Annotated in this window: 98 protein-coding genes, 1 tRNA gene and 4 pseudogenes (2 of these 103 running past the window's edge); 45 read left to right on the top strand and 58 right to left on the bottom strand. The window is 60.4% G+C overall.

All coding sequences use genetic code 11. From position 1 onward, the window contains the following. A protein-coding gene (locus tag AD664_RS01400) for a PilT/PilU family type 4a pilus ATPase (RefSeq protein WP_053143916.1) crosses the window boundary here: on the top strand, positions 1–720 show its 3' portion. Its footprint begins 396 nt before the window's first position; only the last 720 of its 1,116 coding nucleotides appear in the window; its start codon lies off the left edge, out of view; the stop codon is at positions 718–720. 126 nt (positions 721–846) lie between these two features. Here the strand turns inward: AD664_RS01400 and AD664_RS01395 are convergent, their stop codons facing one another. From AD664_RS01395 to AD664_RS01380, 4 genes are all read right to left on the bottom strand, one after another. Further along, positions 847–2,802, bottom strand: coding sequence for an acetoacetate--CoA ligase (locus AD664_RS01395; protein ID WP_053143914.1), 1,956 nt, complete (start codon positions 2,800–2,802; stop codon positions 847–849). A 209-nt stretch (positions 2,803–3,011) separates the two neighbouring features. After that, positions 3,012–3,788: a 3-hydroxybutyrate dehydrogenase gene (locus tag AD664_RS01390; RefSeq protein ID WP_042732361.1), complete on the bottom strand. Its 777-nt coding sequence runs from the start codon at positions 3,786–3,788 to the stop codon at positions 3,012–3,014. Positions 3,789–3,795: 7 nt separating this feature from the next. Then, positions 3,796–5,187, bottom strand: a complete 1,392-nt coding sequence (locus AD664_RS01385) for a GntP family permease (protein ID WP_053143912.1) — start codon at positions 5,185–5,187, stop codon at positions 3,796–3,798. Positions 5,188–5,482: 295 nt separating this feature from the next. After that, positions 5,483–6,898 (bottom strand): sigma-54-dependent Fis family transcriptional regulator, encoded by a 1,416-nt coding sequence (locus AD664_RS01380; RefSeq protein WP_053143910.1) that lies wholly within the window; start codon positions 6,896–6,898, stop codon positions 5,483–5,485. A 150-nt stretch (positions 6,899–7,048) separates the two neighbouring features. On the opposite strand from AD664_RS01380, the gene AD664_RS01375 reads away from it, so the two are divergent. Both AD664_RS01375 and AD664_RS01370 read left to right on the top strand, forming a co-directional pair. After that, a complete protein-coding gene (locus AD664_RS01375) occupies positions 7,049–7,264 on the top strand; it encodes a TIGR02450 family Trp-rich protein (protein WP_053143908.1) in 216 nt (71 codons plus the stop codon). Positions 7,265–7,434: 170 nt separating this feature from the next. Continuing rightward, positions 7,435–8,769, top strand: coding sequence for a PAS domain-containing methyl-accepting chemotaxis protein (locus AD664_RS01370; RefSeq protein WP_053143906.1), 1,335 nt, complete (start codon positions 7,435–7,437; stop codon positions 8,767–8,769). Positions 8,770–8,778: 9 nt separating this feature from the next. On the opposite strand, the gene AD664_RS01365 is transcribed toward AD664_RS01370, so the two are convergent. From AD664_RS01365 to AD664_RS01340, 6 genes are all read right to left on the bottom strand, one after another. Next, positions 8,779–10,353 (bottom strand): ABC transporter ATP-binding protein, encoded by a 1,575-nt coding sequence (locus AD664_RS01365; RefSeq protein ID WP_053143904.1) that lies wholly within the window; start codon positions 10,351–10,353, stop codon positions 8,779–8,781. Positions 10,354–10,360: 7 nt separating this feature from the next. Continuing rightward, the gene (locus tag AD664_RS01360) at positions 10,361–11,383 is read right to left on the bottom strand and encodes an ABC transporter permease (RefSeq protein WP_053143902.1); all 1,023 of its coding nucleotides are present in this window, start codon (positions 11,381–11,383) and stop codon (positions 10,361–10,363) included. After that, positions 11,383–12,441 carry a microcin C ABC transporter permease YejB gene (locus tag AD664_RS01355; RefSeq protein ID WP_053143900.1) on the bottom strand — a complete coding sequence of 353 codons (1,059 nt, stop codon included), beginning with the start codon at positions 12,439–12,441 and terminating at the stop codon, positions 11,383–11,385. The genes AD664_RS01360 and AD664_RS01355 overlap by 1 nt, the downstream gene beginning before the upstream one ends. After that, positions 12,441–14,309 carry an extracellular solute-binding protein gene (locus AD664_RS01350; RefSeq protein ID WP_053143898.1) on the bottom strand — a complete coding sequence of 623 codons (1,869 nt, stop codon included), beginning with the start codon at positions 14,307–14,309 and terminating at the stop codon, positions 12,441–12,443. The genes AD664_RS01355 and AD664_RS01350 overlap by 1 nt, the downstream gene beginning before the upstream one ends. 178 nt (positions 14,310–14,487) lie before the next feature. After that, complete coding sequence (locus tag AD664_RS01345) at positions 14,488–14,769, bottom strand: peptidylprolyl isomerase (RefSeq protein ID WP_042731335.1); 282 nt, start codon at positions 14,767–14,769, stop codon at positions 14,488–14,490. 95 nt (positions 14,770–14,864) lie between these two features. Beyond that, complete coding sequence (locus tag AD664_RS01340) at positions 14,865–15,743, bottom strand: triacylglycerol lipase (protein ID WP_053143937.1); 879 nt, start codon at positions 15,741–15,743, stop codon at positions 14,865–14,867. Positions 15,744–16,070: 327 nt separating this feature from the next. On the opposite strand from AD664_RS01340, the gene AD664_RS01335 reads away from it, so the two are divergent. Next, positions 16,071–17,129, top strand: a complete 1,059-nt coding sequence (locus AD664_RS01335) for a hypothetical protein (protein WP_256206982.1) — start codon at positions 16,071–16,073, stop codon at positions 17,127–17,129. 107 nt (positions 17,130–17,236) lie between these two features. On the opposite strand, the gene AD664_RS01330 is transcribed toward AD664_RS01335, so the two are convergent. After that, positions 17,237–18,307: a 3-deoxy-7-phosphoheptulonate synthase gene (locus tag AD664_RS01330; protein WP_053143896.1), complete on the bottom strand. Its 1,071-nt coding sequence runs from the start codon at positions 18,305–18,307 to the stop codon at positions 17,237–17,239. Between the two features lie 626 nt (positions 18,308–18,933). Between AD664_RS01330 and AD664_RS01325 the strand changes: the two genes are divergently transcribed. The 5 genes from AD664_RS01325 (at position 18,934) to AD664_RS01305 (ending at position 22,692) form a co-directional block, all read left to right on the top strand. Beyond that, on the top strand, positions 18,934–19,368 hold the full coding sequence (locus tag AD664_RS01325) for an N-acetyltransferase (RefSeq protein WP_053143893.1): 435 nt from the start codon (positions 18,934–18,936) through the stop codon (positions 19,366–19,368). A gap of 125 nt (positions 19,369–19,493) precedes the next feature. Continuing rightward, positions 19,494–20,135 carry a UvrY/SirA/GacA family response regulator transcription factor gene (gene uvrY / locus AD664_RS01320; protein WP_003200277.1) on the top strand — a complete coding sequence of 214 codons (642 nt, stop codon included), beginning with the start codon at positions 19,494–19,496 and terminating at the stop codon, positions 20,133–20,135. Between the two features lie 2 nt (positions 20,136–20,137). Further along, positions 20,138–21,961, top strand: a complete 1,824-nt coding sequence (uvrC, locus tag AD664_RS01315) for an excinuclease ABC subunit UvrC (RefSeq protein ID WP_053143891.1) — start codon at positions 20,138–20,140, stop codon at positions 21,959–21,961. Between the two features lie 32 nt (positions 21,962–21,993). Next, positions 21,994–22,554, top strand: coding sequence for a CDP-diacylglycerol--glycerol-3-phosphate 3-phosphatidyltransferase (gene pgsA, locus AD664_RS01310; RefSeq protein WP_042727903.1), 561 nt, complete (start codon positions 21,994–21,996; stop codon positions 22,552–22,554). A gap of 62 nt (positions 22,555–22,616) precedes the next feature. Then, a tRNA-Gly gene (locus AD664_RS01305) sits at positions 22,617–22,692 on the top strand. A gap of 84 nt (positions 22,693–22,776) precedes the next feature. Here the strand turns inward: AD664_RS01305 and AD664_RS01300 are convergent. From AD664_RS01300 to AD664_RS01285, 4 genes are all read right to left on the bottom strand, one after another. After that, positions 22,777–23,916, bottom strand: a complete 1,140-nt coding sequence (locus AD664_RS01300) for a class II histone deacetylase (RefSeq protein WP_053143890.1) — start codon at positions 23,914–23,916, stop codon at positions 22,777–22,779. A 34-nt stretch (positions 23,917–23,950) separates the two neighbouring features. Continuing rightward, positions 23,951–25,114, bottom strand: coding sequence for an MFS transporter (locus AD664_RS01295; protein ID WP_053143888.1), 1,164 nt, complete (start codon positions 25,112–25,114; stop codon positions 23,951–23,953). A gap of 22 nt (positions 25,115–25,136) precedes the next feature. Beyond that, positions 25,137–26,018 carry a transporter gene (locus AD664_RS01290; RefSeq protein ID WP_157061526.1) on the bottom strand — a complete coding sequence of 294 codons (882 nt, stop codon included), beginning with the start codon at positions 26,016–26,018 and terminating at the stop codon, positions 25,137–25,139. Positions 26,019–26,150: 132 nt separating this feature from the next. Beyond that, on the bottom strand, positions 26,151–27,128 hold the full coding sequence (locus AD664_RS01285; RefSeq protein ID WP_053143886.1) for a helix-turn-helix transcriptional regulator: 978 nt from the start codon (positions 27,126–27,128) through the stop codon (positions 26,151–26,153). A 372-nt stretch (positions 27,129–27,500) separates the two neighbouring features. Here AD664_RS01285 and AD664_RS01280 point away from each other — a divergent pair, with 372 nt between their 5' ends. The 5 genes from AD664_RS01280 (at position 27,501) to AD664_RS01260 (ending at position 32,494) form a co-directional block, all read left to right on the top strand. Then, complete coding sequence (locus tag AD664_RS01280; protein ID WP_053143884.1) at positions 27,501–28,472, top strand: ornithine cyclodeaminase family protein; 972 nt, start codon at positions 27,501–27,503, stop codon at positions 28,470–28,472. Between the two features lie 20 nt (positions 28,473–28,492). Then, complete coding sequence (locus AD664_RS01275) at positions 28,493–29,458, top strand: threo-3-hydroxy-L-aspartate ammonia-lyase (protein WP_053143882.1); 966 nt, start codon at positions 28,493–28,495, stop codon at positions 29,456–29,458. Positions 29,459–29,589: 131 nt separating this feature from the next. Then, positions 29,590–30,861: a dicarboxylate/amino acid:cation symporter gene (locus AD664_RS01270; protein ID WP_053143880.1), complete on the top strand. Its 1,272-nt coding sequence runs from the start codon at positions 29,590–29,592 to the stop codon at positions 30,859–30,861. A gap of 38 nt (positions 30,862–30,899) precedes the next feature. Next, positions 30,900–32,042: an asparaginase gene (locus AD664_RS01265; protein ID WP_218187104.1), complete on the top strand. Its 1,143-nt coding sequence runs from the start codon at positions 30,900–30,902 to the stop codon at positions 32,040–32,042. Between the two features lie 62 nt (positions 32,043–32,104). Further along, positions 32,105–32,494 (top strand): RidA family protein, encoded by a 390-nt coding sequence (locus AD664_RS01260; RefSeq protein ID WP_053143878.1) that lies wholly within the window; start codon positions 32,105–32,107, stop codon positions 32,492–32,494. A gap of 206 nt (positions 32,495–32,700) precedes the next feature. Here the strand turns inward: AD664_RS01260 and AD664_RS01255 are convergent, their stop codons facing one another. From AD664_RS01255 to AD664_RS01230, 6 genes are all read right to left on the bottom strand, one after another. Then, a complete protein-coding gene (locus AD664_RS01255; RefSeq protein ID WP_053143876.1) occupies positions 32,701–33,330 on the bottom strand; it encodes a transcriptional regulator in 630 nt (209 codons plus the stop codon). Between the two features lie 310 nt (positions 33,331–33,640). Beyond that, complete coding sequence (locus AD664_RS01250; RefSeq protein WP_053143874.1) at positions 33,641–34,972, bottom strand: MFS transporter; 1,332 nt, start codon at positions 34,970–34,972, stop codon at positions 33,641–33,643. A 102-nt stretch (positions 34,973–35,074) separates the two neighbouring features. Continuing rightward, entirely contained in the window at positions 35,075–36,013 is a 939-nt protein-coding gene (locus AD664_RS01245; RefSeq protein ID WP_053143872.1) for a hydroxymethylglutaryl-CoA lyase, read from the bottom strand. Then, entirely contained in the window at positions 36,010–37,200 is a 1,191-nt protein-coding gene (locus AD664_RS01240) for a CaiB/BaiF CoA-transferase family protein (RefSeq protein WP_053143870.1), read from the bottom strand. Before AD664_RS01240 ends, AD664_RS01245 begins: the two co-directional genes overlap by 4 nt. A 110-nt stretch (positions 37,201–37,310) precedes the next feature. Next, positions 37,311–38,216, bottom strand: coding sequence for a LysR family transcriptional regulator (locus AD664_RS01235; RefSeq protein ID WP_053143867.1), 906 nt, complete (start codon positions 38,214–38,216; stop codon positions 37,311–37,313). 94 nt (positions 38,217–38,310) lie between these two features. Beyond that, positions 38,311–38,703: an ester cyclase gene (locus tag AD664_RS01230; protein ID WP_053143929.1), complete on the bottom strand. Its 393-nt coding sequence runs from the start codon at positions 38,701–38,703 to the stop codon at positions 38,311–38,313. A gap of 536 nt (positions 38,704–39,239) precedes the next feature. On the opposite strand from AD664_RS01230, the gene AD664_RS01225 reads away from it, so the two are divergent. The 12 genes and pseudogenes from AD664_RS01225 (at position 39,240) to AD664_RS01175 (ending at position 50,698) form a co-directional block, all read left to right on the top strand. Further along, positions 39,240–40,490, top strand: coding sequence for an HD-GYP domain-containing protein (locus AD664_RS01225; protein WP_053143864.1), 1,251 nt, complete (start codon positions 39,240–39,242; stop codon positions 40,488–40,490). 830 nt (positions 40,491–41,320) lie between these two features. Continuing rightward, positions 41,321–41,923, top strand: a pseudogene (locus AD664_RS28090) (methyl-accepting chemotaxis protein); the annotation flags it as partial. Positions 41,924–41,934: 11 nt separating this feature from the next. Continuing rightward, complete coding sequence (locus AD664_RS01215; RefSeq protein ID WP_013692986.1) at positions 41,935–42,303, top strand: response regulator; 369 nt, start codon at positions 41,935–41,937, stop codon at positions 42,301–42,303. A 32-nt stretch (positions 42,304–42,335) separates the two neighbouring features. Beyond that, positions 42,336–42,653: a lipid asymmetry maintenance protein MlaB gene (locus AD664_RS01210; RefSeq protein WP_053143863.1), complete on the top strand. Its 318-nt coding sequence runs from the start codon at positions 42,336–42,338 to the stop codon at positions 42,651–42,653. Positions 42,654–42,669: 16 nt separating this feature from the next. Beyond that, the gene (locus tag AD664_RS01205) at positions 42,670–44,799 is read left to right on the top strand and encodes a chemotaxis protein CheA (RefSeq protein WP_053143861.1); all 2,130 of its coding nucleotides are present in this window, start codon (positions 42,670–42,672) and stop codon (positions 44,797–44,799) included. A 21-nt stretch (positions 44,800–44,820) separates the two neighbouring features. Further along, positions 44,821–46,314 (top strand): annotated as a pseudogene (locus tag AD664_RS28085) (methyl-accepting chemotaxis protein); the annotation flags it as partial. Beyond that, positions 46,291–47,094 (top strand): annotated as a pseudogene (locus AD664_RS28080) (methyl-accepting chemotaxis protein); the annotation flags it as partial. The pseudogenes AD664_RS28085 and AD664_RS28080, both read left to right, overlap by 24 nt. A gap of 120 nt (positions 47,095–47,214) precedes the next feature. Next, positions 47,215–47,727 (top strand): chemotaxis protein CheW, encoded by a 513-nt coding sequence (locus tag AD664_RS01195; RefSeq protein ID WP_053143857.1) that lies wholly within the window; start codon positions 47,215–47,217, stop codon positions 47,725–47,727. Between the two features lie 62 nt (positions 47,728–47,789). Continuing rightward, the gene (locus AD664_RS01190) at positions 47,790–48,311 is read left to right on the top strand and encodes a chemotaxis protein CheW (protein ID WP_053143856.1); all 522 of its coding nucleotides are present in this window, start codon (positions 47,790–47,792) and stop codon (positions 48,309–48,311) included. Next, positions 48,308–49,111, top strand: a complete 804-nt coding sequence (locus AD664_RS01185; RefSeq protein WP_053143854.1) for a protein-glutamate O-methyltransferase CheR — start codon at positions 48,308–48,310, stop codon at positions 49,109–49,111. Before AD664_RS01190 ends, AD664_RS01185 begins: the two co-directional genes overlap by 4 nt. Before the next feature lies 1 nt (position 49,112). Next, entirely contained in the window at positions 49,113–49,622 is a 510-nt protein-coding gene (locus AD664_RS01180) for a chemotaxis protein CheD (protein ID WP_053143852.1), read from the top strand. Next, positions 49,622–50,698 carry a chemotaxis response regulator protein-glutamate methylesterase gene (locus AD664_RS01175; RefSeq protein WP_053143850.1) on the top strand — a complete coding sequence of 359 codons (1,077 nt, stop codon included), beginning with the start codon at positions 49,622–49,624 and terminating at the stop codon, positions 50,696–50,698. Before AD664_RS01180 ends, AD664_RS01175 begins: the two co-directional genes overlap by 1 nt. 15 nt (positions 50,699–50,713) lie before the next feature. On the opposite strand, the gene AD664_RS01170 is transcribed toward AD664_RS01175, so the two are convergent. Both AD664_RS01170 and AD664_RS01165 read right to left on the bottom strand, forming a co-directional pair. After that, positions 50,714–51,343: a response regulator transcription factor gene (locus AD664_RS01170; protein WP_053143848.1), complete on the bottom strand. Its 630-nt coding sequence runs from the start codon at positions 51,341–51,343 to the stop codon at positions 50,714–50,716. Beyond that, complete coding sequence (locus tag AD664_RS01165; protein ID WP_053143846.1) at positions 51,340–54,375, bottom strand: PAS domain S-box protein; 3,036 nt, start codon at positions 54,373–54,375, stop codon at positions 51,340–51,342. The genes AD664_RS01170 and AD664_RS01165 overlap by 4 nt, the downstream gene beginning before the upstream one ends. 200 nt (positions 54,376–54,575) lie before the next feature. On the opposite strand from AD664_RS01165, the gene AD664_RS01160 reads away from it, so the two are divergent. Further along, on the top strand, positions 54,576–57,107 hold the full coding sequence (locus AD664_RS01160) for an ATP-binding protein (protein ID WP_256206981.1): 2,532 nt from the start codon (positions 54,576–54,578) through the stop codon (positions 57,105–57,107). Positions 57,108–57,212: 105 nt separating this feature from the next. Further along, entirely contained in the window at positions 57,213–58,274 is a 1,062-nt protein-coding gene (locus AD664_RS01155; RefSeq protein WP_053143844.1) for an HD-GYP domain-containing protein, read from the top strand. Between the two features lie 95 nt (positions 58,275–58,369). Here the strand turns inward: AD664_RS01155 and AD664_RS01150 are convergent, their stop codons facing one another. Then, the gene (locus tag AD664_RS01150; protein ID WP_053143842.1) at positions 58,370–59,293 is read right to left on the bottom strand and encodes a universal stress protein; all 924 of its coding nucleotides are present in this window, start codon (positions 59,291–59,293) and stop codon (positions 58,370–58,372) included. A 246-nt stretch (positions 59,294–59,539) separates the two neighbouring features. Between AD664_RS01150 and AD664_RS01145 the strand changes: the two genes are divergently transcribed. The 3 genes from AD664_RS01145 (at position 59,540) to AD664_RS01135 (ending at position 62,027) form a co-directional block, all read left to right on the top strand. Further along, on the top strand, positions 59,540–59,755 hold the full coding sequence (locus tag AD664_RS01145; RefSeq protein WP_083454112.1) for a hypothetical protein: 216 nt from the start codon (positions 59,540–59,542) through the stop codon (positions 59,753–59,755). 10 nt (positions 59,756–59,765) lie between these two features. Further along, complete coding sequence (locus AD664_RS01140; RefSeq protein ID WP_053143838.1) at positions 59,766–61,010, top strand: DUF4010 domain-containing protein; 1,245 nt, start codon at positions 59,766–59,768, stop codon at positions 61,008–61,010. Positions 61,011–61,115: 105 nt separating this feature from the next. Then, positions 61,116–62,027, top strand: a complete 912-nt coding sequence (locus tag AD664_RS01135; protein WP_053143836.1) for a universal stress protein — start codon at positions 61,116–61,118, stop codon at positions 62,025–62,027. A gap of 53 nt (positions 62,028–62,080) precedes the next feature. On the opposite strand, the gene AD664_RS01130 is transcribed toward AD664_RS01135, so the two are convergent. Then, the gene (locus AD664_RS01130; RefSeq protein ID WP_053143834.1) at positions 62,081–62,644 is read right to left on the bottom strand and encodes a GNAT family N-acetyltransferase; all 564 of its coding nucleotides are present in this window, start codon (positions 62,642–62,644) and stop codon (positions 62,081–62,083) included. Positions 62,645–62,885: 241 nt separating this feature from the next. On the opposite strand from AD664_RS01130, the gene AD664_RS01125 reads away from it, so the two are divergent. From AD664_RS01125 to AD664_RS01115, 3 genes are all read left to right on the top strand, one after another. Continuing rightward, positions 62,886–63,779, top strand: coding sequence for a universal stress protein (locus AD664_RS01125; RefSeq protein ID WP_053143832.1), 894 nt, complete (start codon positions 62,886–62,888; stop codon positions 63,777–63,779). A 142-nt stretch (positions 63,780–63,921) separates the two neighbouring features. Beyond that, complete coding sequence (locus AD664_RS01120; protein WP_053143830.1) at positions 63,922–64,812, top strand: universal stress protein; 891 nt, start codon at positions 63,922–63,924, stop codon at positions 64,810–64,812. Positions 64,813–64,912: 100 nt separating this feature from the next. Beyond that, positions 64,913–66,268, top strand: coding sequence for an MBL fold metallo-hydrolase RNA specificity domain-containing protein (locus AD664_RS01115; protein WP_053143828.1), 1,356 nt, complete (start codon positions 64,913–64,915; stop codon positions 66,266–66,268). Between the two features lie 105 nt (positions 66,269–66,373). Here the strand turns inward: AD664_RS01115 and AD664_RS01110 are convergent, their stop codons facing one another. The 11 genes and pseudogenes from AD664_RS01110 to AD664_RS01065 form a co-directional block, all read right to left on the bottom strand. Continuing rightward, positions 66,374–66,910 carry an Hsp20/alpha crystallin family protein gene (locus tag AD664_RS01110; RefSeq protein ID WP_053143826.1) on the bottom strand — a complete coding sequence of 179 codons (537 nt, stop codon included), beginning with the start codon at positions 66,908–66,910 and terminating at the stop codon, positions 66,374–66,376. Between the two features lie 88 nt (positions 66,911–66,998). Continuing rightward, complete coding sequence (gene arcD / locus AD664_RS01105) at positions 66,999–68,492, bottom strand: arginine-ornithine antiporter (protein WP_053143824.1); 1,494 nt, start codon at positions 68,490–68,492, stop codon at positions 66,999–67,001. Positions 68,493–68,622: 130 nt separating this feature from the next. Further along, a complete protein-coding gene (fnr, locus tag AD664_RS01100; RefSeq protein WP_053143822.1) occupies positions 68,623–69,375 on the bottom strand; it encodes a fumarate/nitrate reduction transcriptional regulator Fnr in 753 nt (250 codons plus the stop codon). Positions 69,376–69,541: 166 nt separating this feature from the next. Then, entirely contained in the window at positions 69,542–70,666 is a 1,125-nt protein-coding gene (locus tag AD664_RS01095) for an ABC transporter permease (protein ID WP_053143820.1), read from the bottom strand. Positions 70,667–70,668: 2 nt separating this feature from the next. After that, positions 70,669–73,401, bottom strand: a complete 2,733-nt coding sequence (gene rbbA / locus AD664_RS01090) for a ribosome-associated ATPase/putative transporter RbbA (protein ID WP_053143818.1) — start codon at positions 73,399–73,401, stop codon at positions 70,669–70,671. Further along, entirely contained in the window at positions 73,398–74,453 is a 1,056-nt protein-coding gene (locus AD664_RS01085; protein ID WP_371260933.1) for an HlyD family secretion protein, read from the bottom strand. Before AD664_RS01085 ends, rbbA begins: the two co-directional genes overlap by 4 nt. 169 nt (positions 74,454–74,622) lie before the next feature. Then, a pseudogene (locus AD664_RS27765) lies at positions 74,623–74,760 on the bottom strand (NAD(P)H-quinone oxidoreductase); the annotation flags it as partial. Between the two features lie 31 nt (positions 74,761–74,791). Beyond that, positions 74,792–75,553 carry an SDR family oxidoreductase gene (locus tag AD664_RS01080; protein WP_053143814.1) on the bottom strand — a complete coding sequence of 254 codons (762 nt, stop codon included), beginning with the start codon at positions 75,551–75,553 and terminating at the stop codon, positions 74,792–74,794. A gap of 35 nt (positions 75,554–75,588) precedes the next feature. Next, positions 75,589–76,416, bottom strand: a complete 828-nt coding sequence (locus AD664_RS01075; RefSeq protein ID WP_053143924.1) for a DMT family transporter — start codon at positions 76,414–76,416, stop codon at positions 75,589–75,591. Between the two features lie 76 nt (positions 76,417–76,492). Beyond that, the gene (gene gcvA / locus AD664_RS01070) at positions 76,493–77,398 is read right to left on the bottom strand and encodes a transcriptional regulator GcvA (protein WP_053143922.1); all 906 of its coding nucleotides are present in this window, start codon (positions 77,396–77,398) and stop codon (positions 76,493–76,495) included. 89 nt (positions 77,399–77,487) lie between these two features. Beyond that, entirely contained in the window at positions 77,488–79,020 is a 1,533-nt protein-coding gene (locus AD664_RS01065) for a M10 family metallopeptidase C-terminal domain-containing protein (RefSeq protein ID WP_083454110.1), read from the bottom strand. A 268-nt stretch (positions 79,021–79,288) separates the two neighbouring features. Here AD664_RS01065 and AD664_RS01060 point away from each other — a divergent pair, with 268 nt between their 5' ends. Continuing rightward, positions 79,289–79,729 (top strand): TspO/MBR family protein, encoded by a 441-nt coding sequence (locus AD664_RS01060; protein WP_053143813.1) that lies wholly within the window; start codon positions 79,289–79,291, stop codon positions 79,727–79,729. Between the two features lie 67 nt (positions 79,730–79,796). Here the strand turns inward: AD664_RS01060 and AD664_RS01055 are convergent, their stop codons facing one another. The 6 genes from AD664_RS01055 to AD664_RS01030 all read right to left on the bottom strand — a co-directional run bounded on the left by AD664_RS01055 (position 79,797) and on the right by AD664_RS01030 (position 86,087). Next, entirely contained in the window at positions 79,797–80,720 is a 924-nt protein-coding gene (locus AD664_RS01055; RefSeq protein WP_053143810.1) for a fumarylacetoacetate hydrolase, read from the bottom strand. Then, a complete protein-coding gene (locus tag AD664_RS01050; protein ID WP_053143809.1) occupies positions 80,717–81,991 on the bottom strand; it encodes an MFS transporter in 1,275 nt (424 codons plus the stop codon). The genes AD664_RS01055 and AD664_RS01050 overlap by 4 nt, the downstream gene beginning before the upstream one ends. Positions 81,992–82,118: 127 nt before the next feature. Beyond that, positions 82,119–83,168 (bottom strand): type III polyketide synthase, encoded by a 1,050-nt coding sequence (locus tag AD664_RS01045; protein ID WP_042728412.1) that lies wholly within the window; start codon positions 83,166–83,168, stop codon positions 82,119–82,121. Between the two features lie 158 nt (positions 83,169–83,326). Then, positions 83,327–83,767 (bottom strand): Zn-ribbon domain-containing OB-fold protein, encoded by a 441-nt coding sequence (locus tag AD664_RS01040; RefSeq protein ID WP_042728413.1) that lies wholly within the window; start codon positions 83,765–83,767, stop codon positions 83,327–83,329. A gap of 10 nt (positions 83,768–83,777) precedes the next feature. Then, positions 83,778–84,974, bottom strand: coding sequence for a thiolase family protein (locus AD664_RS01035; RefSeq protein WP_047738965.1), 1,197 nt, complete (start codon positions 84,972–84,974; stop codon positions 83,778–83,780). Between the two features lie 30 nt (positions 84,975–85,004). Continuing rightward, the gene (locus AD664_RS01030; protein ID WP_053143807.1) at positions 85,005–86,087 is read right to left on the bottom strand and encodes a hydroxymethylglutaryl-CoA synthase; all 1,083 of its coding nucleotides are present in this window, start codon (positions 86,085–86,087) and stop codon (positions 85,005–85,007) included. A gap of 416 nt (positions 86,088–86,503) precedes the next feature. Here AD664_RS01030 and AD664_RS01025 point away from each other — a divergent pair, with 416 nt between their 5' ends. Continuing rightward, positions 86,504–87,112, top strand: a complete 609-nt coding sequence (locus tag AD664_RS01025; RefSeq protein WP_042728416.1) for a TetR/AcrR family transcriptional regulator — start codon at positions 86,504–86,506, stop codon at positions 87,110–87,112. Positions 87,113–87,148: 36 nt separating this feature from the next. Here the strand turns inward: AD664_RS01025 and AD664_RS01020 are convergent, their stop codons facing one another. Then, positions 87,149–88,030 carry a DAPG hydrolase family protein gene (locus AD664_RS01020; protein ID WP_053143805.1) on the bottom strand — a complete coding sequence of 294 codons (882 nt, stop codon included), beginning with the start codon at positions 88,028–88,030 and terminating at the stop codon, positions 87,149–87,151. 146 nt (positions 88,031–88,176) lie between these two features. Between AD664_RS01020 and AD664_RS01015 the strand changes: the two genes are divergently transcribed. Continuing rightward, the gene (locus AD664_RS01015; protein WP_053143803.1) at positions 88,177–88,857 is read left to right on the top strand and encodes a TetR/AcrR family transcriptional regulator; all 681 of its coding nucleotides are present in this window, start codon (positions 88,177–88,179) and stop codon (positions 88,855–88,857) included. 89 nt (positions 88,858–88,946) lie between these two features. Here the strand turns inward: AD664_RS01015 and AD664_RS01010 are convergent, their stop codons facing one another. The 12 genes from AD664_RS01010 to AD664_RS00955 all read right to left on the bottom strand — a co-directional run bounded on the left by AD664_RS01010 (position 88,947) and on the right by AD664_RS00955 (position 105,144). Continuing rightward, the gene (locus AD664_RS01010) at positions 88,947–89,924 is read right to left on the bottom strand and encodes an aliphatic sulfonate ABC transporter substrate-binding protein (protein ID WP_053143800.1); all 978 of its coding nucleotides are present in this window, start codon (positions 89,922–89,924) and stop codon (positions 88,947–88,949) included. Positions 89,925–90,034: 110 nt separating this feature from the next. Then, complete coding sequence (locus tag AD664_RS01005; RefSeq protein ID WP_053143799.1) at positions 90,035–92,524, bottom strand: TonB-dependent siderophore receptor; 2,490 nt, start codon at positions 92,522–92,524, stop codon at positions 90,035–90,037. A 35-nt stretch (positions 92,525–92,559) separates the two neighbouring features. Beyond that, positions 92,560–93,057 carry a RidA family protein gene (locus AD664_RS01000; RefSeq protein WP_042728421.1) on the bottom strand — a complete coding sequence of 166 codons (498 nt, stop codon included), beginning with the start codon at positions 93,055–93,057 and terminating at the stop codon, positions 92,560–92,562. Positions 93,058–93,082: 25 nt separating this feature from the next. Then, positions 93,083–94,657, bottom strand: coding sequence for an FAD-dependent oxidoreductase (locus tag AD664_RS00995; RefSeq protein ID WP_053143796.1), 1,575 nt, complete (start codon positions 94,655–94,657; stop codon positions 93,083–93,085). Between the two features lie 81 nt (positions 94,658–94,738). Continuing rightward, the gene (locus AD664_RS00990; RefSeq protein ID WP_053143794.1) at positions 94,739–96,871 is read right to left on the bottom strand and encodes a TonB-dependent receptor; all 2,133 of its coding nucleotides are present in this window, start codon (positions 96,869–96,871) and stop codon (positions 94,739–94,741) included. A gap of 411 nt (positions 96,872–97,282) precedes the next feature. Beyond that, positions 97,283–98,242, bottom strand: coding sequence for a D-isomer specific 2-hydroxyacid dehydrogenase family protein (locus tag AD664_RS00985; RefSeq protein WP_053143792.1), 960 nt, complete (start codon positions 98,240–98,242; stop codon positions 97,283–97,285). Then, the gene (locus AD664_RS00980; protein WP_053143790.1) at positions 98,239–99,426 is read right to left on the bottom strand and encodes an acyl-CoA dehydrogenase family protein; all 1,188 of its coding nucleotides are present in this window, start codon (positions 99,424–99,426) and stop codon (positions 98,239–98,241) included. The genes AD664_RS00985 and AD664_RS00980 overlap by 4 nt, the downstream gene beginning before the upstream one ends. 88 nt (positions 99,427–99,514) lie before the next feature. Next, on the bottom strand, positions 99,515–100,543 hold the full coding sequence (locus AD664_RS00975; RefSeq protein ID WP_152622895.1) for an ABC transporter substrate-binding protein: 1,029 nt from the start codon (positions 100,541–100,543) through the stop codon (positions 99,515–99,517). Continuing rightward, positions 100,540–101,892: an LLM class flavin-dependent oxidoreductase gene (locus AD664_RS00970; RefSeq protein WP_053143788.1), complete on the bottom strand. Its 1,353-nt coding sequence runs from the start codon at positions 101,890–101,892 to the stop codon at positions 100,540–100,542. The genes AD664_RS00975 and AD664_RS00970 overlap by 4 nt, the downstream gene beginning before the upstream one ends. A gap of 13 nt (positions 101,893–101,905) precedes the next feature. Further along, positions 101,906–102,859: an ABC transporter substrate-binding protein gene (locus AD664_RS00965; RefSeq protein ID WP_053143787.1), complete on the bottom strand. Its 954-nt coding sequence runs from the start codon at positions 102,857–102,859 to the stop codon at positions 101,906–101,908. Between the two features lie 96 nt (positions 102,860–102,955). Beyond that, on the bottom strand, positions 102,956–104,539 hold the full coding sequence (locus AD664_RS00960) for a rhodanese homology domain-containing protein (RefSeq protein ID WP_053143785.1): 1,584 nt from the start codon (positions 104,537–104,539) through the stop codon (positions 102,956–102,958). Further along, positions 104,536–105,144 (bottom strand): cysteine dioxygenase, encoded by a 609-nt coding sequence (locus AD664_RS00955; RefSeq protein WP_053143783.1) that lies wholly within the window; start codon positions 105,142–105,144, stop codon positions 104,536–104,538. The genes AD664_RS00960 and AD664_RS00955 overlap by 4 nt, the downstream gene beginning before the upstream one ends. A gap of 239 nt (positions 105,145–105,383) precedes the next feature. On the opposite strand from AD664_RS00955, the gene AD664_RS00950 reads away from it, so the two are divergent. Continuing rightward, positions 105,384–106,289 carry a LysR family transcriptional regulator gene (locus AD664_RS00950; RefSeq protein WP_053143781.1) on the top strand — a complete coding sequence of 302 codons (906 nt, stop codon included), beginning with the start codon at positions 105,384–105,386 and terminating at the stop codon, positions 106,287–106,289. 128 nt (positions 106,290–106,417) lie between these two features. Then, complete coding sequence (locus AD664_RS00945; protein ID WP_053143779.1) at positions 106,418–107,212, top strand: class II aldolase/adducin family protein; 795 nt, start codon at positions 106,418–106,420, stop codon at positions 107,210–107,212. Between the two features lie 59 nt (positions 107,213–107,271). Here the strand turns inward: AD664_RS00945 and AD664_RS00940 are convergent, their stop codons facing one another. After that, positions 107,272–108,360, bottom strand: a complete 1,089-nt coding sequence (locus AD664_RS00940; RefSeq protein ID WP_053143777.1) for an LLM class flavin-dependent oxidoreductase — start codon at positions 108,358–108,360, stop codon at positions 107,272–107,274. Positions 108,361–108,735: 375 nt separating this feature from the next. On the opposite strand from AD664_RS00940, the gene AD664_RS00935 reads away from it, so the two are divergent. From AD664_RS00935 to AD664_RS00910, 6 genes are all read left to right on the top strand, one after another. Further along, complete coding sequence (locus AD664_RS00935) at positions 108,736–109,608, top strand: ABC transporter permease (protein WP_047738952.1); 873 nt, start codon at positions 108,736–108,738, stop codon at positions 109,606–109,608. 1 nt (position 109,609) lies between these two features. Further along, positions 109,610–110,398: an ABC transporter ATP-binding protein gene (locus tag AD664_RS00930; RefSeq protein ID WP_042728670.1), complete on the top strand. Its 789-nt coding sequence runs from the start codon at positions 109,610–109,612 to the stop codon at positions 110,396–110,398. A gap of 37 nt (positions 110,399–110,435) precedes the next feature. Beyond that, on the top strand, positions 110,436–111,461 hold the full coding sequence (locus AD664_RS00925; RefSeq protein WP_053143775.1) for an ABC transporter substrate-binding protein: 1,026 nt from the start codon (positions 110,436–110,438) through the stop codon (positions 111,459–111,461). A gap of 48 nt (positions 111,462–111,509) precedes the next feature. Further along, the gene (locus tag AD664_RS00920; RefSeq protein ID WP_053143773.1) at positions 111,510–112,322 is read left to right on the top strand and encodes an energy transducer TonB; all 813 of its coding nucleotides are present in this window, start codon (positions 111,510–111,512) and stop codon (positions 112,320–112,322) included. An 85-nt stretch (positions 112,323–112,407) separates the two neighbouring features. After that, the gene (locus tag AD664_RS00915; protein WP_053143771.1) at positions 112,408–113,130 is read left to right on the top strand and encodes a MotA/TolQ/ExbB proton channel family protein; all 723 of its coding nucleotides are present in this window, start codon (positions 112,408–112,410) and stop codon (positions 113,128–113,130) included. Between the two features lies 1 nt (position 113,131). Further along, on the top strand, positions 113,132–113,533 hold the full coding sequence (locus AD664_RS00910) for a biopolymer transporter ExbD (protein ID WP_042728674.1): 402 nt from the start codon (positions 113,132–113,134) through the stop codon (positions 113,531–113,533). 95 nt (positions 113,534–113,628) lie between these two features. On the opposite strand, the gene AD664_RS00905 is transcribed toward AD664_RS00910, so the two are convergent. Further along, entirely contained in the window at positions 113,629–114,138 is a 510-nt protein-coding gene (locus tag AD664_RS00905) for a DoxX family protein (protein WP_053143769.1), read from the bottom strand. A gap of 152 nt (positions 114,139–114,290) precedes the next feature. Continuing rightward, positions 114,291–114,901 carry the 3' portion of a helix-turn-helix domain-containing protein gene (locus AD664_RS00900; protein ID WP_053143767.1) on the bottom strand. Its footprint extends 334 nt past the window's final position, so only the last 611 of its 945 coding nucleotides appear in the window; its start codon lies beyond the right edge, outside the window — the gene reads right to left on this strand; its stop codon occupies positions 114,291–114,293.

The following is a 114,901-nucleotide window of genomic DNA, read 5'->3' as shown; positions in this document are numbered from 1 at the left end:
GGGTCCGGCAAGTCGACGTCCCTGGCGGCGTTGATCGATTACCGCAATCGCCACAGCAGTGGCCACATCATCACCATCGAGGACCCGGTGGAGTATATCCATCGGCACAAAAAATCGATCATCAACCAGCGTGAGGTCGGTGTCGACACCCGCAGCTTTCACGCCGCCCTGAAAAATACCCTGCGCCAGGCGCCGGACGTGGTGCTGATCGGTGAAATCCGCGACCGGGAAACCATGGAACACGCCCTGGCCTTCGCCGACACCGGGCACCTGGTGATCTCCACGTTGCATGCCCATAACGCCAACCAGGCCCTGGACCGGGTGATCAATTTCTTTCCCGAAGAGCGCCGGCCGCAACTGCTCAGCGACCTGGCCAACAACCTCCAGGCCTTCATTTCCCAGCGCCTGGTGCGCACCGTGAGCGGCCAGCGCCGCGCGGCGGTGGAGGTGATGCTGGGCTCGCCCACGGTGGCCGACCTGATCCGGCGCAACGAACTGAGCGAGCTCAAGGGCATCATGGAGAAATCGGAAGAGCTGGGCATGCAAACCTTCGATCAGGCCCTGTTCAACCTGGTGGTGGAAGGCGCTATCGACGAGGAGCAGGCGCTGAAGAATGCCGACTCGGCGAACAACCTGCGCTTGCGCCTGAAGCTGCATGCCGAGTCGAGCGCCGCGCCGCCGGCTGATCCGGCGGCGGGGGAGTGGGGGTTGGTGGATTGACACAACCCAAGGCGTGTTCCTGTGGCGAGGGAGCTTGCTCCCGCTGGACTGCGCAGCAGGCCCGGTGCGGTTGCTGCGCACCCGAGCGGGAGCAAGCTCCCTCGCCACAAAAGCGCTTGGCCGTGCCTAACTGGCCAGTTCCGGCCGCTCCCGAAACTGCTCCAACGCCTCGGGATTGGCCAGCGCGTCGGTGTTCTTCACCGCCTCGCCATGCACCACATTGCGCACCGCCAGCTCCACCACCTTGCCGCTGATGGTTCGTGGAATATCGGTGACCGGCAGGATCTTCGCCGGAACGTGGCGCGGCGTGGTGTTGGCGCGGATGACCTGGCGGATTCGCTGGGCCAGGTCTTCGTCGAACGCCACCCCGTCGCGCAACCGCACGAACAGCACCACCCGCACGTCGCCCTGCCATTGCTGGCCGATGGCAACGCTGTCGAGTACCTGCTCGATCTTTTCTACCTGCCGATAGATTTCCGCCGTGCCGATGCGCACGCCGCCGGGGTTGAGCACCGCGTCGGAGCGCCCGTGGATCAGCAGGCCGCCGTGGGGCAGTTCCTCGGCATAATCGCCTTGGGCCCACACGCCGGGAAACTGGTCGAAATAGGACGCGCGCAGCTTTTCCCCCTGGGGGTCGTTCCACAGGCCAATGGGCATCGCCGGGAAATGCCGGGTGCACACCAGTTCGCCTTTCTCGCCGATGACCGCTTTGCCGGCGTCGTTCCAGACCTGCACGGCCATGCCCAGGCTCTTGCCCTGCATTTCGCCCCGGCGCACCGCTGACAGCGGGTTGCCATTGACGAAACACGAGACGATGTCGGTGCCGCCGGACATCGAGGCGAGACAGACGTCTGGCTTGACGTCACGGTACACATAATCGTAGCTGTGGGGCGCCAGCGCCGAGCCGGTGGACAGCAGGGTTTTCAGGCTGCCCAGGTCATGGCTGTGCCGCGGCTTCAGGCCCTGGCTCTCCAGGGCGGCGAGAAATTTCGGGCTGGTGCCGAACACGCTGATGCGCTGCTGGTCGATCAGGTCCAGCAGGCGCTCGGGGCCTGGATGGAACGGCGAGCCGTCGTAGAGCACCACGGCGCTGCCCACCGCAAGGGCCGACACCAGCCAGTTCCACATCATCCAGCCGCAGGTGGTGTAATAGAACAGCCGGTCCTGGGGGCCGAGATCGACGTGCAGGCCGTGTTCCTTGACGTGCTGCAGCAACACACCGCCGGTGCCGTGGACGATGCACTTGGGCACGCCGGTGGTGCCGCTGGAATAGAGAATGTACAGCGGGTGGTCGAAGGGCACGCCGGTGAACTCCGGTTCGCCGCCGCTTTGGTAGAAGTCTGCCCACAAGGCGACGCGGGCCGGGGTCTTGAAGTCGTCCGGGCGTGCTTGCGGCTGGGCGTAGGGCAGCACGATCAGTTGCTGCAGCGATGGCAGCCGCTGGAGGATTTCGTTGACCTTGGCCCGCTGGTCGATGACCTTGCCGGCGTAGCGGTAACCGGCGCAGGTGATCAGCACCTTGGGTTCGATCTGGCCGAACCGATCAATGACGCCCTGGGTGCCGAAGTCCGGTGACGAACAAGACCAGATCGCCCCCAGGCTGGTGGTGGCGAGCATGCCCACCAGGGTCTGCCAGGTGTTGGGCATGCAGGCGGCCACGCGATCGCCCTGGGTGACGCCGGCGGCCCGCAGGCTTCGTTGCAGGCCGGCGACCTGGGCGGCGAGTTCGGCCCAGGTCAGTTGTTCCTGGCCGCCGTCTTCATCGATGGCCACCACCGCGACGGCCTCGTCGCGACGGCGCAACAGGTGTTCGGCAAAGTTCAGGGTGGCCCCGGGGAACCACCGGGCACTGGGCATTTGCGGGCCTTCCAGCAAAACCTCGCGGGGCGCCTGGTGAAAGTGAATCTCGAAGAAATCGACGATGGCCTGCCAGAAGGCTTCGCGCTGGTCGATGCTCCAGGCGTGCAGGGCCGGGTAGTCGTCGAGTTGCAGAGCGTGTCGGGCGTTGACGAACCGGCGAAAGGCGTCCATTCGCGACTGGGCGATGCGTTCGGGGGTGGGTTGCCAGAGGGTGTCGGACATGGGGTGCCTCTTATTCTTTTATAGGGGCTTACAAACATTGCAGCACAAGGTGCTATTTGTGGCGAGGGAGCTTGCTGTGAGAAGTGCCTCTGTGGCGAGGGAGCTTGCTCCCGCTCGGCTGCGAAGCGGCCGCAAATCGGGGGCGCTACGCACTCCGGCGGGAGCAAGCTCCCTCGCCACAAAGGCGGTCTCGTCTTGGAGATGGGGACTTACTGCGCCAACCACCCACCGTCGATATTCCACGCCGCGCCACGCACCTGGCTGCCGGCTTCGCTGCACAGGAACAACACCAGTTCGCCCAACTGCGGCGGGGTGACGAATTCCAGGGACGGCTGCTTCTCGGCCAGCAAGTCATGCTGGGCCTGCTGCGGGTCGACGCCGCTGGCGATGCGGTCGTCGATCTGTTTCTGCACCAGCGGCGTCAGCACCCAGCCGGGGCAGATGGCGTTGCACGTCACGTTGCTGGTGGCGGTTTCCAGGCCGACCACCTTGGTCAGGCCGATCACCCCATGCTTGGCCGCGACATACGCGGCCTTGCCCACCGAGCCGACCTGACCATGCACCGACGCAATGTTGATGATCCGGCCCCAGCCCTTGGCGCGCATGCCCGGCAGGCTCAGGCGAGTGGCGTGGAACACCGAGGACAGGTTGATGGCGATGATCGAGTCCCAGCGTTCCACCGGAAAGTCTTCCACGGCGGCCACGTGCTGGATTCCGGCGTTGTTCACCAGGATGTCGACGCCGCCGAACTCGCGCTCGGCGTAGGCGAGCATGTCGGCGATCTGCGCCGGGTCGCTGACGTCGGCCGGGTGATGGCCGACCCGGCCGGTGAACTGTTGCACCTCGGCGATCACCGCCGAGGCATCGCCAAAGCCGTTGAGGATCAGGTTGGCGCCGGCCTTGGCCAGGCCCAGGGCGATGCCCAGGCCGATGCCGCTGGTAGAACCGGTGACCAGGGCAGTCTTGCCCGAAAGGGTTGTCGTCATGGGAACCTCACACAATGCCAGTGGCGTAGAACACGCCGATCACGACGAAGACCGCGAGGGTCTTGATCAGCGTAATGCAGAAAATGTCTTTGTAGGCTTCACGGTGGGTCAGGCCGGTGACCGCCAGCAGGGTGATCACCGCGCCGTTGTGGGGCAGGGTGTCCATGCCGCCACTGGCCATGGCGGCCACGCGGTGCAGCACTTCCAGGGGAATGTTGGCGGCGTGGGCAGCGCTGATGAAGCTTTCGGACATGGCCGCCAGGGCGATGCTCATGCCGCCCGAGGCGGAACCGGTGATGCCCGCCAGCAGCGTGACGGTCACGGCTTCATTGACCAGCGGGTTGGGGATGCTCTTGAGCCAGTCGGCCAGGACCAGGAATCCTGGCAACGAAGCGATCACCGCGCCGAAGCCGTATTCCGATGCGGTGTTCATCGCCGCCAGCAGGGCACCGCCCACCGCGCTTTTGCTGCCTTCGGCCAACTTGCTGCGAATGGCCCGGAAACCAAACGCCAGGACCATGAGAATGCCCACCAGCAAGGCCGCCTGCACGGCCCAGATCGCGGTGAGCTTGGCGATGTCGCTGGTGACCGGGGCAGCCATGCCCGGCAGCGCCAGGCTGTGGCTCTTGCCGTACCACTGGGGAATCCATTGGGTGAACAGCAGGTTCATGATGCCCACCGCCAGCAACGGCGAAACGGCGATCCACGGGTTGGGCAGTCGGATGTCTTCGGCGGTTTCCGGCTCGTTGCGCAACTGCGTGCCATAGCCTTCGCCCAGGCGTTGGGCCTTGTTGCGCTGGCGCTGGAGGAACAGCATGCCGACGCTGAACACGAAGAGCGTGCCGATCACGCCCAGCCAGGGCGCGGCCCAGGCCGTGGTGTTGAAGAAGGTGCTGGGGATGATGTTCTGGATCTGCGGCGTGCCGGGCAGCGCGTCCATGGTGAAGGAGAACGCACCAAGGGCGATGGTGGCCGGGATCAGCCGCTTGGGAATGTCGCTCTGGCGGAACATCTCGGCGGCGAACGGGTACACCGCGAACACCACCACGAACAGCGACACGCCACCATAGGTCAGCAGCGCGCAGACCAGCACGATCACCAGCATCGCCTGGCGGGTGCCCAGCAAGCGGATGGCCGCCGCGACGATGGAGCGGGAGAACCCCGACAACTCGATCAGCTTGCCGAACACCGCGCCGAGCAGGAACACCGGAAAGTACAGTTTGATGAAGCCGACCATTTTCTCCATGAACACCCCGGTGAACGCAGGGGCCACGGCGGCAGGGTCGGTGAGCAGGACGGCGCCGAGGGCGGCGATGGGGGCGAAGAGAATAACGCTGTAGCCACGGTAGGCGGCGACCATCAGCAGCGCGAGGGCTGCCAGGGCAATGATCACACTCATGGTGTGTCTCCTGGGATTGTTATTGTTGTGGTGAAGCGGTGACGGAGGCTTTAGCGAGTTTTGTGCCAGGTAGGTAAGTTGCTGAAATATAAAGAATTATTTGATTTGCAATGAGAGTTGGAAAGGATTTGTCTCTGTTTTGAGATTTATAGGGGATTTGATGGCCTCTTCGCGGGCAAGCCCGCTCCCACATTAGACTGGGGTGTCTTGTCCAAATGTGGGAGCGGGCTTGCCCGCGAAGAGCGCGAAGCGCTCAACAAAGGCGTTCGATCTAAAAAAAGAGACAGGCGTCTCGTTACTGAGACTCGGCAATCCCCAGCGCCACCATCTTCTTGTACAGCGTCGACCGTCCCAGCCCCAATCGCTGCGCCGCGTCGACCACCTTGCCGCCGCATTGCGCGAGGGTGGTTTCGATCAACTGCCGGTCGAATCGCGCCCGTGCCTGACTGAAGGTTTCCTGGGGCAGCGGTTCCAGGACCGGGCTGGCGCTGCGGGTCACGGGGGTGAAAGTGCCGATGGCCGCGCGGATGTCGGTGGCGGTGAGCAGTAGGTTGTCGCTGAGCAACGCGGCCCGTTCCAGCACGTTGCGCAGTTCGCGGATGTTTCCCGGCCAGGCGTGTTGCCCCAGCAGGTGGAGGGCGTCGGGGTTCAGTTCGTGCTGGCTGCGCAGGTCTTCGAGGATCGCTTCGCTCAGGGCGGGCAAGTCGTCGAGGCGCTCGCGCAAGGGCGGAACCTGGATCGGCAGCACATTGAGGCGGTAATACAGGTCGGCGCGGAACTCGCCGCGCTTGATGGCCGCTTCCAGGTCCATGGACGTGGCGGCGATCACCCGCACATCGCTTTGCAGCACTGCGTTGGAACCCACCGGCTCGTACTCTTTTTCCTGGAGCACCCGCAGCAACTTGCTTTGCAACGGCAGCGGCATGTCGCCGATCTCATCGAGGAACAAGGTGCCGCCCTGGGCAATCTGCAGTTTGCCGGCGCGGCCCTTGCGGTCGGCCCCGGTAAAGGCGCCGGGCGCGGTGCCGAAGAACTCGGCCTCCAACAGCGCCTCGGGGATCGCCGCGCTGTTGATGCTGACAAAGGCTTTGTGCGCCCGGGGCGAGGCACTGTGGATCGCCTGGGCCAGCAGTTCCTTGCCGGTGCCGGTTTCGCCTAGCAGCAGCACTGGCGAATCGGTGCTGGCGCTGCGCCGGGCACGACGCTTGACCTCCAGGCCGGCGCTGCTGGTGCCGATGAAATGGGCGAAGTTGTACTTGGTCTGCCGCGCCCGCAGCAGCGAGCGGGTGGAGGCCAGTTCTTCCTGCATGCTCAAGTAACGCTTGAGCATCGGCGACAGGCGATGCAGTTCCCCGAACAAGGCAAAGCCGATGGCGCCGATGACCGCCCCGGCGCTGTCATGGATCGGCAGGCGCATCACCACCAGCGGCTCCTTGGGCATCTCCTGCATGTCGAGCAATATCGGCTGCCCGGTACGCACCACCTCCCGCAGCAGGCTGCCGGGGATTACGCTCTCGCAGGCTCGGCCGATCGCTTCCTGTGCCGAGTTCAGGCCGAAGCGCCGGGCGTAGCGTTCGTTCATCCAGACGATATTCGCGTCCCGGTCGACGATGACCGTGCCTTCGCTGGATTGCTCGATGATTTCGAACAACGAACGGATCGCCAGGGTGCGTACGCGCTGGTAGTCCTTGAGATTTTCGGTCGGGCGCATCGGGCGTTTCCAGAAAGAGATGGGGGTAGTGTCCTCTGGCGAGTCTGTTGCAGCGGCATTATGCCGTAGAACCCTTTGATTGAGATCCGTGGTTTGCACGGCGGGAAAATTGTACAGTTATTTTTGATTTGTACATTTTTGAGGCCCTCTATGAACCCGTTCAATCCTCGTAAACTCGCGCTTTCAAAATGGACGGCCAGCGCGCCGGTTAATAAGGAAAAACATTTCCTGGTCACCCAACTGATCTGTGACGAGGCCGGCGTGCCGCTGCAAGTCGAATTGCAAGCCGTCTACAGTGGGCGTACCGAACGACTGGACTGGCGCGAGCTGCGCGATGACAAGCGTTGGCGCATGGGCTGGAAATAAAAGGGGCTTGGTGACTGAAGGTGCCCCAAGGGGGGGGCTTTAAGTTGTACATAAATAAAAAGTTGTACAATTATTGTTGCAGTCATGGCTTAATGGCATCTCTCCAACCAAAAGGCACCTGAGCCTTCAGGTCGCTCGACCCACGCATCCAACGTTCCAGAGTGGCGCCCATGTTCATTCGTACCCGCAAGCATCAGCAGGTCTTGCATGAAATCCAGGCCAGGGAGGCTTATCTTCAAGCGCAGCACCTGGCGCTGCATGCCTGTATGGCCGTGCTCGAGCTCGCGCCGACTGGTGAGGTGCTGGGCGCCAGTCCCCTGTTCCTGCAAATGACCGGGTACTCGCTCGACGAGATCCTGGGCAAGCACCACCAGACCTTTTGCGCGCCGGCCTACGCCCGCAGCCCGCAGTACGCAACGCTGTGGCAGCGCTTGGTGCGAGGTGAAGGTGCCAGCGACCGGTTTCTGCAATTGGCCCGTGATGGACGCTGGGCATGGGTGGAGGCGGACTACGTCCCGGTACGAGAGGCGGGAGCACGTGTGCAGCGCATCATCAGCATCGTTCGCGACGTCAACGATGAGGTGCTTCGTTCCCAGGCCGAGTCCAGCTTCACGCAGGCGATCGACCGCTCGATGGCGGTCATCGAGTTTGACCTGAACGGGCAGGTGGTCAATGCCAATGCGAATTTCCTGAAGGTGGTGGGCTACGGCCTGGAAGAGGTACGCGGCCAGCACCACCGTTTGTTCTGCAAACCCAGCGAGGCGCAGAGCGAAGCCTATCGCAGCTTCTGGGCCGCACTGAACCGGGGCGAATACATGGGAGGGCTTTTCGAGCGGGTCGACAAGCGCGGGGCGACCCTCTGGCTGCAGGCCACCTACAACCCGCTCTATGATGCCCAGGGTCATTTGTATGGGGTGGTCAAGTTCGCCACCGATTGCACCGCTGAGATCGAACAACGCCAGCGCGAATCGAGGGCGGCGCAGTTGGCCTTCGAGACGTCGCGGCAGACCGATGAACACACCCGGCTCGGCACCGCCGTCGTGCAAAAAACCGTGACCGTCGTGCAGAGCATCGCCGATGAACTCCAGGCAGTGGCCACGGGCATCGGGGCCCTGAGCGCGCAGTCCGAGGAAATCGGTACCATCGTCGATGCCATCCGGGGCATTGCCGAACAGACCAATCTATTGGCCCTCAACGCCGCCATCGAAGCGGCCCGCGCGGGGGAGCAGGGGCGTGGCTTCGCAGTCGTGGCCGATGAGGTGCGCAACCTGGCGCGGCGTACGAGCCAGGCCACCGTCGCCATCACTGAGGTGGTCGGCAAGAACCGCGAGCTCGCCAGGCAAGCGGTCACCAGCATGCAGTCGAGTACCCTCAAGGCAGAGCAGGGGGTCACATTGGCGAACGAGGCGGGTGCGGTCATCCAGGATATTCACCGGGGCGCGCAGCAGGTCGTGACGGTGATGGGCGATTTCGCCAACACCCTGGACCAGCGACGGGGCGCCTGAACGGCGGGCTTAGCCGGGATGCGCCGCTGCCAAAAGCTCCTTGGTGTAGGCATGGCGGGGCGCGTCGAAGACGTCATGGCTGGCGCCGCATTCGACCACCTTGCCGTCCTTGATCACGATCACGTCGTGGGCCAGGGCGCGCACCACCGCCAGGTCATGGCTGATGAACAGGTAGGTCAACCCGTGCTTTTCCTGGAGCTGGCGGAGCAGGGCGACCACTTGCTTTTGCACGGTCCGGTCCAGGGCCGAGGTCGGTTCGTCCAGCAGCATCAGTGCCGGCTTGAGTACCAGCGCCCGGGCAATGGCGATGCGCTGGCGCTGGCCACCGGAAAACTCATGGGGGTAGCGATGCCGGCTCTGTGGGTCCAGGCCGACTTCCTTGAGAGCCTGGATCACCCGTGCCTCGCACTCCTCGGCGCTGGAGGGGCTATGGACCTCAAGGCCTTCGCTGATGATCTGCTGCACCGACATCCGTGGGCTGAGGCTGCCGAATGGGTCCTGGAACACCACCTGCATCTGCTTGCGCCAGGGGCGCAGGGCCTTCTGTGACAGATGATCGAGGGCTTCACCCTGGAAACGGATGCTGCCCTCGGACTCGATCAACCGCAGGATCGCCTGGCCGAGCGTGGACTTGCCGGAGCCGGACTCACCAACGATGCCCAGGGTCTTGCCGCGCTGGATATTCAGGCTGATGCCGTCCACGGCGCGCAGGTATTGCTTGCGCTGGAACAGCCCGCCGCCAAGGGCGAAACTCACGCGCAGGTCCTGGACCTGGAGCACGTCCTCGCGATCATCCCGGGGCAGGGCCTCGCCTTCCGGTTCGGCGTGCAGCAGCTCGCAGCTGTAGGGGTGTTTCGGTGCGCTGAACAATGTTTCGCACGGCGCTTGCTCGACAATTTCGCCGGCCTTCATCACGCACACCCGTTGGGCGATGCTGCGCACCAGGTTCAAGTCGTGGCTGATCAACAGCAGCGACATGCCGAGCCGCTGCTGGAGGGACTTGAGCAGCAACAGGATCTTGCGCTGCACGGTCACGTCCAGGGCGGTGGTCGGCTCGTCGGCGATCAACAGTTCCGGCTCGCAGGCCAGGGCCATGGCAATCATCACCCGTTGTCGCTGACCGCCCGACAGTTGATGCGGGTAGGCCTTGAGCCGTTCGGTGGGATTCTGGATGCCCACCAGGGCGAGCAGTTCCAGGATGCGCGCGCGCGCCGCCTTACCGCCCAGCCCACGGTGCAGCATCAGGGTTTCACCGATCTGTTTTTCGACACTGTGCAACGGGTTCAGGGACGTCATCGGTTCCTGGAAGATCATTGCGATCCGGTTGCCGCGCAACTCGCGCAAGGTCTTGGCGTCGGCGCCCACCAATTCCTGGCCGCGATAGCGAATGCTGCCGGTGGTGCGGGTGCCGGTGTCGGGTAACAGTTGCAGGATCGAATGGGCCGTCACCGACTTGCCGGAGCCTGATTCGCCCACCAGCGCCAGGCACTCGCCGGGGCGGATGTCCAGGCACAGGCTGCGCACCACGGTGTGGTCGTTGAAGGCCACGCTCAGGTCGCGGATTTCGATCAGGTTGTCGCTCATTCCCGGATCAGGATCGTGGATCGAACGCATCGCGCAGGGCCTCCCCAATGAACACCAGCAGCGAAAGGATCAGCGCCAGGGCGAAGAACGCCGTCAGCCCCAGCCACGGCGCTTGCAGGTTTTGCTTGCCCTGGCCAATCAGCTCGCCCAGCGAAGCGCTGCCGGCCGGCATGCCGAAGCCGAGGAAATCCAGGGCGGTGAGGGTGGAAATCGCGCCGGTGAGGATGAAGGGCAGGTAGCTCAAGGTGGCATTCATCGCGTTGGGCAGGATGTGCCGCACGATCACCTTGCGATCGGACAGGCCCAGGGCCCGGGCGGCTTTCACGTATTCGAGATTGCGCCCGCGCAGGAATTCGGCTCGCACTACGTCCACCAGGGCCAGCCAGGAAAACAGCGCCATGATCCCCAGCAGCCACCAGAAATTCGGCTCGACGAAACCGGACAGGATGATCAACAGGTAAAGCACTGGCAGCCCGGACCAGACTTCCAATAGGCGTTGCCCCAGCAGGTCGACCCAACCGCCGTAGTAGCCCTGCAATGCACCGGCGGCGATGCCGATCAGCGCGCTGATGGCGGTCAATGCCAGGGCGAACAGGATCGACACCCGGGTGCCGAAGATCACCCGGGCCAACACGTCCCGGGACTGATCGTCGGTGCCCAGCCAGTTCACCGAGGAGGGTGGGCTTGGCGCCGGTTGGGCGAGGTCGTAGTTGGGCGTGTCGTCGCTGAACGGGATCGGCGGGAACAGCAGCCAGCCGCCGTCCTTGTGGATCAGGTTCTGCACGTAGCTGCTGCGGTAGTCGGCCTGGAACGGCAGTTGCCCGCCGAACGCCTGCTCGGTGTAGCGCTTGAACACCGGAAAGTACAGCGAACCCTGGTAGCTCACCGCCAGCGGCTTGTCGTTGGCGATCAATTCGCCGCCCAGGGTGAGGGTGAACAGGCCAATGAACAGCCACAGCGACCACCAGCCCCGACGGTTTTTCTTGAAGCGCTCGAAGCGCCGGCGGCCCAAGGGCGAAAGTCTGAACATCAGGCGTTCCTCGCGGCGAAGTCGATGCGCGGGTCCACCAGGGTGTAGCAGAGGTCGCCGATCAGTTTGATCAGCAGGCCGAACAGCGTGAAGATGAACAGCGAGCCGAACACCACCGGATAATCCCGGGACACCGCCGCTTCGTAGCTCATGCGTCCCAGGCCATCGAGGGAAAAGATCACCTCGATCAGCAACGACCCGGCAAAGAACACGCTGATGAACGCCTGGGGAATCCCCGAGACCACCAGCAGCATGGCATTGCGGAACACATGCCCGTACAGCACTCGGCGTTCGCTCATGCCCTTGGCACGGGCGGTGACCACGTACTGACGGGTGATTTCATTGAGGAACGAGTTCTTGGTCAGGATCGTCAGCGTGGCGAAGCCGCCGATCACCAGCGAGCTCACCGGCAGCACCAGGTGCCAGAAGTAGTCGGCGACCTTGCCCAGCGTCGACAGCGATTCGAAGTTATCCGACACCAGCCCGCGCACCGGAAACCAGTTCAGCGAGGTGCCGCCGGCGAACATCACGATCAGGAACATCGCGAACAGGAACGCCGGCATGGCATAGCCGATGATGATCGCCGTGCTGCTCCACACATCGAAGGCAGAGCCGTGGCGGACCGCCTTGCGAATGCCCAGGGGGATCGACACCAGGTAGGTGATCAGCGTTGCCCAGAGCCCGAGGGAAATGGTCACCGGCATTTTCTCCAGGATCAGGTCGGTGACCGTGGCGCCGCGGAAAAAACTCTTGCCGAAATCCAGTCGGGCGTAACTGCTGAGCATCAGCCACAGGCGTTCATGGGCCGGCTTGTCGAAGCCGTACTGTTTCTCGATGTCCTTGATCAGTTGCGGGTCCAGGCCCCGGCTGGCGCGGGAGCTGCCGGTCATGGCGTTGCCCGAGCTGCCGACGCTGGCGCCGCCGATGCCTTGCAGGTGGGCGATGGCTTGCTCCACCGGTCCGCCGGGCGCGGCTTGGACGATGACGAAATTCACCAGCAGGATGATTACCAGGGTCGGAATGATCAGCAGCAGCCGACGTGCGATGTAAGCCCACATCAATGCCGCCCTCCCGGTGCGCCACGCTTGATGCGCTCGGCGGTCATCTGCTCGTTGGTCAGCGGCGTGGTGCTGATCTCCCACCAGCTTTCGATAGCTTCGTCATTGCTGGCCTGCACCTTCGGAATGCCGAAGCGGTTCCACCACACGGTCGAGCTGCCCGGCGGGTAGTAGTTGGGGATCCAGTAGTAGTTCCACTGCAGCACCCGGTCCAGGGCGTGCGCATGGCGCAGCATGTCGCCCTGGGTGGTGGCCTTGACCAGTCCGTCGATCAGGCTGTCCACCGCCGGGTTCTTCAAGACCATGTAATTGTTGGCGCCCGGATCGTTGGCCGCCGCCGAGCCGAAGTAGTTGTAGAGTTCGATGCCCGGCGACGTACTGACCGGGTAGCCGGTGACGATCATGTCGTAGTCGCGGCTCATCAGGCGATTGACGTACTGGGATGGGTCGATGCGGCGGATGCTCATGTCGATGCCGATCTGCGCCAGGTTGCGCTTGTACGGCAGCAGCAGGCGATCCATGCCGTTCTGGGTGTTCAGGAAGGTGAAGCTCAGCGGTTCGCCCTCGGCATTCACCAGGCGATCACCTTCGGGCTTCCAGCCGGCCTGTTCCAGCAGGGCCAGAGCTTGCAGCTGTTTGTCGCGGATCACGCCGCTGCCATCGGTTTTCGGTGCCTCGAACACCTGGTCGAAGACTTCGTCGGGGACTTGCCCGCGCAAGGGTTCGAGGATCGCCCGTTCGGCGGCATCAGGCAGTTGCCGGGCGGCCAGGTCGGTGTTGGAGAAGAAACTTTGCTGACGCACATAGACGTTGCGCATCATCTGGCGGTTGCTCCATTCGAAATCCCAGAGCATCGCCAGGGCCTGGCGAACCCGGCGGTCCTGGAACTGCGGGCGTTGCAGGTTGAAGACAAACCCCTGGGCCGTCTGCGGCGCCTCGGTGGCAAGGTGGGCCTTTTGCAGGCGACCGTCGCGCAGGGCCGGGCTGTCATAGCCGATGGAAAAACCGGTGGCGGAAAATTCGCGGTTGTAGTCGTAGGCGCCGCCGCGCAGCACTTGCCGGGCGACATCGGTGTCGCCGAAATACTCGATGCTGAAATGGTCAAAATTGTACAGGCCACGGCTGGTCGGCAGGTCCTTGCCCCACCAGTCGGCGTTGCGTTCGAACGTGATGCTGCGGCCGGAATCGACCTTGCCCACGCGATATGGGCCACTGCCCAGCGGGGCTTCGTAGCCGCCTCCGCTGGCGAAGTCGCGGCTCTTCCACCAATGTTCGGGCAAGACCGGCAAGGTGGCGATGTCCAGGGGCAGGGTGCGGCTTTCATTGTTCTTGAAGTCGAAGCGCACGGTGCGCTCGTCTTCGATGACCACGTCTTTGACGGTGGCGAACTGGGTGCGATAGCGCAGGCTGCCCTGGCTCATCAGCAACTCGAAACTGTAGCGCACGTCCTGGGCGGTGATCGGCTTGCCATCGGCGAAGCGGGCCTTGGGGTTCAGGTAGAACCGCAGGAACAGGCCGTCGTCCGAACGCTCCATTTTCTCGGCCACCAGGCCATAGACGGTGTAGGGTTCATCCAGCGAGCGCTGGGCCAGCGGCGAATACAGCAAGCCGTCGATCTGGCTGACGCCGATGCCTTTGTCGATGTAGGGCAGGACGTGGTCGAACTGGCCGATCTCGACAGCCGAGCGGCGCAAGGTGCCGCCCTTGGGCGCCTGGGGGTTGGCGTAGGCAAAGTGGCCGAAGCCTTCGGAATATTTGGCCGGTTCGCCATAGACGGTCAGTGCGTGTTGCGGTGCGGCAGCCACACCGGCGGCGCCTGTCAGCAGGGCCACGGCGGTCAACAGCAATGAAGGAAACGCCAGTCGCATTGTCAGCCTTAAAGCCGGGTGATCGATAAGCACGATTTGTACGCGAGCGGCGCGCTGATCGCCAGCCCTGTGGCGAGGGAGTTGTGGCCATTGGGCAATCGTGGCGAGGGAGCATGCTCGTGTTGGAGTGCGCTGTCAGCCTCTCAAGCGCAAGCATGCCCCCTCGCCACAGTCTTCATCAGTCCTGGCGGCTGGTGACTTCCAGCAGGTGGTAGCCGAACTGGGTCTTGACCGGACCCTGGACCACATTGAGCGGGGCACTGAACACCACGGTGTCGAACTCCTTGACCATCTGGCCCGGACCGAACGAGCCCAGGTCGCCGCCCTGGCGGCTGGACGGGCACGAGGAATTGGCCTTGGCGACTTCGGCGAAATCAGCGCCACCTTCGATCTGGGCTTTCAGTTCGTTGCACTTCTCTTCGCTGGAAACCAGGATGTGGCGGGCAGTGGCTTTGGCCATGGGAAAATCTCCTTCGCTGTTTTCAAAGGTGTTGAGCCTACCGGATTCATCGCGCGGTTGTTGTCAAAATTGCGTCAAAACCTTGGTCCTGACGATCAAAGGCCGGCTTTGCGCAAGCGTTCGGCGTGCCGCAGGTAGAGCGCGATCGGGTCGGCGCCGCCGCGTGGCCGGCCCGTCGCCTGGTGGATGACGTCCAGGTGATCCATGGGGTAGTCGGAGCGGATGACTTTGCCCAGGTGCGAGCTGAAGCGCCCGACCATGCCGTCGTTCTGCCCGGCCTCGGTGATGAAATACTCGGAAAAGGCCCGGCAGAAGGCATGCAAGGGTGACGTCGCGTTGCATCCTTCCTGCTGGCCGGCGGGCAGCGTGCCGCTCCATGAGTAGTAGCGCACGCCATTGACCTTTTCCGGGCCGTTGTCGCCCCAATGGCTGGGCAGGCCCTGAGGGTATTTGTCGTTGAAAGCGCCGACGCCCTCGGTGGTCAGCGCGCCCAGGCTGGCAATGGCCGCCGAAGGCAGTTGCGCCTGGCCGCCCAGCAACGAAAGGAAGTCGGCGAACAGCGTGGCGATGTGGCTCGCCACGTGCCCCGGCAGCCGCCCCGGCGTGAGCGCCTTGCGCAGGAAGTCGGCCAGTTCGGAGCCCTGGTTAGGGCCGCTGACCGAGGTCACCGACGCCACCTGTCCCGGTTGCAGCGCAGCGGCATAGCGTGCGGCGAGCGCGCCTTGGCAGTGGCCGATCAGGTTGACCTTGGCCGCGCCGGTACCGTTGAGGATCCGGTCCATCTGGGCCAGCAATTGTTCGCCGCGTGCCTCGTTGGAATGGGTGGCCGACAAGCAGGGGATGAACACCCGGGCGCCGGCAATTCGCAACGCCTGCTTGATGCCGTGGAAAAGTTCGAAGCCGCCGATCCTGTCAAACCCGAACAACCCATGGACCAGCAGGATGGGAAATTGGGTGGTTGCATTCCGTTGCATGTTCGTACCTTTTTCGAAGAGGTTCACGTTGAATTTGCGTCCTCACTCTAATCCAGGCGTTTGTTGGGTGGTGTAGGAAGAACCCGCAGTAAGTTAAGGAAAGCGGATTAAAAAAAGCAGGAAGAGTCGAGCCCGGAGTCAGTGGAGCCGAAGGTGTCCGGATGCTTCCGATAGGCTGCGGTGTTTGCAGCTACAGCCTTGGGCGTAGGAGACGACGCGAGCCGTCGTTTTTGTCTGACTGAGGGTTGGCGCCGATCGGGTTCTAATGGCGGTATCGGGCTGCGTTATCCGGCAACGCTGCCGCTTTCCAAGGACTGGAGCAACTGCATGACCACCACCTACCGATCTCCCCAGCGAGCCCTGTCGGGCTCGTCCGCGAAACTTCCGGCGCCCTGTGTGACCGCGGCCAAGGGCGGGGTGATCAACCCGGCCTGGCGCAAGGTTGTCATCACCCTCAAGGCCTATCCACTGATGGCGTGCGGGGACGAGGTGCTGCTGTGCTGGCATGGCCTCAATGGCGACGCCGAGCCCTATCGGCATGAAGTGCGAGGGTTCGTGACCGAACGGCATGTTGGCCGCGGCCTCGTGTTCGTCGTGCGCGAGCCGCACATTGCCGAACTGGACGGCGGTTCGCTGGAAATCTTCTACCAGGTGACGGGGCGGCAGTTGCCGACCGCCTGGGTCTCGGAGCCGCTGCAACTGGAGATCGGCGACGCCTCGCCGCAGCTATTGGCGGCCGTCGCCAGCGATGCCGTGGGCGGCGCCCTGGACCCCGGCCGCGTGCCGGAAGGCACCCGCGTGAGCATTCGGCCCTATTCCCGAATGGCCGTCGGCGACCGGTTGATCCTGATCGCTAGCCGGGACGACCAGCCACTCTGGCGGGACGTGCTGGAGATCGAGGCCCACGCCGTTGGCCGAGAAGTCTCGTTCTGGCTGGACCCTTCGCAATTCGCGGCCCATGTCGGTCATGACCTGGCGTTGGCCTATGTGGTCAGGCGCGGCCATTCGGTGCGTCGCGCCGAGGTGTTGTCACTGCACATCGGTCCGTTGGTGCGCCCGGCGCTGGCGTTGCCGCGGATCCAGGCGTTGCAGGATGGGTGGTTGGACATCGACGATTACCCGGATGGCGTCACCGTCGCTATCTATGGTGCCGGGCTCGAAGCGGGTGAGCTGGTGTGGCTGCAATGCAATGGGCATAACGCGCATGTCGAAGAGCGGGAAATCACCGAAGCCACGGCAGGCCAACCGGTGACCTTCGTTGTTCCGGCGGCGTTCTGGCAGGACCAGCGGGGGCGATCGGTGCAGGTGTTCTATCAGATCGAACGGCTGGATGACGTCAGCCAGCGTTCGGGGGAGCTGACGGTCCAGGTTGGTGCCCCGGTATAGGCGCCGAGGATTGACCTGGCCGAGGAGTCTTGGGGCTTGTCGAAGACGCTTGTCGTGGCGAGGGAGCTTGCTCCCTCGCCACTGCTGTAGAAAGCGTTCGCGGGATTTCAGACGGCTGATTGCAGTTTGCGATGAGCCTCGCGCAGCAGTCGCTCGGTGGCGTCCCAGCCCAGGCAGCCATCGGTGACCGAGACGCCGTAGCGCATCGCCGGGCCTAGCGGTTGGCAGCCTTCGAACAGATGGCTCTCCAGCATCATGCCGATGAGCGCGCGGTTTCCGTGCAGCCGTTGTTCCAGCACATCGTTGAACACCTGCGGTTGGCGCAACGGGTCCTTGCCGCTGTTGGCATGGCTGCAATCGACCATGATCCGGGCGGGAATCTTCAACCGGGTCAGGTCGCCGTGTATCTGCGCGACGCTGTCGCGGTCGTAGTTGGGGCCGCGATGGCCGCCGCGCAGCACCAGGTGGGTGTCGGGGTTGCCCTGAGTCTGGATGATTGCCGGATGGCCCTGGCTGTCGACGCCGAAATGCCGATGGGCATGGGCTGCGGAGCGCATGGCATCGCAGGCGATCCCAACGCCGCCGTCCGTGCCGTTCTTGAAGCCGACCGGCATGCCCAGGCCGCTGGCCATCTCCCGGTGGATCTGCGACTCGGTGGTGCGTGCGCCGATGGCGACCCAACTGAGCAGGTCATCGAAGTAGCTGGCGGCCATGGGCTGCAACAGTTCGGTGGCGACCGGCAGGCCAAGTTGCAGCATTTCGCGCATCAGCTCCCGGGACAGGGTCAGGCCGGCGGCCATGTCGTCGCTGCCATCCAGGCCGGGATCGTAGGCCAGGCCTTTCCAACCCACGGTCGTGCGGGGCTTTTCCACGTAGGCGCGCATCACCAGCAGCATGCTGTCGCTTACCTCATGGGCCACGCGTGCCAGGTTGGCGGCGTATTCGAGGGCTGACTTCGGGTCGTGGAGGGAGCAGGGGCCGACGATGACCAGCAAGCGACTGTCATGGCCGTCGAGGATGGCGCGGATGGCGCGGCGGTGGGCGTCGACTTGTTGGCTCAGCGCATGGGTGAGCGGCAACTGCTGCTTGAGCTGCAACGAGCTGGGCAGACGCAGGGTCAGGGCTTCATTGGCAGGGTTGAGCGTGGACAGCGGCAAAGCGGAAACGGACGAATTCATGATCAGGCTTCCTGGGCGGGCAGCGGGTTCTTTTCCCGCGCCGGCCCTACTGGGGTGTTCGACAGTTGGCCGTACTGGCCTTGAGTGTTTGCATGCCACCGATAGGTGACCGATCGGAGGCGGCAGGCTGTCCCGAGCGGAGGTTGGTAAATCGCCAGGCGCAAAAGTCGTAACGGTAATAAGTGGCGTAGTTCATGGCTCAATCCTCAAGGTGTCTGGTGATGCGAATGTGTGGAGCTGAAAAAACAAAACCCCCGGTCGGGAGGCCGACCGGGGGTTTGGAAAACTCTGGAAGGCGACCCGTTTGAAGTGGGCGCCGGTGGGGTATCAGGCGCGCCAGTGGCTAAACCAATACCCAAAATAAAAGCTGGCCGGAGCCTGGACGCCATTCGCCCATGCAGCCGCAACCGAGCGCGATGCGCGGGTGGCCTGAAGGGGTGAAGGGGCGTTGAACATGGTCGATCTCCGTTGAATGGTCCCGAGCTTACTAGAGGGCGGTGCGCCGGTTCAATCAGAAAATGCTATGGGCGCGATGCAATTGTCCCTCCTGGCTTGAGTCCGGTGGGGTTTATGACAAACTTCGGATTTGACGGGCTTGCCGGTGACAGGGTTTTGACGAGGTGCTCATGAGTTTCCAATGGCGCGCGGCGACAGCCGGGGACATCGGCTTTGCCCGGCGGCTGACCTGCATCAACATGCTTGGCTATTACCTGAAACATGATCTGCTCTGGCAGGACGACGCCTTCGACCTGGCCTGGATTATCCGCCAGAACTGGATCATCCAGCTCGACGGCCAGGACGTGGGGTTTGTCAGCCTCAGCCGGGATGCGCGGGCCTTGTATATTCGTGAGTTACAGATTGGCGAGGCCTTTCGCGGCCAGGGCGCCGGGGCCTGGGCGATCAAGCAGGCCTGGGACCTGGTGGGCCAGGAGCGACGTCCGGCACTGCGCCTGACGGTGTTCAAGGACAATCCGGCCAGGGCGCTGTACGAGCGCATGGGGCTGCGGGTCGTCGGCGAAGATGAGTGTTTCCTGAGGATGGAGCGAGAAGTCGGCGCTTGACGCTTCGGCTCGTCTGTCTATAAGACTTGTTGTAATTTTTATATGCCCCTTTGCGCTAGGTCTGCCGGATGCTTTTTGCTAAGGTGTGGATCAACCCAAATAAGACCAAATCGTGAGGTGTCTGCTTGATTAGGGTGTTAGTGGTCGATGACCATGATCTCGTCCGTACGGGCATTACACGAATGCTGGCTGATATCGACGGTCTGCAGGTGGTTGGCCAGGCTGAATCCGGGGAAGAGTCCCTGATCAAGGCGCGTGAACTCAAGCCTGACGTGGTGCTGATGGACGTCAAGATGCCCGGCATCGGCGGTCTTGAGGCCACGCGCAAGCTGTTGCGCAGCCACCCGGACATCAAGGTGGTCGCGGTGACCGTCTGCGAGGAAGACCCGTTCCCCACCCGTTTGTTGCAGGCGGGCGCGGCGGGGTACCTCACCAAGGGCGCCGGGTTGAACGAGATGGTCCAGGCCATTCGTCTGGTTTTTGCCGGACAACGCTACATCAGCCCGCAGATCGCCCAGCAGTTGGCGATCAAGTCATTCCAGCCGACCAACGATTCGCCCTTCGATGCGCTGTCCGAGCGGGAAATCCAGATAGCCCTGATGATTGTCGGTTGCCAGAAGGTGCAGATCATCTCCGACAAACTGTGCCTGTCGCCCAAGACCGTCAACACCTACCGTTACCGGATCTTCGAGAAGCTTTCGATCAGCAGTGATGTCGAGTTGACGCTGCTGGCGGTACGCCACGGCATGGTCGATGCCAGCGCCTGACAATGACCGAACTGTTTGATCCAAGTGCTTTCCTGTCCACCTGCAGCGGCCGCCCAGGCGTGTATCGCATGTTCGACAGCGAGGCCCGCCTGCTCTACGTCGGCAAGGCCAAGAACCTCAAGAAACGCCTGGCGAGTTACTTTCGCAAAACCGGCCTGGCGCCGAAGACCGCCGCCCTGGTGGGGCGTATCGCGCAAGTCGAAACCACCATCACCGCCAATGAAACCGAAGCGCTGCTGCTTGAACAGACGCTGATCAAGGAATGGCGGCCGCCGTATAACATCCTGCTGCGCGACGATAAATCCTACCCGTACGTGTTCCTGTCCGACGGGGCGTTTCCGCGCCTGAGCATTCATCGTGGGGCGAAGAAGGCCAAAGGCCGCTACTTCGGGCCTTACCCCAGCGCCGGGGCGATTCGTGAAAGCCTGAGTCTTTTGCAGAAGACGTTTTTCGTTCGCCAGTGTGAAGACAGCTACTACAAGAACCGCACCCGACCGTGCCTGCAGTACCAGATCAAGCGCTGCAAAGCGCCCTGCGTCGGGCTTGTCGAGCCCCAGGTCTATGCCGACGACGTGCGTCACTCGGTGATGTTCCTGGAGGGGCGCAGCAACGCGTTGACCGATGAGCTTTCGGCGGCGATGGAAGAGGCGGCGATCAACCTCGAGTTCGAGCGGGCCGCCGAGCTGCGCGACCAGATCGGACTGCTGCGCCGGGTACAGGACCAGCAAAGCATGGAAGGCGGCAGTGGCGACGTCGACGTGATCGCCGCGTTCACCAACCCGGGTGGCGCGTGCGTTCACTTGATCAGTGTGCGCGGTGGCCGGGTGCTGGGCAGCAAGAATTTTTTCCCCCAGGTGGGTATCGAGGAAGATGTGGCTGAGGTCATGGCGGCCTTTCTGGGGCAGTACTACGTCAGCAGCCCGGAACGCGACTTGCCTGCCGAATTGATCGTCAACGTGGTCCATGAAGACTTCGCGGCCTTGACCGAAGCCATCCAGACCCTGCGCGGTCGGGAACTGACTATCAGCCACCGCGTTCGCGGCACGCGCGCGCGCTGGCAGCAACTGGCCGTGACCAACGCCGAACAGGCCCTGGGCGCGCGCCTGGCTAACCGCCAGCACGTTGCCGCGCGCTTCGATGCCCTGGCCGAGGTCCTCAACCTGGAAGAGCCGCCGCAGCGGCTGGAGTGCTATGACATCAGCCATTCCAGTGGCGAAGCGACCGTGGCGTCCTGCGTGGTGTTCGGCCCGGAAGGCCCGATCAAATCCGATTACCGTCGCTACAACATCGAAGGCGTAACGCCGGGCGATGACTATGCGGCGATGCATCAGGCATTGATGCGGCGCTTCGGCAAGTTGAAGGACGGGGAGGGCAAGCTGCCGGACATCCTGTTGGTGGACGGCGGCAAGGGCCAGTTATCCATGGCCCGCGACGTGCTCAATGAACTGATGGTTCCCGACCTGATCCTGCTGGGTGTTGCCAAGGGCGCGACGCGCAAGGCCGGTTTCGAGACCTTGTACCTGAACGATGCGGCCCATGAATTCACCTTGAAAGGCGATTCACCGGCCCTGCACCTGATCCAGCAGATCCGTGACGAAGCCCACCGTTTCGCCATTACCGGTCACCGCGCCCGCCGTGGCAAGACCCGCCGTACCTCGACGCTGGAAGGCGTGGCGGGGGTCGGCCCGACACGGCGTCGCGACCTGTTGAAACATTTTGGTGGATTGCAGGAGCTGTCTCGTGCAAGCATCGATGAGATAGCCAAAGCACCCGGTATCAGTAAAAAGCTCGCTGAGTCGATTTATGCAAACCTGCACAGCGAGTAGAATGCCCGTCAACCTCGCAGCCAGTTGTGCCGATGAATATCCCAAATCTGATTACCGTTCTCCGTGTCCTGCTGATCCCGATCTTCATATTGCTGTTCTATCTGCCGTATCACTGGAGCTACGCGGCCTCGGCCTCGGTCTTCGCCTTTGCCGCCGCAACGGACTGGCTTGACGGCTACCTGGCGCGACGCCTGGAGCAGAGCACGCCTTTCGGTGCTTTCCTCGATCCTGTGGCCGACAAGCTGATGGTCGCCGTGGCCCTGGTGCTGCTGGTGCAGGAACACGGCAACCTCTGGCTGACCTTGCCGGCGGCGGTGATCATCGGTCGCGAAATCGTCGTCTCGGCACTGCGCGAATGGATGGCCGAACTGGGCGCCCGCGCCCAAGTGGCCGTGTCGAACCTGGGCAAATGGAAAACCGCCGCGCAGATGCTGGCGCTGGTGATCCTGCTGGCCAACCCGTCGGACTTCAGTTTCTGGGTGCTGTTGGGCTACGCGCTGTTGCTGGTTTCGGCGGGGCTCACACTGTGGTCGATGGTCCAATACCTGCGCGCCGCCTGGCCGCATCTGCGGACCGACGTAGACCCCAAATAAACTTTTTTGAATCAAAGGGTTGACGGCGTAATCTGAATCTATAGAATGCGCCACACCAAGACGCGGGAATAGCTCAGTTGGTAGAGCACGACCTTGCCAAGGTCGGGGTCGCGAGTTCGAGTCTCGTTTCCCGCTCCAAGATTCAGAAAAAGCCACTCATTTGAGTGGCTTTTTTTTTGCCTGAATTTTACGTGCTGAGACGTCAGGCTTTAGCGTTTGCGGTCAATCGTTGGGCAGATGCAACTGCGCCTCCATGGCGCAAGCTTCGGCTAACTCATCGATCAAGCGCAACTGAAACGCCGTCACTGCCGCTTTCGGTTGCTGCAATTGCACAAACTCCAGCATCGGGTCGCTGACCTGTGTCCTGACACCCACCAGTTCCTCAAGGGTCGCCAACCCGCAAAACGGTACATAGGCTTCGGAATAGCCGCCTTCGTGCACCAGCACCAGACGTCCCTGGCACAGGCGTTCGGCAGCTTGGCGTACGAGACGGGTCATGTGTCGGAACGAGTCACTGTGCAACAGCATTCGCGCCAGTGGGTCGACAGCGTTGGCGTCGTAGCCGCAAGCGACGATGATCAATTGCGGTTCGAAGCGCTCCAGCGCTGGAATCACAATGCGCTCCATCGCGTGCATGTACGCCTCATGGCCGCTGCCGGGAGGCAGCGGGATATTGATATTCGCGCCCAGCCCCGCACCGCGCCCGCGATCAGCTTCACCGCTGTAGCCAGCAGGGAAGCAGCCGTCCTGATGCAGGGAAATCGTCAGCACGTCGCTGCGTTCTTCGAAGATCGATTGTGTGCCGTTGCCATGGTGCACGTCCCAATCGATCACTACGACGTTGCCCAGGCCACGCCGTGCTTTTGCGGCTTCGATGGCGATGGCGATGTTGGCCAGGAAGCAGAAGCCCATGGCACTGTCGGCGAGGCAGTGGTGGCCGGGTGGGCGCGACAGCGAATAGGCGTTGTCGACTTCGCCGGACAGCACCGCATCCACTGCTGCCATGGCTAGCCCTGCGGAGAGCCTGGCGATTTCATAACTGCCAGGCCCGATGGGCGCGTGCGGCCCAAGCTCGCCGCCCCCGGCATCGCTCATCGCCTTGAAGCGTTGCAGATAGTTGGGCGTGTGCACCCGCAGCAGGTCTTCATCGGTGGCCGCGTTGGCACTGCGCACCTGTAAGTGGCGGGTCAGGCCGGAAACGTCCAATAGGCTCTTCAAGCGACGTTTGGTTTCCGGTGACTCGGCGTGGCCGGCAGCAGCAGGTGGCTGCACCCATCCACCCACCGGCAAGGTCAAGGCGTGCGCCCCGGCGCTGTGCCAGAGGCTGAGTTCGTCGAAGAAAAATGCACTTTTTCGGCTCATCGTTTTTCCATTTTCGTTGGGGTAGAAGGGCCTGTCAGGCATTTGGGCGGCTGCTCAGCATCAACACCAGCGACAGCCCGGTGATGCAAGCTCCTGCGATCAGCAGCGATTGGAAACTGCCGCTGGCTTCGATCATCCGGCCCGCCACGGTCGGGCCGATGGCCAGGCCGCCACCGATCACCAGGTTGGAAGCGTTCATCAGTTTTCCGGAGCGGTCGAGGTCGGCCAGGCAGGCCAGGATCAGTGGCAGAATGAAGGTCCAGGTGAACTTGAAGAGCAGCGCTGCCACGGCGAAACGCAGAATGTCGGGTTGCCCAAGCAGCAACAGCACGGCGCCAGCCATCAGCGCGTACCCCAGCACGAGCAGCGGCAGGCGTGGCAGACGATCGCCGATCAGTGAGGCACAACCGGCCCCGACGATGCCCATCACCGTGGCGAGTGCCAGGATCTCACCGCTGGCCTCGGCAGAGACGCCGGCGCGGCTGCTGATGGAGCCGATAAAGGTCCAGACACCGCTCAGGCTGACGTAGAAACTCAGGATGCCCAAAACGCCCAGTGTGGCTTTCCACCTGGAGTCGAGGGCGATGCGCTCGGCGGTTTTTTCTGGCACCGGGCTGCCCCGGGGAAAGTGCCGCGCCAGGGGCAGAAAGAGGGTCATCAAGGCGGCGAGGATCATGTAGCAGGCTGACAACCCGTAGTGCTCGAACAGCCGGGGCAGGATACTCAAGCCGATCGCTCCGACCACCAGTTGTCCCAACACCCATAACCCGTAGACACGCCCGGGATTGGCCGTCGAGGCCGCACTGGACAGGCAGATGATCATCAACGAGCCACCGGCCAGGGCGCTGCAAAAGCGCAGTGCCAGGAGGATCGGGTAGTCGCGGGCCAGCATTGAGAGCAGGTTGGCGGCGATGAACAGCAGTCCGGCCAGCAACGCGGCGCGGCGCCAGTCGACACGCCTGAGCCACCACAGTGCGGGCAGAGTGGCCAGGCTCATGGCGCCGAGTTCGGTGGAGAACAGGTCACCGATCTGTGATGGGCTCAACTGCCATTGCGTCGCCAGTTGCGCGGCCACGGCCGGTGCGGTCATGAGAATGGTCGGGGTGATGGCTGCGAACAGCACGATGGCGGCCAGCAGTGCCAATGGAGATGAGGCGCGCGAGCGCTCATCGGTCAGCGGTTGCGTCTGGGTGTTCATGGGCAAGCTCCGATGAGGGGATTCAGAACACGTGAACCAGGCGCAGCAGCGCGTCGGTACCGTGATAGCCGTTGTCGGTGGCGACGTTCTGCGAGAGGCCGAACATCAACTGGTTCTGTTTATCCAGCCAGTGGCCGACCTCGAAGCCCACCTGGGTGTAGCGCTTGTGGGTGTCGTCGATGCGCTGGTCATTGATCCGCAATTCGCCACCGTCGGCGTGGATCAGTCGCAGCGCGCCGTAGGTGCTGGGCGTGAAGTCGTAGGACGCAAAGGCTTGCAGGCGATACAGCGGGTCCTGTTTCAGGTCGCTGCCGAAGTAGTCGTCGTTCTTGCCATAGAGTTGGGCTTCGAGGTTGGCTTCCAGCACCCATTTTTCACCGACGCCCTGGGTGTAGTTGTAAACGAAGGTGGTACCCCAGCGATTGGCGCCGGGCGACACATCAGGATTGTTGCCGTGGTATTCGCCGACAGGCAGGGTGATCAGGGTCAGTAGGCCGCTGTAAGTGCGCGAGGCGGGGTCGTTGATGAAAAATACGGTACCGCCGACCTGGGGATCACCGAAACCGCTCTCTGCGCTGTGCTGGCTGGCACCCGGCAGGCGGGCGTTGATGTCGGCAAACGGCACGATGAACTGTGGGGTGCAGAGTGTGCCGCAGATATCGCTGAAGAACACTTGGCGGTACGCCACGGCGTTGACCTTAAGGTCGGCCTTGCCGGTGCTGTCGGCCGGGCCGTGGAAATCGCTGGCGCGGCTTGCCGGTAAGTACAGCACACCCAAGTTGGTGCCCGAGGGGGCGCCGAAAAAGTCCCGGGCGTTGAGGTCGGCCGCGCTGGCTTGCAGGCTCGACAGGCCGCCGAGCAGGGCCAGTGTGGTGGTGCGGGTGAAGGCGTGAATCATGGGCATGGCATCTCTCTTTAAAGTTGTTGTGTGGCGAATGGCTCGCCCGTGGATGGCAGAGGGAGGCAAAAAAGCGCAAAGGTGTCCCGTGGCCGTCAAAACGACAGCCAAAAAGTCAGCGCGGGTCAGTGGTGCAAATCAGTCAGGCGGGGCGTGCAACAGGTGGGCGATTCGGGCTTTGTCCTTGACCCCGAGTTTGCTGTAGATGGCGCGGATGTGATGGCGCACGGTGTTGGGCGACATGCCCAGGTCGCGAGCGACTTCCTTGTAGGTCTTGCCTTCGCCGAAACCCTGGGCCACCGCATTCTCTCGAGGGCTCAGTTGCATCAGCACCGTGCGGCTGCGCGCGGCAAGCAGCAGCAGGTCACCGACGGTTGAGGCCTCGACCTGCAGGTGCTTGCCGTCATAGCCTCCGGCGTCCATCGTTACCGGCAGGCAAGGGCCGGTCCAGTCCGGCCATTCGCTCAGCAGCAAGTCGACCAAGCCACGTTCCGCACAGTGCAGGGTGCCGCGTTGGTCGCACACGGCAAGCGCGAGATTGCGTGGGTGGGTGAGGGCTTCGCGCGTGGCTACCAAGGTACGAATCTGGTTGGCCGAAACCGCCGTCACCAGATGCCGCATGATGTTGTTAAGCAGCAGGCAGTCCTGATCGGTAAAGCGTGCGGTATTGGGCGCACGGTAGAGTGCGAGGTGATCGCTGAGGTGCGTTTGCGGGTCGATGTACACGACGCACAATAACTCACCAATGACGTAGCGCGTGCCAAGCCAGTTGAGCCCAGGGCCGTTGACGGGGTCGCGCATGTCGACGATGACTGCTTGCCCCGGCTCATCGTGGACCCTGGCGATGGTCACGTCGATATGGCGAATCGATTGCCAATCGGCCAGGTAGCTGCGGGGCAGGTTGTAGAGGTAGGAGCTGTGTTCTTCCGGCAGGCCGTCAATCAGCGCAGCGCGGCCCCACCAGGCGCTGTCGAAGGGCAGCAGCTGGCTGATGCAGCTCAGCGCCGCTTCGTGGAAGTGTTCTATGTCTTTGTCCTGCGCCAGGCGTTGAAGCTCCAGTGTCATCGCGCTGAACGCCTCCAGGAGGCTGGCGTGACCATGATCATGACGGCTCATTCGTATGTACCTCTGTGCGACATTCTTATTGTTTTCGTCACGAAGTCATTAAGGGCCGGAACGTCGTTTGGACGTGGGCAGGGCCTGTGCACAAGTATCGACGGGTTGAAAGCCGATCACCATCCTACATATGCACGATAGCGCTCAAGGCATGGGTTTTTGTGGATGGCATTGGCACGATGAGGAGCGGCTGCGCTACATCAACCGAATCTCCGAGGGACCGCCTGCCATGGACGCCTTTTGCGCAGTGGCGTGGCGAAACAGGTCTGCCGATGTCTCCGGCTGTTCATGACAAATGGTAGCACCTGATATTTACAGAATGTCTAATTCTGGATATTGTGTCTGAAATAGCTGTCTGGCCAGGCGCGTAAAATGTCCAAGATCGAAATGCTAAAACTGCTGGATAGGGATAGTGTCAATGCCCTGGTTGTACCTGAGCAGATTCTCTTCGCCGTACGCGAAGCCTTCTACCTGCATAGCATGGGAGAGGGTCAAGTCTTCCCTGTGGTTCGCGAAGCGCTTGGCACGGGTGGCATCTTTGGAATCAAATCCGGCGGGATCGCCAATCAGGGCGTGCTCGGGTTCAAAGCGGCCGGTTTCTGGCCCACCAACCGCACCCTGCAAGGTGAGCCACATCAAGCGACTATCCTGCTGATCGATCCTGCGACTGGCCGGCCTCTGTGTGTCATTGATGGCAACGCCATTACGACACTCCGAACAGGTGCTGCCGGGGCGTTGGGTCTGGAGATGTTTGCTCGTCAAGACAGCTTGCAACTCTGCGTTTTCGCCACTGGCGTACAGGCAAGCATTCAAGTTGATTATGCGCTTCGCGTGATGTCCGGCATCAAGCATGTCACCTACCTGACGGCGGATGGCATGCCAAGTGCGCAATTTGAATCGCGGTTTTCCGAACGTGTCTCGGTGCGCCACAGCGTATCGGCAAACGATGCCGTATCACAGAGTGATGTAGTCATCACAGCAACGCCCGGTCGAAAAGTACTGTTTGACCTGGAAGCCGTTCAACCTGGTACGCATTTCAACTGCGTGGGGGCGGACACCAAGGGCAAAAGGGAAGCGCCGGATGGTCTTCTGTCCAAAGCTAAAATCTTTGTCGACGATATAGCCCAAGCTCGTCAGCTTGGCGAAACGCAATGGGTGCCGTCTTCGCCAGTAATGGAAATCGGTGACCTGTTGACAGGGAAAGTCGAATTCATCCGTGGTGCCAATGACATCACCCTCTTCGACATGACGGGATTGGCGCTGCAAGACCTGACAGTTGCCCAGCTCCTGTTCAAGCAAGCCAATATCGAAGGTATTGGCCACGATATTTCTTGGCCGTGGTAAATCTTTGAGGACATTTTGCTATGCAAATCACTCTGCCAACTTATCAAGACGTAGTCGACGCGGCTACGCGACTTGAGGGAGCAGCCAACGTCACGCCTGTTCTGACCTCTCGTACGATCGATGAGGAAGTCGGTGCGAAGGTATTTTTCAAATGTGAAAACTACCAACGTACCGGCTCTTTCAAATTTCGGGGGGCATACAACTCGCTCGCTAAGTTCAGCGAAGAGCAACGTCGAGGTGGCGTTGTAGCGTTCTCGTCGGGGAACCACGCACAAGGCATCGCTTTGGCGGCCAAATTGTTGAAGATCCCGGCCACCATTGTTATGCCAACCGATGCTCCTGCAGCCAAGGTCGCGGCTACCAAAGGCTATGGCGCCGAGGTTGTATTTTACGACCGTTATACCGAAGACCGCGAGGCTATCGGGCAAGCCTTGGCCGCCAAGCACGGCATGACGCTAATCCCGTCCTACGATCATCCAGATGTTCTGTCCGGCCAGGGTACCGCCGCCAAGGAACTGTTTGAAAGCGTCGGTCAACTGGATGTCTTGTTCGTAGGCCTCGGTGGCGGTGGCATGCTGTCGGGAACCACCTTGGCGACCCGTGCACTGGCACCTGAATGCACTCTTATCGGCGTTGAGCCTGAAGCCGGTAACGATGGACAACAATCTTTCAATTCAGGCGAGATTGTTCACATCGACACTCCGGACACCATCGCTGATGGTGCTCAAACCCAGCATCTGGGTAATTACACTTTTCCAATTATTTTGAACGGTGTGAATCGAATTGTAACGGTCACTGACGAAGAACTGATTTCTGCAATGAAGTTCTTTGTTCAGCGTATGAAGATTGTGGTCGAGCCCACTGGCTGCCTGGGCCTTGCTGCAGTAAGAAAGCTCAAGGAGGAGCTCCAAGGTAAACGGGTCGGCATCATTATTACAGGCGGTAATATTGATATCGACAAGCTTGGTAAATTTCTCCAGATCTAACGAAGTCTAACTTGGTTACTGAAAAGCAGGCGCTCTACGGCGCCTGACGGCAGCGTCTTGCCGAAATCCAATGAACATCCATTAGCCCAGACAATATGGCCCGAATTAGGCCGCTATAAAAAGAGGTGCACATGAAAAGCCGCCTTCTCGTTAAAGCGATAGTAATCGCGATGATTTTCGGCGTAGTCCTTGGAGGCACGCTCCACAGTCAGCTGGATGCTGCGGCTGCAAAAGAGATTTCCGGATACCTGAATCTGGTCACTGATGTATTTTTACGTCTGATCAAAATGGTTATTGCTCCCTTGGTACTTGCCACCTTGGTTACCGGCGTTGCCAGCATGTCAGGGAACGGTTCGATGGGACGCGTCGGTTTTAAAGCCATCACTTGGTTTCTGATCGCCTCTCTAGCCTCGCTGTCCATCGGTTTGCTACTCGCCAATATTTTCCAGCCAGGTGTCGGTCTGAATCTGACTGTGAGCGGTGAAGCCGTGAACACGGGCTTGAACACTTCCGGCTTTAGTCTGCCGATCTTTCTCACCCATGTATTCCCTCGAAGCATTATCGAGGCAATGGGCACGAACGAAGTGCTGCAGATCGTTGTGTTCTCACTGTTCTTCGGTTCCGCACTGGCGTTCGTCAAGGGCAAAAGCAGATCCATCATCGTGGACATGCTCGAAGAACTGGCCAATGTCATGTTCAGGGTCACCGACTACGTGATGTATGTGGCTCCACTGGCTGTATTTGCAGCCATCGCCGCTACTATCACCGTGCATGGTCTGGAAATGGTCGTGACCTTTGGCAAGATGGTGGGGCAGTATTTCCTGGGCCTGGCACTGCTTTGGTCATTGATCACGCTTGCCGGCTACCTGGCTCTCGGCCCTCGCATCAAAGACCTTTTCAAGCATATGCGTGAGCCAATTCTGATCGCCTTCTCCACGGCGAGCAGCGAAGCCGCGTATCCGAAAACCATTGCCGCGATGGACAAGTTTGGCGCCAACAAGCGCGTAAGCAGCTTCGTCCTGCCGTTAGGTTACTCATTCAACCTGGACGGCTCGATGATGTACCAAGCCTTCATCGTGATGTTCATCGCCCAGGCGTACAACATCGAAATGACATTCTCCCACCAGATCATGGTGCTGTTGACCTTGCTGGTTATCAGCAAAGGTACTGCAGGTGTTGCGCGAGGTTCTCTGGTCGTTCTGGCCGCGGGACTGCCGATGATAGGTCTTCCGGAAGCGGGCCTACTTCTCATCCTCGCAGTTGACCCCATCCTGGACATGGGACGCACGGCCACCAACGTTTTCGGATGCGGTGTCGCAACAGCTGTCATAGGACGACACGGTAATGCGATTGAAGAAATTGAAACAGCAATCGATGCTGAAAAACGTCCTCAAGTCGTTTAATAAGAACATAAACCTAACAACAATAAGAGACGCGGAAAATGACTATCCAATCCATGAAATTCAATAGCAGCCATACCTTCAGTCGCAATTTTTTTGCGGGGTTTATGCTCTCGATTCTGGCAGGCTTAACCGTTGGTGTTCCGTCTGCGCTCGCCCAGGAAAAAACCATGAGTTCGAATCATCAACAAGTGCCATTGCCACGCGTCCTGTTACTTGCAACGGGGGGAACTATCGCAGGCTCCGCCGATAATCGCGGCACCGGAGCCTACAACGCCGGGGCTATTGGCCCTCAACAGTTGGTGACCGCCGTTTCGGGACTTGGAGATTTGGCCTCAATCTCTGCCGAACAGATCGCCTCAATCGGCTCGCAGGACATGAACGATGAAGTCTGGTTCAAGCTTGCTAACCGCATTCAGCAGGCCTTCGACAAGAACGAAGCGGACGCCGTGGTGATTACCCATGGGACGGACACTATGGAGGAGACAGCCTTCTTCCTGGATCTAGTGCTGAAAACTGACAAGCCCGTCGTTCTGGTCGGCTCGATGCGGCCTGCCACGGGTTTGAGTGCTGATGGCCCTGCCAATATCTATGAAGCGGTTCAGGTGGCAACGGACGCACAATCGAGAGGCCGCGGCGTCCTGGTTGTAATGAACGACCAGATTGATGGAGCGCGCGGGGTCACCAAAACCAACAGCACCAGCGTTCAAACGATGCAGTCTCCCAACCTGGGCTCTCTGGGCTACGTGGACATGGGGCAGGTGCGCTATGTCCAGCCGCTTGATATGCGTCGTACCCTGCCGCTGGCTCTGCCTCAAGGCCCGGCATTGCCACGTGTCGACATCATCTACAGCCACGCGAACATGGATGCCAAGCAAATTGAGCATGCTATTGAAGATAACGCCAAGGGCATCATCTTGGCAGGCAAGGGCGATGGCAACACTTCGAAGCAGGCCCTCGCAGCCCTCGAAAAAGCAGCCGCACAGGGAATTGTGGTTGTCCGCTCGACTCGCGTGAGCAAAGGCTATGTCAACCGCAACATCGAAGTGGATGACACCAAAAGCGGCTTTGTGGCTTCCATGGATCTAAACCCACAGAAGTCGCGGATTCTCGCCCAACTGCTGATTGCCAGCGACATCACCGAGCCTGGCAAGGTTCAGGCAGCTTTTACAAACGCTCATTGATACACCTAGAGCCGATGCTGTGGACTTGTCTGCAGTGTCGGCTCCCCCATACAAGGTTACCTATGAAAATTATTAGCACCGATGCGGCTTCGCAACCGGCTGGTCATTACTCGCAAGCGGTTGTTCACCAATGCTCGCTCTACATCTCCGGGCAACTTCCTGTTAGTCCGGACGGCACTCACAACATCGACGCGCCGTTCACCGAACAGGCCCAAATTGCACTCAATAACCTACTGGCCATTCTGCATGCCGCGGGCTGCGAAGCCTCAGACTTGGTCAAAGTCACTGTATACGTAGCAGGCGTAAAACACTGGCCGGCCTTCGATCGGGTCTACTCCGAAATGTTGGGCGGTCATCGCCCAGCTCGCGCTGTCGTACCGGTTCCGGAGTTGCATCATGGGTACTTGGTAGAAATCGAGGCTGTCGCACGTGCTGTGACCAACGCAGCTTGAAGCGCTGAAGGTGGGCGATTCTGATGGCGTAGTTGCCATCGCTCCGGATCAGCTTCCCAGAGTTTATGAAAGCTGCCGTCAGTTGCTGGATCGAGAAGCGTCTGTCCTCAACGGGATTGAAGAAGATAGGCTCGACCCTGACCGGTTTGATTTGATGCTCAGAGCTAAAAGCTGTCCCGTATAGCCGAGATGATATGAGGTGGTGGTCACCTCGTATCGCTGTACACCGTTGCGCGGGATACGCCGAGGTGTGAGGCGACCGTCTCCATGGCCTTTCTGATATCCAGGAGGCCACACTCCTTCAACTCCTGAAGCAGTACTCTCCGATCGCGGGCTTTCAGGGCACGGGGAGAGGTGGATAGCCGTGTAGCAAACTGATCAATGCGCGCTCGAATGGTTTCTGCACCGCTCGATTCGAGCGACTCATGGGGACGATCGCCACTGAAAGATCCGAACTGATCCAGCATGCCCTGCAACCCCTTGAACAGGGTGAGATCAATGTTCATGCAGAGCGCGGCCACATACCGTCCGGTGGAATCCTTGATTCCAATCGAGGTGCTTTTGGCCTGGCGACCATCTTTAAATTGATTGGGATAGTTGGCAATGATCTGGGGATAAGCTGGGTCAGCAATCCGGGCAAGTCCAAGCTCCGTAGCGGGATGTCCGGTCTCACGGCCAGAAAGATTATTATGAATGGCCAATATTGCGTGTTCGGGATCCCGCAGGTCGTGCAATACGACTTCGCAAAATGGGCTGAAGGTCTGGCTCAAGCCTTCCGCAATTTGCTCCAGTTGACTGATCAGCGCCTGTTGTTCAGGTGTGGTTTTTTTCTTCATAACGAAGATATCCAGCGAAAGTAAAAAGGGTTCAGTGAGGGCACAATAACACCTATGGGGCGGCTTTTTTCAGTGCTTTTCGTTCTGAAGGATCGCACGAGAACGGAGCAAGAACCTGTGGTTTACGAGGTCTGCTTTTTGTCTGGCGAACGAGCTCGACTATAGGCTGTTTATGCGCCCAAGGACTGCTGAGAGGTTGAGGAGAAAGGGAAGAGTATTGGTTGCTTTCAGGGAAAGCTTGTCCAGCGGAGCCCATTCAGAAACAGCTCAGGGTCGCGCACAACATGGGCGACCCTGGCAAACCAGTATTTCACTGCCGAGTCTGATCCCTGGTTCTCAGGCGTTCCGGTAAGGCCCAATACAGCAGGGCTGCTGCCAGTAGACTGGTGAAGCCAATCACGTAGAGTGCCGGGGTGGTGCTACCGGTTAGATCCTTGAGGTGCCCCACCATGACTGGGCTGACAATGCCACCGAACTGGCCCATGGTATTGATCAGGGCGATCCCACCTGCCGCGCCGGCCCCGGCCCCTGCCAACAATTTGGGCGGCAACGCCCAGAAGGCCGGGATCGAAGCGATAATGCCTGCGCCCAGCAGCGCCAGGGCACCGATTAAAAAGATCGTGTGTTGTGCGAAGATGCCGGCGCTGAAGAAGCCAACCGCACCCAGCACGACCAAGCCGCACACGAACTTGCGTCGCTCCCCACTGGCATCGGAAAGTCGACCGATGACCACCATGCTGATCGCACCGCAGATGTAGGGCACAGCGGTCAACAAACCGATGATGACAGGACTTTGGGTGCCGGCACTGCGAATCAGTTGAGGCGCCCAGAAGTTCAGTCCATAGGACGCCACCTGGATCAAAAAGTAGATCATGCCGAGCATGAGGAAGCCGGGAAGCTTGATCGCCGCCAACAGCGAACCATGCTTGTTGGCCTCATGGCTGGAAATATGCCGGGCCAGCAACGCCTTTTCTTCAGTCGTCAGCCACGCCGCATCCTGCACACGGTCCTTGAGCGTGCGCAGCACGATCAAGCCCAATAGAACACAGGGAACGCCTCCCAGCAGGAACAGCCAATGCCAGCCACGTAAGGCGAGGACACCATCCATATGTCCGAGCACCAGACCGGACACCGGAGCACCGATCAGGCCCGCGAAGGCAGAGGCCAGGAAGAGCGTGGAGGTGATGCGCCCACGGTAGCTCTGGGGGAACCACAGGGTAAGGTAGTAAAGCACGCCAGGCGCGAATCCTGCTTCCATGGCGCCAATCACGAATCGCAAGACATAGAACTGCCATTCGGACGTAACGAAGACCATCAAGGCGGTGGCAACGCCCCAGGACATCATGATCCGTGCGATCCAGCGTCGTGCACCGACCTTGTAGAGCATCATGTTGCTCGGCACTTCGAACAGCACATAACCCACCACAAACAGCCCGGCACCCAAGCCGTAAGCCGTGTCGCTCAAGGACAGGTCGGCCTGTAGTTGAAACTTGGCGAAGCTGATGTTGATACGATCAAAAAAAGCGAACAGGTAGCAGATCATGATCAGGGGCATGATCCGCCAGGCGACTTTGCGCACGACCGATTTTTCAGCATTGACATCGTCGCCGAGGCTGCCGGCAGAGGTTGCGGATACACTCATTTCAATCTCCAGATAGGCTTCCGTTTTGGAGCCCGATTGTTTTTGTAGTCTGGACAACGACCAGGCGTTTCGCGCAAGCCCATCGCTTGCGCTGGCGAATCGTCAGAGGGTCAATCCGGTAGGCGGCGGATGGAGATCGCAGTTGCGGCCGGCCTTTACCAATTGGCCAGGCAACTCATGCCCGAGCAGCGCGGCAAGCCTGCGCGACTGGTCCAGCAAGAGGGGCAAATCGATGCCCGTCTCGATACCCATCTCATGACACAGGTTGACTAGGTCTTCGGTGCAAATGTTGCCGGACGCTCCGGGGGCAAAGGGACAGCCGCCCAGACCACCCAACGAGGCATCGAAACGGCGGGCACCGGCCTCATAAGCCGCCAGGACATTGCAAAGCCCCAGCCCGCGAGTGTTGTGAAAGTGCAGGGTCAGCGCAGATGGAGCCACCCGAGTGAGCACGCGCCGGACAATCCGATGGACTTGACGCGGATTGGCCATGCCCGTGGTGTCCGCGAGGGTGATGCCGGTAACGCCAAGGTCCATGTATGTCTCGACGATGGCCAAGACCCGGTCTTCGTCGATGCCCCCCTCGAACGGGCAGCCAAAGGCCGTGGCGACGGTCGCGTTAAGCAGGAGGGACGTTCCTTGGGCCGATTGCACAATGTCGACGAAGGCGGCAAGCGACTGCTCACAGCTCATGCGCATGTTGGCGCGGTTATGTGTCTGACTGGCGGACATCACCATGTTGATCTCATCAGCTCCCGCCTGGACTGCTCGCTGGGCACCCTTGAGATTCGGCACCAGAGCGGTATAGATGACTCCCGGCTGTCGCTGGATGCCGGAGAAGACCGCTTCGCCGTCTCGCAGGGCGGGAATGGCCTTGGGCGACACGAACGAGCCTGCTTCGATACGCGAGAAGCCGGCCAGCGATAACGCGTCAATCAGGGCAATCTTGTTCGCCGTTTCGACCCACACCGGCTCGATCTGAAGGCCATCGCGAGGGGACACTTCCTGCACGACAAGACGCTGTGAATAGTCAGTGATCACTGCACGACTCCTTCAGCCTTGAAGCGCTGGATCTGCGAATCGCTGAAGCCCAGTTCGCCGAGTACGCCCTCGGTGTGCTGTCCGAGCGCAGGACCTTGCCAGTTCACCTGGCCAGGCGTTTGTGAGAGCTTCGGCACAATGCCGGGCATCATCACTTCGGCACCGTCGGGCAAAGTGGCATCGAGAATCATGTCGCGGGCCCGGTAATGGGGGTCGGCAACGATGTCCGCCGCCGAGTAGATGCGGCCCGCAGGGACTTCAGCCTGTTCAAGAGTCCCCAGCACGTGCTCGATCGGGTGGCTCATGGTCCAAGCCGCGATCGCCGCATCAAGCATTTCACTCTGCAGCGCGCGGCCATCGTTCTGGGCCAGGTCGTCACGTGCGGCAAGGTCAGCCCGACCGATAGCCATCATCAAACGCTTGAAAATCGGGTCGCTGTTGCCGGCGATCACCACGTAGGCATTGTCGGCGGTTGGGTAGGTATTGGAGGGCGCGATGCCCGGCAAGGAACCGCCCGTACGCTCGCGAACGTGCCCCATCATGGCGTACTCCGGTACCAGGCTTTCCATGACGTTGAACACACTTTCGACCAGCGACACGTCGACCACCTGTCCGTCACCCTGGCCGGTCTTGACCCGAAGCACCGACATCAGCGCCCCGATCACCGCGTGCAACGAAGCGAGCGAATCGCCGAGGCTCACCCCGACCCGCGCCGGAGGGATGCCAGGGGTACCGGTGGTGTAGCGAATACCTCCCATTGCCTCGCCAATGGCACCGAAGCCCGGACGGTCGCGGTAGGGGCCCGTTTGGCCATAACCGGAAATGCGAACCAGCGTGAGCCTGGGGTTCAATGCATGCAGTACATCCCAGCCCAAGCCCAGCTTTTCCAGCGCCCCGGGACGAAGGTTTTCGATGAGTACATCGGCGCTTTCGACCAGTTGCTTGACGATGTCGATGCCCTCAGGGGCTTTCAGATTGAGCGCAAGGGACTTCTTGTTTCGCGATTGCAAGTACCACCACAGCGACGTGCCTTCGTGCATCTTTCGCCATTTGCGCAGGGGGTCACCATGACCCATCGACTCGATCTTGATCACCTCCGCACCAAACTCACCGAGTAGGCGTGCTGCAAACGGCGCGGCGATTAAGGTACCGATTTCAATGACGCGAAGGCCGTTAAGGGCGGTCATGGGGATGTAGCCTCGTGTTCTTGGAATTTGATCCAAGCCTAAGAGAGGCCAACCACTCGCTACCAACCGTAAATTTGGAACGAGTCTTCGTGAAATACGAAGACCGCCATTCAGAGCCCTTGAAGATGCCTGTGCAACAGCTTGCTGACCGGCGAAAGTGCGTCCTCGTTCCGGATCACCAGCAGCATGCTGCGAATGGCCCAGTCATCTTCCAGCGCCACCGCCTTCAGGCCCAGAGACCGGCCAATAAGCTCGAAAGCCTTTCGCGGCAGCACCCCGATGCCCAGGTCAGCCTGCACCATCCGGCACACTGCGTCGAACCCCGGCACTTGGATGCGAAGCCGCAGCGCTTTTGCGCAGCTGCGCGCGGCCGCGTGGGTGCGCAGATTGATGAAGCTGTCGGCGTGCAGGCCGACGTGATCGAAGTCGAGCGTCTCGGCAAAGGCGATCCGTTCTTTTACTGCCAAACGGTGTTCCGGGCGCATGACCACGACCAACTCATCCTGGCGGTACGGCACCGTGTGAAGCCCTTTGATTTCTGTGTCCGCGGAACAGATCCCGATATCGGCCACCCCATCCAGAATACCCTTCACCACCCCGGCACTGGGGCGCTCTTGCAGATTGATCTTCACTTGCCCGTGATCGGCAATGAACGCCTGCAAGTCCTCCGGCAGGAATTCGATGATGGCGGAGATATTGGCGAGCATACGGACATAGCCACGCACCCCGTGCAGGTGCTCGCCCACATCGATACTGATCTTCTCGACATCGGTCAGAATCCGCTTGGCGTAATAAAGCAGGGTTTCGCCTGCGGCCGTCAGTTCCATGCCCTTGGCGTTGCGCTCGAACAGCTCTATTCCAAGCGCTTGCTCCATGTCATTCATACGCTTGCTTGCCGCCGAAAGCGCGATCATCTCCAACTCCGCTGCCCGGGTCAGCGTACCCTCCTGATGCACGCTGACGAACAGCTGGAGGGTGATGAGGTCGAGCCGGCGGATGAGATGTTTCTGGAGCATCGGGGTAAGCTCAAGCTGTACAACAGTTTAGGAAGCCGAGGTTACACTTCTGCTGACCCTTTTGTCCTTGAGTCTTACCGGCTAACTACAGATGCTACGCTGACCTGAGCTGAGCTTCGATCGCTACCTTATCGATAACCGACCAGACCTCGCGGATCTTGCCGTCCTCGAACGCGTAGAAGACATTTTCGGCGAAGCAGATGCGCGCCCCATTCACCGCAAGGCCCAGGAACTCTCCAACCGGCGTGCAGTTGAAGACCAGACGAGCCGCCAACTTAGGTGGGTCGATTACCAGGAATGCAATTTCAAAGCGCAAGTCGGGGATCGCTCGATAATCTGCTTCCTGCATGCTTCGATAGCCGTGCAACCCTAATGGTCTCGCGTTGTGAACCACATCCGGGTGCACAAAATGCTCCAGGCTCTTCCAGTCCTGTGCATTCAGGCAGGCGATGTAGTCGTTATAAAGATCGGCAAGGTTCGGGCTCATGAGGCTGATTCTCCTCTTCATGTCTGTTCTTGCCTTTGCGATCCTAGGTCCTGTTGTCACGTCTCATCAAGGCAGTGAGCAGAACAGAACGTCACCGGCGCAGGCATTGACGGTGGTCATCATGTCGCTGAAGAGGCGCTGGTCGAGTTGGCTTGCAGACATGGCGCCAATGGCTGCCTTGTCGATGCCAGCAACAGTACCCGTAACCGTGCCGATACCGGTTCATAAAGGCAATTGAGGTGATCCGCCGTTTCCTTGGAGAGTTGCAAGCGGTGTAGTGCGGTTGGAGGTTCAGCGAGTCTGCAACTCGACGAGAATTCGGGGTTTCTGACTGAAGACTTTGCGAGTAAGGAAATCCTTACTCGCCCATCTGTAATCCCTATCCCTAAATAAGATTACCCCGATTATCTGAGTGGTGGCGCTTGGCTATTATTTGATGGCCAGGGTGGCATCCCGCTGTGCATCGAGCCAGAGCATGTTTGATTAACGCAGTCGGACAATTCAGGGAGGACGGTTTCGGAAAAAGGATCTGCATCGTGCTGAAACATATTGGCGTGACCGATCTTTGCGTAGGAATGTATGTGCAAGAGCTGTTCGGTTCCCAGGTGGATCGTCCGTTCTGGAACAAAAGCTTCCTGGTGGAGAATGAAGAGGTACTGGAGAAAGTCCGGGCCTCGGGCGTTACCGGTGCCTGGATTGAACTTGCCGAGGGATCGGATGTGAAAGCTCCAGCGCCTGAGGACGCTGTTGTCCTGGCGGAGAAAGCAGGACAGCAACCTACTTGTCCATCGAAACGACCTTGCGCCCAAGCCCCTGTTGCACGCCCGAGGGTGGCAATGAGCGAAGAGTTGTTGAAGGCAGTAGAACTTTGCTCCCGCTCTAAGGCTGCGGTCATGGATATGTTCGGTGATTTACGAATGGGAAGGATCATTCAACAGGATCAAGTCACGCAAATGGTAGGTGAAATCTCCGACTCGTTACTACGCCATCCTGATGCACTGCTCAGTCTTGTGCGTCTCAAGACTGCCGATGAATATACCTACATGCATTCCGTAGCTGTTTGCGGGTTGATGATTGGCTTGGCACGTCAGTTGGACCTACCACCGCCACTGGTAGAAGAAGCCGGGTTGGCGGGCTTGCTCCATGATGTGGGCAAGATGGCAATACCCACGGCCATCCTGGCTAAGCCGTTGCCCTTGAATGACAACGAGCATACAACGATGCGTACACATCCTGAGGCAGGAACCAGGATGCTGGCAGACAGCAGTCATTTCACCCCGCGGGTGCTGGACGTCTGTCTGCATCACCATGAAAAGATGGACGGAAGTGGCTATCCCCATAAGTTATGTGGAACCCAGATAAGTCTCTTCGCACGCATGGCAGCGATCTGTGATGTCTATGACGCAGTAACATCTGACCGCCCTTATCGGGACCGCTGGTGTCCCGCTGAATCGATCCGGAAAATGGCCAGGTGGACAGGTCATTTCGATGAGAGGGTCTTTCACGCATTCGTCAAATGCATTGGCATCTATCCAGTGGGAGCATTGGTGCGTCTTCAAAGTGGCAGGTTGGCGGTGGTCATTGAGCAGCATGCCCAATGTTTGCTGACGCCGATAGTGAAGGCTTTTTTCTCGGCTACCTCTCGTACGCCGTTACCCGCCGAATGTATTGATCTGGCCTGTGGGCAGGACCGCATTGTGAGCGTCGAGTCAGAGAAAACCTGGGGTTTGAAGAACCTCGAGGCGCTCTGGATGGGCGAAGCCGGCAATGGTTCCCGGCCCGGGTAAAGACGTTCGAGTCCAGGTTTTTAACCAGCGCATGGCGCTGGTTTTTTTTGCCTTCGTTCTGGATTGCCTATCAACGTCGAGTAGGAATTTCCCTACGACAGAACGGTAATCCCTAGTTGTAAATAAGAATGGCCCGATGGCTTGCTTGATATCACCTGGCCATTATCTCTTCAAGCCAACAAAAACGACGCCCGGCGATGGGGTCCTACGTCGGATCCGGTTGGATCCGCACTGAAGTGGAGAGATTAAAGGTGAAAGGACAGGTCATTTCCTCCCCCCTGATCTTGATTATGCTACCGGCAGGCTTGACGGGTTTGTTTGGTTGCGTCGTGATTCTGATCTGTGCGCAGATCAATCTGCAGAGCGTAGCCGGTTGCATATCCGTCTTGCTTGGCTCGATGCTGATGGGGGCATGGACCCAGCGTCTTTCCAAGACTCAGCAATGTACCCGGCAAGGTAACGATCAGCAGCCTCACCTTCAGTTGAAGGTGTCGCCTGACGAAGGTTTGGGCGAGGTATGTGCTCAAGTCCTGCCGGTTTGGAGCCATCAGATCAATGCTGCTCGCGTTCTCAGCGAGGAGTCGATCCTCAAATTGAGCCACCGCTTCGCAACGCTGTCGGGGGATATCAGTGCCTCCGCTTCCCACGGTTCGGGCCAGAATTCAGGTACGCGGTTGGTGGAAATACTCGAGGTCGGCCAACAGGACCTGGACTCGATCATGGTGGCCCTTCGCGCCGCGCTTTTGCGCAAGGAGTCAGAGCTCAAGGAAGTATTGCTCCTTTCCGAATTCACTTCTCAGTTGCAGGAAATGGCCAAATTCGTCGGTGACATTGCCCAGCAAACCAATCTTCTGGCACTCAATGCCGCCATTGAAGCCGCTCGGGCAGGCGATGCCGGCCGCGGCTTTGCGGTTGTGGCAGATGAAGTACGCAAGTTGTCCAGCCTGTCCGGGGAGACGGGACAGAAAATCAGCGAAACGGTGAACACTGTCAATGCTGCCATCTCCCGCACCGTCGAGCTTTCACGGCATCAGGCGCAGCAGGATTCGCAAACCCTGGCTCAGTCAGAGCAACTGGTGTCCCAGGTGATCGAGCACTTCCGGCACAACGCCCAGGCCATCGTCGATACCAGCAGCAGTCTTCAGCAGCAAAGCGAAAACGTTGCCACTGAGATATCGGGGGTACTGGTCGCCTTGCAGTTCCAGGATCGGGTGGGCCAGATGCTTTCCCTGGTCAACAACGATCTTTGCAAGCTGCATGCGCATATTGCCGAACGCCAGCAACTGGCCCTCGCCGGCGGTATACCTGCCCCGATTATCGCTGATACCTGGCTTGAGCAATTGGCAAGCACCTACACGATGCCTGAACAGCACGCGATCCATCACGGTAAGCCTGTGGTGAGCAGTCCTTCATCCGAAATCACTTTTTTCTAGGGAGTTTCCCCATGAGCAAAACCATCCTGATTGTCGATGACTCTGCTTCCATTCGCCAAGTGGTGAGCATCACCTTGAAGGGCGCCGGCTACGAGGTCATCGAAGGTGTCGACGGCCGCGACGCCCTCACCAAACTCGACGGACGCAAGATCCACCTGATTGTCAGTGACGTGAACATGCCGAACATGGATGGCCTGAGCTTTATCAAGGCAGCCAAGCAACTGCCGGCCTACAAGTTCACGCCCGTGATCATGCTGACCACCGAAACCGGTGAGGCCATGAAGCAACAGGGCCAGGCTGTCGGTGCCAAGGCCTGGATGGTCAAGCCCTTCCAGCCGGCTCAGATGCTGGGTGCCGTCTCCAAACTGATCATGCCGTAGCGCGGCCCAGGGTCCCTGGAAAGGAGGTTGTCATGACAAACAACACGGCTTGTCTGCGTCGGATTCTGGTCCTCGAAGGGCCGCTGACCATTTACACCGCCGCTGAACGCAAAGACCTGTTGCTGGAGCTGTTTCCCTTGGCTCAGGAAGTCGAAATGGATCTGCGGGGCGTGGACGAAATGGATACCGCCGGGCTCCAGCTGTTGGTGTTGATCAAGCAGGAATCACTGCGCCACGGCTCCAGTCTGTTTCTGAGTAATCCCAGCACCGCGGTGCTCGATGCACTGGACATAAGTGGGCTGCACAACTTTTTCGACGAGTCGGCCACGCCTCGTCAGCAGAGAGGTTGAAACCATGAGCTCGCCCATGAATCTGGACGACGTGCTACAGACGTTCATCGCCGAAAGCCAGGAGCTCTTGCTCCTGATGGAAGACGCGCTGTTGCAGATCGAACAGGCGCCGGACGATGTGGACACCATCAACGCGCTTTTTCGCGTCGCCCACACCATCAAAGGTTCCGCCGGCCTGTTTGGCTTCACGCCGATCGTAGCCTTTACCCACGTGGCGGAAAGCGTACTGGATCGAGTCCGTGGACATGAACTGCGGGTGGACGAGTCGCTGAGTGCCTTGTTCCTGGAAGTGCGGGACCACCTCTGCACTCTGATTGAATTGCTTGCCAGCCACGGTGACTTGCAAGGCATGACCGCAGAGCATGAGCGCCAGGGAGCGGCTTTGGTCGAGCGTCTCAACCGTTACCTGGAAAACCGTCACGAACCGGAGGCGTTCCTGGTACCGATCGAGCCGCCTCAATCGGCTTGTGCCGCGCGTTGGCATCTGTCCCTTCGCCTGTGTCCGGATGTCCTGCGTAACGGCATGGATCCGATTTCGTTGCTGCGCTACCTCAACAGTTTCGGCCAAGTCAGTGCAGTCGTCTGCATGACCGATGGCATGCCGGATATCGCGGCGATGGATCCGGAAGCGTGTTACCTGGGGTTTGAACTGGGGTTTGTCAGCGATGCCGGCCAGGCCACCATTGAAGGGGCCTTCGACTTCGTTCGCGAGGGCAGCCAGATCTGCGTGTTGCCGTGCAACGGCGACTTGGCGGGTTTCCGGGCGTTGATAGGCCGTCTCGAAGCTGAGCCCGATGACATGGTAGAGGCCTTTGTCGCTTGTGGTTCCGTGACCCGTGAGGCATGGCTGGCCGGTTTGTCTTCTGACGAGTCGACAACCGTTGCGATTGCCTCCGTGGCGCCAGACCAAGCGGCTCGCGATGACGTGACCAGGAACCGTGGGGCGAAAGAGCCGCGTCCGGCCGAAGGCAATCTGATTCGTGTCGACGCCGGCAAACTGGATCAGCTGATCAATCTGGTGGGCGAGCTGATCATCGCCGGTGCTGGCGCCAATCTGGGGGCCATCCAAAGCGGTATCGGCGAGCTGATTGAAGCGACAAGTTCGCTCTCGCGTCTTGTCGAAGAAGTTCGCGACTGTGCCCTGACCCTGCGAATGGTGCAGATTGGTGCCACATTCAACCGCTTCCAGCGGGTGGTGCGCGATGTGTCCAAGGAGTTGGGCAAGGACATCGTCTTACAAGTACTTGGTGCCGAGACCGAGTTGGACAAGACGGTGGTCGAGCGCATCGGCGATCCTCTGACCCACCTGGTCCGCAACGCCATGGATCACGGCATAGAAGCCTCCCAACTGCGTCGTGAACGTGGCAAGCCCGAGCAGGGCACGGTTCGCCTCAATGCTTATCACGAGGCCAACAGCATCGTCATTGAAGTCAGTGACGACGGTGGTGGCCTGAATAAGCAACGCATCCTGGCCAAGGCGATGGAGCGCGGCCTGGTTGCCGAAGGGCAGCAGTTGGCCGACGGCGACATTCTCAACCTGATTTTCGAACCCGGCTTTTCCACGGCCGATCAGGTCAGCAACTTGTCCGGGCGCGGCGTTGGAATGGATGTCGTCAAACGGAACATCGTTGCCCTGCGCGGCTCGGTCAACCTGGAAAGCGAGGAGGGCATGGGCACCACGGTGCGTATCCGCCTGCCGCTGACCCTGGCCATCATCGATGGTTTTCTGATCGGGGTCGGCAATGCCTCCTATGTCGTGCCTCTGGACCTGGTCGAGGAGTGCATCGAACTGTCGACCGACGACTACAGCAATCAAGAATTCCTCGACCTGCGGGGCTCGGTGCTTCCAGTCCTGCGCCTGCGTGAGATGTTCGCCATCGATGAGCCTAACCATGGCCGTGAAAACATCGTGGTAGTGCATTACGCGGGGATGCGGGTGGGCCTGGTCGTCGATCAATTGCTGGGTGAGTTCCAGACGGTGATCAAGCCGCTGGGCAAGATTTTCGGTACAGCTCATGGACTGGGCGGCTTCACCATCCTGGGCAACGGGGCAGTCGCGCTGATCCTGGATATTCCCAAACTACTCGGGCAAGTCGTCAGCCGACAGAAGCACGGTACGACCCTCAGCCCTGAATTGACTCAATAGTTTTCCCTGGAGTACAGCATCATGACCGTCAAAAAAAATATCTCTCTGCTGGTCGCCTCTGCTCTGTTGGGCATCCTGGTCCTGGCCAGTCTCAGTCTTTATCTGATGGGTGGGGTCAGGAGCACCGCCAGCTATGCGCAAGTCAATACCGTGCCCAGCCTGCAGTTGCTGGATCATGTGGCCCTGGCCCTTGCAGATAGCCACAGCCGCCAATGGCAGAGCCTGTCCGGACCTGCCAACAGTCCTCAACAAAGTGACAAGGAGTCGGTACTCCAGGCACTCGATCGCTACCAGAAAGAGTTCGTCTCCGACGATCGTGATGCGGCGCTGCTCAGCGCCTTGCGCAGCACAGTCAACGAATACAACCGAGGTGTGGAGCGTTTCGACACCGCCCTGCGCAATGCAGCCCCTGAAGCCCGTACTGTGCTGCTCGACCTGGACGTGACACGTGAGAAGGTTACTTCGGCCTTGAGTGATATCCGCCAGTACAACCTGGACCTGGGACGAAAAAACGCAGCGATCGCGGCATCGACCGAACAGACGGCGATCTACAGCATTGCCTTGGTCGGCGGCGCCACCTTGCTGGTGATCGGCTTGATCGGTTTTTTCCTGGTGCGCCGGTTGCTGAACACCTTGGGCGGCGAGCCCGACGATGTACGCCTGCTGGCCGAGCGGTTCGTGTCTGGGCAGTTGGACGTGCAAGGCAGTGGCAATGGCCTTCAACGTACCGGGTTGATGGGTTCCATGGACCGCCTGAGCGGGATCTTGAATCAGTTGATCAACGAAATGAATCACATGTCCGCAGAGCACGACAAAGGCGACATCGACGTGCAAATCAATGCGGCGGGCTTCGCTGGCAGTTATGGGCTGATGGCACAAGGCATCAACGACATGGTCGCCGGGCATATCAGCGTCAAGAAACAAGCCATGGCCTGCATCAAGTCGATCAGCGAGGGCGATTTGCAGGCGCCTCTGCAAGCGTTCCCCGGCAAGAAGGCGTTCATTAACGTCACCATCGAGCATCTGCGCAGCACCATCATGGCGTTGATCGAAGAGATGAGTCACATGTCCGATGAGCATGAGAAAGGTGACATTGATGTGCATATCGACGTACAGCGATTCCAAGGCTCGTACCGTCAAATCGCCCAAGGCATCAACGACATGGTCGATGGTCACATCAGCGTGAAAAAACAGGCCATGGCTTGCATACGTTCTTTCGGTGAAGGCGACCTGTCGGCGCCCCTGGCCCAGTTCCCCGGCAAAAAAGCCTTTATCAACGACAACATCGAGCAACTGCGCCGCAACATCCAGGCGCTGATCGAAGACACCCAGATGCTCAGCGAGAATGCTGTGGTCGGCCGGCTCGATACCCGTGCGGACAGTACTCGCCATCAAGGGGATTTTCGCCGCATCGTAGCGGGGATCAACAGCACGCTGGACTCGATCGTCGCGCCGCTCAGCGAGGCGATGGAGGTCATGGTGGCTCTGTCCGTTGGGGACCTGACCCGCAACGTCAAAGGTCACTACCAGGGCAGCCTGCAAGACCTCAAGAACGCGGTCAACGAAACGGTGAGCAAACTCTCGCAGATCATTGGCGAAGTTCGCAGCTCCGCCGATTCGCTGTCCAGTGCCTCGGAAGAGATTTCCGCCACGGCCCAGAGCATCAGTCAGTCGGCCTCGGTACAGGCGGCGTCGGTTGAAGAGACGTCGGCCTCAATGGAGCAAATGTCGGCATCGATTTCTCAGAACACCGAGAACGCCAAGGTGACCGACGGCATGGCCGGCAAGGCGAGCAAGGAGGCGAATGAGGGCGGGCAGGCTGTCAAGGACACCGTCTCGGCCATGAAAACCATCGCGGAGAAGATTGGGATTGTCGACTCGATTGCCTATCAGACGAATCTGTTGGCGCTCAACGCGGCCATCGAAGCGGCCCGTGCCGGTGAACATGGCAAGGGCTTTGCGGTCGTCGCCGCTGAGGTGCGCAAACTCGCCGAACGTAGCCAGGTCGCGGCGCAGGAAATCGGCCAGGTGGCCAAAAGCAGTGTCGCCCTGGCTGAACGCGCTGGCAACCTGTTGGATGAAATCGTGCCGTCGATCACCAAGACTTCCGATTTGGTCCAGGAGATCGCCGCTGCATCTGAGGAGCAGACCATCGGCTCCGAGCAGATCAATACCGCCATGTCTCAGATGAGCCAGATCACTCAACAGAACGCCTCCGCTTCCGAAGAACTGGCCGCAACTGCCGAAGAGATGAGCAGCCAGGCCGAACAGCTACAGGAGCTGATGGGCTTTTTCACCCTGCAAGGTCGGGCGGCGATAGCCTCGGTACCTCGAGCCGCTCCTACCGGTCTTGGGGTCATGCAAAGCAGCGAGCATGCCCAGGAAGGCGGGTTCATCCGCTTTGGGAGTTGAAACATGGAACCTGCAGTGTTGAGTCATTCCGAGCATGCTCCGCAGAGCTCGGTTAGCAGTGAATGCCTGCAGTTCCTGACATTCATTTGCGCCAGGGAGATTTATGCGATCGACACCTTGTGCGTACGCGAGATCATCGAGTACGGCCAGGTGACCAGTCTGCCGCTGATGCCTGACTTTATCCGCGGGGTGATCAACCTGCGCGGCTCGGTAGTCCCGGTGATCGATCTGCAGGCGCGTTTCAGCAAAGGCACCACGCGGCAAAGCAGCAGGACTTGCATTGTCATTCTGGAGCTGATGCAGGACGGCGAACCGCACGTGCTAGGCATCGTGGTCGATTCGGTGAGCGAGGTGATCGAGATCGAGATGGCTGAGGTCAAGGCGGCGCCGGCGATCGGAAACCGCATCCGCGAAGACTTCATTCGGGGGATGGTCAAGGTGCGAGACACGTTCCTGACGGTGCTTCAGATCGACCAGGTGTTGAGTGTCAGCGAGATTGCCGGTCGGTTGCACTGAAGGGTGCCTACGTTGTCTTGATAGGGTAGCTACCGGCTCTGGTGGTGCCCGAGGAGTGAACCATGTCAGTATCCGCCTCGCGCCTGCCGACCCCCGGGTCGGCGGCGCCCCAGTACCTGACCTTCAGCGTGGGTCAGGAGATGTTTGCGGTAGGCACTCTGTGCGTACGGGAAATCGTCGAGTACGGGCCCATTACTCCGTTGCCGATGGCACCGTCAAAAGTGCGTGGCATTACCAACCTGCGCGGCGCGGCGATTCCGGTGCTGGATTTGGGAGTATGTTTCGGTGGCGTTCGGACCCTGGAAAACCCACGCACCTGTATTGTCATGCTGGAGGTCCACAACGGCGCGGGCCTGGTGGGTATCATTGTGGATGCCGTTAGCGAGGTGTTGGAGATCCCCTCCGAGCAAATCGAGCCGCCGCCGACCTTGCAAAGGCGTGTGAGCCCCGAATTCGTTGTAGGGGTCGGCAAGCTCGGCGAACACTTCGTGCTGCTTCTGGATATCGAGCACATGCTCAGCAGCGAGGACTGGTCCGCGCTGCTGCCGGCGTCGCGTTTCAACGCGGACGGGCTCGAATCATGAACGTTGTGCTCTCCGACAACGAGTTTCAGCAGTTTCGGGCAATGATTCATGATATCGCCGGGATTAGCTTGTCGGTTGCCAAGAAGCAACTGGTCAGCGGCCGTCTGGCCAAACGCTTGCAGTTCTTAAACCTGACCACCTACGGCAGCTACTATCGTTTGCTGATGAAGGATCGGGCTGAGTTGCAGACGGCCGTGGACCTGTTGACCACCAACGAAACCTACTTTTTCCGCGAGCCAAAGCATTTCGAATTCCTGCGTCATGGGGTGCTTCCTGAACTTCGTGGCAATGGCGCGGTGCGCATCTGGAGTGGTGCCTGCTCCACAGGAGAGGAACCCTATACCCTAGCCATGGTGCTGGCCGACAGTTTGGGCACCCGGCCATGGGAAATCCTCGCGTCCGATATCAGTAGCCGGGTGTTGGAAAAGGCCCAGGGCGGGCGCTATCCACTGGACGGTACCCGAGGCATTCCCGAGGCGCTGTTGAACAAGTACTGCTTAAAGGGAGTGGGCAGCAACAACGGCATTTTCATGGTTGATCGTGCGCTCGCATCACGCATTACGTTCACTTCGATCAATCTGAACAATGCGCTGCCATCGGTGGGGCAGTTCGATGTAATTTTCCTGCGTAACGTGATGATCTATTTCGACAACCAGACCAAGTCCGAGGTGGTAAAGCGCTTGATCAAGCACCTCAAACCAGGGGGTTATTTCATCGTCAGCCACTCGGAAAGTCTTAATGGCATCAGCGACGAACTGCAATTGGTCAAACCGTCCATCTACCGTAAACCAGTTGCTTGAAATGACTCGGATAATCGAATACTTCCTGCAGCCTGGTGACGTGGTGTTCGGAGGGAGTCAGATGCGCTTGTGTACGGTACTGGGCTCCTGCGTTGCCCTGGTGTTTTGGCATCCGCAGCGCTTGTTGGGCGGCATGTGTCATTTCATGTTGCCACGTCGGGGAGGCCACGGCGCGGGACACCTGAACGGTCGTTATGCGACGGAGGCGTTGATGCTGTTGTTCGAGTGCATTCATCAAGCGGGCGCCCGGCCCGAGCAGTTCGAGGTGAGCCTTTTTGGCGGGGCTGACATGTTTCCCGGGGTGGAGCGCGGTGGCGCTATCGGGATTGGCCAACAGAACGTCAATGCCGCCAGGCGCCTGATCCAGCACCATGGGTTGCAATGCCGGGCCTACCACGTAGGTGGCCGGGGGTATCGCCACCTGGTGTTCGATGTGAGCACTGGACGCCTTCAGCTCAATCATGCCGACTCGGTACGCAAAGTATTCGAATCCCCCAAGAGTAATGTCTGATGACGGATATCAAGGTCTTGATCGTGGATGATTCCGCCGTGGTGCGCCAGGTGCTGAGTGCGGTTCTGAACCAGGCCAGCGGGATCCAGGTGATGGACGTCGCCGTCGATCCGGTGTACGCCATGGAGAAGATGAGCAGGCAATGGCCTGATGTCATTGTGTTGGACGTCGAGATGCCACGAATGGACGGCATCACCTTCCTGAAAAAGCTAATGGCGAATAAGCCTACGCCGGTGGTGATTTGTTCGACGCTGACAGAGAAGGGCGCCAAGACCACCTTGCAGGCGTTGGCGGCCGGTGCAGTCAGTATCGTCACCAAGCCACAATCCAACCTGCGACACTTCCTGACTGAACACGCGGATGAATTGATCCATGCCGTCAGGGCTGCGGCGAATGCCAACATGAGGCGTGTACGAATCCCCCAAGCATCCGTCAACGTACCGCCTCGCCTCAGCGCCGATGCAGTCCTGGCTTCTGCGTCCGTGGCGATGACGCGCACGACCGAGAGCATCGTCGCCATTGGCACCTCCACCGGGGGCACTCAGGCCTTGGAACAAGTGCTCCAAGGATTGCCTCGGGTCTGTCCGGGCATTGTCGTAGTGCAACACATGCCAGAGAAATTCACCGCCGCATTCGCCGAGCGCCTCAACCACGTGTGCGAGATCGAGGTCCGAGAGGCTGCTTCGGGCGATTGCATCGTCCCCGGGCGTGCGTTGATCGCACCGGGAGGGTCCCACATGCTGGTCAAGCGCAGTGGTGCCCGGTACCTGGTTGAAATCGTGCAAGGACCGCCGGTGAATCGGCACCGACCTTCAGTAGATGTGATGTTTCGTTCAGTCGCACGTAGCGCAGGCAGCAATGCCTTGGGCATTATCATGACGGGCATGGGGGATGATGGTGCCCGCGGTCTCAAGGAAATGCGTGACGCCGGCGCCAGGACCCTGGGTCAGGATGAAGATTCCTGTGTGGTGTATGGAATGCCGCGCGAGGCCTTCAAGTTGGGCGCGGTCGAGCGCGAGTTGCCATTGGAGCAAATTGCTTCGGCCATCCTTGGCGCTCGCGGACACCGTCCTTGAGATCGCGTCGACGTTTCAGACGAGCCCTTCATTCAACGCGTAGCGCACCAGGTCTGTGCTGGTGCTGAAACACATCTTCTCCATCAGCCGGGTCTTGTGAGTGCTGACGGTTTTATTGCTGATCACCAGTTGTTCGGCGATTTGGTTGACGCTCAGCCCTTGAGCCAGCATCCGCAGGATCTGGAATTCACGTGAGGTCAGGCTCTGCGAAGCGTTCTCAGACGTTACACCACTGCTCTGAAGTGCGATCTGCTCGGCCAGTTGCGGATCGAGGTAGCGCGCGCCGGTGCTCACCTTGCGGATCGCTGCCAGCAGCGCTTCCGGGTCGCGGTCCTTGGTCATGTAGCCTGAGGCGCCGGCGCGTAGCGCACGCTGGGCAATGTGCGGTTCATTGTGCATGCTCAGGATGAGCATCGGCAGCTTGGGGTAATGGGCGTGGATACGGCCAATCAAATCCTCGCCACTTGAACCGGGCATGGTCATGTCAAGCAGTAGCACATCGACTTCGGTATGGCGCAGCGACTCCAGGACCTGGGCACCATTTTGCGCTTCTGCCACCACGGAGAAATCCTTTACCAGCGCGAACAATTGCTTGAGACCCTCGCGCATGATCGTGTGATCGTCGGCCACCATTAAACGGATCATGAATCGTGACTCCTTGACGCGGGTATATGCAGTTGAATGGTCGTACCGCTACCGATGCTGCTGGATATGGTGGTGGTTCCGCCCAAGGTCAGGCCACGTTCGCGCATTCCCAGTAAGCCAAGGGTCTTGGAGGCACGGTTGGATTGATCAAATCCTTTGCCATTGTCGGTTATTTTAAGTGACCAACCATTGTCGTCTTGCTCGAACGTGACAGTGACCCGTGTCGCTTCGGCATGCCGGGCGATATTGGTAAGCGACTCTTGGGCGATTCGAAATGCAACGGTTGCACTGGCATCGTCCAAGTTTATTTTCTGGGGATGAACTTGCAGGCTGCAATCAATGCCCCATTGCTGTTTGAACATGTCAGTCAGCCATTCCAGCGACGCGACGATACCCATGTTGAGGATGGAGGGTCGCAGGCTGGTGGAGATGTTCCTGACCACCTGCACTGTCTGGTCGATCAGTTGCAATAGGCGAGCGACTTGCTCGGTGAGCTGGGGCAATTGCTCGGCGTACTGGAAGCGTAATAGCGAAGTGCCCATGCGTATGGCCGTTAGATGTTGCCCAAGTTCATCGTGAATTTCCTGAGCGATCAGCTTACGTTCCTCTTCCCGCGCACTTTCGCGACTGGACATCAACTGACGCAGTTGCTTGTTGAGCGACGCCAGGCGCAGTTCTACCAGGCGTAGCTCCGATATATCGCGAACGACAGCCAGCACCGTGGCAATTTTCCCCTGGATATTCTGTTCTGGAACGAGACTGATGTGATAGACGCGTTGCAATTGGTGTTGTTGGGTGAGCACATACTCGTGCTCCAGAGATTGACCCTGTTCTGCGGCTTGGATAACTGCCTCGCGAAATAATTGGCTCTGTACGCTGTTCGGCAGAATCTCCAGTAGGTCCTTGTGCAGCAGGTCGCTTTGTGGGCGATCGAGCCACGCTTCCAGTGCCGGGTTCACGAACAACAATTCGCCCTTTGGACTCAGTCGTGCGATTCCATCTGGGGAGTTCTCGACCAATGTGCCGATTTCCTGCTGCCTGACCAGCTCGTTGCGCTGGGCCTCCCGGATATCGGTAATGTTGCGAGCAATGCAAACCAGGCGATGCAGACGCCCATTTGAGTCAGCTACGGGAACCAGGTTGAAGTGCACGACGAGTGAGCGTTGTGCACAAGGCAGTTGTGCGTCCAGCTCGATGGGAGCGTCCACGGCGATACAGTGCAGGCAGATAGCCTCGATGATGTTCGCTGTTTCCTTTTCAAGGCACTGGCTCAACGGCTGGCCGATCATGTCCGAATGACGCTTGGCGAGCATCTCGCAGAGCTTTGGATTGGCCTCCAGGCAAGTCAATTGGTGGTCGGCATCTACGGCAAGCAGGCAAAGCATATCTTGGGAGTGGTCGAAGACTTCGCGGTAACGACGCTCGCTCTGAGCCAGATGCCTGTGGGCTGAACAACGCTCCCACGCGATTGCACCGATATGGCTGGCCATTTGGGCATACTTGCGGTGCTGGTCGCTCAGTTGGGTTTCACCGCAGACGAATAACAGGATGGCCCCCATAGTAATTCCGTTCTTATTGATCACCGGCTCTACCCAGCAACCTCGATAGCCCGCCTGCAAGGCGGGTTGGCGGAACGCGAGGTCAGAGGCGTCGCTTAGTAGATCTTGTATGAAGTGATGGTGCTCGAACAGCTCGGGATGTCGATTAAGATCTTCGGCCAGGCAGGTTTCAAGCCAGGGACCATCTAGCTGTGCCGCCCCGAGAAGCTCATCGCCTGGGACTGCCTTGAACGCCATGGCATTGGGAAACTCGGGTGCCAGGATCTCCAGATAGGTACTCAGCAGTGGTAGCAACTCACTAAGGGTGTCGTGAGTGACCATTTTCTGGAAAATGGCAGAGCGCGCATTCTCGGCGCGCTCTTGTCGGCGCAATGCGCTGGTATCCTGCGCAGTCACGAGCACCCCGCAAAGCTCGCCCGTTTCGTCGTGCTCCGGCGTCAGGTTGCATAGGAAGTCTACGGAGCGACCGGAATACAGATCTTTGTTTTCCAACAGGAACGTGTTTGCTACGCCCGTCGATAACGTGAGTTCTACCTGCGTGCGGAAATACTCGTTGAGCTGATCGGGCGTAGAGGCACGTTCCGTAATGTGGGTGTTGGGAAAGCCTCGGGCGCGTTCAAGCTCGGGATTGGCATAGATTTGCTGGCCGAGCCGATTGTAGCGAACGATGATGTTCTGCGAGTTCTTGGCCAGTGAAAGGTACTTGTTTTCGTTGTTGAGCAGTGCCTGGCGCAGGGCAAGATGTTCACTGATGTCTTCAAGCTGCGACACAAAGTAAAGCGCCTCCTCATTCTGGTTACGGGCAATGCCTAGCGTCAATCGTGCCCACAATATGCTTCCGTCCTTACGAATATAGCGTTTTTCCAGCGTCAGGCTTGTGCGCTGTCCCTGGATGAGCCTTTGCAGTTCGTCCTGGCTGACGTCAACATCGTCCGGGTGGGTCAATTGCTGAAAAGATGTGGCACGAAGCTCTTCCTCGCTGTAACCCAGCATCTGGCTCAGCATTCGATTGGCCGCGATCCATTCACCACTCATTCGCAGCAAGGCCAGGCCCGTACCGGCGGAGTCGAACGCCAGGCGATAGTCCTGATCTGCGAGATGGGCAGGTGCTGCGCGTCGAATCTTTACCAGGTACGTAGAGTGTTGGGCTTTGTAGTGGAGCTTCACATCCAGCGTATCGCCACTGGCCGACAGACTTTGAAAATGCCAGGTTCCGTTGAGGCGAGCATGATTGAGGTACCGTGCAAAGGCGCGCGGCTTGAGCGAAAACAAGGAAGAACAGGGTGGAGGAACGAGGGAATCGGGACTGTCACTCACGCCAAGCAGTGAGCCGGCGCAATCATCGATGATGAGCAGCAGTCCTTTAGCGTCCAGCAACAGGACACCCACATCATCGACTTCCTGCGAAGGAGATATCGCTACCGCAATGGCTGAATCCATTCGCCCATCCCCTGGTAACACGGTCTTGAGCATAGCTTATGTCCAGAACACGGTATCGGGTCTTCGACTTTGGTCCTAAGGCTGGCAACGGTTTCCTGATCAATCCTAAGCACCCGTTGGGCGGTTTTTTCCGCCTGGCACAACACAGCAATCCCTTTGGACAGAAACCAGATGAGAGACCACAATGATGCTATTGTGATATCAAATGCGCGACAGGCGCAATGAGCGGGCCTATGCAAGCAGCATCAAACAAGAAGGTCAGTCTGCGCCAATGGATCTGGCGGGCATTCGTCAGCACCAGCCTATTGCCGCTCATTTTGGTAGAAGGCGTATTGATCACCACGTACTTCATCACGAACCAGTCCATTCGAAGCTCCCAGATAGAGCACTTGCATCAAAGTGCGACACAAGACATACAAGACTCGGTTCAGCAGAATGCGCTGTTGGTGCAGGGACAATTGGAGCAGATCCACAAGGCGATCAGTCTGTACGCCAAGTCCACGGAGCATGAATTCACCGAAAACCTGCCTCCCGTGGCAGCATCACTTTCGATAAGTAAGGACGGCGTCCGTTACAGTGCTGCGGACGACGGAGGGTCGGCTTCGTTTTATTCAAATCTAACTCCGCCGCAAAAGCAGGATCTCAACAAAATATCCGTTCTGGCGAACCAGGATTTCATAATGAAGCAGTTGAAGGACGCGGATCCTCTGATTGCCAGCATCTATTTCAACAGTTGGGACAGCTATAACCGGATTTATCCATGGTTCAATACGCTGGAGCAATACCCGCATGATATGGACATCACACAGTACAACTTCTATTACCTGGCTGACGCAAAGCATAACCCTGAAAAAAAGATAGTCTGGACGGATGTCTATCTGGATCCCGCCGGGCAGGGATGGATGATGTCTGCCATTGCGCCGGTCTACAAAGGCACCTTTCTGGAGGGCGTCGCGGGGATCGACGTAACCGTCGATGGTATCTTGAAACGAATAGCGCAGTTGAAGATGCCTTGGGACGGCTACCTGATGCTGGTCAACAATAAGCTCGATGTCATGGCCGTGCCTGAAGCAGGGCAATTTGATTTTTCTTTGCAAGCCGTCGAGAACCTGCCTGCTGGAGAACCCGTTGATCGCGAGCGCTTGCAGTCGCCGGATTTGAATCTAGGGCGACATCCGGACCTGGCCACTCTCAGCACGACCTTACCCAACCACCCGGGGGGTATCGCCGCACTGACGCTGGGTGGACAACCCCATCTGATTGCATGGGCCCGAATTCCTTCGACGGGGTGGCTCTTGCTGGCGGTCGTGGATGAAGCAGCGGTCATGCACAAAACCAATCTGCTCGCCAGCCATTACCGCAATGTGGGGTATCTACTGGTTGCCGGTCTGGTGTTGTTCTATACCGTATTCTTTGTCTTCATGTGGTGGCGTACACGCGACCTAAGTCACCAGTTGAGTATCCCGGTGCAAGGGATTTCACGAATGATGCGAGAGATTGGCCGTGGTAACTGGCATCCGGCGGCAAGTCCCTCCGATATTATCGAACTATGGTCAATGTCCAGCCAGGCGTTGGGCATGGGCAGGCAGTTGGCTCAGGCAGAATTCATTCGCAGTTCCACACAGCAGCGCCTGGAACTGGTTATGGACAGTTTTGCTGAGGGCTTATGGGAGTATTACCCAAGACGACACCTCTTCAGCCTCAAAGGTGCTTTGTGCCAGCGCTTCGGTTTTGCAACCAGCGAAGTGTCGATGGCGACATTGCTGGAGCACATTCCCATCGAAGATCGGCAGGCCTTCATGCAATTCCTGGAAGAGGCTCGGGGCAGCGCAAGCTTGACGCCGGAAATAGAGATTCGAATCAGGGACGTGCATGGAAGCCTGATCTGGATACTGTGTCGTGGTCGCACATTGGATTCTTCTCGGCTTGATGATTCCAATGTCGTGATCGTGGCGTGCGTCGACATCACGACACTCAAGCAGACTCAGTTGCATTTGCGGGAAAAAACCCTGGAGGCAGAGGCCGCCAGTACCGCCAAATCAAAGTTCATCTCCAGCATGAGCCATGAGTTGCGTACCCCTTTGAATGCAATCTATGGGTTCGCTCAACTGGGGATCATGCAGTTGCCAGCCGAGGCCTCGCAACAGACAAGCAACCTGCAGGAAATCATCGAGGCCAGTGAACACCTCATGCAGTTGGTGGATGATCTGCTCGATCTCTCCAGCTTGCAGGTCGAGCAGTCTATGCTGGACCTAAGACCCGTGAAGGTGGCGGACCTTTTATTCAATTGCGCTGATATGGTTCAGCAGCAAGTGGCTGCTCATGGCCAAACGTTGCACATCAATGTGCCTTCGGACAGTGATGCATGGGATGTCTGGGCGGATAAACGTCGCCTCAAACAGGTTCTGATCAATCTGTTATCCAATGCGATCAAATACAACCGGCCCGGCGGCGACGTCACTCTAGGAGTGTCGGCCATCGAAGAGGGCACCAAGTTGCGCCTTTATGTAACGGATACCGGAATGGGCATACCTCCAGCTTTGCAAGGTGAGCTTTTCAGACCCTTTCAGCGGCTGGGTAAAGAGAACTCTTCCATTCAGGGGACCGGCATTGGCCTGGCGTTGTGTCGGGACTTGGCGATCCTCATGCACGGCAACATGGGCTTCGTCAGTGAGCTCGAAGCAGGAACGAGTTTCTGGATCGACCTGTGCTCAGCAGCGTTTCCTACGCCCGAGAACCGCCATGTCGATCGTTGTGATTCGTGAGGCATCGGTTGAGCCTCTTGATTGCAAAGCCGTGGTGGCCTCTGCACCGCAGATGCACCGTATTCGTAGTCTGGTAATGACGCTCGCCACGGGGAGGGCAGATAGATGTTTACCAAGATAAATGCTGAAAGCAAAATCGTTATCATCGATGATGTGGCCACCAATCTCAGGCTACTGGATTCATGCTTGCGAGCCGTAGGCCTGTCTAACGTCACTACATTCAGCGATTCTGCCGAAGGATTAGACTGGTTGCTTTCGAACCATTGGGATTTGTTGCTGCTGGACCTGGACATGCCCGCACCCGATGGCTTTGAAATCCTTGAACGTCTCAATACACGAAATCGCACCGAGTCTCCGGTCATTATCGTAACGGCCTTGAGTGATCAGCAGAACCGGCGAAAAGGGTTGGAGAAGGGCGCCAACGACTTCATTTCCAAACCCATTGACCTGCCAGAGGTGCTGCTCAGGGTGCGCAATTGCCTGGAGCTTGCACAGGCGGCGAAGCTGTTGCGTGACGTCAATGGTGAGCTCGAACGCAAAGTGGAATTACGCACCGTTCAGTTGGCCTCCAGTTACAAGGCGATCAGCAGTAGCCTGAGTCGAGCAGCGAGCTATCGCGATGACGATACGGGAAATCATATTATTCGTATTGGCGAGTCTGCGGCGTTGTTAGCCAAGGCAATCGGGATGCCTGCTCAATGGTGCGACACCATGAGGATGGCGGCACCGATGCATGACATTGGGAAAATCGGTATCGAAGATGCCATTCTGCAGAAGCCTGGCGCGTTGACACCGCAAGAGCGGGAGATCATGCAGAAGCACGCCTGCATTGGTTATGAAATCCTGCATGACCCAGACGGTTCCCCCTTGACAGATCTAGCGGCGGAAATTGCCCTGGCGCATCACGAACGCTGGGATGGCTCGGGCTATCCAAAGGGTCTACGAGGCAATGAGATCCCGTTGTCTGCCAGAATCGTGGCTATATGTGATGTGTACGACGCTATAAGAATGCCTAGAGCCTACAAAGAGGCTTGGGACATCGAACGTGCGAGGCGCTACATCATTGAACAAGCGGGTACTCACTTCGACCCGTTTCTGGTGGACGTGTTTTGCAATCTCTTTGATGAAATAGATCGCTTGAGCGTGCCCAATGCGAAAACAGGCTGAGATTTTGCAGGTTCGTTAGCCTTCCAGCCTTTGGCATGTTCGCGTGGTGCAAAGGCTGCCAGTCGCGAGCCTGGAAGGCGAACACTGGCCCGCGCTCAGTCAACGGGTTGCGGCGCAATCACCCATATACTGCATGGCATCTTGTACAGCAGACTTTCCACGGTGCTGCCGATCAATTTGTCCAAACCGTCATAGCGCACGCGCCCCATTACGATAATGTCAATATCATGGGCCCCGGCGTAGCTGGCTAGCACCTTGGTGGGATCACCCATGATCATGCGACGTTGTTCCGCAGCGATGCCATTGCGTTCGGCCAAGGCTTGGAATGTTGCGCCTTGAGCTTCATAGAGCTGTCGAGCCAGGGTTGAGGAGAAAAACGTCGAACCGTTGCCAAAGCCATATTCAGCGGCAGTAATGGATGAAAGATCGTAGGCGTAGATAACCTCCAATTGCGCATCGCAACTCGAAGCCAGTTTGTTCGCTTCGGCCAGAATCCGGTCGTTGAGATCCTTGTAGCAGCCGTCGCGGTGAAAGGGGTCGATGGCCGCCAGGATTTTGCGTGGGCGCGCATGGGTCACTGTGTTGACGAAGTGTAATGGCACTTCGCACTCGCGCAGCAGCTGCACATCCAGCGGCGTGAACATAAAGCGCGAGATCCAGGACTCAGGGTCCATCGTCTTGATCAGGGCATCCATTGGCGCTTCTCTGAGGTGAATCAGGATTTCCTTCAGTGGGCGTTCGACCCAGGTCACTTCTGTCGTGACGTCAATGCCGAGCTTGCGCAAGGGCCTGGCTTTTTCTTCCAGCCATTGCCGGTGACGTTCAACGTAACCCAGGCGCATCTGTTCCAGTGCCTGTTCGTTCACCAACCCGGCGGTGGCCAGGCCATCGAGATAGTCAAAGGCGACAATATGCAGGGCGGCGCCTTCGGCCTTGGCCAGTGCGGCCGCCCGGTCGAACGCCGGGTTGTGTTCCATCAGTGGCGAAACGACCAGCATCAAGCGTGGTTGCATAGACATGACGAACCTCCTGAACAAAGGACTATTGGTGCCGGCGAAATACGCGGGCGATGCCTGGTACCGATCATGGGTGCGGCGAGCCTTGGTAACTTGATTTGCATCAAATACGCTTGAAAAGTGTCGTATCGACGCTGACGACTCGGGTAACCGCGCAATCGTTGATCATGATCAATCCGCCCAGTGCAATCGGGCGCAGGCTGATGCTTGATTCTGAAGTCCAAGCTCACCCTTCATGAGAGGTTGGTCATGATTATCTGGCTCGAAGAACAACAGGCACAGATGCGCTGGATGGTGCACCTGGATGCCTGTTGCGTAAGCTTTCGTAGCGCGGATCAAGCGCTGGCGTTTACCCGAGCGTTGCAGGCTCGAATCGACGCGCCCCACGTCTGGCCGCGAGACGTGGTTGCACGCACGCAAGCGGCGCCGATCGAGCGATTGGCATCCGCTCAAGTCTCGCCGTAGCGCCATCGCCGTGATCGAGGCTCCGGGTCTGATCAATGCCGGCGCAGCGCTGGGAATTGGCCTGCTCGTGGGGCTTGAACGTGAGCGACGCAAGCGAGACAAGGGCAGGCGCGATTTTGCCGGTCTGCGCACGTTCGCCGTTACTTCGATGTTGGGGTATGCCACGGCATGGGCTGGCGGAGCTCCGTTGCTGGGGTTCGTCGCATTGGCGCTGGCAGCATTGATCATTGTGGCGTATTGGAAAAATCTCGCGAAAGACGCTGGCATCACCAGCGAAGTCGCCTTGTTTGCAGTGTTGGTGCTGGGAGCCCTTTGCGTCAGTGAGCCTGCTTTGGCAACCGCCATGGGTGTGGTGATGGCGGGGCTTCTGGCCAGCCGACAGGCACTGCACCATTTTGCCCGCAGCCAATTGACCGCGACGGAACTGCGCGATGGCCTGACGCTGCTGATTGCCGCGTTGGTCATACTGCCGCTCGCCCCTGATCGTTACCTGGGGCCCTACAACGCCATCAATCTCCGTACGTTTTGTGCCCTGACTGTCATGTTGATGGCGGTGGGCGCGCTGGGGCACGTCGCGGTTCGCACCCTTGGTACTCACTATGGCTATGCCCTGGGCGCAATCGCATCGGGGTTTGCTTCCGCCACGATGACTGTCGCGGCCATGGGGCATATCGCAGCGAAAGAGCCGTCCAATGTCAGGCTATTGAGCGCAGCCGCCGTGCTGTCGAATCTGGCGACCCTGGCACAGATGGTGCTGATTCTCGGGGTCATGGAGCCGGCTTTGCTGCGATGGCTGGTGTGGCCGCTGCTGTGCGGGTTAATGACGGTCCTGCTGTATGCTGGCGTGTTGATGTTTACCCGAACCAGGGCGCGAGCCGAGGAGAGGATCAAGCAAGGCGGGGCCTTCAGCTTGAAACTGGCGTTGACGGTGGTGGTGGCAATGACGGTCATCACCGTCATGTCGTCGGCGATGCTGGATGCATTCGGACGGGGCGGGGTGGCTGCTACCGCGATGCTCAGTGGGCTGGTCGATGCCCATGCCTCGATGGCCTCAATAGCGTCACTGGTCAAGGCTGGTCTGCTACCCCTGGAGGCGAGTGCCGTGCCAGTGTTGTTGGCGATAAGCAGTAACTCCCTGAGCAAATGCGCGTTGGCTTGGTTCAGTGGCGGGCGACTGTTCGCTGCGCATGTGATTCCAGGCCAGGTGCTGCTTATGCTGGCGATGTGGGCGGGGCTACTGCTGCCGAATATTTGATCCTCGATGATGGTCAGTTGAGGAAGATCAAGTCTGGCTTGCGGCAGTGATTCATTCTGGAGCCTCGATCTTTCAAAGGGCTGTCGCCCTATGTCGAGGTGCTCCATGTCCCAGACTCAACGTTTATTGCTGCTGGCGCCTGACGCCATGATCCGTACGCCCGCGTTCGACCGTGCCACCGAGCTGGCGCTGGCGATGGACCTGCCGCTGCACATCGTCGCCATCGATTATCTTGAGCTGCTGTCGGTGGCCGGTCTGTTCGCGCCCGACCAGGTCAAGAGCGCGCGCGACGGTTATTTGGAAACACATCGGCATTGGCTGTGGCAACAGGCCGAGCTGGCACGTCGGCATGGGGTCGAGGTGACCTGTGAAGTGGTCTGGAGCAAAGATGCTTATCAAGGTTTACAGCAATACATCAAGGAATTGCCGCTGGCGTTGATCATCAAGGATGCACAGCCGGAGCCGGCGCTTAAGCGGATCTTTTTCACACCGTTGGACTGGCGCTTGCTGCGCGACTGTCCTGTGCCGGTGCATCTGGTCACCGATTCGCGCAACCCTCGGCCTCGGCGAGTCCTGGCGATCGTCGACGTGCTGCGCAGCGAGGAACAGGACCTGGTGTTCAACGACCAGATCGTCAAGGCCGCCGTCAAGTTGGCCGAGCAATGCAACGCTGATGTCGAGTTGCTGCACGCCTTTGACTGGACCGCCATCTACGCAACGGACATGGGTATCGGCGCGCTTCCCCTGGCGACTGGAATCTATGAGGCATTGGGCGAGGCGCAGCACGAGGTGTTCGAATCCCTGGCGGAGCGGCATGGGGTCGCGCCGCACAAGCGTCATTTCGTCGAAGGGGCACCGCTGCCGAGTATTTGTAAGTTCGCCCACGACCATCAGGTAGATGTGATCGTGATGGGCACCACGGCACACCATGGCCTGGACAGGCGCCTTGGCACTACCGCCGAGCTCTTGCTGCAACGAGCCCCTTGCAGCGTATGGGCGATCAAGCCGCAGGCTTGACCGCAGCCACCTGCGCGGGCCCCGTTCTACAGGGTACCCGCGCAGCCTCGTGGCTAAAGGTAGAGGCGATGAATGACTTGTCGGGTGTCCTCGGGGTCGGTGCGGGTTTCGAAACCCAAGCTATGAGCCAGCTCGCGCATGGCGGCATTGCTGGCGGAGTCGATGGAGTAGATTTGGCGGTAGCCGTTTTTACGCGCCGCTTCTATCAGGTGCTCCATCAACAAGGTCCCCAGACCCAGGTGCTGCCAGGGGTCGGCGACGGTCACGGCGCACTCGCATTCGTGCGCAGAGGTAGCGCAGTAACGGCTGACGCCGATTTCGATCAACTTGCCGTCGTCATGGACCAGGGCGATGTAGGCCAGGCGAGTCTTATAGTCGACGTCCATCAAGTGATCGAGCATTGCCGTCCCGGGTTCATTGATTTGCGATAGAAAGCGCATGTGCCGCGACTCCGGAGACAGGCGCTTGATGAAGTCATATTCGCGTTGGCGATCCTCTTCCCGTAATGGCCTGATCAGTACATGCCGACCGTCCTTAAGCGCCTGAATCCAGTGTTTGCCGCTGATGCTGGCATACAGCGCGGCGGCGCGTTCGTTATGGGCTTTGACTGTGAGCATGATCAATCCTCCGTCGGATAAGCGTGCAGTGCGAAAGAAGGTTTCGCGTTCGGTTCAGTTCTACGCCGGTGGCGACAGTCGATTCTGATCTGGATCAGCCTCGGTGTGCCCAACCGTCGATTGCACTGACGTTGATGCAGATCAAACAGCAGGGGGCATCGTAGGGCACGCTGCAGATCATGTTGGACGGCGGCCTGTGCGAGATGCCGGCAGCCATTGAACAACTGGGTGGAGGTGTGCGATGAAGCAATACCAGCGTCTGCTGTTGATCGTTGAACCCGACTTGCACCCCTCTGCCGCGATGCGCAGGGCCTGTGCACTCGCCCGGGCCAGCGGTGCCGAGTTGCATCTATATGTATTCGTCCAGCCGCCGGCACGTACCCATCTATGGGGTGAAAAAACAGACGAAGTGAATGTGCAGCAGCATTTGCATCGCTATCGCCGTTGGATGGCAGAGGAGGCTGCGCTGCTCAAGGAAGAGGGGTTGAATGTATCGACGCGTGTGGTCTGGACCACTCATCCTCTGCTGGACATTCTTCGTTACGTCGAACAATTGCGACCCGATCTGCTGATCAAGGATGTCACCCTCGAACCCTTGCTCAAGCGGGTGTTCGCCACGCCCCTCGATTGTCATCTGCTACGCGATTGTCCGGCGCCGGTGCATCTGGTCAACCAGGCCGTTCACGGTACGCCGCGTCGTGTGCTGGCGGCAGTGGATCCCTCCGATCCCCAGACCGATGCCTTGAATGAGCAAATTGTCCACGCCGCCGAGGTGTTGGCCCGGCAATGCGACGCTTCGTTACATCTGTTGTATGCCTGCGACCTGTCGGCGGCGTTCAACGCAGAGGCGTCGCTACTGGCAGGGGCCTGGGACGATGATTATGTCGAGGCCCTGCGTGAGTCATTGCATACAGCGTTCGTCAACCTGGCCGAGCGCTGCGGTGTGCCGGCGCAGCGAAGGCATTTCGTCGTAGGCCTGCCGGTACCGGTGCTTCATGAACTCGTCAATGAGCTAGAGATTGACGTGGTCGTGATGGGTACCGCGCATCGGGTCGGCCTGGAGCGCTTGATCGGCAGCACGACGGAACGGGCCTTGTATTCGATACCGGGCAGCCTGTTGGCGGTCAGGAGATGAGCACGATGGCGCCGTTGCCCTGTCTGCAGCGCAAGCGTTCCTAGGCTCATGTGGCTTCATCCAGAGGCTCGAGGGTGACCGACCCCAAGAGCTATTTTCAGCGCTACGTCGTGATGCTTGAGCCTGTCTTCGGAGAACGATCATGAGTCAGTATCAACGCCTGTTGCTGATCCTCAACCCGGCACAACGACATTCGCCGGTCCTTCATCACGCCGCGGCCCTGGCGGCAGCCAGCGAGGCACATTTGCACGTCACCGCATTGATCCCTTCGCTGGATATTGTGTCGCTGCTCGAAGAGGAACTTCGTGAAGAGGCGCGGCAGAACTATTTCCAGGATCAGCGCAATTGGTTGGAAGAGGAGGCCGACAAGATGCGGCGCCGGGGCTTGCGCGTCACCACCGAAGTGGCATGGGTCGAGGCCCTGCGCAAACAGATCCTGCAGCACGTGTCGCAGTTCCAGCCCGACTTGCTGATCAAGCAGGTACAGCACGAGTCCCTGCTCAAGCGCGCACTTTTTACACCGCTGGATTGGCACCTGCTGCGCAAATGCCCTGTTCCGGTGTACATGGTGGGCGCGGCCGCACACGGCCTGCCGCGCAAAGTGGTCGCGGCTGTGGACCCTTCCAGCGCCTTTGCGCAGAACAGTGGGCTTAACGACCGGATTATCCGCCAGGCGCTTGGCCTGGCGCTGCAGTGCGATGCCGAATTGCATCTGGCTCATGCCTACGAGGCATCGTCGGTCTACCTGGGAGATGTGGGGGGCGGCGGCGTGTCGCTGTCGCAGCTCAGCAAGGAATTGCGCAGAAGCCTGGAGAAATCTTTTCTGGAGTTGGCCAACCTGTTCGGTGTGCCTGCCGAGCACAGGCAGTTTCTGCTGGGGCATCCGGTTTCGGCGCTCAGTGAATTTGCCCTGGAGCATGAGGTGGATGTGATCGTCATGGGGCGATCCCAGCACCGTGATCCGTTTGGGCTGCTGGGCAGTACGACAGAGCACATCCTGTATCAGGTGCAGTGCAGTGTCCTGGCGGTCTGATGAAGTGAACCCTGGCGGCCGAGTGGCTGACGCAAGTCACCGGCCGCCCGGTGAACAATGCGATCAATAGTCTTTCCATCGTTTGTCCAGGAGCACCGCCATGCGCATGACTTTTCTCGGGGCCGCAGGGACTGTGACCGGCAGCAAGTACCTGTTGGAACACGATGAACAGCGCATCCTGATCGACTGCGGCCTGTTTCAGGGCTACAAGCAGTTACGCCTGCTGAACTGGGACCCCTTTGAACTGCCGATGCGAGAGCTGGATGCGGTCGTATTGACCCACGCTCACCTGGACCACAGTGGGTACTTGCCGGTCATGGTGCGTAATGGCTATCGCGGTCCTGTGTACGCCACGCCCGCGACCTGTGAGCTGGTGAAAATCCTGCTGCGCGACAGTGCTCGCTTGCAAGAAGAAGAGGCCGAGTACGCCAACCGCAAGGGGTTCTCCAAGCACGCGCCGGCCTTCCCGCTCTATACCCGTGAACATGCTGAACGGGCGCTCAAATTACTGCGGCCGGTCGCATTCGAACACTCGGTGGAAATCGCCCGGGGCATCGAGATCCTCCTGCGCCGTGCCGGACACATCCTGGGCGCCGCCACTGTTCAGGTCCGGGCTGGTGGCGTGACGTTGGTCTGTTCAGGTGACCTGGGCCGGCCCGAGGATCCGGTGATGTTCGCGCCGCAAGCCATCGAGCAGGCAGATGTCCTGCTGGTGGAGTCCACGTATGGCGACCGTCGGCATCCGCATGAATCACCAGAAGATCAATTGGCCGATGTCATTACCCGCACCGCGCTGCGCCGGGGCATCACCCTGGTGCCCTCGTTCACGGTCGGTCGCGCTCAATTGTTGATGTATCACCTTTATCGCCTGAAGCAACGCCGGGCGATCCCCGATATCCCGATCTACCTCAACAGTCCCATGGCCATCGACGTGACCCGGCTATATCAGCGCTTCGCTGCTGAACACCGGTTATCCCGGGAGGAGTGCGAAGGCATGTGCCACATCGCCCACCCGGTGCGCTCGGTCAAGGACTCCATGGCCCTGGACCTGCAGCGCACTCCGGCGGTAATCATCGCTGCCAGTGGCATGGCCACCGGCGGACGGGTGTTGCATCACCTCAAGAGCCTGGCGCCCAACCCTGTCAACACCCTGCTGATGCCCGGCTTCCAGGCCGGCGGTACGCGAGGCGCGAGGATTGTGGCGGGCGAGCCTGCGGTGCGCATCCACGGTAAGGATGTACCGATCAATGCTGAAGTGGTGTCTATGCAAATGCTGTCGGCCCATGCCGATGCCGACGAAATCATGCAATGGCTGCGAGCCTTCAAGACACCGCCACGGCAAACCTATGTGGTGCATGGCGAGCCCAATGCGTCCGATGTCTTGCGCCACCGGATATACGACGAACTGGGTTGGTCGGTGTCGGTGCCGGCGTACCGCGATTGCGTGGAGCTCTGAACGATCGCCTTCGCGAGCGGGCATGACACCCGTCTGTTCGGTCAATCGGCGCAGGCATGAAAAAGCCCCTCGTCGTTGGCCAGCGAGGGGCAGGGTTCAAAGCAGTCATTCAGACTTGATCGGTACGACCTTTTCGGCTTTGAGTGCTTCTGGTTTTTTTGGCAGTGTCAGCGTCAGCACGCCTTTGCTGAACTGGGCTTCGATCTTGTCGCTATCGATGCCTTTTGGCAGGTTGAACACCCGTTCGAAGGAGCCGTAATGGCGCTCGGACAGGTGATAACCCTTTCTTTTTTCTTCCTTGGTGTCCTTTTTCTCCCCCTTGATGATCAGGTTGCCGTTGGCCAGGCGGATTTCGATGTCTTTCTGATCCATGCCGGGCAACTCGGCGGTGATTTCAAAGCTCTTTTCCTTTTCGCTGATGTCCACTGCCGGCAGACTCGCAGAGAGCTCACGACGCCAGAAGGGTTCGACATCGAACAACCCGCGGCTGAAGGTCGAGAGCGCTGTGCCCCGGTTGAAATCTTCGAACAGGTGATCCACCTGCTGACGAAGTTTTTCCAACGGATGCCAGGTATCTGTCCTGGCGGAGTGCTGGACTTGCTGGTCGTTGTGGACCGGCATTTTTTTCACTGAATTGGTCATTGGATATTCCTCTTGGGTGATGTTCGGGCGGGTACCTGAACCGATGACCAGATACCGTTGCCGAACGGGTCAGTGCACGCCTGCGAACCTACAAAGACAGTTGGCCGGACCAGAGCATCCAGCCGGCGAAGATGGCTGCTACCCAGATCACCAGCAGCAGGCTCCAGCCAAAGCCATTAAGAGAACGGCCCGTCCTAGCCCGTTGAGCGCTCAGGTAGATCAGCGAGCCGGGGGCATAGAGCAGGGCGCTGAGCAACATGTATCGGGGGCCGGCGGCGTAGAGCAGCCAGACGCAATATCCCGTTGCGACCAGAGCGATGGTCATGTCGCGCAGTTGCAACCCCCGATGACCGGCGTAGGTCTGGCCTTGCCAGGTCATTTTCAGCGCATACAGGCCACTGAACAGGTAAGGCAGCAGGATCATCGAGGTGGCGAGTGAGATCAGGGCCAAGTAGGTAGCGCTCGAATACAGGGTCAGCAACAGGAAAAGCTGAATGCAGCCGTTGGTGATCCACAACGCGTTGACAGGTACGCCCTGTTGATTTTCGCTGGCCAGGAGGCGAGGCATGACCTTTTCCTTGGCTGGGGTGAATACCGACTCGGCCGCCAGCAGCGTCCAGGCCAGCAATGCACCGCCTACCGACACAATCAGGCCAATACTGATCAGCACAGCACCCCAGGGGCCGGCGACCACTTCCAGCACGCCAGTCATAGACGGGTTCTTCAAAGCGGCCAGTTCGGGTTGCCTGAGAATACCCAGCGACAAAAGGGAGACAGCGATCAGCAACAGCAATGTCAGGATGAAGCCAATCACGGTGGCTCGGCCGACATCAGTCCGTTCGGCTGCACGGGCAGAAAATACGTTGGCCCCTTCGATACCAATGAACACCCAGACCGTCACCAACATGGTGCTCTTGACTTGGTCCAGGGTACTGCCCAATGCCGGTGTGCCCCAGAAATCCGTCAGGAAGGTGTCGTTGGAGAAGCCCGCAATGACCAGGCCGATGAACAGCAGCAACGGCACCACTTTGGCGATCGTGGTCATGGCGTTGGCCTTGGCGGCGGTGCGCATTCCACGCAGGATCATCCAGTGCAGCGCCCACAGCACGACGGACGCGCCAGCAATCGCGGCTTTATTGTTGCCTTCGCCGAATACCGGAAAAAAGTAACTGAGGGCAGCGAACAGGATCACCAGGTAACTGACGTTGCCGATCCAGGCGCTGATCCAATAGCCCCATGCTGAATTGAAGCCCAGGAATTCGCCGCCCAGCGCACGGGCGTAGGCGAACACACCGTTATCCAGTTCCGGCTGGCGGTTGGAGAGCATCTGGTAAACCAGGGCCAGCGAGAGCATGCCTACGCCGGTGATGAGCCAGCCGATCAGGATCGCCCCGGCACCGGCGCTGGCCGCCATGTTCTGGGGCAGGCTGAAGATGCCACTGCCAATCATCGAGCCGACAACCAGGGCGATCAGCAAACTCAGCGAAAGGCGCCTGGGCTCGACCCTCCGCAAACTGCCGGCCAACGGGTGAGGTGTGACGGTCGGGATGACCGGTTCTGTACCTTGCAGGTGCGTTGCCATGATCAAAGCCTCCATGAGACGGGAGGTTCGGTGACCTTCGTCGATACAAAGGTTCGAACGCTGCGTCTTAATGTCGGCCTGGAAGCGGAATAGGGTATTGATACAGATCAGATTTCGTGCAAGGCAGGCATTACAGCTCGGTATGACGATGGCAACCGGCAACCTTCTGCTTGAGACCGGGCAAGTCCAGAATCGTGACATTGCGTCCACGTATGTCCGCCAGTTCCTCCCGGCGCAGGTGGGCAATGCCCCGGCAAATTGTCTCCAGACGCAGGCCCAGGTAAGAGCCGATCGCCTCGCGGCTCATGCGCAGGACAAACTCTCGCGAGGAATAGCCGCGCATATTGAGCCGTTGCGACAGGTTCAACAGGAACGCCGCCAGGCGCTCGTCGGCGGTCATGCTGCCGAGCATCAACAACATATCGTGGTCGTGCACGATTTCCTGGCTCAAAAGCTTGTTCAGGTTGTGTTGTAGCGAAGGTAGATCGTGGGCCAGTTTTTCCAGGAGGTTGAAAGGCAGCGGACAGACTTCGCTGTCTTCCAGGGCAATGGCATTACAGGCGTAGTGAGCGCCACTGATAGCGTCCAGGCCGAGCATTTCGCCTTGCATCTGGAAGCCGGTGACTTGCTCTCGACCGTCTACCGAAACAACGCTGGTCTTGAAGAAGCCCACTCTCACCGCATACAACGAGCGCAATGGGTCGCCGGTGCGATACAACGCTGCGCCCTTTTTGACCTTGAGTCGCTGGGCGATGAGGGTGTCGAGACGCTCCACTTCACCTGCCGTCAGGCCGATCGGCAGGCACAGCTCCAACACGCTGCAGTTCGAGCAAGCGGTTCTGAGGGTATGCACATATAGACGCTGGGGTTCAAGCTCGACCATAGGAAATACTCCTTTAGTGGAGCAAGCATAGAAGACCGACTCAAAACCGTGCCTGTTTTTTGTCGCCTAAATCCTACCGATTGTCGATCGGTGCGCAGGGGGCACTCGCTAGATCAATAAGACTCAAGCGAGCTCACAACGCGGTGATCGGCTTTACTATGGAACCTCAAGCCATCTGCGAGATTGCACGGCGAAATCGCAATAATGCCGCTATGAAAAACAGCGTGCCGATTGAGGCGATCGCCAGGAACTGCGGCCAGACAATCGCCAGGCCCGCACCTCGATACAAAATGCCTTGGGCGAAGCTGACGAAGTGTGTGGTAGGGGCGGCTAGCATCAGATTTTGCACGAGCTCCGGCATGCTTTCGCGTGGAGTGGCCCCGCCGGAAAGCAGTTGGAGCGGCAGCAGGATCAAGATGCTCAGCAGTCCCAATTGAGGCATTGAACGGGCCACGGTGCCCAGGTAGATGCCGATGGAGGTGGTTGCAAACAAGTGCAGCGCGGTACCGAGCAGGAACAGCCCGATGGAGCCACTGATCGGCACGGCCAACCAGCCTCGGACGACTACCCATATGGCAAAGGCTGTGGCCAGCAGCACCACCAGCCCCATGGACCAGACCTTGGCCAACATGATCTCGAACGCCCGTAGCGGCATCACCAGCAAATGTTCAAGGGTACCGTGCTCACGTTCTCTAATCAGTGCCGCGCCAGTGAGAATGATCGACACCATGGTGATGTAATCAATCAGTTGCATCACAGAGGTGAACCAGGCCTGGGTCAGATTGGGATTGAACTGCATGCGCGTGGCCAAGCCCACCGGGGGGGGCGGGGCGCCGCGCGAGCCTTGGATGAATGTGCTGACTTCGGTGGCTACGATAGTCTGGATGTAACCTGCGCCAGTGAAGGCCTGGCCGATCTGGGTGGCGTCGACGTTGAGTTGCAGGCTTGGATGTCGTCCAGCGAGGACGTCGTGCTGAAAGTCAGGTGCAATATCGAGGGCGAATGTATAACGGCCGCCGTCCATGCCGGCATCGACCTGTTGGCTGCTGATCCTTGCTGGAGGCAGGAAGTAGGGGAGTTGAAAAGCCGCGGCCAACCGTTCAGAGAGTTGTGAGTGATCTTCATCGACGATAGCCAGCGGCGCGTGGTGCAACGCCTCGGGTATGCCCGAGGCCGCTGTGTAGGTGCCGAACGAGAATGCCCAGACGATCAGGATCAGCATCGCCCGGTCGTGGTACAGGCTGCGGAACTCCTTGATGCCCAGGCGCAGAATGTTCAAGAGACTGTGCATGGCTAGCGCTCCTGTTTGCGCAGGCTGAGCACACTCAGGCCGATCAGGAGCGGCACCGTCACAAGCAGTTGCAAGAAATAGGGCGCCAGTGCCTGAAGTTCCAGCGCTTTGGAGAACACCCCTCGGCTGATGGTAAGGAACTGCGCGGTGGGATAGACCTTGCCGACGACGGCGCCGAACCCTTCCAACGAAGAAACCGGATTGATCAGCCCGGAAAACTGAATAGCCGGCAACAAGGTAGCAATGGCTGTACCGAACACGGCCGCAATCTGGCTGCTCATGAAAGTCGACATCCACAAGCCCAAACCTGTCGAGGTGCCGACATACAGCAACGCCCCCAGGCTCAACACCCAAAGGCTGCCCTTGAGCGGCACGGCGAACACCCAGACGGCCAAGCCACACATCAGCAAAAAGTTGAGCATGCCCATGGCGACGTAAGGCAGTTGTTTACCCAACAGGAACTCCAGCCGGGTCACGGGCGTGACGTACAGGTTGATGATCGAGCCCATCTCTTTTTCGCGTACCACCCCCAATGCAGTGAGCATGGCCGGGATCATCATCAACAACAGTGGAATAATTGCCGGCACCATGGCGTGCAGGCTTTGCACATCCGGATTGTAGCGGTAGCGCACCTCCACGTTGGCCAGCGCCGCTGCGTTATGCCCCAGCTCTGCCAGGTAACCGTTGTGCAAGCCATTGACATAACCCTCTACCGTGCGTGCGCGCATGGGCATCGCGCCGTCCACCCACGCGCCGACCGTGGGCTGGCGGCCGCGTTTCAGGTCGCGGCCGAAATTGGGCGGGATTTCCAGGGCCAGGGTAATTGAACCGCTTTGCAAGCGGGTTTCCAGATCTGCGTAATCGAGCAGTTCCGGTTGTTCGATAAAATAGCGCGAGCCGGAAAAACTGCGGACGTAGGCTTGGCTGGTTGTGGTCTGGTCTCGATCCAGGACCGCAAATGACAGACTTTCGACGTCCAGGCTGATGCCGTAGCCCATGATGAACATCAGCAGTACCGTGCCCAGCGCCGCCAATGTCAGGCGGATCGGGTCACGGCGAATTTCCATGGTTTCGCGTTGGGCGTAACTGAGCATTCGCAGGCCGCTGAAGCCGTTGCGGCGCGACTTGCAGGGCGCCTCGATTCCGGGGGACTGGTTGGTCGGGCTCTCGGACGGCGCAGGGGGTGTATCGCTACCGGCGGCTTGCTCCAGGTATGAAACGAAGGTTCGCTCCAGGCTCCCCAGTCCCCGCTCAATTATCAGTTGTTCGGGTGCGCCGCTGACCAGTACCCGTCCGGCATGCATGAACGATATTCGGTCGCAGCGTTGCGCCTCGTTCATGAAATGGGTGGAGATGAAGATAGTCACGCCATCATTGCGCGACAGGTCAAGCAGGTGCTGCCAGAAAACGTCACGAGCGATAGGGTCTACGCCAGAGGTGGGCTCGTCAAGGATCAGCACATCAGGTTCATGAATCAGCGCCACCGCCAGCGACAGGCGTTGGCGGATACCCAGCGGCAACCGGTCGGGCAGGTCGTCAAGGTTCTGCCTCAAGCCGAAACGCTCGACAGCCTCGTGAAGGCGACTGTCAATTTCATCCGCAGGTACATGGAACAACTGCGCATGCAGTACCAGGTTCTGCCGTACCGTCAGTTCGTTGTAGAGCGAGAAACCTTGAGACATATACCCCACGCGCTGTCGTGTCATGAGGTCGTGCGGGTTGACTTGTTTGCCGAACAGCCAGGCCTGCCCGGAGGTGGCCGGCAACAAGCCTGTCAGCATTTTCATGGTGGTGGACTTGCCACAGCCATTGGAGCCCAGGAAACCAAATATCTCTCCGCGCTCTATTCGAAAACTGGCGCCGTCCACTGCTGTGAAGGTGCCGAAGCGACAGGTCAGTTCCCGAGCTTCGATGGCGATCACCGGCTGTCCAGCGCGTTCGATGCGCGGCGTGATCACCAGCGGTACGTGGCCACGGCGGCGGTCGGGTGGCAGCAGGGCGATGAACGCTGCTTCCAAATTCTGGCATTCGGTTCTCTGGAGAATTTGTGCAGGTGAACCACTGGTCAATACCTTGCCGGCGTCCATCATTAGCAAGTGATCGAAGCGCTCGGCCTCTTCCATGTACGCCGTGGCCACCAACACGCTCATATGGGGCCTGCGAGTTCGCAGGTCGGCAATCAGCGCCCAGAATTGGCTGCGCGCCAGGGGATCGACGCCGGTCGTGGGCTCGTCGAGAATCAGCAGGTCGGGGTCGTGGACCAGCGCACAACACAGCCCCAGCTTCTGCTTCATGCCTCCGGACAATTTACCCGCGGGGCGGTCTGCAAAGGGTGTCAGCCCGGTACTTGCCAACAAGGCATCGATGCGTTGTCGACGCTCATACCGATTTTGCCCGAACAGGCGGGCAAAAAAATCCAGGTTCTCAAGTACGGACAGGGTCGGGTAGAGATTCTTGCCCAAGCCTTGTGGCATGTAGGCAATGCGAGGACACAGGGCTTCACGATGATGGACGTTGGCCATATCGCCATCCAATACAGTCAGTTGTCCCTGCTGCAGGGCCCGTGCCCCTGAGATCAATCCCAACAGGCTGGACTTGCCGACGCCATCCGGGCCTATCAGGCCGACGGTGGCGGTGGCAGGGATATCGAGGGTGACGCTGTCCAGGGCAATGGTCTTGCCGTACCTCAGTCCTACGTTCTGAAGACGCGCTACCCATGTGCGCTCGCCAGTCATTGCGGCACCTTGGGTTCCAGTGCGGCTGGCCACTGGGCTTGAGGATTAAGCCGAACATGGGCCACACCGGGAACGCCGGTTTTCACCTGGCTTAGGTGTTTGCGCAGCAGTTCGGGGTCTATCCGCGCCTTGATACGGAACATCAGCTTCTCCCGTTCGCTGGTGGTTTCCACCGTTTTCGGCGTGAATTGCGCAACGCTGGCGACATAGCTGGCAGTGGCAGGGATCACATATTGCGGCGCGGCGTCGATGATCACTCGCACCTCGCTGCCGATGGCTACCCGACCGGCCTGCTTGGTCGGTAAAAAGAACGTCAAGTACACATCGCTCAGGTCCACGAGGTTCAGGACCTTGCCTCCAGCGGGAATCACTTCGCCTTCTTCGGCGATGCGGTATTGCACCCGTCCATCGCGAGGCGCCTTGAGCTCGGTATCGGCCAAGTCCGCCTGCAGGCGTTGCTCGGTCGCCGCTGCAGCCTCGATACTGGCTTGTGCCTCAGCCACTTGCGATTTGGTGGCTTCGATTCCAGCCTGGGCCGTCAATACCTGTGAGTTGGCTGCCGCCAGCGCCGCCTGGCCGCTGTCGAGCAGTGCACGGTCGTCGTCCAATTGTTGTCGGGCGAGGGCGTTGCGGCTGACGAGTATCTCCGTGCGGGCAAAGCGTTTCTGTGTGGCAATCAACTCGGCTTGACGCTGGGCAACCACCGCTCTGGCGGTAATCTTTTCGCTTTCCCGTTGAGCGACGAGAGCGGCTGCCGTGAGTTTGGCGGTTCGGGCCCGCTGTAACTGGGCCTGGGCCTGGAGCAGTTCGGCTCGCAGCGCCTGGGTGTCCATGCGCGCCAGCACTTGACCGGCGAGGACCTGCTCGCCCTCGGCCACGAGAATAGTGCTGATACGCCCGGCCAGTTTGCTCGCTACATCGACTTCGGTGGCTTCAATCCGCCCGTTACCGGTGGCGAAATCGGGGTCTACAGGGGCGGGTTTGAACAAATACCAGGTCCCTATGACACTCAGCAGAACCAAGCTCCCCAACGCTCCTCGTTTAACCCACATGCCAGTTACGTCGTTCATCCCTGCCTCTCAGCTCTCAGCGAAGGTTGGCGCAGAGAGATGATAGGGCAGCAGTCGACACACTTTGTTGATCTGCGTTAAAGGTCCGTCTATTGGGTGAAGAAACAGCTGTCGCATGGATGGGCGACAACGCCCATTGCAGCTTTAGTCAGCCAAACAGGTTGGTCCACGCGGTGAAGAAGGTTTCCGGCACGGCGGCGGCCTGAATCCAACTCATGCCTTCGGGGAGCGATAGCGCCTGGCTGACGGGCGCCACACGAAACTGCGCATAGCCGCCATTGGTCAGGGCCCGATACCCACCCCATTGATCCGACCCCCGCTCACTTGCCGCCGGTCACGTCGAGGAACGTGCCGGTCACGAAGGAGGCTTGCGCGCTGGCCAGCCACAGGATGGCCCGTGCCACTTCCTCGGGTTGACCGCCGCGCCCCATGGGGATCGAGTCCTTGACGCGCTCGACCCGTCCCGGCTCGCCGCCGCTGGCATGCATGTCGGTGTAGATGTGGCCGGGGCGGATGCAGTTGACGCGAATGCCTTCGCGGGCCACTTCCTTGGCCAGGCCGATGGTGAAGGTTTCCAGGGCGCCCTTCGACGCTGCGTAGTCGACATACTCGTTGGGGCTGCCGAGGCGGGCCGAGGCCGAGGAGACATTGATCACCACGCCGCCCGGTCCGTTGTGTCGATGGGACATGCGCTTGACCGCCTGCTGGGCGCAAAGCATCGGGCCGATGGCGTTGACCGCGAAGATGCGCTGCATGCGCTCGAAGCCGAGGTCTTCCAGGCGGGACTGGGTTTGCAGCACGCCGGCGTTATTCACCAGTACGTCGATGCGTCCGAAGGTGCGGTCGAGGGCCGTGAACAAGTCGGCGACCTGCACCGGCTCTGCGCTGTCGGCCCGTATCGCCAGTGCCCGACGTCCCTGCGCCTCGACATCGGCCACCACAGCTTGCGCCGCGGGCTCGTTGGCCACGTAGCTGATCGCTACGTCATAGCCTTGCGAGGCCGCCAGGCGCGCAGTGGCGGCACCTACTCCGCGACTGCCACCGGTGATCAGGATCAGCGGTGCCTGCGAGACGTTTTCCATAGGGGTTACCTCCTGCGACGGTGAGAAAAGTCGTGTCAGCCGATGATGAGGATGCCGCTGGCGATCACTGCGCAGGCCAGGATTCGGCGAACGGTGAGCGCCTCGCCGAGGAACAGGCCGCCAATCAACGCCGCGAACAGCACGCTGGTTTCGCGCAATGCAGACACCGCGCCCATGGGCGCTTCGTTCATGGCATAGATGACGATGGCGTAGGCCAGCAGGGAGACCAGCCCGCCGGCCAGGGCGGTCAACAGGCCGGGCCGCACCGCGAACAGGCTACGGGCGTCGCGCAGGCCGATGTACACCACAGGCATCATCACGCCCCACAAGGTGCACATCCACACGGTGTAGGCCAGTGGCGCGCCGGAGAGCCTGGCGCCGATGCCGTCGGTGACGCTGTAGGCGGCGATGAAACAGCCGGTTCCCAGCGCATAGGACAGACTCGGAGTGGACAGCTTGCGTCCGCTCAAGGCCAGCGAAATGATGCCGCCCGACACCAGCGCGATGCCGAGTAACGTGCCCTGCGAGATGCTTTCCCCGGCAAAGGCCGCGGCGCCCAACGTGATCAGGACCGGTGATGAACCACGGGAAATCGGGTAGACCTGTCCCAGGTCGCCAAGCCGGTAGCTGCGCACCAGAAACAGGTTGTAGCCAACATGCAGGAGCGCTGAAAGCAACGCATAGCCCCAACTGGCGGGCGCCGGCGTCACCATGAACGCGGCGGTCACGGCGCTGGCGATGGCCACGGCAATGCACATGATCGTCATGGACCAGAGTCGATCGGCGCCGCCACGCAGCAGGGCATTCCAGCTGGCATGCAAGAGTGCGGCGAAGAGAACCAGGAGTGTGATGTGGATAGGCATGCGGGCCAGTGTATGCAACGCCGTGCCCGGATTACAGAGAAGTCTGCTCATTGTTTCATGAGCAAAACCTCATGCATCACCCGTAGGCTTGCTGGGCTTTCAGCGCCTCGCTCAATAGCCACTGGCGAAAGTTGACGATGTGTGGCTGTGACTCGATGCCTTTCGGACAGACAAAGTAATAGGCAAGCGGGGAGGGAAACGGCACGTCGAACAACCGCACCAGACGCCCATCGCTGATTTCGCTTTCCACGTGCCCGCTGCGCACCAGGGCGACGCCCTGGCCGAGCAGGGCTGCCTCGACCGTCATGTTGGTGTCGCCGAACCTGACGCTTTCCTTGAGCGGGAGGAACTCCAACCCGACCTTCTGGAACCAGACTTCCCATTTTGGCACCAGCTCGGCGCCATCGCGGGTCAGCAGCGGGTAGTGCAACAGTTCGGCAGGGCTCTGCGGTGTCCCGAAGCGCAGCAGCAACTCGGGACTGGCCACCGGAAACACCTGCTCGCCGAACAGGAACTCCGAATGCAGGCCGGGGTAGCTCCCTTTGCCGAGCCGGATCGCGACATCGGCCTGGGCGTTGGAGAAGTGAATGATCTTGTCCGTGGTGTCCAGCGAGACGAGCAGTTCGGGATGCAGGCGCGAGAGACCGGGCAGGCGTGGCAGCAGCCATTTCAGAGCGAAGGAATAGGTGGTACTGACTTCGAGCCGGACCCGGTCTTTCTGCTCGCGCAGATCGCCGAGGGTTGCCTCCAGGCTCATGAAGAACTCCCGCACGATGGGTGCCAGCGTAGCCCCCGCGGCCGTGAGACTCAGGGACTTGCCACGCTCGAACAGTTGCAGTCCCCACAGCGACTCCAGGTGTTTGAGTTGGTGGCTGACCGCGCTTTGCGTGACATGCAACTCCTGCGCGGCAGCGGTGAAGGTCGTGTGCCGGGTGGCGACTTCGAAGGCACGCAAAGTGGCGGTCGGTGGCAAATCTCTCATGTAGAGGGTGTCCCGGCAGGTCATCAGAAAGGCTCGTCATGAGCACAAGCTCATGATAGAGCATCTCGGGGCGCTGACGGGGCACCTGATCAGATCACGTCGGTATGCAGGTCCGGTCCGGCTGTGCCGATCAACGTCAGTTCCACCTGCCCAGGCGTGGAAGCGCCTGCGTTGTTCGCCACACTGAACAGCAGGTTGCTTTCGTTGAGTTGGGCGGTGACGTTGCCATCGATCACCAGTTCGAAACGCTGGCCATCGGCATTGGCCTCGAAGCTTTTCAGGTAGGTGCGGGTGTCGTCGGCGTTATTCTGGATCGCCAGCGTACCGTCGTATCCGTTGCCGATACCGGTGAAACCCAGGGCGCTGAGGTCGACGCGATCCTCGCCAGGGTTGAAGTCGAGCAGGCGATCACTGCCGGTGCTGTCGGCGGTGCGAAAGCTGTCGGCCACACTGGCATAGCGAAAGACATCGTGGCCTGCGCCGCCGGAGAGCAGGTCGCGACCGAGATTGCCTTGCAGCAGGTCGTCTCCGGCCAGCCCACGCAGGATCTCGTCCGTACTGACACCCAGCAATTTATCGGTGCCGGAGGAGCCCACCAGTCGCGCGTTGCCATCCGGGCTGGCGAAGGTCGTGTCCAGGCTGCCATCGGCGTTCAGTCGGACCGCCGCATAGTCGGAGCCGCCATTGGTGAAGGTATCTCCGCTGAGCAAGATCCTGCCGTCGTCGAGCAGGGCGATTTCACTGCCATAGGCCGCTTCGCCGGGCAGGTCGATGCTGACCAGGCCTTGCTGGCCGAAACTGAGGTCGGGGCTGCCATCGGCGTTGAGCCGCAGTACGGCAAAATCCTCGTATGTGGTGGAGCCGGCAATCAATAGCTTGCCGTCATCCTGCACGACCATGTCGCCACGCAACGTGGTGAAGATGGGCAGCGGGACGCTACCGTCACCGCCAAACTGGGTGTCCAGTTGCCCGTCTGCCGTGTACTTGAGCACGCTGTTCTGGACGCCGGGTGAGCCGTGTACCAGCAGGCTGCCATCCGCCATTTTGAAAATGCTCTCCAGAAAGATGAACGGTGCGGGCGCTTGCAGCGTGAGGAAGCCGTCTGTGCCGAACGATGTGTCCCGCGTGCCATCGGCATTCAACTGGGCCACGTTCAAAAGGCTGCCTTGCACCGCGCTGACCAGGACGCTGCCGTCGGCATTGGCTTGCACGATGGACTGGGTGCCGAAGCCGCTGGACAGGCTGGCCTCGGCGTTGCTGTTGAACGCTGCATCGGCTTTGCCGTCGGGGCCCCAGCGCTGGACGATGGCGGTGTCATCGTGGCCTGCGTGGGTCGTCACCACCGCGCCGTCAGCCTGGACTTGAAGGTTGTAGTCTTTTTCGAACGGGATCTGTTTATGGATCACCTGTCGCCCGGCGTGACCGTAGCCGGTGTCCACGCTGCCGTCGGGATTGAGGCGGGTGAGCGAAAAGTCCCGACCGTCATCCAGCGCGTTGCCGTAGTCGCTGAAACCGGCGATCAGGATTGAACCGTCGGGCTGTATGACGACGTCCCGAGCGTTGTCTGTACGTCCGGCGATGTCGACGACAAGGAGGCCTGGGGCGCTGTAGGTCGTGGTCATGTTGTCGGTCCTTTGAACTTCGCAAAGCGTTGACTCTAGTCCAGTCCTCCTGATGTGCCAGGGGCTCTGGACCGATGGTCGCGGGTAGTGCGGCAGGTAACGGCAGGCCGGTTGACGTGCCGCTGCCCTGATTGCGACGCCTCATTGAATTTATGCGCCGATGATCGAGTCATTTATTGGGAAGGGTGCGATGCGCCTTCGTACCCCCACTCTTGAAGCCGCCCCCTGGCTGTTCGCCCAGGCAGTGGGCCTGCCCTAAGGATCGACAATGACTTTTTTCATCTTTCTCTTGGCTTGTGCCGCCGCCGCGAGCACGGGGATCATTTTCAAGCCGGGTCCCTGGTACGCGTCCCTCGTGAAACCTGGCTTCACGCCACCCAATTGGCTGTTCCCAGTGGCGTGGACCGTGATCTACCTGTTGCTGGCCTGGGCGGGTTATCGCTTGGCGCTGATCCCGGGGAGCCAGACCGTGATCGCATTGTGGGCGGCGCAGATCGCGCTCAACACGCTGTGGACGCCAGTGTCTTTTGGCGCCCACCAGATGCTTGGCGGCCTGGTGATCATCACGCTGCTCTGGCTCGTCGTGGCCGTCATGGTGGTCCTGACCTTGCGCCTGGACGTGATCACCGGGTTGATCCTGTTTCCTTACCTGGCCTGGTTGTGCGTGGCCGCCGCGTTGAATTTTTCCATCTGGCGCAATAACCGTTAGGGCCGGATTGGTTGGATGGCCCTAACGGTTTCAGCTCGGCCCGCGCGCGACCAGACCCTTTGCACCCTCAGGACTTCCTGGGGGCCGACAGGGGCAGGTCGATGCACGGGCTGTGCGGTGCGCGCCGCGCGGGCAAGGGAAACAGTGCCGCGAGTTCTTCTTCGACGATCTGATTGCGCAGGGTCAATTCCAGCTCAGGGCAGTCGATGCTCAGGCAGTCACCGTGCTGAAGCGACACTTGGGTGGTGCGGTGGCTCAAGCTGTGGAAGACGTAGTGGACGAGGCCGGGTTCGAGAAACTGCTCATGCTTCTCCAGGAACGCCTGCGAGTATCGACGCAGGCTTTGCCAACCATGCAAGCTCATTCGATGGTGACTGGCTGCCAGTGGTTGGCCGTCGCGGTCCACCTGCACGTTGATGGCCAAGTCGGCCTGCATTTCTCCCAGTATCAATGCCGGGGCCACGGCGCAGGTGCGCAGGCGGGCCTGCGCCGAAGAAATCGCATCACGGCCGTGCAGCACATGATCATGGAGGTCGTTGCCGAGGGTGAAACCCATGAAGCGCAGTGCGCCAAAGTGATCGACCCAGTAGAGGCAGACGATGCACGGCTCGCTGCTGATGCTTTGGGCATGGTAAGGCACCTGCAGGGGGTCGCCGTCCGTCCTGAGCAGGCGTCCATTACCTTTGTAGTACCAGGCTTGTTCTGTCTTGGCGGTGCAGAGGGTGACTTCGCTGAGCTGCACCGCCAGGTTGTTATCGGGCATGAGCGGTGGCCGGTATTTCACCGCGGCGGACGTGAGCGGGTAGGGGGTCGAGGGCTGCTCCTTGAGGTAGGTTTCCCAATCCAGGTTTCCCTCGGCGCAATGGGTCAGCGTTTCGTACAGGTTGCCCTGCGAAGGGCGCACTTCCAGGCTCTGTCCGGATTTGAAGTCGAACACACCAAGGCCGCGTTGCGGCTCCGGGGCGTCCAGTAACATCACGTAATGCGTCATGACTTATCCTCCAGGGTCAAGAGAGCGGGTAGGGGGCTGAAGTCGTCGCGCCCGTCGAATGCAGGGTTGGCTTCCTTGAGCCGCAACGACAGCAACCCGCCCGTCAGGCTGCCGGCCAGCGCCAGGAACAGGATGGCGGTCAGTCCCCAGTTCATCGCGATGTAGCCGGCGACCACGGGCGCGACGCCACCGCCCAGAATCTCTCCGCAGCCCACCACCAGGCCCGTTGCGGTGGCCAGCAAGCTGGGTGGCACCGATTCGCTGGTCAGCGGCCCGACGGTGATGCAGATCAGGCTGAAGTTGATGAAGGACAGGAAGAACAACTGAAGGAACAGCAGCCACGGCAAGGGCGGGCTGACGATGAGCAGGCCCACCAGCAGTGCACTGAGCATGAAGCAGACGGAAACGACGGGCTTGCGCCCCAGTTGGTCGGACAGCCCGGGAATGACCAACTGGCCAAAAAAACCACCCAGGCCGATCGCGGAAATGATCATGGCCATGGAGAAATCGCTCAGGTGAAGGATGTCGGTGAGGTAGCTGGGGAGCAGGGCGCACAGAACGAACTGACACGTCAGTATGCAGAGCATCAACGCAATGTTGAGCCGCACGTTGCCGCTGGACAGGGCCGTTCGCCACTGGCTGTGGGTGGGGCGGTCGATCGGGGTAGCGTGCGGCCCCTGGGCCGGTTTATAGCTTCTGTACAGGTACCAGGCCACGAGCAGCCCCGGCAGCGAGATGATGGCGAACACTGCGCGCCACGATCCGAAAAATTCCAGCAGGACACCCGCCAGCAATGGCCCGAGGCACAGGCCGATGATGGGAAACAGGGCCTGTTGGATTCCCAGGTTGAGTCCCCGTCGGCAGGGCTGGGACACTTCATCGGTGACGATGATGCTCACGGGCGTGAAAGCCCCTTCACAAACGCCCATCAATGCACGCAGCAGCACCAGGCCGACCAGGCTGGTGATCAATGCTGAAGCCCCGGCCAACAGCGACAGCAAGGTGATCGACAGCACCAGCAGTTGCTTGGTGCCCAACAGCCGGATGGCCGCGCCCATGAACAGGGCCGAGCCGCCCCATGCGAATGCCAGGATCGCCGACAACAGGCTCAAGTCCTGATAGTCCAGCGCCAGGTCACGCATGATCACCGGGAACAGCGGCATGATGATGAACCGATCCAGCCCTACCAGCCCGAAGCTCAATGACAAAAGGACGACCATGCGCCTTTCATAGCCACCCCAAGGTCGGGCGGCCAGATACTTCCTCTCCATGTTTCTTCCCCTTCTATCCTTAGCCCTTTGGAAGCCCTCTTGAACGAGGTGGATGCTTGCGACCAAACACCTGTAGCCGGGGGCTGGTGTGCCCCCGGCCGGGTGCTTGTGCGGTGGTTTCGGTGTGTCAGGCGACCCACTTGCCCACGGCCATTTCGGCCGTGAAGCCGGGGCCGAAGGCGGCCAGCATGCCGGTCGCACCCGCATCAGGCCCGCTGTCGAACTGACGTTTGAGCACGTCGAAGACCACCACGCTGGCGATGTTCCCGGCTTCGCTCAAACTGTCGCGCGACTGCGCGACCCTGCCGGGTTCAAGGTCCAGTTGCAGGACCAGCTCATCGAGGATTTTCCGTCCGCCGGTATGGAAGATGAAAAAATCATTCTGCGCGCAGTGCTGATTGAAGGTCTCGTAGTTCAACTCCTCCATCATGGGCGCCACGTCTTTGATGGAGTTCATGACGGCCTTGTCCAGGGTAAAGTGGAAGCCACTGTCCTTGACGTCGTACTTGATGTAATGCTCGCTGTTGGGCAGGAAATAAGAGCCGGTCTTGGCAATCTTGAATCCAGGCGCCTTATCGTCGGCGCGCATCACGCAGGCGGAGACGGCATCGCCAAACAGGGCGGCGGATATGAAGGCGTGCAACTTGGTGTCGTCGGGTTGATAGCACAGCGACGAGAACTCCAGGGACACGATGAGTACATGGTTTTGCGGCGACAGACTGGCAAAGTCATTGGCCCGGTTAATGGCCGCAGCGCCCGCGACGCAGCCCAATTGTGCAATCGGCAGTTGTACGGTCGACGTTCGCAGCCCCAGGTCATTGATCAGGTGGGCGGTCAGCGAGGGCATCATGAAGCCGGTGCACGAAGTCACGGCGACCATCCGGATGTCGTCGGTGGTCAGCCCGGCATTCTCGATGGCTTCCCGTGCCGCAAGGGACGACATGCGGCGGGCTTCGCGCTCGTAGACGATGCTGCGATGGGTGAAGCCGGTGTGCACCGCCAGTTCATCGATCGGCAGCACCAGGTGGCGCTCATTGACCTGGGTGTTCTGGATCATCCGTTTTGCAAGGGCCATGCGAGGATGGTCATCGTGCAAGTGTTCCAGATGGTCGATCATTTGTTGCTGGGTAATCTTGTGTGGCGGAAACAGCAAGCTGGGTTTGCAAAGAGTAGACATGACAAGTCCTCGGCTTAAAGCCAATAAAGAGTTAGGTAACACGTTTAAGGCAATGGCGAAGCAGGACTCTGAAGAACAGAATCAAAGTAACGGGCTGATAGGCCGGAAATATCGACTGTTGTTATTAATAACGCGGGATAGGGCGGACAACTCGCTTGTTATTTCACCAGTACGAACTTATAGGCATATTGCCAGGCCAAGTTACTTTCTCGGACATGTTTACGAACTACCATGCGGACAGGCGCGCCGCTGACAACCTGTCGTGGGTCGACCACGTCGACGATTTCCGACGCAATCACCAAGCCGTCATCCAGACGCACCATCGCCATGAAGCGCGGTACGGTTTCCCCATAGCCCATGGCGGCGAGGATGGGGTTTTCAGCATGGGCACTGACCTGGATCGTGCCGGTACGTGCGCAGCGGTACGGCTGCACGTTCATCGAGTTGCAGGCCCCGCATACGGTGCGCCGAGGAAAGAAAATCTCCTCGCAATCCTGGCAACGGCTGCCTTCGAGACGGTACTTGCCGCCGTGCTCGCGCCATTCGCGCAACATGCTGGCGGTGGTCATGCGGTGGATTTGTTCTGGGTACAGGGACATGGTCGGCTCCTTAATCGTTGGAAAGCACAATGACGCTGTTATGCGCGGCGTAACCGCCCAGGTTTTGCGAGACGCCAATGCGCGCGTTCTTGACCTGGTTGTTGGACTCGCCGCGAAGCTGTCGGAACAGTTCGGTAATGTGCAGGATGCCGTCGCAACCGGAAGCGTGACCGCGCCCGATATTGCCGCCATCGGTGTTCAACGGCAGTTGCCCGTCGAGGGCGATGCCGCCTTCCAAGACAAAGTCACCGGCCTGGCCCGGGCCGCAGACACCCATCGATTCCATCTGGATCAGGCCCGCCCCCAACAAGTCGTAGACCTGTGCCACGTCAATGTCTTTGGCGGTGATGCCGGCTTTTTTGTAGGCGATTTCGGCACAGGCAATGGAGTTGGCGGAAACCGCCATGCCCACGTCTTTCGGCAGGCCCGCGTGTTTCAGGGTCGGGTTGTGATAACGCGTCCCGAAGTAATGCGACACGCCGGTGTAGGCGCAGCCACGGATGAACACCGGTTGGCTCGTGTAGTGATGCGCCAGGTGTTCGGCCACCAGGATCGCGCAACCACTGGCTTCGCCCCAGGCCAGCATCGAGCCGCAGGCCTCGCTGTTCTTGAGGGTTTCCAGGGACGGAATCGGCACGCCAAAGCGGGTCGCGGTGGGGGTGTTGTGGGCATAGATGCGCATCTGCCGACCAAACGTCGCTAGCACATCCGCCTCGCGTCCCGCATAGCCGAATTTTTCAAAGTATTCGGCCGTCGCCAGGGCGAAGGCGTCGGTGTGTGAAATCCCCAGGAAGTAATCGTACTCACACTCCGTACTGGAGCCGATGTATTCGGCGTAGTTGAAGTGGTCGGTCATTTTTTCAAAGCCGCCGCAAAGGACGATGTCGTATTCACCTGAGGCGACCATCTGGTGGGCCATCTGGAAGGACACCGAACTGCTGGTGCAGTTGGCAGTGCTCATGAACGTCGGGGCAGGGCTGATGCCCAGGGCGTCGGAGATGGTCGGGCCCAGGCCTCCGTACTCGGAAATGCCTTCACCGTGGTAGCCGTAGGCGACCGCCTGAAGCTCGCGGGGGTGCATCTTGATGGCGTTGAGTGCTTGGTAGGCGGACTCGACGATCATCTCTTTAAAGGTCTGACGAACTCGGGAGCTGCCAGGCTTGGGGGTATAGGCAGCCGAAACGATAGCAACGCGTCGTGCGCACATAGAAGGTGCTCCTTGCTGGATAGATAGAAATCAGAGGTAGGCAGTCAGGGCATAGTCAGGTCGCAAGTACTTGAACTCGTACTTGATCGACGTCCCGTAATCCACGTAATACTTATCCTCCAGCAGTGTGCGCAGCGGGACGTTGGTCTTTTGGTAGGCTTCGATGGCAGGTGTCACCGTCAAGGCAATCGCATCGCTGCCCGCTCCGAATCCATAGGACACCATGAGGATTTTCTCACCGGGACGCGCTCGGTCCAGTATGTTCACCAGGCCCAGCAATGGGCTCGCCGCGCCGGTATCGCCGACACTCTGGGCATAGATGCCCGGCTCGATCTGCGCTGTCGTGAAACCCAGGCCCTTGCCGAGGGAGAAGGGCGTCGACACCAGGTTCTGCTGGAAAACGACATAGTCGAAATCGCCGGCCTGCAGCTTCATCTTGGTCATCAGGCCCGTTGCGGCGCGGTGGGTCTGTTCTTCCAGGCCGATGCTGTTCTTGTCGGAACCCAGCCCCATCCCGGAACGGATGTAGCGATCACCCTGGGGACGAATGTTGTCCGCGACATCCGCCGCGCAGGAAAAACTGGCGTCGAATTGCGCGATCACGTTTTCAGTGCCCAGCAGCAAGGCGGCCGCTCCTGCTCCGGCATAGGACTCTGTCAGGTCGCCGGGGGCGGTGTTGCGGTTGATCGTGTCCGCGCCAATGGCCAAGGCGTTGTTGCTCATGCCCGAAGCGACCAGGGCGTAGGCGATTTGAAGGGCGCTGGTGCCCGACTTGCCGGCGAACTGTACGTCTGCACAGAAGGCGTCGTAGCCGCAGCCGAGCATTTCCAGGATGACCGACGCGGATGCGCGGGAGTCATACGGGTTGGTGCATGTGCCGAGGTAAAGGGCATCCAGCTGGGAGAGGGGCGCTTTGTCCAGTGCGCGTTGAGCGGCGAGCACGCCGAGGGTGATGACATCTTCGTCGGGTTGAAGGACGGCTCTTTCAATGACACCGAGCTGGTTCGTGACCAGGCTCAGGTCAGTGTTCTTCCATACGTGGATCACATCCTCCACTTTGAGACGGCACACCGGAATGCCCGCGCCATAGCTCACAATTCCTACTTTATTCACGTGTACTTCCTCCAGATTCCTTTCTCCACCTGTCAGCGGCGTGGCCGTGACGGATGCATGAAATATTTAGAAACTATCTAATGGTGCCCGCAAAGTGTCATTGGCAGTCCTATGCCCGTAAACCGGGGGCTTCAGCGGAAAAAACTAGCGTTCCACTGATGAGCGATGGGTTTATTATCTCCTTTTTATTATGTATGATACGAAACGTACCGTATCGTTAAGGTCGCGTTAAAAATTTATGACTCTTCTCTCATTTTCTTTCCACAATGCGGCGCATACCGCTACCGAGGTGCGCGGTTAAGCAGAAGTCGAGATCAGATAATCATACAAAACGAAACGATCCGTTTCATTGCTTTTCGAGAGAATCCTATACCCTGCTTTTCTTTTGTCAAGCGCCATATTGGAGATTTTGAATTATGGCCCGTAAACCGTCTCGGAGCTCCATTGGCTCATTGAGGAGCCCTCATACGCACAAAGCGATCATCATCTCTGCCATAGAAACCCTCAAGGAGTGCGGTTATTCAGGGTTGAGCATCGAGGCTGTGGCTCGACGCGCCGGAGCGAGCAAGCCGACAATCTATCGATGGTGGGGCAACAAGGCGGCCTTGATAGCCGAGGTCTACGAGAGCGAAAGCGAGCAGATTCGCAAGGAGCCGGATAAAGGCTCTTTCAAGGAAAACCTCAATTTCCTGTTGCTCAATCTCTGGAAGGTCTGGCGGGAAACGATTTGCGGGGAAGCCTTTCGATGTGTCATCGCTGAAGCCCAACTCGACCCCACGACGCTGCCCAAACTTAAAGATGAATTCATGGAGCGGCGTAGGGAATTGCCTCGCAAGTTGGTGGAAAACGCGATTCAACAAGGTGAGCTGCCCAAGGACACGTCCCGAGAATTGCTGTTGGACATGATCTTCGGGTTTTGCTGGTACAGGTTGTTGACCGAGCAGTTGGAGGTAGAGGGGGATATCAACGAGTTCACGACTTTGCTGATGAACGGTGTGTTGCGGACCACTTCGGCGGCGGTTTAAGGCGCCGCCGAAGCCTGGTCAAGGGAGGGAAGGGGTTTACGCGGCGCCACTGAACTGTGCATGAAGGCTTGGCAGGATGCTGGCCAGGTGGTTGAACTCACACAAGTCATGCACAGCAAATTCATAAGCCAGCGTTTCCAGCTCGGCTTCGCCAAAACCGTTTTTTTCCAGCAGCTGCGCGGCCTGCTCGGCGCCTGGAAAACGTTGCATGGCTGGGTGGCTGCCTACCCAGTAACGGCTGGTCAGGTACAAGCCTTCGGGGCATTCCTTGAACAGGTGGACCATCAACGAGACAGGCACTTGCGGCTGGTCTGCCAGGCTCATCAGGGCGCTGACGCTGCCATCGATTTTCGATTCACGGTACATGTCCGGGCAGAAACCCAGTTCACAGGGGTCTGTGAAATGAATATGCAGGTGCATGAGGCGATCGCCGACGTATTCGCAAGCGCAGAAGGTGTTTCCATACAGTCTGTCTTCAAAGCTCAAATTGTCATCGACCAGGCGCTCGTGATGCACGCAGGGATTTTCAACATGCGCATAGGGGAACCACAAGGTATAGCGTTCTGCTTCCAGCGGGTGCCACATGAACCACCACTTGAGCATCTGCGCCGTGCACCCGGGGAAGAATTTGCGGCTTTGCACGTAGGCCATCGGGCCGGGCAGCAACGCGTATCCCGCCTCCTCGCTGACGAAGTCCGCCGCCAGCATGCGGTTGAGGTCTTCGATGCTAGGCGTCAGCGTGTCGGACAACGGCATCGGGCCTTGTTGGATTTTCTTGACGGCACTGAGCGGTACATTGATCTGCGAACGGAAAAAGTCGGCGTAGGGCTTACCCTGGACGGCTTTCTGATTGACCAGGAACTGCTTCTGCATGGGCAATGAGAAGTAGGTGAAAGGTGTCATTACGCGCGCTTCCATGACGGTGATTCCTTGATGAGGCGAGAAAGCCTGCGCACATCCAGGCAGGCCTTCACGCAGGGTTGTAAAGGGGCAGTGACGAGACCAAAATAGGTACGCCGAAATAAAAAGTCAAATTTGAATTAGAATTATCGAGAGATGAGCTCATGGACAATGCTTCTGGCAAGCCTTCCCCCGCCCGCGCTTCGCGACTCGACGGGCGGGCAACGCGGCTGCAGATTCTGGAGAAAGCCGGCGAGTTGTTCGCCGAACAGGGCCTGGCCAACACCACCAGTAAACAGATTTGCGAGCATTCGCAGGCCAACAGCGCAGCCGTGAATTATCACTTCGTCAACAAGGAAGGCTTGTACCGGGCCGTATTGCTTGAGGCCCATGCTCGATTCCTGCAAATGCAAACGCTGGTTTCGCTCAGCGAGCAACCGGGTTCTCCACAGGACAAGTTGCGCGCACTCATCACCCTGCTCGTCGAGCGCATCCACAATCATCCGGATGGTTGGGCCTTGAAAGTGCTGACGCGCGAACTGCTTTCGCCTTCCCCCGAGTTCGAGGCGGTCCTCAAGGAGCAGTCCTTTCCCAAGGCGCACATACTGCGCAGCCTGCTGGGGCAAATCATGAACCTGCCGGCCGACCATCCCACCACGCTGCGCAGCGCAATCAGCGTCTTCGCGCCGTGCCTGTTCTTGCTGATCGCACACCAGCCCTTGACCCGGCATGTGCTGCAAGGGCTGAGCATCGAGCCGCAGGGGCTGATCGAGCACATGGTGAGCTATGCGCTCGGGGGGCTTCAGGCCGTGGCGGACACGGCACACGAGGCACCGAACGAATGAAGGGAAAATAACCTTGCGCCTCAAGGCGATGAGGCCCTGAGGGCGCGACTTCAGGACCGGTTCAAGGCATGCGGGATCGGCTCGCAGCCTTACTCTGCCCAGATCCCCACATCACGAGCATCCACCGATCGGGGCAACAGCCCTGCGGCAAAAAAAGCATCGGCGATTTTCTGCTGCTCATCCAGTTGGTCGGCTTTCACCGGTTGAACCTGATAGCTGCGATGAGCATTGGCCGCTTCGACCGTTTCCACATCGAGATTGCCCCACAACGGGCTCAGGACCTGCGCTGCGTCGCGCGGGTGATTCTTGATCCAGTTGCCGGCCTCCTGCAATTGCCCGTAGACCACCTTGAGCACTTGCGGGTGCGCCTGGGCATAGCGGGTGCTGGTCAGGTAGTAGCGCTTGTAGCTGGCCAGCCCACTGCCGTCGGTCAGGGTTCGGGTGGGCAACTGTCGTTGCACGCCACTGAGGAACGGTTCCCAGGTGACCCAGGCATCGACTTTTCGATTCTCGAAGGCTGCCCGACCGTCGGCGGGGGACAGGTAGGCCGGTTGGATGTCCGAGAATTTCAGGCCTGCCTTGTCCAGAGCCGCGATCAACAGGTAGTGGGCTCCAGCGGCCTTGGTGACGGCGACTTTCTTGCCCTTCAGGTCCGCCAGTTGCTGCAAGGGCGAATCCTTGGCGACAACGATGGCCTGGGCCGAAGGCGAAGGGGCTTCCTGCGCAAAATAGGTCAGCTTGGCCTGCGCCGCCTGGGCGAATACAGGCACGGTATCGGCCACGTCAGCGCTGATGTCGACATTGCCGACATTCAACGCTTCCAACAAGGGCAGGCCGCTGGGGAACTCATGCCAGCTGACTTCGATATTCGCTTCGGCGAGGGCTTTGTCCAGCGTGCCCTGGGTTTTCAGCAGCGTGATCAGGGTCGACGATTTCTGGTAGCCGATGCGCAGGGTTTCCTGAGCCTGGGCCGGTAGCGCGAGAGTGGACACGGCCAGCGCAACGACCAGGCTGGCCAGGGAGGTGCGGCGCCGTATCACGGCGTATTTGCTGAGGGGTTTTGACATGGCGTGCTCGATATTCAAGGAAAAAAGGAGAGGCGCTGGAGAATCCTATGGTTCTAAAAACTAATGTATAAATACTTTTTGGGCATTAGCTTAAGCAGCGATGCCGGGCCTCAAAAAGCGTACTGGAGGCGGGTGTAGTAATAGCCGCCGGTGAAGCCGAAAGGGGAGTAGCTGCCCCAGTTGTCGCCGAACGAAGCGTTACTGACGCCAATATGATCGGGGTATTTGTCGAACAGGTTCTGTGCCCCGAGGGCGACGGTCAGTTGCTTGTTGATTGCATAAGCCACGTCCAGATCAGTGATCCATTTGGCGCTATAGCGGCGGTCCAGGCTCGGGTCGCTTGAGCTGTTGACCTCGGTGTACGTGCCGTAGCGGGTCAGGCGCAAGTTGACATCGAAGTCGTTGATTGCCCAGTCGGCGGAGAAAATCATCTTGCTGCTGGGGGAGGTCTTGGTGATGAGGGCCCGCGACTGGCGCCCCATCAATTCGAAATTGCTGCCCAGGGCGGTCAGTTGCGAAGGCGTTTCGGCGACGCTGAGGATCTTTGTGTGGTTGTAGTTCAGCGCCGCGGTCCAGCGCACCGAGCCATAACGCTCCAGGTTCTGTCGGTAGTTGCCGACCACATCGACCCCGGACGTGCGGGTGTTGGCACCGTTGGTGAAGTACTGCGCGCCCGCGGTCGCCGGCACGCCAATGCCATCGAGCAGGGCGGCGATCCCCGGGCCCTGGAAGCGTTCGCTCAGGACCAGGCGATCGCGTAGGTTGATCACGTAGCCGTCCACCGTCAGGCTCAGGTCTTCGCTGGGTGTCAGGGCGAAACCGAGGCTGAAATTGGTCGAGCGTTCGGGTTTCAACGCCTCGGCTCCCAGCGCCTGGGCACCCGCCGAATCCACAGGCAGGATCACATAGTTGTAGGGCTGGTAGACGCCATTGATGGTGTCGAAGCCGGTGGAGCGGGCTGTGAAGATCTGGTTGGCCAGCGAAGGGGCGCGAAAGCCGTTACTGATGGTGCCGCGGACCGAGAACACCGGGTTGAACTCGTAGCGGGTGCTCAGCTTGCCGCTGCGGGTCGCGCCGATGCCTTCGTTGTAGTGCTCGTAGCGTGCGGCAAGCCCCACGTACCACTGTTCGGTGGGATAAAAACCCAGGTCGATGTAGCTGGCGACGCTGTTGCGGCTGACTTTCTGCGCGTCCTCGGGCGTGATGCCGTTGGTGACCTGGGCACCCGGATCGGGCCGCTCCCCGGCGCGTGGATGGCCGGCCGGGAACACGTAGCCGCCGTCGATGTAGGAGGCTTCGGAGCCGGCGCGTGTCTCGTAGCTTTCGCGTCGGTGTTCGAAGCCGAAGGCGACATCCAGCGGTTTCGCCAGGCCGATTTCATAACTGTTCTTCAGGTCCAGGTTGCTGGTCAACTGGTCGGCGATGTAGATGCCCGACGTGAATTTGTTCGGCGTGTTTTCCCCCAGCGAAGGGTTCTGGTTGTTGTAGGTGCGTTGCTTGGCGTAGTTGCGTCCGTAGGTGCTGCTCAGGTCCCATGCCCAGCCGGCGGCTCTTTCACCCTTGGCACCGAACGCGGACTGGAAGTCGGTTTCGTTCACCAGCCAATAAGGGCTGTAGCCATCGGGGTAGCCATTGGGCCCGGTGGTAATGGTGTTGCGCCCGTTGGGCAGGCGAAAGTTTTGCCCGTCGTTGTTTTCCCGGGTGGCCAGGGTGGAGAACGAATAGAGCGTCACGTCGTCGTTCAGGGGCAGGTCGAGGTTGTAGCCGACATCGGCCAGTTGGCTGCGGGGCAATCCGTAGCCTTTGTAGGTGTGGTGGCTTGCGCCGGCCTCGCGTGGGTCGGGCGAGCCGTCGGCTTGCGGGTAGTAATGGTTGCTGTAGCCGTTGCTGCCGGCCTTGTTGTCGCGCTCCTGGTAGCGTGTGTCGAATGAGACGTTGAGCACGCCGGCTTCGCCCACCTGGAACCCATAGTTGAGCGCTTGCTGCGCGGTCCCGCGCTTGCCGTCGTAGCCCTGGCCAAGGGTGGTGTCGGAACTGCCGCCGGTGGTCTGCTTGAGGATGATATTGATCACCCCGGAAATGGCATCCGAGCCGTACTGCGCCGCCGCGCCGTCGCGAAGCACTTCGATATGGTCGATGGACGCCACCGGGATCAGGTCCAGGTCGCTGGGCGCGGCACCGCTGTTGATACCGTTGATGTTCAGTGTCGCGCTGGTGTGCCGGCGCTTGCCGTTGACCAGCACCAACACGTGGGACGCCGTCAGGCCGCGCAGGGTGGCCGAGCGGACCACGCCGCTGGCATCCCAGCCGGCGCGGTCGGGCAGGTTGAAGGAGGGAATGAACTTGCTCAGCGCCTCCAGCAGGCTCGACTTGCCCACCGCTTGCAGTTGCGCGCCGGTTACCACATCGATGGGCGTCGGGCTGCTGGTCACGGTGCGTTCGACGGTGCCCCTGTTGCCGGTGACCACCACGGTATCGAGGGTGGACGCGCTGCTTTCGGCGGCCTCGAGGCTGAAAGAGGCAAGGCCACAGGCAAATGACAGCGGCAGCAGCAACGGGCGATAAGCGGGCGCGGCGAGGTGTCTTTGGCGGTTGGGCATGAGGGTGAGCTCCTGATTGTCGGCTGAGGTCCGTGTCACTTCTTGCGAGCGGCGACGGCTTCGATTTCCACCAGGCCGCCGGGCAACGGCAGCGCGACGACTTGCACGGCGGTGCGTGCCGGCTTGTTCGGTTGTTCGGCGCTGCCGAAGAACGGCGTATAGCCTTGCTGCAATCCGGCGAAATCCAGTTGGCCGCCCTTGGCCGGATCGCCCACCAGGAACACCCGCAGTTGCACCACGTCCGCCAGGTCCAGGCCCTGGGCTTGCAGCACACCCTTGAGTTTGTTGAGGATCGATGTGGTCTGGGTCGCTGTGTCGCCATAGGCGGCGAAGGAATTCTTGGGCGCGCTCGGATCGTGCAGGTCGGCGAGCAGGCCGCTGACAAACAGCAGGTCGGTTTGTGCCGGCACCGACACTGCCAGGGAGATCGGGAAATTGGAGTTGGGCAGGGCGATGCGCTTGATGTCGTCGGCCTGGCTGGCGAAGGCGGTGGCGGTCATGAGAAGTCCTGTAAGTAACGGGGTGGTTTTCATCGCAAGGTCCTTTATCGAAAAATCATCAGGCGGCTAGGCCGGCTTGCTGGCGCTCGGCGTGGCGGCCGATCAGCGACACGATGCGGCGCGCCGAGTCGGCGGCGGTGTTCTGCCAGATGCCGACGCCGCCGTGGGCGAGGGCATCGCTGGCCAGGTAGGTGCGGCCCTGGGGTTCGTTGAGGATCCGGTAGGCCTGCTCGCCCACTTCGTCGTTGACGATCCACGGGCCTTTGCTGAAGGGCACCTTCGACCAGTTGATGGCGACCGGTTTTTGCAACTTGGCGCTGTGGCCGGGGTGCAGCAGTTCGACGGCCTGCCTTGAGGAGGCGAACTGCTCGGCGAGGGATTTGCTGCTGAAGGACTGTGCCGCTTCACTGGTGTTGTAGGCGGCCACCAGGATGCCTTGGGCGCTGTTCAGCCGATCGCTGGGGTACCACAGGCCTTTGACTTCATGATCCAGGTAAGAAAGCCCGCCAAAGATGTTGAAGTCGATTTCCCAGAAGCGCGGCGACTGCCACGCGACCTTGTTCGCCTGGTCGCTTTGCGCGCTGAGGATCGCTTGCTTGAAGGGCGTGGTGAAATTGCTCGGCAGTTTGGCCAGCAGCGGCAGGGGCACGGTGACGATGGCGTAGTCGGCGTTCAGGGTCTGGGACTTGCCCGTCTGCCGGTCGCGGTAGGTGATGCGACTGCCTTGCTCCGACGTCTGGATGTCGCTGACTTCGGCATGAAAACGCACCACGTCCTTGAGTCGCTCATGGAACGCCTGGGGAATCCGGTCCATGCCACCGACCGGTTGGAACATGGTGGAAGAAAATTCGGGAATCTCATCGAACACCAGTGCGCCCCAGAGCTTGGGGTTGAGCAGCGTCTGCAACGCGAGGGGTGTGCGGGTGACGCCGGTTTGATCGCCGGCGCCGGGGATGCGGGTGTAGCCCGAGCGCACCGATCCTGTGTATTTGAAATCGGCATTGAGGTCGCCATAGACCTTGAGAAAATTCAGCAGCGCCTGGCGGTCTTCGGTGCTCAGGTCCTGGTCCAGGGCCTTGCGACTGACGGTGCGCGCCAACAGCTCGGACAGTTGTCCCCGCGTATCGTTGACGGCCTGGCGCAGCTGGAAGGCCGGCTGGCGGGCGTCCGGCAAGGCCAGTGCGTTGCGGCTGCTGTTGACCAGCACTTGCAATTCCACGCCCAGTTCGCGGCAGTAGCCGAGGATCGTCTGGTGATGGCTGGGGATGCGCGCCGGGCCTGCGTTGAAGAACTGCCCGTCATCGAAGTCCACGGTCTGGCTGATACCGTCGTCGAACTCGACCCGACTGCCGCGACGCAGGGTCCAGTTGCGTCCGCCCACTCGCTCGCGGGCTTCGAGGATCGTCACGGCGAAGCCGGCCTTGCGCAACTCATAGGCGCTGACCAGGCCGGAGATGCCGGCGCCAACCACCACTACCTGCTTGCCTTTGCCGCTGCTACCCAATTGCAACGGGCCAAAGCCCGCCGCGACGGCCTGAGGTGTAAGGCCCAGTGCGTCGAGGGCGCCAACTGCGGCGCTATAGCCACCGATGGCGGCAATGCGGGAAATCATTTGCCTGCGGGTGAAAGCCATGATGTCGCTCCTTGGAATGTTGACGTGATGAGCTGGGCGTCGTCGCTGTTCGCGGCCACGCCTGGGGGATTCGCATCGGGGTCAGAGGTCGTAGCGCACAGACAGCAAGAGGGTTCGCGGATCGTTGATGGAGTAGTACCGGGCGCCGCTTGCGGGCACATAGCCGACCGCTTGGGGGTAGGCCCGGTCGAGCAGGTTTTTCACCGACAGCGTGGTGGTCCAATGGCCGTCGCCCGAGATGTAGCGGGTATTGGCATTCCAGAAGGTCTGCTGGGGAATTTCCTGCACGTCGTCGTTCAGCGCGTTGGCATAGGACTTGGTCTGGAACTGGGCATCGGTGCCGGCTAGCCAGGTGCCGGGCAGGCCGGCGGGAATGGTGTAGTTGAGGCCGACGCTGGTGTTCCAGCGCGGTGAGTACACCAGCTGCTGGCCGTTGGCATCGATCCCGGCGCCGCTGGCGTTCTCGAAGTCGTCGTACTGGCTTTGCAGGTAGCCGAGGTTGAATGTCAGTTGCAGGTCGGGCGTCAGCGCGCTCAGGGTTTCCAGTTCGACGCCGTAGGTGTGGGCCTGACCGACGTTGGTCCGCAGGCTGACGCCCAGCGCCGGGTCGTAGGCGTTGGTTTGCAGATCCTTGTAGTCGTTGTAGAACAGCGCGAGGTTGGCGCGCAGGCGCCGGTCGAAGAAGTCGCCCTTGAGGCCGGTTTCCCAAGTGGTCACGTCTTCCGGTGAGAACGCCTGTTCGGCGGCGGCCTGGGTCGGCGCACGGTTGTCGTAGCCGCCGGCCTTGAAACCTTTGGCGACGTAGGCGTACTGATTGAGATGGGGTGTCCAGGCGTATTCGAAGCCGAGTTTCGGGCTGGTGGATTGCCAGGATTTACTCGAGTCGGCGCTGAAGTTGGTGCCGGTGATCTGCCGGTCCGGGGTGACGACGTAGTTGGTGTAGTCGAAGTTCTTGTGTTCGCGGGTGAACCGCAGCCCGGCGATCAGAGACAGTTGCGGCGTGATTTTGTAGCTGCCCTGGCCATACAGCGCATAACTTTCGGTGTTGGTGGTGCTGTATTGGCCCTGGCCGATCACCCGGTTACGCGCGATGGAATAAGTCAGGCTGTCGCGCTCGGCGTCGAATTTTTCCCGGTACAGGTACAGGCCCGTGCTGAAGGTGAAGTCGTCGTAGTCGCCGTTGAGCTGGAATTCCTGGGTGGCGTAGTCCTGCTTGTAGGTGATCAGGCTGTGCTGGATCAGGGCCGCCTGGCCGGAGTTGTCATAGTCCACCGGTTGGTTGAAGGCGGAGTAGGCGGTGACCGACTTGAAATTCAAGTGATCGTTGATGCTGTAGATCGCCCGCAATACCGAACTGCCCTGGTCGAGGCGGTTCTTCGGGTTGAGGCCGCTGTAGCTCTTGAACTTGTCGAAGCGGCCGTCAGCGTCGAAGGGGCTGTAGCTGGTGGTATCGCCGCGGTCGAACGTACCGGCCAGCGTCAGTTGCACGTCCCACGGCGAATCGATGGGGTTGAAGCGAAGCTTGCCTCGGTAGGCCTGGATGTCGACGTTGTTCACGTCTTCGCCGCGGGTGGGGTTGGAAACGGTGCCGTCGCGGGTCAGGCGAATGGCCGAGAAGCTGCCGAACAGGGCGTTGTCCACCAGCGGGCCGCTGATCAGCAGGCGGCCGTTCTGCGCGTTGTAGTTGCCGGCGCCGAGTTCGAAGAAGCCGCGGGTTTCCTGGGACGGATCGCGGGTAATCACGCGGATCGCCCCGGCACTGCTGTTGCGTCCATAAAGCGTGCCTTGCGGGCCGCGCAAGACCTCGACGCGTTCGACATCGTTGAAGTCGAGCATCGAGGAAATCGCCCTGGGGATGTACAGGTCGTCGGCGTAGACCGCCACGGCCGCTTCCTGTATCGGGTCGGTTTCGCCGATGCCACGAATCCCATAGGTCTGCGCGCTGTAAGAGATCGACTGGCGGCTGAGGGTCAGGTTCGGTACTTGTCCGGAAAGATCGCGAATGCTCTTGATCTGCTTGTCTTCAAGGGCGGCTTCGTCGAACGCGGAGATCGCCAGGGGCGCTTTCTGCAAATCCTCGCTGCGGTGTTCGGCGGTGACGGTGACCACCGCCAGCGCACCGTCCCGGGTGTCTTCTTCGGCGTGGGCCGACAACCCGAGCAAGGCCAGCGAAACGGCCAGCGTCAGGCGGTTTGAGGTGAAGGTATCGTGCATGGTGGACCCCTGGTGTCTGGTGCAGCGTGGGCGTTGGCATTTATTCCGGGCAAAGCGTCGCCACGGACCTGGCTCCGGGAGGCAGGGCGAGGAGAGCGTTGGCCGATTTCAGGTTGGGTGTGGCATTGACCGTGGGGTGGTGTCGGCCGGAAAAACGTACAGTTCCGCGAGCCTCCACCTGGTCAGGGGTCGGTGATGGTTGTAACAATATTTGTATAATGGATCGCTGTAAAAGTCCGATTTGTTATAAGTTAATTATAAAAAATAGACATTAAGTTAATAAATTAAATGCGTAATTCTGATGATTATATGGCTCCCTCGAAACGCAATCGCGGGCCAGCCGTGCTCCCACATGTGTCATGTGGCCCTTATGGGAGCATGGCTTGCCCGCGATGACGGAGAAAGGTGCAGCTAGTACCCGCGCTGTACGTTCGCCAGGTTCTGCAGTGTCGCCCCCGACAGGAAGCGTTCGAGGTTGGCGAGGAAACTGTCGGCAATCTCGTGGCGGCTGTTGCTGGAAATCGCCGAAGTATGCGGCGACAGTCGCACCCGTGGATGAGTGTAGAAAGGATGGCCGTCCGGCAGGGGTTCCGGTTCGGTGACGTCCAGCGAGGCCAGGCCGATGGCGCCGCTGTCCAGGGCCTCAAGCAGGGCGGCGTGATCGAGCAAGCCGCCGCGCGCGATATTGATCAGGTGCAGGCCCGGCTTGGCGCTGGCAAGCACCGCGGGGTTGACGATATGGCGCGTCGCGTCGGTCAGGGGCGCGGCCAGTACCAGGTGATCGGCGCGGGCGAACAAGTCATGGATCCCCTCCGCGGCTTCGACGCCCTCGACTTCGAACGGTGCCGGGCTCTGGCGCAGCGCCAGCACGTTGATGCCCAGCGCACGGGCCTTGGTCGCCAGGCTGCGGCCAATCGCACCGAAGCCGAGAATCCCCAGGGTGCTGCCCTTGAGCGGTGTCAGCGCGGTGAAGTTCCAGTGCGAGTCGTGCACCCAGATGTCCGGCAAGTGCTTGGCGGCGGCGAAGATCGCGGCCAGGGCAAATTCGGCGATGTTCTCGGCGGCGCTGCCCCGGGAGGTGCTCACGGGCGGGCCGTCGAACAACCACTGGGGATAGAAGTCGATGCCCGAGGACACCACGTGCACCCAGTTCAAGCCGTAGGGCCAGCCCGGTGGTGGTGTGTCCGGTGCCTGATAGCCGCGCACGTTGATCGGGCGGGCCAGCAGTACCCCGACGTCGGCGGGAAGGTCGCTGGGCACGCCGGCCGGTACGTCGAGGACCCTGGCCCCGGGGTGCGTCTGCGCGAGGCGCTGGCGGATCACGTCGTTGAACTCTGTGTCCAGTTGGCTGGCGATCACGAGCGGGCTCATGGGGTGTCCTTTTTCTGGCGTTGGGCGAACACCGCTTTGCCGACGCCTTGCAGCACGGCATCGTTTTGCGGGGTGTGGATGCGGCTGCACAGCACGTCGCGGTAGTGCCGTTGCAGCGGGTTATGCCGCGACAGACCGGGGTTGCCGGACGCTTCGATGGCCAGTTCGACCGCGGCAATGGCGTTGCTGGTCACCAGGTATTTCAATTGTGCGGCGTGCTGGGCCGGCGTGCGTCCTTCGGCGGCGGCATCCAGCAGGCTGCGGTTGGCGAACAGTAGGGTGTCGATCTGGCCGACGGTTTCCTGGAAGCGCGGCAGGGTCGACAGCGCGGCGCCGAGGTTGGACGGCTTGCGTTGCTCCAGCCATCCCACCAGCCAGTCGCGCGCGGCTTGGGCGACACCGTCGTAAACCGCCGAGAGCAAGACCGACATCCACAGGAAACCATCGCTGTCGAGTTCGGGCTGTGGCGCGCTCCAGGGGCTGACGCTGACGGCGTGATCCAGGGGCACCAGGACGTTGTCGAACAGCACTTCGTGGCTGCAGGTGGCGCGCATGCCCAGGTGGTCCCAATCCTCGATGATGCTGATCCCTGGCGTGTCCTTGTGCACCAGCCAGGCACCCACCAGCGGGTCTTCATCGGTGCTGCGTGCCCAGACGCTGAACCAGGTCAGACCATGGCTGCCGGTGGAGTAGATCTTGCGCCCGCTGATCCGCCAACCTTCGGAGGTGCGCCGGGCGATCGTCGCGGGCAGCCCGCCACGGGCCGGCGTACCCAGGTCGGGTTCGACCCGCAAGGCATTGATCAGCGCGCCGTCGTTCACGGCGTCGCGGGCCACTCGCAGGCGCAACGCCTCGGGCCAGCTTCGATTGTCTTGCAGGCGTGAATGCTGCAGGTACTGCATCACCAGGATCAACGCCGTAGAAGGTTCGCCCTTGGCGACCGCGCTGATGACTTTGCGGGCCTGCACCAGGCTCGCGCCGCTACCGCCCAGCGCCTTGGGCACCGTCAGGGCCAGCAGGCCATGCTCGTGCAGCAACTTGAAATTGTCCCGGGGGAAGGCACCGCTCTCGTCAAGGCGGTGGGCCGTGGCCGCCAATTGTGCACCGATGCTTTCGAGCACGGCGTCGAAGTCGGCGGCCACGACTGCTTGCAACTGGGGTGGGCGTAAGGAAGAAAGGCTCATGGTCAGTTCACTCGATCGAAAAAGATGGAAGCCGGATGCCCGGTTCTGGCGACCCGCTGCCGCGCAGGAGCAGGCCGCTGCAACAGGCTCACAGCGCGAGCAAGGGGAAATTGCGTTCCCACAGGGGGCTGACGTCGAGCCTTTCGCTGAGCACGCCGGCGTCGAAGAACAGGTCGGCGACTTCCTGCTGCGAGGCAATGGCTTGTTCACTCACGGCGATGATCTTCGACGGCTGGCTGCGTTGGTTGTGCATGTCGAGAAACACCGCCTTGTCGACACCCAGCAATCGCGCCGACTTGGTTGCCCAGGGCTCGGGGTTGTCGTTGATCCATTCCAGGGTGCGCGCCTCACGCTGGATGTAATCCTGGATCGCCTGCCGGCGCAGCGGGTCTTCCAGCGCCTTGGGGCGCGCGGCAATCAGGTAGTTGCCGGACAAGTAGCCCAGGGCGGTCTTGAGGACCCGGGCACCGCTGCGGAACTTGGCCAACTGGATGAACACGCCGTAGATCACCCACGCATCGAGTTGGCCGCTCTGGAATGCGCTGAAACCGTCCTGGGGCGTGAGCGCTACGGCGGTGATGTCGTTCATGGTCAGGCCCTGTTCCTTCAGGGCCTTGATCAGAAAGTAATGGGAGGTGGTAGAGCGCACGTAGCCGACCCGCTTGCCGCGCAATTGCCCGATGGACTCGACCGACGATTCCTTGGGAACCAGGAACACCTGGTTGTTCACGTCACCTTGCAGCACCGCGATCAGGCGCGGCTGGCGATGGCTCTGGATGGAAAAGATCGGTGGGATTTCACTCATCCCACCCACGTCCAGGCTGCCGGACGCCAGCGCCTCGACGATCAGGTTGCCGCCGGCGAACTCGGCGTATTCGACCTTGTAGGGCGTGTCGGCGGTGCCGGCATCCTCGAAGAAATAGGAGTCCTGGCCACGGTAGGTGGCCACCCCGAGGGTCAGCTCGGACAGGGACTTGCCCTGGGCGAACGCGCGCGGGGCGAAACCCAGTGTCGACAGGCCCAGGGCGCCAAGGGTGACGGCGCCGGCCATCAGGAAGCCGCGTCGATCGAGCTGCCCTGGCGCGAAGTGTTGTTTCATGACCGGAGGTTTGCTCATGCGACGGCCTCACTGCCCGTTGCCGGCTCAAGGACGTCATGGGTGTACCGGTTCGCCGGCACCGCCAGGCCCAGGTTATCGCGCAGGGTGTGGCCGCTGTATTCGCGGCGGAACACCCCGCGTTGCTGCAGGACCGGCACGACCCATTCGGTGAACGTCTGCAGGCCGTCCGGCAGCGGGGCGTTGATGATGAAGCCGTCGGCTGCGCCGTTGTCGAACCAGTGTTCAATGGCGTCGGCGACCTGTTCGGGGGTGCCGACGAAGTCCCGGCGTGGCTGGGAAAAGCGCAGGGCGACCTGGCGCAGCGTCAGGCCTTCGTCCCGGGCCAGTTGCTTGATCCGCTCGGAGCCGCCTTTCTGGCTGTTGGCGCCCAGGTCGCCCAGCTCAGGGAACGGAGCGTCCAGCGGGTACTGGCTGAAATCATGGTCGTTGAAGGGCCGGCCGAGCGCGACGATGGCGTCCTCGATACTCACCAGCGCCACCGCTTGTCGATAGCGCTCTTGCACCTGCGCCTCATCGCGCCCCACGATCGGACGAATGCCAGGCAGGATCGACAGGTGCTCGGGATCGCGGCCGAATCCGCTGGCGCGACGCTTCAGGTCCCGGTAATAGGCCTGGGCTTCTTCAAAGCCTTCGGCGCTGACGAAAATCGCGTCGGCGTTCTCGGCGGCGAAGTTACGCCCGTCCTCGGACGTACCGGCCTGGAAGATCACCGGCTGGCCTTGGCGGGAGCGGGCAATATTGAGTGGGCCCTTGACCGAAAAAAATTCACCTTTGTGCTCCAGCGCGTGCAGCTTGCCGGGGGCAAAGAACTCGCCCCGTTGCTTGTCGTAGACAAAGGCATCGTCCTCCCAGGAGTCCCACAGGCCCTGGACCACTGCCACGTGCTCTTTGGCGATCCGGTAGCGCACCGCGTGGGGCGGGTGCTCGGCCTTGCCGAAGTTGTTGGCGGTGCCGCTGAGCCACGACGTCACCACGTTCCAACCGGCACGCCCGGCACTGATGTGGTCCAGTGAGGCGAATTGGCGCGCCACCTGGTAGGGCTCGGTGTAGCTGACCGTCACGGTGGCCACCAGGCCGATGTTCGACGTCACGGCCGCCAGGGCCGAGAGGATAGTCAGCGGCTCGAAGCGGTTGAGGTAGTGCGGGCTGGATTTTTCATGGATGTGCAGGCTGTCGGCGATGAACACGAAATCGAACTTGGCGCCTTCGGCCAGTTGCGTCTGCTGCTTGTAGAAACCGAAGCTGGTGCTGGCATCGGGTTGCGCCTGCGGATGGCGCCATTCGCCCCAGCCATGGCCGACGCCGTGGACCATTGCACCGAATTTGAGTTGGCGTTGCTTGCTCATGGTTCTGCTCCTTTTAACGCGAAACCTGGGTCAGTGGGGCACGCTGGGTGTTGAAGCGCTTGTCGAAGCCTTGGGAAACGTCGATGCGGCGGGTCAGCAATCCTTCTTCCCGGTAGATGTCGGCGGTCGCCTGCAAGCCGCTGACCACCGCGTCGTCGATCAATACCGGCTGCATCTGGGTCGCCTTGGCCACCTCCAGGTGCACCGCCAATGGCAGGCCGGTGATCCTGGCCTGGGCGGCGGCATATTCGGCAGGGTGTTCGTTGCTCCAGCGGAAGGCCCGGTCGATCCGGGCGACAAAGTCATCCAGTTGCGGGCGCTTGTCGGCGATGGCTTGTTGGGTGGCGGCCAGGTAGAGGTGATTACTCAGCAGGTGGCTGCCGCTGACCAGGACCCTGGCCTGGCTTTGGGCCGTGACCACGGTGGTGAAGGGGTCCCAGGTAGACCAGGCATCCGCGGTGCCGTTATCCAGCACCAGCCTGGATTCGCTGGGCAACAGGAAGACGAATTCCACGTCTTGGGTGCTGAGGCCGACGTTGCGCAGGGCCTTGATGGCCAGGTAGTGCCCGATCGAGCCACGGGTGGTGACGATGCGTTTGCCCTTGAGGTCCGAAACCTCCCTGATGGGGGAGTTCTTGGGGACGAGAATGGCCGTGGTATTGCGCCCTTGCGCATGAATGATGCTGACGACCTTCAGTGAGGCCCCCGCGCCCAAGGCAAACACGTAGGGGGCATCGCCCAGGGCGCCGATGTCCACGGCGCCGGCGTTCAAGGCCTCGCCCAGTGGTGCGGCGGCGGGGAATTCGGAAAACTGGATGGCGTAGGGCACGTCCTTGAGTTCACCGGACACTTCCAGCAGGGCTTTGAGGGTGGATTTCTGATTGGCCACCCGCAGTGGTTGTAGGTCGTCTGCGTGAGCAGTGCCGAACACGAGGGCGATTAACAGTAAGGGTAGGGACAGGCGCATGGGTGGAACTCCAGGCTAAGCGTTGCATTCAGCGCCTCCGCCTGGAGAAGGGGTCGGCTGGTCCGGGTCAGGGCGATCACTCGCCCCCTTTTGGGTTCAGATCACATAGAAACCGTGGGTGCCGTCGCGGGCCAGTTGGTCCACGAGGCCGAACTCCCAATCGAGATAGGCTTGCATGGCCTCATGCGGGTTATCGGTGCCTTCGTAGGGGCGGCGATAGCGATCGATGGGCGCAGACACCAACCGGGTCTCGCCATGCGCCAGCGGCCGCTGGGCGGCGATCCAGCCGGCCGTGCCGTCACGCAGCAGGAACACGGCCTGGCCGGTCAGGCGTTCGACGTCCGGGATTGCCCATCGGGCCAACTGGCCGCTGCCGCAGGTCAGGACATAGCGCTGGGCCGACGGCACCTGGGCCAGGGCTTCGCTTAGTTGACTGCGCAGCAACCACCATGCCCCCGGGATATGCCGCTTGATGTAGTTGGCGCTGCTGGTGAAGTCCAGTACCACGGTGTCACCTTCGGCCAGCCACTGTTCGAGGGTGTCAGGGCTGATCTCTTCGGCTTGCGGCGGGACAGGCACAGGGGCTTTCCAGGGGCCCTGTTCGCTGAAGTGGCCGGGGTGCAGATCATCCAGCACGTGCACCTCCCACCCCAATTGCGCGAGCCAGGACGCCGACATGTTGGCCCGCACACCGTCATCGTCGACCAGGACCAGGCGAGCACCGCGTACGCTGGCGAAATGATCGGTCTCCTGGACCAGTTGCCCGCCGGGCGTGGACCGGGCCCCGGGCAGGTGGCCGGCTTCGAATTCTTCCGGGGTGCGTACATCAAACAGGTAGGTGCTGCGTGTAGCGTCCGCTTGCCAGCGGTGCAGGTCCGCGAAGGTGGCGCGACCGACCCGTGCCTGATCGGCAACGCGGCGGGCATCGCGGGCGGCGATGTCGCGATGTTTTTCCTGGGTAGGGGCGAACCGGCGTGACTGGCCGTGCTCCAGCACCTGGCCGGCCAGGGTCCAGCCAATCGTACCGTTGCGCAAGGCCGACACCGGGTTGGCGAGGCCGGCGTTGATCAACGACTGGGTGCCGATGATGCTGCGAGTACGGCCGGCGCAATTGACCACGATACGGGTCGCCGGGTCCGGCGCCAGTGCCCGCGCCCGCAACACCAGTTCCGCCCCGGGTACGCTGATGCCGCCAGGAATGCTCATGGTCTGGTATTCGTCGAAACGGCGAGCGTCGAGCACCACCACGTCGGCTTCGCTGTCGAGCAGCGCCTGAAGCTCTAGCGCTGCGATCGAGGGGGTATGGCGCTGGCTTTCCACCAGCTCGCCAAAGGCCTTGCTCGGCACGTTGACGTCGATGAACAACTCGCCACCCGCGTCGCGCCAACCGTCCAGGCCACCTTCGAGCACCGCGACATCGACGTAGCCCAGCGCTTGCAGGCGCTGCGCCGCCAGGCCCGCCAGGCCTTCGCCACGGTCATAGACCGTCACCGGGGTGTCGCGCCTCGGGATGCGCGCAAACACCTCCAGCTCCAGCCTGGACAACGCGATGTTGGCGGCAAACAGTGGATGGCCCTGGGCGAACGGCGCCTCTTCACGCACGTCGACGATGGCCAGCTCTTCGCGGTTCAGCAACGCCTGGCGGATCTCCGAGTAGGAGCGGGTACGTACAGTGCTCATAAGGCTTGGCTCTCTTTGGACAGGTCCCAGATGTTGGGGAGCAGGGTGTTGGAATACCCGGAGATGAACAGCTTTTCGCTACCGTCGGGCTGGTACACCGCGCGGCGTACGGCACCGATGTTGGCGCCATAGACGTGAATGCTGATGGAGACCTGGTCAGCGAAGGCATTGCTGACCTGGTGGATGTCGCCGACCTTGGGCGAGACGGCCTCGACCTGGCCCGGCACAAGCCGTATCGGCGAGCCCTCGGGCACCAGGCTGCCATCAGGGTGGCGAGCGAAGCCTTGAGAGTCTTCTGCGCCGCGCAACAGGCCGATCAGGCCCCAGACCCGGTGATCATGAATCGGCGTGCGTTGTCCCGGCCCCCAGACAAAACTGACCACGCTGAACCGCTGCCGGGAATCGGCATGCAGCAGGTATTGCTGGTAGCGCTCGGGGTCTGGTTGGGCAAAGGTGTCGGGCAGCCAGTCGTCATGGCTGACCAATTGAGCGAGCAACTTGCCGCCGCGATGCAGCAGGTCGCCTTCGCGAAGGTTGCCGTCGATCAGCTCGGCCAAGGCGCCTACGAATGCTCTGAGTCTTTCCGGGTGTCGGGCCTGGGTCATGGCGATTCCATCGTCGTTATGAAAGGATCTGCCATGATTTAAGCATAATGATTTTTCTTAATATGCTATTTTTTTATGATTAGGTTATAGCTGAAAGGAATTTAGAACCCTTGTGAATAGAGTTAGATGTTATCGATCATTGCGTTGGGCTATCCAGTCACGGGCAATGGCACTATGCTTTTTCGCCATGGGTTATGCTTTTCAAACATTTTATCGACTGTGTTCCATGTGCGGGCCAAATGAAAATTGATGATATCGACGCCTTCGTCGAAGTGATTCGCTGTCAGTCCATCAGCCATGCCGCCGAGACGTTGCAACTCACGCAACCGGCGATCACACGGCGCGTGCAGAACTTCGAGCAGGCGCTGGGGGTGGAGTTGTTCGACCGCAACACCAAGCCGCTCAAGCCGACCCTGATTGGCACGCGAGTCTACGAGCAGTGTCGCCTGATCCTGCGGGAGATGGATGCCTTGCGCGAGCTGGTCGCCACCGATGCGCCGCCTACCGGTTTGTTGCGCCTGGGCGTTCCGCAAACGATCGGCGACGTGGTGCTGCTCGATGCGCTCAAGCATCTGCGCTTCGCGTATCCGGAACTGCGTGCGCAGGTGGCGACAGGTTGGGGCAGCCAGTTGGTCGGCAAGATCGAACGCGGCGAGCTGGACGCCGCGGCGGCGTTGTTTCCCGCCGGCAAAATTTTCCCCGACAACATCATTGGCGAGTCGATCGGCAAGATGGAGTTGGTGGTGGTGTGCGCGAAGGCGCAATTGCCCAAGCGCCCCAGCAAGCTGGCGGACGTCTACCAGAACGGCTGGATCCTCAACCCGGACGGCTGCGGTTTCCGCGCCGGGCTGCAACGCACGTTGTCCGACCAGGGGCTGGCCCTGCGGGTCAACCTGGAAACCTTCGGTACCGAGTTGCAACTGGGCCTGGTCGCCGATGGCCTGGGCCTTGGCCTGGTGCCGCGCCCGCTGTTGGAACGCAGTGTCCATCTCGATCAACTGGCGGCCATGCCACTCAAGGACTTCAAACCGGTGATGGACCTGTGGCTGATCTATCCGCATTTTCTCGGCAACCTGCAAGGGCCGGTGGAAGCCTTCGGCAAGCTGGTCGCCGGATCGTTGCAGAAGATCAAGAGCGCTGCGTAACGCTGCCGGGGAGGCTGTATATAATAAAAAAAAATGATAATTAGCTTAGATTAAAATGTGCTTTTTATTATTTTTGGCCTTCCCCTAGGCTTGCTGGAGATCCTTAAGGCCATCCAGGAAGTTTTGCCATGAGCAGCGTCAGCCCGCTATCCAGCGTCTTGAAACATGTTCGCCAACGCGTCAGTCCCGAAGAGTGGGAAGTGCGTGTCAAACTGGCCGCCGCCTACCGGCTGGCGGCCTTGTTCAAGTGGACCGACCACATCTACACGCATTTTTCCGCGCGGGTGCCGGGGCCTGACGAGCATTTCCTGATCAACGCCTTCGGGTTGCTGTTCGACGAAATCACCGCTTCCAATCTGGTCAAGGTCGACATCGACGGAACCCTGGTCGACGACCCGACGGGCCTGGGCATCAACTATGCCGGGTACGTGATCCACAGTGCGATTCATGGCGCCCGCCCGGACCTTCAAGCGGTGCTGCACACCCACACCCGCGACGGCATTGCCGTTTCCGCCCAGCGCGATGGCCTGTTGCCGATCTCGCAGCATTCGATCGCCTTTTCCGGGCGCGTGGCTTACCACGGTTACGAGGGCATTGCGCTGGACCTGGACGAGCGCGAGCGACTGGTGGCGGACCTGGGCGACAAGAGTGTGCTGATCCTGCGCAACCACGGGCTGTTGACCGCGGGTGTCAGCGTCGAGCATGCCTTCCAGCAGCTGCAAAGCCTGGAGCGTGCCTGCAACATCCAGATCGCGGCCCAGGCGGCGGGCAATGCCGAGCTGATCTTTCCTCCGGCCGAGGTGGTGGCCAAGGTCGAGGCACAGGCCGAAGCATTCAAGCGCGGTGACGGGCCGGGTGTCGCGCGGCACTGGAACGCGCTCATCCGGCAGTTGGAAAGGACCGACGTCGACTATAAGGATTGAGTGATCGCACGGGCAGGCTGCTCAGCAGCCTGCCCGTGGCTTTTCGGGGGGCGCGTGTTTCAAGCGACCTTTTCAGCCGCCTGGCGTTCGCGATCGGCGATCAATTGGCGGGTCAGCGGGATCAGGCGCTTGCCATAATCGATGGCGTCCTCGAGCGGGTCGAAGCCGCGAATCAGGAAGGTGGTGATGCCCAGGTCGTAGTAATCGAGCAGGGCTTCGGCCACCTGTTCGGCAGTGCCCACCAGGGCGGTCGAATTGCCTTGCGCGCCGAGCAGGCCGGCAATGCCGGTCCACAGCCGTTTGTCCAGGCGCGAGCCCTGTGCTGCCGCCGCCAGCAGGCGTCGCGAGCCTTCATTGGGTGGCTCGCGACGCACGAACCCATTGCGCTCGGCCAGTGCGCCTGCCTCTTGCAGAATGCGTTCGGCGCGTGCCCAGGCCTGTTCCTCGGTGTCTGCCAGAATCGGTCGCAACGACAGGCTGAAACGAATGCTGCGACCATGCCGGGCCGCTTCGGCGCGCACTTGGTTCACCACCTCGCGCACCTGTTCGTAGGTTTCGCCCCACAGCGCATAGACATCCGCGTGCTTGCCGGCCACGGCAATGGCGGCCGCCGATGAGCCGCCGAAGTACAACGGGATATGCGGCTGCTGTGGCGACTTCACGTCGGAATGCGCGCCCTCGACCTGGTAGTACGTGCCTTGGTAATCGAAGGGCGTCTCGCGGGTCCATTCCTGGCGCAGCACATCAAGGTACTCGTCGGTGCGCGCATAACGCTCGTCCTTGCCGATATGGCTGCCGTCAGCACGCAATTCTCGATCATCGCCGCCGGTGATGATGTGCACGGCGGTGCGTCCGCCGTTGAACACATCCAGGGTGGTGAACTGGCGTGCCGCCAGAGTGGGGGCCGCGAACCCCGGGCGATGGGCGATGAGGAACTGCAGTCGCGTCGTCACGCTGGCGGCATGGGACGCGATCAGCGTGCTGTCCGGGCTGTTGGAGTGGAACGCGATAAGAGCCCGGTCGAAACCGGCCTCCTCGTGGGCGCGGGCCACTTTCTCCACATACGCGGGCTGCAGCACGGGGCCGCTGCGCGGGTGGATTTCCGAGGCGTGGTGGCCGCCGATGAAGCCGATGAATTCAATACTCATGGTGGGGGTCCTTTCAATGAATGGGGTGTTTGAAGCCTCCACCGGGCAAGGGGTCGGTCCGTGACAAAAAGGTAGTCGCAGCCGGGAAGTGCTGTGAAATGCCGATTTGTTCTATGTTAATTATAAAAAATATTGATCAATATTTAGCTTGTGTATCAGTTCTATGCATTTTGTGGGTGGATGTCCGTGCGCCGCGAACGGCGCGGCCTGTGGGTTTTTATTATGCAAAATATTTATCTAACGGCTTGAGTGGCTGATTTCTAATCATATTAGGTTATTCCCAAAAAGAATTTCACTGACATTTTTTATGCGAATAGCATGAATCCAAAGTGGATGCATGGCGCGATTGACCATGTCGATGGAGGAGGGAAGCCTATGGGCGACAAGACATTAGAGACACAGGGCGCCAGCGCGTTTTCCGTCAAGGGGTTGCACCCGTCAGGGAAGGGTGTCGCGGGGTGGCTACCGGTGGGCTTGCGCCGCTGGCGTACACCCGAAGCGTTGTTGCGGTTGGTCAGCCCGATTGTGTTGCTGCTGCTATGGGAACTGGCGTCGCGCTGGGGCCTGATTCCACCGCGAATCATCGCCGCCCCCTCGCAGATCGGCGGCACGCTGTGGAGCATGATCGCCTCGGGCGAGTTGGGCAGGCATTTGTGGGTCTCGCTGCAACGGGCCCTCATGGGGCTGAGCATCGGTGTGTCGATCGGCGTGGTCGCGGCGCTGATCAGCGGCCTGTCCAAGCGCGGCGAAGTGGTCCTCGATTCGCCGATGCAGATGCTGCGCACCATTCCTTCGCTGGCCATGGTGCCGCTGTTCATTCTCTGGTTCGGCATCGGCGAGTTCACCAAGATCGCCCTGATCGTCATCGGCACGACGTTTCCGGTGTACCTGAACCTGTTTGCCGGCATCCGCAACATCGACCCCAAGTTGATCGAGGCCGCCAATACCCTGGGCCTGAATCGTCGCGAGCTGATCTGGCACGTGATCCTGCCGGGTTCCTTGCCCTCGTTTTTCGTCGGCCTGCGCTACTCCCTGGGCATTTCCTGGCTGGCCCTGGTGTTTGTCGAGCAGATCAACACCACCGCCGGCATCGGTTTTCTGGCCAGTGATGCGCGGGACTTCATGCGCACCGACGTGATCGTCATCTGCCTGCTGATCTACAGCGTGCTGGGTCTGCTGATCGATGGGCTGATCCGCACCCTCGAACGCTTCGCCTTGGCCTGGCGCCCATCTTTTGTGAGGAACTGACATGACGACCATCACGGTAGAAAAAACGCAGCCGCAAGTGCCGGTGCAATTGCGCAATGTGGTGCGCCAGTTCGGCCAGCAGCGGGTCATCGACGGCCTGGACCTGGACATTGCTCCGGGGGAGTTCGTCGCGCTGCTCGGCGCCAGCGGTTCCGGCAAGACCACCTTGCTGCGCAGCCTGGCTGGGCTCGACAGCATCGACAGCGGCCAACTGCGGGTACCGAAGGCGCGGGCCGCGGTGTTCCAGGAGCCGCGACTGATGCCGTGGAAGCGCGCCTGGAAGAACGTGATTCTCGGTCTGCACGCCCCGGATTCGAAGGCGCGTGCGGTGCAGGCCTTGACGGAAGTCGGCCTGGCCCATCGCCTGGAGGCCTATCCGGCGACGCTCTCCGGCGGCGAAGCGCAAAGGGTGGCACTGGCACGCGGGTTGGTCCGCGAACCCCAGTTGCTGTTGCTGGACGAACCGTTCGCGGCCCTCGACGCCCTGACCCGGATTCGCATGCATCGGCTGATCATCGAGTTATGGCGCAAGCACAAGCCGGCGGTGTTGCTGGTAACCCACGATGTGGACGAAGCCATCCTGCTGGCCGACCGGGTCATCGTCTTGGCCAACGGCAAGATCGCCGAGCAACTGTCGATCGACCTGCCGCGGGCACGCGACACCGGCCAGGCCGGGTTCCAGGACATTCGTGCGCGCCTGCTGGGCTTGCTGGGTGTCGAAGTGGACACCGTGGCCGTGGCGGAGCGTCCTCTGAGCCAGGGTACGGTCCGGCGGTTTGCCCATGGTTGATGCAGCGTTCCATTCATTGATCCCGGAGTGTTCTGTCATGGCGATTCGTGCCCGCCGATCGGCGATGGCGTTGCTGTCTGGCGTTGCGTTACTGCTCGGCGGTTGCGGTGACGCCGTCGAGACCCGATCCATATCCGCCGCACCGACGGACCTGTCCGGCGTGACCCTGATGCTGGGCGATCAAGCCAAGGGCTTGCGCACCGTGGTCGAGGCGGCGAATGCCCTGGAGGGCATCGACTATAAAGTGCAGTGGGCAAACTTCCAGGGCGCCGCGCCCTTGTTCGAAGCCCTGCGCGCCGGTGCCGTCGATCTGGCTCCGGCCGGTGATACACCGGTGCTCGCCGCCGCGACCGGAGGTACGCCACTGCGGATCGTCGCGGTCCGGCGCAGTCAGTCGAGGGGCATCGCCATCCTGGTTCCAGCTGATTCGGATATTCGCACCGTTGCCGATCTGAAAGGCCGGAACGTCGTGGTGTCGTCTGCCCGTGGCAGCATTGCCCAATACCTGCTGATTCGCGCGCTGGCCAATGCAGGTGTCGATGAGAAGGACGTCAAGGTCGGGTTTGTCCTGCCGACCGATGCCTTGTCCGCCTTCAACGCTGGCCAGATCGAAGCCTGGGCCACCTTCGGCATCTACCAGGCGTTTGCCGAGCAGCAGGGCGCCCGGGTGCTGATCAGCGGCGAGGGCATCAACACCGGCCTGACCTTTATCACCGCCTCCGACGAGGTCCTGGCCGACCCCCGCAAGCGCAAGGCGCTGAGTGACGTATTACAGCGTTTCGCCAAGGCCTTCGACTGGGCCCGGGAACATCCCGACGAGTACGCCCAAGTCTTTGCCAAGGTCAACGACATTCCCCTGGAGGTTTCGCGACGCCTGCGCAGTTGGGGGGATGAAGCGCTGTTGCTGCTCGAACCCCAGGATGTCCAGGCCTTGCAGCAAGTCGATGACCTGTTCGTGGAAAAAAACATCTTCCCTCACCGTGTCGATGTCCAGGCGCTGACGGATGACCAGGTGTTTTCCCTCAAGCCTTTGACCGTGTCGCAGTCGGAGCCGGCGCGTTAGTCCGGGGCCAGGCACGTGTTCGATTTGAATCTTCACAGGAGTCAATGAATGGGCAATGTACAGAGTGCTGCAAGTGCCCTGGAGGTGTTCAGGCGCCCGGCACCCCGCGGCGAGTTGCTCGAGCTTGGCCGGGTCTTGCGCGAACCCTTGGGGTTGTCGCGCCTGCACAGCACGCCCAAGCGAGTCTTGAGTCGTCGCGAAGGGGTCTTGCTGGGCGTGTTTGCGCTGGTCCTGCATGGCGCGGTGATTATCTGGGTCAGGCAGGCGCCCTCGACCGTGCTGCCTGTGGTGCCCCCGCAGATTCCACCGATGACGATCGAGTTCTCGCAGCCGGCCCCCCCGGTGGTGGTGCCGCCACCGCCCGCGCCGCTGCCACCGCCAGTGGTCGAGCCTCCGCCGCCGGTGGAGGATGAGTTGGCTGTGAAGCCACCGCCGCCCAAACCTTTGCCCAAGCCTAAACCGGTGGTCAAGCCGCTGCCCAAACCGGTGGCCAAGCCCGTGGCGCCCACACCGCCACCCGTTGCGCCAGCACCCACGGTCGCCGCCCCCGCGCCGCCGGCTCCCCCGGCACCCACCCCGGTGACCCCGGCATCCGCCAGCGCCGGTTACCTGAAGAATCCGGCGCCACAGTATCCCTCGCTGGCGATGCGTCGCGGCTGGGAAGGCACGGTGCTGTTGCGCGTGCATGTGCTGGCCAACGGCAAGCCCGGCGAAATCCAGATCCAGAAGAGCAGCGGTCGCGAGCCGCTCGATGCTGCCGCGTTGGCGGCGGTCAAGGGCTGGAGTTTTGTTCCGGCCAAGCAGGGCGATGTGCCCCAGGACGGCTGGGTCAGCGTGCCCATCGATTTCAAGATCAAGTAACCCGAGTTAACCACGTACACCGCGGGCCACCTGGCAAAAGGCGCATCGCTAAAACCGATCCATTGTCTTGTTGGAGAATCCGAGCATGAACCTGATTGCATCCCCCTTCGAATCCACCGAACACGCCGTCATCTGGCTGTTGATCCTTTTTTCCGTCGTGACCTGGGGGCTCGCCCTGTTCAAGGGCGTGCAGTTCACCCGTCTCAAGACGCAGGATCGAACCTTCCACAAGCGTTTCTGGGCAGCGTCGAGCCTGGACGCCGCCGCCGAGCTTGCCCACAGCCAGCCCGGTGCCGCCGCCCGTGTCGCGTTGGCCGGTTATGCGGCGATCCAGGTCAATGACCCGGCCAATGCCGACCTCAGTCAGTCGATCAACCATCAGGACCGGCTCGAAAGGGCCCTGCGCCAGCAGATCGTGCGAGAGCGGCGCTCGCTGGAAACCGGGCTGGCGATTCTCGCCAGTGTCGGCAGCACCTCGCCCTTCATCGGCCTGTTCGGCACCGTCTGGGGGATCATGTCGGCCTTGAAAGGCATCAGCGCAGCGGGCTCGGCAAGCCTTGAAACCGTCGCCGGCCCGATCGGCGCGGCGCTGGTTGCCACGGGTGTGGGGATCGCCGTCGCGGTGCCGGCGGTGCTGGTCTACAACTACTTGCTGCGTCGCCTGAAGCTGGCCGCCGCCGACCTCGATGATTTCGCCCACGACTTCTACAGCCTGGCGCAAAAACACGCGTTCCGAGTGCTGCTGCACCCGGTGCTGAACAAGTCCGGGGCGACCGTCGCCGGCCAAGCTGTCAAGGAGGCCTCCTGACATGGCCTTCTCCACACAAGACAGCGATGAAGTGCTCAGCGAGATCAACGTCACACCCTTGGTGGACGTCATGCTGGTGCTGCTGGTGGTGTTCATCGTCACCGCGCCGCTGCTGACCAACGCGATCCCGATCAACCTGCCCAAGACCGAGTCGGTGGCGCCGGTGGAGCAGAAAGACCCGCTGGTGGTGAGCATCGATGACAAAGGCAAGGTGTTCATCGACAAGGATGAGATCCAGGCGGATCTGCTCGAAACCAACCTGCAGGCGGCCAAGGCGAAGAACCCCGAGGTGCGCGTGCAATTGCAGGCGGACAACGGGGTGAACTACGGTGAAGTAGCACGGGCGATGGCTTCGATCGAACGGGCGGGGATCACCAAACTGTCGGTGATTACCGCGAAGTAGGGGCGCGCGCATCTGGCGCTACTTCGTCGCCGCATATCCCGAAGCCTCGATAGGGTCATGGGATAGAACGGCGTCGGGTGTGGTGATGGGGTGGGTCAAGGAATCTTCCTTGAACAAGAAGGCCCGATTGTAACCCGCAGCAGGTGGGCATCCGCCGAGTACGCTCCGCCGCCGCGCGCCACGAGGTAGAGCGCAAGGCATCCCATCAGCACGGGAAACTCGATGCCCCGGTCTATCCAGGGCCAGGTCGGCCCGAGCGCGTAGCTGATGGCAAGCATCTGAACGGCGATCAGCAGCGCGACCCCGCGGGTGGCCAGACCGATCGCCAGCATTAAGGCGCCCACTGTTTCCAGCAGCATGACCAGAAACGCCAACTGTGTGGCGAACGGCAATCCCATCACGTTCTGGATCAGGTTGATCGACGCGGCCATGGGGTCGGCCATCGAGCCGTGGGCGGTGCCCAGGGCCTTGGGCAGTCCGTGGGTGAACAGCACGAGCGCGAAGACAGTTCGCAGCATGGCGTACAGGTACGGTTCCAAGCGCAGGGCCCGGGCGTTGAGGGCGGCCAGGGCGGCGCGTAATCGCGTTGGGTGTACAAGGTGCATGGCAGGTCCTTCGCGTGGTGGCGGGTGACAGGGGGCTGGCAAGCATCTTTACGGTTTGGGTCCGGGCGATAAACCCTGTGCGATTGCCATGTGCATTCAACGGCGAAGAACAATCGGCCCATGCGCAGACCGGTATGCGTCCCGTGTACCTGTCACGCCTGGCGATAGGCGCTGGGCGTGATGCCCACTTCTCGACGGAACACCTGGGAGAAATGGCTGGCGCTGGAATAACCCACCTCCAGCCCGATGTCGATGATGCTGCGATCGGTCTCAAGCAGCAGATGGCGGGCACGACTCATCCGCAGCCGGATGAAATACTGCGAAGGCGACAACCCCGTGGCCCGCTTGAACACCCGGCTGAAGTGGTACTCGCTCAAGTCGGCGATCCGCGCCAGGTGTGCAAGGTGGAAGTCATCGGCCAGGCACGCGTTCATCGCCGTGAGGACGCGGCGCAACTTGTAGGCCTGCAACCCATTGTGGCGTCGCTGGCCGCTGTGCGCGGCGCTGTAGCGGCGGATCAGGTGTACGGCCAGGGCCTGGGCCAGACCGTGCACGAACAGCGGGCTGGGTTGGCGCTCCTCGATGAGTTCGACGCGCAACTGATCGAGGATGAAGCTCACGCGTTCGTCCCGTGCTCCGGAGAGGTCGGCAAAGCTCACCGGTGCGCAATGCTCGCCCAGCAGGTCACGGGCAGCCTGGTCGATCAGTGGCAGGCCGAGGTACAGGTGCATCACCTCGAAGGCGTCACAGTCGAGGGTTTGCC

Source organism: Pseudomonas sp. P97.38, from assembly GCF_001269745.1.
Taxonomy (GTDB): domain Bacteria; phylum Pseudomonadota; class Gammaproteobacteria; order Pseudomonadales; family Pseudomonadaceae; genus Aquipseudomonas; species Aquipseudomonas chlororaphis_E.
Note: the sequence above shows the minus strand (reverse complement) of the source record. Positions and strands in the feature narration are given on the sequence as shown.

Bases quoted from the DNA above. Each gene is read 5' to 3' on its own strand.
- AD664_RS01395 (WP_053143914.1), bottom strand. From the start codon at position 2,802: ATGTCCGACACCCTCTGGCAACCCACCCCCGAACGCATCGCCCAGTCG.
- AD664_RS01390 (WP_042732361.1), bottom strand. From the start codon at position 3,788: ATGACGACAACCCTTTCGGGCAAGACTGCCCTGGTCACCGGTTCTACC.
- AD664_RS01385 (WP_053143912.1), bottom strand. From the start codon at position 5,187: ATGAGTGTGATCATTGCCCTGGCAGCCCTCGCGCTGCTGATGGTCGCC.
- AD664_RS01380 (WP_053143910.1), bottom strand. From the start codon at position 6,898: ATGCGCCCGACCGAAAATCTCAAGGACTACCAGCGCGTACGCACCCTG.
- AD664_RS01375 (WP_053143908.1), top strand. From the start codon at position 7,049: ATGAACCCGTTCAATCCTCGTAAACTCGCGCTTTCAAAATGGACGGCC.
- AD664_RS01370 (WP_053143906.1), top strand. From the start codon at position 7,435: ATGTTCATTCGTACCCGCAAGCATCAGCAGGTCTTGCATGAAATCCAG.
- AD664_RS01365 (WP_053143904.1), bottom strand. From the start codon at position 10,353: ATGAGCGACAACCTGATCGAAATCCGCGACCTGAGCGTGGCCTTCAAC.
- AD664_RS01360 (WP_053143902.1), bottom strand. From the start codon at position 11,383: ATGTTCAGACTTTCGCCCTTGGGCCGCCGGCGCTTCGAGCGCTTCAAG.
- AD664_RS01355 (WP_053143900.1), bottom strand. From the start codon at position 12,441: ATGTGGGCTTACATCGCACGTCGGCTGCTGCTGATCATTCCGACCCTG.
- AD664_RS01350 (WP_053143898.1), bottom strand. From the start codon at position 14,309: ATGCGACTGGCGTTTCCTTCATTGCTGTTGACCGCCGTGGCCCTGCTG.
- AD664_RS01345 (WP_042731335.1), bottom strand. From the start codon at position 14,769: ATGGCCAAAGCCACTGCCCGCCACATCCTGGTTTCCAGCGAAGAGAAG.
- AD664_RS01340 (WP_053143937.1), bottom strand. From the start codon at position 15,743: ATGCAACGGAATGCAACCACCCAATTTCCCATCCTGCTGGTCCATGGG.
- AD664_RS01335 (WP_256206982.1), top strand. From the start codon at position 16,071: ATGACCACCACCTACCGATCTCCCCAGCGAGCCCTGTCGGGCTCGTCC.
- AD664_RS01330 (WP_053143896.1), bottom strand. From the start codon at position 18,307: ATGAATTCGTCCGTTTCCGCTTTGCCGCTGTCCACGCTCAACCCTGCC.
- AD664_RS01325 (WP_053143893.1), top strand. From the start codon at position 18,934: ATGAGTTTCCAATGGCGCGCGGCGACAGCCGGGGACATCGGCTTTGCC.
- uvrC (WP_053143891.1), top strand. From the start codon at position 20,138: ATGACCGAACTGTTTGATCCAAGTGCTTTCCTGTCCACCTGCAGCGGC.
- pgsA (WP_042727903.1), top strand. From the start codon at position 21,994: ATGAATATCCCAAATCTGATTACCGTTCTCCGTGTCCTGCTGATCCCG.
- AD664_RS01300 (WP_053143890.1), bottom strand. From the start codon at position 23,916: ATGAGCCGAAAAAGTGCATTTTTCTTCGACGAACTCAGCCTCTGGCAC.
- AD664_RS01295 (WP_053143888.1), bottom strand. From the start codon at position 25,114: ATGAACACCCAGACGCAACCGCTGACCGATGAGCGCTCGCGCGCCTCA.
- AD664_RS01290 (WP_157061526.1), bottom strand. From the start codon at position 26,018: ATGCCCATGATTCACGCCTTCACCCGCACCACCACACTGGCCCTGCTC.
- AD664_RS01285 (WP_053143886.1), bottom strand. From the start codon at position 27,128: ATGAGCCGTCATGATCATGGTCACGCCAGCCTCCTGGAGGCGTTCAGC.
- AD664_RS01280 (WP_053143884.1), top strand. From the start codon at position 27,501: ATGTCCAAGATCGAAATGCTAAAACTGCTGGATAGGGATAGTGTCAAT.
- AD664_RS01275 (WP_053143882.1), top strand. From the start codon at position 28,493: ATGCAAATCACTCTGCCAACTTATCAAGACGTAGTCGACGCGGCTACG.
- AD664_RS01270 (WP_053143880.1), top strand. From the start codon at position 29,590: ATGAAAAGCCGCCTTCTCGTTAAAGCGATAGTAATCGCGATGATTTTC.
- AD664_RS01265 (WP_218187104.1), top strand. From the start codon at position 30,900: ATGACTATCCAATCCATGAAATTCAATAGCAGCCATACCTTCAGTCGC.
- AD664_RS01260 (WP_053143878.1), top strand. From the start codon at position 32,105: ATGAAAATTATTAGCACCGATGCGGCTTCGCAACCGGCTGGTCATTAC.
- AD664_RS01255 (WP_053143876.1), bottom strand. From the start codon at position 33,330: ATGAAGAAAAAAACCACACCTGAACAACAGGCGCTGATCAGTCAACTG.
- AD664_RS01250 (WP_053143874.1), bottom strand. From the start codon at position 34,972: ATGAGTGTATCCGCAACCTCTGCCGGCAGCCTCGGCGACGATGTCAAT.
- AD664_RS01240 (WP_053143870.1), bottom strand. From the start codon at position 37,200: ATGACCGCCCTTAACGGCCTTCGCGTCATTGAAATCGGTACCTTAATC.
- AD664_RS01235 (WP_053143867.1), bottom strand. From the start codon at position 38,216: ATGCTCCAGAAACATCTCATCCGCCGGCTCGACCTCATCACCCTCCAG.
- AD664_RS01230 (WP_053143929.1), bottom strand. From the start codon at position 38,703: ATGAGCCCGAACCTTGCCGATCTTTATAACGACTACATCGCCTGCCTG.
- AD664_RS01215 (WP_013692986.1), top strand. From the start codon at position 41,935: ATGAGCAAAACCATCCTGATTGTCGATGACTCTGCTTCCATTCGCCAA.
- AD664_RS01210 (WP_053143863.1), top strand. From the start codon at position 42,336: ATGACAAACAACACGGCTTGTCTGCGTCGGATTCTGGTCCTCGAAGGG.
- AD664_RS01205 (WP_053143861.1), top strand. From the start codon at position 42,670: ATGAATCTGGACGACGTGCTACAGACGTTCATCGCCGAAAGCCAGGAG.
- AD664_RS01195 (WP_053143857.1), top strand. From the start codon at position 47,215: ATGGAACCTGCAGTGTTGAGTCATTCCGAGCATGCTCCGCAGAGCTCG.
- AD664_RS01190 (WP_053143856.1), top strand. From the start codon at position 47,790: ATGTCAGTATCCGCCTCGCGCCTGCCGACCCCCGGGTCGGCGGCGCCC.
- AD664_RS01185 (WP_053143854.1), top strand. From the start codon at position 48,308: ATGAACGTTGTGCTCTCCGACAACGAGTTTCAGCAGTTTCGGGCAATG.
- AD664_RS01180 (WP_053143852.1), top strand. From the start codon at position 49,113: ATGACTCGGATAATCGAATACTTCCTGCAGCCTGGTGACGTGGTGTTC.
- AD664_RS01175 (WP_053143850.1), top strand. From the start codon at position 49,622: ATGACGGATATCAAGGTCTTGATCGTGGATGATTCCGCCGTGGTGCGC.
- AD664_RS01170 (WP_053143848.1), bottom strand. From the start codon at position 51,343: ATGATCCGTTTAATGGTGGCCGACGATCACACGATCATGCGCGAGGGT.
- AD664_RS01165 (WP_053143846.1), bottom strand. From the start codon at position 54,375: ATGCTCAAGACCGTGTTACCAGGGGATGGGCGAATGGATTCAGCCATT.
- AD664_RS01160 (WP_256206981.1), top strand. From the start codon at position 54,576: ATGCAAGCAGCATCAAACAAGAAGGTCAGTCTGCGCCAATGGATCTGG.
- AD664_RS01155 (WP_053143844.1), top strand. From the start codon at position 57,213: ATGTTTACCAAGATAAATGCTGAAAGCAAAATCGTTATCATCGATGAT.
- AD664_RS01150 (WP_053143842.1), bottom strand. From the start codon at position 59,293: ATGTCTATGCAACCACGCTTGATGCTGGTCGTTTCGCCACTGATGGAA.
- AD664_RS01145 (WP_083454112.1), top strand. From the start codon at position 59,540: ATGATTATCTGGCTCGAAGAACAACAGGCACAGATGCGCTGGATGGTG.
- AD664_RS01135 (WP_053143836.1), top strand. From the start codon at position 61,116: ATGTCCCAGACTCAACGTTTATTGCTGCTGGCGCCTGACGCCATGATC.
- AD664_RS01130 (WP_053143834.1), bottom strand. From the start codon at position 62,644: ATGCTCACAGTCAAAGCCCATAACGAACGCGCCGCCGCGCTGTATGCC.
- AD664_RS01125 (WP_053143832.1), top strand. From the start codon at position 62,886: ATGAAGCAATACCAGCGTCTGCTGTTGATCGTTGAACCCGACTTGCAC.
- AD664_RS01120 (WP_053143830.1), top strand. From the start codon at position 63,922: ATGAGTCAGTATCAACGCCTGTTGCTGATCCTCAACCCGGCACAACGA.
- AD664_RS01115 (WP_053143828.1), top strand. From the start codon at position 64,913: ATGCGCATGACTTTTCTCGGGGCCGCAGGGACTGTGACCGGCAGCAAG.
- AD664_RS01110 (WP_053143826.1), bottom strand. From the start codon at position 66,910: ATGACCAATTCAGTGAAAAAAATGCCGGTCCACAACGACCAGCAAGTC.
- arcD (WP_053143824.1), bottom strand. From the start codon at position 68,492: ATGGCAACGCACCTGCAAGGTACAGAACCGGTCATCCCGACCGTCACA.
- fnr (WP_053143822.1), bottom strand. From the start codon at position 69,375: ATGGTCGAGCTTGAACCCCAGCGTCTATATGTGCATACCCTCAGAACC.
- AD664_RS01095 (WP_053143820.1), bottom strand. From the start codon at position 70,666: ATGCACAGTCTCTTGAACATTCTGCGCCTGGGCATCAAGGAGTTCCGC.
- rbbA (WP_053143818.1), bottom strand. From the start codon at position 73,401: ATGACTGGCGAGCGCACATGGGTAGCGCGTCTTCAGAACGTAGGACTG.
- AD664_RS01085 (WP_371260933.1), bottom strand. From the start codon at position 74,453: ATGTGGGTTAAACGAGGAGCGTTGGGGAGCTTGGTTCTGCTGAGTGTC.
- AD664_RS01080 (WP_053143814.1), bottom strand. From the start codon at position 75,553: ATGGAAAACGTCTCGCAGGCACCGCTGATCCTGATCACCGGTGGCAGT.
- AD664_RS01075 (WP_053143924.1), bottom strand. From the start codon at position 76,416: ATGCCTATCCACATCACACTCCTGGTTCTCTTCGCCGCACTCTTGCAT.
- gcvA (WP_053143922.1), bottom strand. From the start codon at position 77,398: ATGAGAGATTTGCCACCGACCGCCACTTTGCGTGCCTTCGAAGTCGCC.
- AD664_RS01065 (WP_083454110.1), bottom strand. From the start codon at position 79,020: ATGACCACGACCTACAGCGCCCCAGGCCTCCTTGTCGTCGACATCGCC.
- AD664_RS01060 (WP_053143813.1), top strand. From the start codon at position 79,289: ATGACTTTTTTCATCTTTCTCTTGGCTTGTGCCGCCGCCGCGAGCACG.
- AD664_RS01055 (WP_053143810.1), bottom strand. From the start codon at position 80,720: ATGACGCATTACGTGATGTTACTGGACGCCCCGGAGCCGCAACGCGGC.
- AD664_RS01050 (WP_053143809.1), bottom strand. From the start codon at position 81,991: ATGGAGAGGAAGTATCTGGCCGCCCGACCTTGGGGTGGCTATGAAAGG.
- AD664_RS01045 (WP_042728412.1), bottom strand. From the start codon at position 83,168: ATGTCTACTCTTTGCAAACCCAGCTTGCTGTTTCCGCCACACAAGATT.
- AD664_RS01040 (WP_042728413.1), bottom strand. From the start codon at position 83,767: ATGTCCCTGTACCCAGAACAAATCCACCGCATGACCACCGCCAGCATG.
- AD664_RS01035 (WP_047738965.1), bottom strand. From the start codon at position 84,974: ATGTGCGCACGACGCGTTGCTATCGTTTCGGCTGCCTATACCCCCAAG.
- AD664_RS01025 (WP_042728416.1), top strand. From the start codon at position 86,504: ATGGCCCGTAAACCGTCTCGGAGCTCCATTGGCTCATTGAGGAGCCCT.
- AD664_RS01020 (WP_053143805.1), bottom strand. From the start codon at position 88,030: ATGGAAGCGCGCGTAATGACACCTTTCACCTACTTCTCATTGCCCATG.
- AD664_RS01015 (WP_053143803.1), top strand. From the start codon at position 88,177: ATGGACAATGCTTCTGGCAAGCCTTCCCCCGCCCGCGCTTCGCGACTC.
- AD664_RS01010 (WP_053143800.1), bottom strand. From the start codon at position 89,924: ATGTCAAAACCCCTCAGCAAATACGCCGTGATACGGCGCCGCACCTCC.
- AD664_RS01005 (WP_053143799.1), bottom strand. From the start codon at position 92,524: ATGCCCAACCGCCAAAGACACCTCGCCGCGCCCGCTTATCGCCCGTTG.
- AD664_RS01000 (WP_042728421.1), bottom strand. From the start codon at position 93,057: ATGAAAACCACCCCGTTACTTACAGGACTTCTCATGACCGCCACCGCC.
- AD664_RS00995 (WP_053143796.1), bottom strand. From the start codon at position 94,657: ATGGCTTTCACCCGCAGGCAAATGATTTCCCGCATTGCCGCCATCGGT.
- AD664_RS00990 (WP_053143794.1), bottom strand. From the start codon at position 96,871: ATGCACGATACCTTCACCTCAAACCGCCTGACGCTGGCCGTTTCGCTG.
- AD664_RS00985 (WP_053143792.1), bottom strand. From the start codon at position 98,242: ATGAGCCCGCTCGTGATCGCCAGCCAACTGGACACAGAGTTCAACGAC.
- AD664_RS00980 (WP_053143790.1), bottom strand. From the start codon at position 99,426: ATGAGCCTTTCTTCCTTACGCCCACCCCAGTTGCAAGCAGTCGTGGCC.
- AD664_RS00975 (WP_152622895.1), bottom strand. From the start codon at position 100,543: ATGAGCAAACCTCCGGTCATGAAACAACACTTCGCGCCAGGGCAGCTC.
- AD664_RS00970 (WP_053143788.1), bottom strand. From the start codon at position 101,892: ATGAGCAAGCAACGCCAACTCAAATTCGGTGCAATGGTCCACGGCGTC.
- AD664_RS00965 (WP_053143787.1), bottom strand. From the start codon at position 102,859: ATGCGCCTGTCCCTACCCTTACTGTTAATCGCCCTCGTGTTCGGCACT.
- AD664_RS00960 (WP_053143785.1), bottom strand. From the start codon at position 104,539: ATGAGCACTGTACGTACCCGCTCCTACTCGGAGATCCGCCAGGCGTTG.
- AD664_RS00955 (WP_053143783.1), bottom strand. From the start codon at position 105,144: ATGACCCAGGCCCGACACCCGGAAAGACTCAGAGCATTCGTAGGCGCC.
- AD664_RS00950 (WP_053143781.1), top strand. From the start codon at position 105,384: ATGAAAATTGATGATATCGACGCCTTCGTCGAAGTGATTCGCTGTCAG.
- AD664_RS00945 (WP_053143779.1), top strand. From the start codon at position 106,418: ATGAGCAGCGTCAGCCCGCTATCCAGCGTCTTGAAACATGTTCGCCAA.
- AD664_RS00940 (WP_053143777.1), bottom strand. From the start codon at position 108,360: ATGAGTATTGAATTCATCGGCTTCATCGGCGGCCACCACGCCTCGGAA.
- AD664_RS00935 (WP_047738952.1), top strand. From the start codon at position 108,736: ATGGGCGACAAGACATTAGAGACACAGGGCGCCAGCGCGTTTTCCGTC.
- AD664_RS00930 (WP_042728670.1), top strand. From the start codon at position 109,610: ATGACGACCATCACGGTAGAAAAAACGCAGCCGCAAGTGCCGGTGCAA.
- AD664_RS00925 (WP_053143775.1), top strand. From the start codon at position 110,436: ATGGCGATTCGTGCCCGCCGATCGGCGATGGCGTTGCTGTCTGGCGTT.
- AD664_RS00920 (WP_053143773.1), top strand. From the start codon at position 111,510: ATGGGCAATGTACAGAGTGCTGCAAGTGCCCTGGAGGTGTTCAGGCGC.
- AD664_RS00915 (WP_053143771.1), top strand. From the start codon at position 112,408: ATGAACCTGATTGCATCCCCCTTCGAATCCACCGAACACGCCGTCATC.
- AD664_RS00910 (WP_042728674.1), top strand. From the start codon at position 113,132: ATGGCCTTCTCCACACAAGACAGCGATGAAGTGCTCAGCGAGATCAAC.
- AD664_RS00905 (WP_053143769.1), bottom strand. From the start codon at position 114,138: ATGCACCTTGTACACCCAACGCGATTACGCGCCGCCCTGGCCGCCCTC.